103 protein-coding genes (2 of these 103 only partly in view) are annotated in these 115,343 nt (G+C 48.5%); 62 read left to right on the top strand and 41 right to left on the bottom strand.

What is annotated here, in order from left to right:
* From AR543_RS02475 to AR543_RS02445, 7 genes are all read left to right on the top strand, one after another.
* Positions 1-1,147, top strand: partial view of a PQQ-dependent sugar dehydrogenase gene (locus AR543_RS02475; protein ID WP_060531544.1) — the 3' portion only. Its footprint begins 59 nt before the window's first position; the window shows 1,147 of its 1,206 coding nt (coding positions 60-1,206); the start codon falls outside the window, past its left edge; the stop codon is at positions 1,145-1,147.
* A 313-nt stretch (positions 1,148-1,460) separates the two neighbouring features.
* Positions 1,461-1,874: a hypothetical protein gene (locus tag AR543_RS02470; RefSeq protein ID WP_060531543.1), complete on the top strand. Its 414-nt coding sequence runs from the start codon at positions 1,461-1,463 to the stop codon at positions 1,872-1,874.
* A 207-nt stretch (positions 1,875-2,081) separates the two neighbouring features.
* Complete coding sequence (locus AR543_RS02465) at positions 2,082-2,822, top strand: hypothetical protein (protein WP_158523922.1); 741 nt, start codon at positions 2,082-2,084, stop codon at positions 2,820-2,822.
* Between the two features lie 12 nt (positions 2,823-2,834).
* The gene (locus tag AR543_RS02460; protein ID WP_060531539.1) at positions 2,835-3,557 is read left to right on the top strand and encodes a hypothetical protein; all 723 of its coding nucleotides are present in this window, start codon (positions 2,835-2,837) and stop codon (positions 3,555-3,557) included.
* 56 nt (positions 3,558-3,613) lie between these two features.
* Positions 3,614-4,351, top strand: coding sequence for a hypothetical protein (locus AR543_RS02455; RefSeq protein ID WP_158523921.1), 738 nt, complete (start codon positions 3,614-3,616; stop codon positions 4,349-4,351).
* A gap of 18 nt (positions 4,352-4,369) precedes the next feature.
* Positions 4,370-5,017, top strand: a complete 648-nt coding sequence (locus tag AR543_RS02450) for an ATP-binding cassette domain-containing protein (protein WP_060531535.1) — start codon at positions 4,370-4,372, stop codon at positions 5,015-5,017.
* Positions 5,007-5,687, top strand: a complete 681-nt coding sequence (locus AR543_RS02445) for a hypothetical protein (RefSeq protein WP_060531533.1) — start codon at positions 5,007-5,009, stop codon at positions 5,685-5,687. Before AR543_RS02450 ends, AR543_RS02445 begins: the two co-directional genes overlap by 11 nt.
* Positions 5,688-6,158: 471 nt before the next feature.
* Here AR543_RS02445 and AR543_RS02440 read toward each other — a convergent pair whose 3' ends face one another.
* Both AR543_RS02440 and AR543_RS02435 read right to left on the bottom strand, forming a co-directional pair.
* Complete coding sequence (locus AR543_RS02440) at positions 6,159-6,503, bottom strand: hypothetical protein (RefSeq protein WP_060531531.1); 345 nt, start codon at positions 6,501-6,503, stop codon at positions 6,159-6,161.
* Between the two features lie 16 nt (positions 6,504-6,519).
* Positions 6,520-6,909 carry an alpha/beta fold hydrolase gene (locus tag AR543_RS02435; protein WP_060531530.1) on the bottom strand — a complete coding sequence of 130 codons (390 nt, stop codon included), beginning with the start codon at positions 6,907-6,909 and terminating at the stop codon, positions 6,520-6,522.
* Between the two features lie 184 nt (positions 6,910-7,093).
* Here AR543_RS02435 and AR543_RS02430 point away from each other — a divergent pair, with 184 nt between their 5' ends.
* The 3 genes from AR543_RS02430 (at position 7,094) to AR543_RS02420 (ending at position 14,358) form a co-directional block, all read left to right on the top strand.
* Positions 7,094-8,110, top strand: a complete 1,017-nt coding sequence (locus tag AR543_RS02430; RefSeq protein WP_060531528.1) for a glycoside hydrolase family 43 protein — start codon at positions 7,094-7,096, stop codon at positions 8,108-8,110.
* 348 nt (positions 8,111-8,458) lie between these two features.
* Complete coding sequence (locus tag AR543_RS02425) at positions 8,459-10,009, top strand: malate:quinone oxidoreductase (protein WP_060531526.1); 1,551 nt, start codon at positions 8,459-8,461, stop codon at positions 10,007-10,009.
* A gap of 371 nt (positions 10,010-10,380) precedes the next feature.
* A complete protein-coding gene (locus AR543_RS02420) occupies positions 10,381-14,358 on the top strand; it encodes a glycosyl hydrolase 53 family protein (RefSeq protein WP_060531524.1) in 3,978 nt (1,325 codons plus the stop codon).
* Positions 14,359-14,464: 106 nt separating this feature from the next.
* Here AR543_RS02420 and AR543_RS02415 read toward each other — a convergent pair whose 3' ends face one another.
* Positions 14,465-15,319 (bottom strand): helix-turn-helix transcriptional regulator, encoded by an 855-nt coding sequence (locus tag AR543_RS02415; RefSeq protein ID WP_060531522.1) that lies wholly within the window; start codon positions 15,317-15,319, stop codon positions 14,465-14,467.
* A 407-nt stretch (positions 15,320-15,726) separates the two neighbouring features.
* Between AR543_RS02415 and AR543_RS02410 the strand changes: the two genes are divergently transcribed.
* The 6 genes from AR543_RS02410 to AR543_RS02390 all read left to right on the top strand — a co-directional run bounded on the left by AR543_RS02410 (position 15,727) and on the right by AR543_RS02390 (position 19,137).
* Positions 15,727-16,164, top strand: coding sequence for an Lrp/AsnC family transcriptional regulator (locus tag AR543_RS02410; protein WP_060531520.1), 438 nt, complete (start codon positions 15,727-15,729; stop codon positions 16,162-16,164).
* 186 nt (positions 16,165-16,350) lie between these two features.
* On the top strand, positions 16,351-16,929 hold the full coding sequence (locus AR543_RS02405) for a TetR/AcrR family transcriptional regulator (RefSeq protein WP_060531518.1): 579 nt from the start codon (positions 16,351-16,353) through the stop codon (positions 16,927-16,929).
* Between the two features lie 75 nt (positions 16,930-17,004).
* Entirely contained in the window at positions 17,005-17,565 is a 561-nt protein-coding gene (locus tag AR543_RS02400) for an NAD(P)H-dependent oxidoreductase (RefSeq protein ID WP_060531516.1), read from the top strand.
* A 42-nt stretch (positions 17,566-17,607) separates the two neighbouring features.
* Entirely contained in the window at positions 17,608-18,318 is a 711-nt protein-coding gene (locus AR543_RS02395) for an SDR family NAD(P)-dependent oxidoreductase (RefSeq protein WP_060531514.1), read from the top strand.
* Complete coding sequence (locus tag AR543_RS24420) at positions 18,281-18,475, top strand: hypothetical protein (RefSeq protein ID WP_145953884.1); 195 nt, start codon at positions 18,281-18,283, stop codon at positions 18,473-18,475. The genes AR543_RS02395 and AR543_RS24420 overlap by 38 nt, the downstream gene beginning before the upstream one ends.
* A 152-nt stretch (positions 18,476-18,627) precedes the next feature.
* Positions 18,628-19,137 (top strand): SRPBCC domain-containing protein, encoded by a 510-nt coding sequence (locus tag AR543_RS02390; RefSeq protein ID WP_060531512.1) that lies wholly within the window; start codon positions 18,628-18,630, stop codon positions 19,135-19,137.
* A gap of 198 nt (positions 19,138-19,335) precedes the next feature.
* On the opposite strand, the gene AR543_RS02385 is transcribed toward AR543_RS02390, so the two are convergent.
* Positions 19,336-19,974, bottom strand: coding sequence for an NAD(P)-dependent oxidoreductase (locus tag AR543_RS02385; protein WP_060531510.1), 639 nt, complete (start codon positions 19,972-19,974; stop codon positions 19,336-19,338).
* A 306-nt stretch (positions 19,975-20,280) separates the two neighbouring features.
* Positions 20,281-21,408 (bottom strand): FAD-dependent monooxygenase, encoded by a 1,128-nt coding sequence (locus AR543_RS02380; protein WP_227871820.1) that lies wholly within the window; start codon positions 21,406-21,408, stop codon positions 20,281-20,283.
* Positions 21,409-21,675: 267 nt separating this feature from the next.
* Between AR543_RS02380 and AR543_RS02375 the strand changes: the two genes are divergently transcribed.
* A complete protein-coding gene (locus AR543_RS02375) occupies positions 21,676-22,059 on the top strand; it encodes a BLB8/JUQZ-1 family protein (RefSeq protein WP_060531506.1) in 384 nt (127 codons plus the stop codon).
* A gap of 73 nt (positions 22,060-22,132) precedes the next feature.
* Here the strand turns inward: AR543_RS02375 and AR543_RS02370 are convergent, their stop codons facing one another.
* Together AR543_RS02370 and AR543_RS02365 are read right to left on the bottom strand one after the other, a co-directional pair.
* On the bottom strand, positions 22,133-23,278 hold the full coding sequence (locus AR543_RS02370) for a DUF4179 domain-containing protein (protein ID WP_060531504.1): 1,146 nt from the start codon (positions 23,276-23,278) through the stop codon (positions 22,133-22,135).
* Positions 23,250-23,831, bottom strand: a complete 582-nt coding sequence (locus tag AR543_RS02365; RefSeq protein WP_060531502.1) for an RNA polymerase sigma factor — start codon at positions 23,829-23,831, stop codon at positions 23,250-23,252. The genes AR543_RS02370 and AR543_RS02365 overlap by 29 nt, the downstream gene beginning before the upstream one ends.
* 331 nt (positions 23,832-24,162) lie before the next feature.
* Between AR543_RS02365 and AR543_RS02360 the strand changes: the two genes are divergently transcribed.
* Together AR543_RS02360 and AR543_RS02355 are read left to right on the top strand one after the other, a co-directional pair.
* Positions 24,163-24,747, top strand: coding sequence for a TetR/AcrR family transcriptional regulator (locus AR543_RS02360; protein ID WP_174703725.1), 585 nt, complete (start codon positions 24,163-24,165; stop codon positions 24,745-24,747).
* A 159-nt stretch (positions 24,748-24,906) separates the two neighbouring features.
* Positions 24,907-26,136, top strand: coding sequence for an MFS transporter (locus tag AR543_RS02355; RefSeq protein ID WP_060531500.1), 1,230 nt, complete (start codon positions 24,907-24,909; stop codon positions 26,134-26,136).
* Positions 26,137-26,312: 176 nt separating this feature from the next.
* Here AR543_RS02355 and bglA read toward each other — a convergent pair whose 3' ends face one another.
* The gene (bglA, locus tag AR543_RS02350) at positions 26,313-27,752 is read right to left on the bottom strand and encodes a 6-phospho-beta-glucosidase BglA (protein WP_060531498.1); all 1,440 of its coding nucleotides are present in this window, start codon (positions 27,750-27,752) and stop codon (positions 26,313-26,315) included.
* A 422-nt stretch (positions 27,753-28,174) separates the two neighbouring features.
* Positions 28,175-30,085 (bottom strand): beta-glucoside-specific PTS transporter subunit IIABC, encoded by a 1,911-nt coding sequence (locus tag AR543_RS02345; RefSeq protein WP_060531496.1) that lies wholly within the window; start codon positions 30,083-30,085, stop codon positions 28,175-28,177.
* 224 nt (positions 30,086-30,309) lie between these two features.
* Between AR543_RS02345 and AR543_RS02340 the strand changes: the two genes are divergently transcribed.
* On the top strand, positions 30,310-31,014 hold the full coding sequence (locus AR543_RS02340) for a GntR family transcriptional regulator (protein WP_060531494.1): 705 nt from the start codon (positions 30,310-30,312) through the stop codon (positions 31,012-31,014).
* A gap of 85 nt (positions 31,015-31,099) precedes the next feature.
* Here AR543_RS02340 and AR543_RS02335 read toward each other — a convergent pair whose 3' ends face one another.
* On the bottom strand, positions 31,100-31,579 hold the full coding sequence (locus AR543_RS02335) for a hypothetical protein (RefSeq protein ID WP_158523920.1): 480 nt from the start codon (positions 31,577-31,579) through the stop codon (positions 31,100-31,102).
* Positions 31,580-31,778: 199 nt separating this feature from the next.
* Here AR543_RS02335 and AR543_RS02330 point away from each other — a divergent pair, with 199 nt between their 5' ends.
* The 4 genes from AR543_RS02330 (at position 31,779) to AR543_RS02315 (ending at position 36,200) form a co-directional block, all read left to right on the top strand.
* Positions 31,779-32,339 (top strand): PadR family transcriptional regulator, encoded by a 561-nt coding sequence (locus AR543_RS02330; RefSeq protein ID WP_060531491.1) that lies wholly within the window; start codon positions 31,779-31,781, stop codon positions 32,337-32,339.
* Between the two features lie 33 nt (positions 32,340-32,372).
* Positions 32,373-33,026: an HlyD family secretion protein gene (locus tag AR543_RS02325; protein ID WP_060531489.1), complete on the top strand. Its 654-nt coding sequence runs from the start codon at positions 32,373-32,375 to the stop codon at positions 33,024-33,026.
* A 15-nt stretch (positions 33,027-33,041) separates the two neighbouring features.
* Positions 33,042-34,607: a DHA2 family efflux MFS transporter permease subunit gene (locus tag AR543_RS02320; protein ID WP_060531487.1), complete on the top strand. Its 1,566-nt coding sequence runs from the start codon at positions 33,042-33,044 to the stop codon at positions 34,605-34,607.
* Between the two features lie 75 nt (positions 34,608-34,682).
* Positions 34,683-36,200 carry an efflux RND transporter periplasmic adaptor subunit gene (locus tag AR543_RS02315; protein ID WP_060531485.1) on the top strand — a complete coding sequence of 506 codons (1,518 nt, stop codon included), beginning with the start codon at positions 34,683-34,685 and terminating at the stop codon, positions 36,198-36,200.
* Positions 36,201-36,390: 190 nt separating this feature from the next.
* Here AR543_RS02315 and mtnK read toward each other — a convergent pair whose 3' ends face one another.
* The 4 genes from mtnK to AR543_RS02295 form a co-directional block, all read right to left on the bottom strand.
* Positions 36,391-37,602, bottom strand: coding sequence for an S-methyl-5-thioribose kinase (gene mtnK / locus AR543_RS02310; RefSeq protein WP_060531483.1), 1,212 nt, complete (start codon positions 37,600-37,602; stop codon positions 36,391-36,393).
* Between the two features lie 277 nt (positions 37,603-37,879).
* Entirely contained in the window at positions 37,880-38,866 is a 987-nt protein-coding gene (locus tag AR543_RS02305; protein ID WP_060531481.1) for an ABC transporter permease, read from the bottom strand.
* Entirely contained in the window at positions 38,863-40,392 is a 1,530-nt protein-coding gene (locus AR543_RS02300) for a sugar ABC transporter ATP-binding protein (RefSeq protein ID WP_060531479.1), read from the bottom strand. Before AR543_RS02300 ends, AR543_RS02305 begins: the two co-directional genes overlap by 4 nt.
* Before the next feature lie 165 nt (positions 40,393-40,557).
* The gene (locus AR543_RS02295) at positions 40,558-41,658 is read right to left on the bottom strand and encodes a sugar ABC transporter substrate-binding protein (RefSeq protein WP_060531477.1); all 1,101 of its coding nucleotides are present in this window, start codon (positions 41,656-41,658) and stop codon (positions 40,558-40,560) included.
* A 409-nt stretch (positions 41,659-42,067) separates the two neighbouring features.
* Between AR543_RS02295 and AR543_RS02290 the strand changes: the two genes are divergently transcribed.
* Positions 42,068-42,424 carry a hypothetical protein gene (locus AR543_RS02290; protein WP_060531475.1) on the top strand — a complete coding sequence of 119 codons (357 nt, stop codon included), beginning with the start codon at positions 42,068-42,070 and terminating at the stop codon, positions 42,422-42,424.
* Positions 42,425-42,607: 183 nt separating this feature from the next.
* Here the strand turns inward: AR543_RS02290 and AR543_RS02285 are convergent, their stop codons facing one another.
* Positions 42,608-43,513, bottom strand: coding sequence for an alpha/beta hydrolase (locus AR543_RS02285; protein WP_060531473.1), 906 nt, complete (start codon positions 43,511-43,513; stop codon positions 42,608-42,610).
* A gap of 347 nt (positions 43,514-43,860) precedes the next feature.
* Between AR543_RS02285 and AR543_RS02280 the strand changes: the two genes are divergently transcribed.
* Both AR543_RS02280 and AR543_RS02275 read left to right on the top strand, forming a co-directional pair.
* Positions 43,861-45,156 carry a GntP family permease gene (locus AR543_RS02280; protein ID WP_060531471.1) on the top strand — a complete coding sequence of 432 codons (1,296 nt, stop codon included), beginning with the start codon at positions 43,861-43,863 and terminating at the stop codon, positions 45,154-45,156.
* 27 nt (positions 45,157-45,183) lie between these two features.
* Entirely contained in the window at positions 45,184-46,326 is a 1,143-nt protein-coding gene (locus AR543_RS02275; protein ID WP_060531469.1) for a glycerate kinase family protein, read from the top strand.
* Between the two features lie 279 nt (positions 46,327-46,605).
* Here AR543_RS02275 and AR543_RS02270 read toward each other — a convergent pair whose 3' ends face one another.
* The 4 genes from AR543_RS02270 to AR543_RS02255 all read right to left on the bottom strand — a co-directional run bounded on the left by AR543_RS02270 (position 46,606) and on the right by AR543_RS02255 (position 50,315).
* Positions 46,606-47,643: a CdaR family transcriptional regulator gene (locus AR543_RS02270; RefSeq protein WP_060531467.1), complete on the bottom strand. Its 1,038-nt coding sequence runs from the start codon at positions 47,641-47,643 to the stop codon at positions 46,606-46,608.
* A gap of 37 nt (positions 47,644-47,680) precedes the next feature.
* Positions 47,681-48,310, bottom strand: coding sequence for a LysE family translocator (locus tag AR543_RS02265; protein WP_060531465.1), 630 nt, complete (start codon positions 48,308-48,310; stop codon positions 47,681-47,683).
* 404 nt (positions 48,311-48,714) lie between these two features.
* Positions 48,715-49,131: a LysM peptidoglycan-binding domain-containing protein gene (locus AR543_RS02260; RefSeq protein ID WP_060531463.1), complete on the bottom strand. Its 417-nt coding sequence runs from the start codon at positions 49,129-49,131 to the stop codon at positions 48,715-48,717.
* Between the two features lie 269 nt (positions 49,132-49,400).
* The gene (locus tag AR543_RS02255; protein ID WP_087071241.1) at positions 49,401-50,315 is read right to left on the bottom strand and encodes a phosphatidate cytidylyltransferase; all 915 of its coding nucleotides are present in this window, start codon (positions 50,313-50,315) and stop codon (positions 49,401-49,403) included.
* A gap of 97 nt (positions 50,316-50,412) precedes the next feature.
* On the opposite strand from AR543_RS02255, the gene AR543_RS02250 reads away from it, so the two are divergent.
* The 3 genes from AR543_RS02250 to AR543_RS02240 all read left to right on the top strand — a co-directional run bounded on the left by AR543_RS02250 (position 50,413) and on the right by AR543_RS02240 (position 52,888).
* A complete protein-coding gene (locus AR543_RS02250) occupies positions 50,413-50,964 on the top strand; it encodes a hypothetical protein (RefSeq protein WP_060531461.1) in 552 nt (183 codons plus the stop codon).
* Between the two features lie 207 nt (positions 50,965-51,171).
* Positions 51,172-51,747, top strand: coding sequence for a hypothetical protein (locus AR543_RS23990; protein ID WP_060531459.1), 576 nt, complete (start codon positions 51,172-51,174; stop codon positions 51,745-51,747).
* A gap of 394 nt (positions 51,748-52,141) precedes the next feature.
* Complete coding sequence (locus tag AR543_RS02240) at positions 52,142-52,888, top strand: class I SAM-dependent methyltransferase (protein WP_060536607.1); 747 nt, start codon at positions 52,142-52,144, stop codon at positions 52,886-52,888.
* 104 nt (positions 52,889-52,992) lie between these two features.
* Here the strand turns inward: AR543_RS02240 and AR543_RS02235 are convergent, their stop codons facing one another.
* Positions 52,993-53,892 carry a diacylglycerol/lipid kinase family protein gene (locus AR543_RS02235; protein ID WP_060536606.1) on the bottom strand — a complete coding sequence of 300 codons (900 nt, stop codon included), beginning with the start codon at positions 53,890-53,892 and terminating at the stop codon, positions 52,993-52,995.
* A 353-nt stretch (positions 53,893-54,245) separates the two neighbouring features.
* On the opposite strand from AR543_RS02235, the gene AR543_RS02230 reads away from it, so the two are divergent.
* Positions 54,246-54,755, top strand: a complete 510-nt coding sequence (locus AR543_RS02230) for a hypothetical protein (RefSeq protein WP_227871819.1) — start codon at positions 54,246-54,248, stop codon at positions 54,753-54,755.
* A 199-nt stretch (positions 54,756-54,954) separates the two neighbouring features.
* On the opposite strand, the gene AR543_RS02225 is transcribed toward AR543_RS02230, so the two are convergent.
* Entirely contained in the window at positions 54,955-56,232 is a 1,278-nt protein-coding gene (locus tag AR543_RS02225) for a sensor histidine kinase (RefSeq protein WP_060531457.1), read from the bottom strand.
* Positions 56,232-56,909 (bottom strand): response regulator transcription factor, encoded by a 678-nt coding sequence (locus AR543_RS02220; protein WP_060531455.1) that lies wholly within the window; start codon positions 56,907-56,909, stop codon positions 56,232-56,234. The genes AR543_RS02225 and AR543_RS02220 overlap by 1 nt, the downstream gene beginning before the upstream one ends.
* Positions 56,910-57,620: 711 nt before the next feature.
* Here AR543_RS02220 and AR543_RS02215 point away from each other — a divergent pair.
* From AR543_RS02215 to AR543_RS02205, 3 genes are all read left to right on the top strand, one after another.
* Positions 57,621-58,430, top strand: coding sequence for a polyphosphate polymerase domain-containing protein (locus AR543_RS02215; protein WP_060531453.1), 810 nt, complete (start codon positions 57,621-57,623; stop codon positions 58,428-58,430).
* Positions 58,423-59,115, top strand: a complete 693-nt coding sequence (locus AR543_RS02210; RefSeq protein ID WP_060531451.1) for a DUF4956 domain-containing protein — start codon at positions 58,423-58,425, stop codon at positions 59,113-59,115. The genes AR543_RS02215 and AR543_RS02210 overlap by 8 nt, the downstream gene beginning before the upstream one ends.
* A 76-nt stretch (positions 59,116-59,191) precedes the next feature.
* Complete coding sequence (locus AR543_RS02205) at positions 59,192-61,540, top strand: carbohydrate-binding domain-containing protein (protein WP_060536605.1); 2,349 nt, start codon at positions 59,192-59,194, stop codon at positions 61,538-61,540.
* 61 nt (positions 61,541-61,601) lie between these two features.
* Here the strand turns inward: AR543_RS02205 and AR543_RS02200 are convergent, their stop codons facing one another.
* The gene (locus AR543_RS02200; RefSeq protein ID WP_060531449.1) at positions 61,602-62,552 is read right to left on the bottom strand and encodes a copper amine oxidase N-terminal domain-containing protein; all 951 of its coding nucleotides are present in this window, start codon (positions 62,550-62,552) and stop codon (positions 61,602-61,604) included.
* Between the two features lie 432 nt (positions 62,553-62,984).
* Positions 62,985-64,640, bottom strand: coding sequence for a glycoside hydrolase (locus AR543_RS02195; RefSeq protein WP_060531447.1), 1,656 nt, complete (start codon positions 64,638-64,640; stop codon positions 62,985-62,987).
* A gap of 367 nt (positions 64,641-65,007) precedes the next feature.
* Here AR543_RS02195 and AR543_RS02190 point away from each other — a divergent pair, with 367 nt between their 5' ends.
* The 18 genes from AR543_RS02190 (at position 65,008) to AR543_RS02105 (ending at position 84,223) form a co-directional block, all read left to right on the top strand.
* A complete protein-coding gene (locus tag AR543_RS02190) occupies positions 65,008-65,589 on the top strand; it encodes a Crp/Fnr family transcriptional regulator (protein WP_060531445.1) in 582 nt (193 codons plus the stop codon).
* Between the two features lie 194 nt (positions 65,590-65,783).
* The gene (locus AR543_RS02185) at positions 65,784-66,122 is read left to right on the top strand and encodes a darcynin family protein (RefSeq protein ID WP_060531443.1); all 339 of its coding nucleotides are present in this window, start codon (positions 65,784-65,786) and stop codon (positions 66,120-66,122) included.
* A gap of 291 nt (positions 66,123-66,413) precedes the next feature.
* On the top strand, positions 66,414-67,661 hold the full coding sequence (locus AR543_RS02180) for a hypothetical protein (RefSeq protein ID WP_060531441.1): 1,248 nt from the start codon (positions 66,414-66,416) through the stop codon (positions 67,659-67,661).
* Between the two features lie 47 nt (positions 67,662-67,708).
* Positions 67,709-68,947 carry a Zn-dependent hydrolase gene (locus AR543_RS02175; RefSeq protein ID WP_060531439.1) on the top strand — a complete coding sequence of 413 codons (1,239 nt, stop codon included), beginning with the start codon at positions 67,709-67,711 and terminating at the stop codon, positions 68,945-68,947.
* Positions 68,940-70,145 (top strand): amidohydrolase, encoded by a 1,206-nt coding sequence (locus AR543_RS02170; RefSeq protein ID WP_060531437.1) that lies wholly within the window; start codon positions 68,940-68,942, stop codon positions 70,143-70,145. Before AR543_RS02175 ends, AR543_RS02170 begins: the two co-directional genes overlap by 8 nt.
* Before the next feature lie 338 nt (positions 70,146-70,483).
* Complete coding sequence (locus AR543_RS02165; RefSeq protein WP_060531435.1) at positions 70,484-71,116, top strand: helix-turn-helix transcriptional regulator; 633 nt, start codon at positions 70,484-70,486, stop codon at positions 71,114-71,116.
* A gap of 103 nt (positions 71,117-71,219) precedes the next feature.
* A complete protein-coding gene (locus AR543_RS25020) occupies positions 71,220-71,369 on the top strand; it encodes a gallidermin/nisin family lantibiotic (protein ID WP_082472091.1) in 150 nt (49 codons plus the stop codon).
* Between the two features lie 180 nt (positions 71,370-71,549).
* A complete protein-coding gene (locus AR543_RS02155) occupies positions 71,550-74,663 on the top strand; it encodes a lantibiotic dehydratase (protein WP_158523919.1) in 3,114 nt (1,037 codons plus the stop codon).
* A 99-nt stretch (positions 74,664-74,762) separates the two neighbouring features.
* Positions 74,763-76,526, top strand: coding sequence for an ABC transporter ATP-binding protein (locus AR543_RS02150; RefSeq protein ID WP_082472312.1), 1,764 nt, complete (start codon positions 74,763-74,765; stop codon positions 76,524-76,526).
* Positions 76,527-76,540: 14 nt separating this feature from the next.
* Positions 76,541-77,893 carry a lanthionine synthetase C family protein gene (locus AR543_RS02145; RefSeq protein ID WP_060531431.1) on the top strand — a complete coding sequence of 451 codons (1,353 nt, stop codon included), beginning with the start codon at positions 76,541-76,543 and terminating at the stop codon, positions 77,891-77,893.
* A 110-nt stretch (positions 77,894-78,003) separates the two neighbouring features.
* Positions 78,004-78,747, top strand: a complete 744-nt coding sequence (locus AR543_RS02140) for a lantibiotic protection ABC transporter ATP-binding subunit (protein ID WP_174703724.1) — start codon at positions 78,004-78,006, stop codon at positions 78,745-78,747.
* Entirely contained in the window at positions 78,744-79,505 is a 762-nt protein-coding gene (locus AR543_RS02135; RefSeq protein WP_060531427.1) for a lantibiotic immunity ABC transporter MutE/EpiE family permease subunit, read from the top strand. The genes AR543_RS02140 and AR543_RS02135 overlap by 4 nt, the downstream gene beginning before the upstream one ends.
* Position 79,506: 1 nt before the next feature.
* On the top strand, positions 79,507-80,271 hold the full coding sequence (locus tag AR543_RS02130) for a lantibiotic immunity ABC transporter MutE/EpiE family permease subunit (RefSeq protein WP_060531425.1): 765 nt from the start codon (positions 79,507-79,509) through the stop codon (positions 80,269-80,271).
* Positions 80,271-80,933 carry an ABC transporter permease gene (locus AR543_RS02125; protein WP_060531423.1) on the top strand — a complete coding sequence of 221 codons (663 nt, stop codon included), beginning with the start codon at positions 80,271-80,273 and terminating at the stop codon, positions 80,931-80,933. The genes AR543_RS02130 and AR543_RS02125 overlap by 1 nt, the downstream gene beginning before the upstream one ends.
* On the top strand, positions 80,927-81,847 hold the full coding sequence (locus AR543_RS02120; protein ID WP_060531421.1) for an ATP-binding cassette domain-containing protein: 921 nt from the start codon (positions 80,927-80,929) through the stop codon (positions 81,845-81,847). Before AR543_RS02125 ends, AR543_RS02120 begins: the two co-directional genes overlap by 7 nt.
* Positions 81,847-82,560, top strand: a complete 714-nt coding sequence (locus AR543_RS02115) for an ABC transporter permease (RefSeq protein ID WP_060531418.1) — start codon at positions 81,847-81,849, stop codon at positions 82,558-82,560. Before AR543_RS02120 ends, AR543_RS02115 begins: the two co-directional genes overlap by 1 nt.
* On the top strand, positions 82,557-83,285 hold the full coding sequence (locus AR543_RS02110; protein WP_227871817.1) for a response regulator transcription factor: 729 nt from the start codon (positions 82,557-82,559) through the stop codon (positions 83,283-83,285). The genes AR543_RS02115 and AR543_RS02110 overlap by 4 nt, the downstream gene beginning before the upstream one ends.
* On the top strand, positions 83,285-84,223 hold the full coding sequence (locus AR543_RS02105) for a sensor histidine kinase (protein WP_060531416.1): 939 nt from the start codon (positions 83,285-83,287) through the stop codon (positions 84,221-84,223). The genes AR543_RS02110 and AR543_RS02105 overlap by 1 nt, the downstream gene beginning before the upstream one ends.
* A gap of 304 nt (positions 84,224-84,527) precedes the next feature.
* Here AR543_RS02105 and AR543_RS02100 read toward each other — a convergent pair whose 3' ends face one another.
* Positions 84,528-85,466: a prenyltransferase gene (locus tag AR543_RS02100; protein ID WP_227871816.1), complete on the bottom strand. Its 939-nt coding sequence runs from the start codon at positions 85,464-85,466 to the stop codon at positions 84,528-84,530.
* Positions 85,467-85,688: 222 nt separating this feature from the next.
* Between AR543_RS02100 and AR543_RS02095 the strand changes: the two genes are divergently transcribed.
* From AR543_RS02095 to AR543_RS24185, 3 genes are all read left to right on the top strand, one after another.
* Complete coding sequence (locus AR543_RS02095; protein WP_017813347.1) at positions 85,689-86,030, top strand: zinc ribbon domain-containing protein YjdM; 342 nt, start codon at positions 85,689-85,691, stop codon at positions 86,028-86,030.
* A 525-nt stretch (positions 86,031-86,555) separates the two neighbouring features.
* A complete protein-coding gene (locus AR543_RS02090; RefSeq protein ID WP_060531412.1) occupies positions 86,556-87,617 on the top strand; it encodes an LLM class flavin-dependent oxidoreductase in 1,062 nt (353 codons plus the stop codon).
* Between the two features lie 112 nt (positions 87,618-87,729).
* Positions 87,730-87,897 (top strand): hypothetical protein, encoded by a 168-nt coding sequence (locus tag AR543_RS24185; RefSeq protein ID WP_158523918.1) that lies wholly within the window; start codon positions 87,730-87,732, stop codon positions 87,895-87,897.
* Between the two features lie 108 nt (positions 87,898-88,005).
* Here AR543_RS24185 and AR543_RS02085 read toward each other — a convergent pair whose 3' ends face one another.
* Positions 88,006-89,193 carry a hypothetical protein gene (locus AR543_RS02085; RefSeq protein WP_060531410.1) on the bottom strand — a complete coding sequence of 396 codons (1,188 nt, stop codon included), beginning with the start codon at positions 89,191-89,193 and terminating at the stop codon, positions 88,006-88,008.
* Between the two features lie 264 nt (positions 89,194-89,457).
* Here AR543_RS02085 and AR543_RS02080 point away from each other — a divergent pair, with 264 nt between their 5' ends.
* The 3 genes from AR543_RS02080 (at position 89,458) to AR543_RS02070 (ending at position 92,701) form a co-directional block, all read left to right on the top strand.
* Positions 89,458-90,480: an SDR family oxidoreductase gene (locus tag AR543_RS02080; RefSeq protein ID WP_060531408.1), complete on the top strand. Its 1,023-nt coding sequence runs from the start codon at positions 89,458-89,460 to the stop codon at positions 90,478-90,480.
* A 219-nt stretch (positions 90,481-90,699) separates the two neighbouring features.
* Positions 90,700-91,233, top strand: coding sequence for a sigma-70 family RNA polymerase sigma factor (locus AR543_RS02075; protein ID WP_060531406.1), 534 nt, complete (start codon positions 90,700-90,702; stop codon positions 91,231-91,233).
* The gene (locus tag AR543_RS02070) at positions 91,220-92,701 is read left to right on the top strand and encodes a DUF4179 domain-containing protein (RefSeq protein ID WP_060531404.1); all 1,482 of its coding nucleotides are present in this window, start codon (positions 91,220-91,222) and stop codon (positions 92,699-92,701) included. The genes AR543_RS02075 and AR543_RS02070 overlap by 14 nt, the downstream gene beginning before the upstream one ends.
* Positions 92,702-92,832: 131 nt before the next feature.
* Here the strand turns inward: AR543_RS02070 and AR543_RS02065 are convergent, their stop codons facing one another.
* Both AR543_RS02065 and AR543_RS02060 read right to left on the bottom strand, forming a co-directional pair.
* Complete coding sequence (locus AR543_RS02065) at positions 92,833-93,762, bottom strand: phosphotransferase enzyme family protein (RefSeq protein ID WP_060531403.1); 930 nt, start codon at positions 93,760-93,762, stop codon at positions 92,833-92,835.
* An 89-nt stretch (positions 93,763-93,851) separates the two neighbouring features.
* The gene (locus AR543_RS02060; protein WP_060531401.1) at positions 93,852-94,280 is read right to left on the bottom strand and encodes a MarR family winged helix-turn-helix transcriptional regulator; all 429 of its coding nucleotides are present in this window, start codon (positions 94,278-94,280) and stop codon (positions 93,852-93,854) included.
* 120 nt (positions 94,281-94,400) lie between these two features.
* Here AR543_RS02060 and AR543_RS02055 point away from each other — a divergent pair, with 120 nt between their 5' ends.
* From AR543_RS02055 to AR543_RS02045, 3 genes are all read left to right on the top strand, one after another.
* Positions 94,401-94,991, top strand: a complete 591-nt coding sequence (locus AR543_RS02055; RefSeq protein WP_060531399.1) for an NAD(P)H-dependent oxidoreductase — start codon at positions 94,401-94,403, stop codon at positions 94,989-94,991.
* A 159-nt stretch (positions 94,992-95,150) separates the two neighbouring features.
* Entirely contained in the window at positions 95,151-95,744 is a 594-nt protein-coding gene (locus AR543_RS02050) for a TetR/AcrR family transcriptional regulator (RefSeq protein WP_060536602.1), read from the top strand.
* A 172-nt stretch (positions 95,745-95,916) separates the two neighbouring features.
* Positions 95,917-97,485 carry a histidine kinase N-terminal 7TM domain-containing diguanylate cyclase gene (locus AR543_RS02045; protein ID WP_082472087.1) on the top strand — a complete coding sequence of 523 codons (1,569 nt, stop codon included), beginning with the start codon at positions 95,917-95,919 and terminating at the stop codon, positions 97,483-97,485.
* A gap of 147 nt (positions 97,486-97,632) precedes the next feature.
* On the opposite strand, the gene AR543_RS02040 is transcribed toward AR543_RS02045, so the two are convergent.
* The 13 genes from AR543_RS02040 to AR543_RS01980 form a co-directional block, all read right to left on the bottom strand.
* Entirely contained in the window at positions 97,633-98,706 is a 1,074-nt protein-coding gene (locus tag AR543_RS02040) for a HAMP domain-containing sensor histidine kinase (RefSeq protein ID WP_060531395.1), read from the bottom strand.
* On the bottom strand, positions 98,703-99,374 hold the full coding sequence (locus AR543_RS02035) for a response regulator transcription factor (RefSeq protein ID WP_060531393.1): 672 nt from the start codon (positions 99,372-99,374) through the stop codon (positions 98,703-98,705). Before AR543_RS02035 ends, AR543_RS02040 begins: the two co-directional genes overlap by 4 nt.
* A gap of 243 nt (positions 99,375-99,617) precedes the next feature.
* A complete protein-coding gene (locus AR543_RS02030) occupies positions 99,618-100,283 on the bottom strand; it encodes a hypothetical protein (protein ID WP_060531391.1) in 666 nt (221 codons plus the stop codon).
* A gap of 80 nt (positions 100,284-100,363) precedes the next feature.
* Positions 100,364-101,407 (bottom strand): amidohydrolase family protein, encoded by a 1,044-nt coding sequence (locus AR543_RS02025; RefSeq protein ID WP_060531389.1) that lies wholly within the window; start codon positions 101,405-101,407, stop codon positions 100,364-100,366.
* A gap of 307 nt (positions 101,408-101,714) precedes the next feature.
* Positions 101,715-102,398, bottom strand: a complete 684-nt coding sequence (locus AR543_RS02020) for a DUF4956 domain-containing protein (RefSeq protein WP_017813361.1) — start codon at positions 102,396-102,398, stop codon at positions 101,715-101,717.
* A 26-nt stretch (positions 102,399-102,424) separates the two neighbouring features.
* Positions 102,425-103,132 carry a polyphosphate polymerase domain-containing protein gene (locus AR543_RS02015; RefSeq protein WP_060531387.1) on the bottom strand — a complete coding sequence of 236 codons (708 nt, stop codon included), beginning with the start codon at positions 103,130-103,132 and terminating at the stop codon, positions 102,425-102,427.
* Positions 103,133-103,160: 28 nt separating this feature from the next.
* Positions 103,161-104,945, bottom strand: a complete 1,785-nt coding sequence (locus AR543_RS02010; RefSeq protein WP_060531385.1) for a CotH kinase family protein — start codon at positions 104,943-104,945, stop codon at positions 103,161-103,163.
* Positions 104,935-106,638 carry a CotH kinase family protein gene (locus tag AR543_RS02005; protein WP_060531384.1) on the bottom strand — a complete coding sequence of 568 codons (1,704 nt, stop codon included), beginning with the start codon at positions 106,636-106,638 and terminating at the stop codon, positions 104,935-104,937. Before AR543_RS02005 ends, AR543_RS02010 begins: the two co-directional genes overlap by 11 nt.
* A gap of 122 nt (positions 106,639-106,760) precedes the next feature.
* Complete coding sequence (gene pelG, locus AR543_RS02000; protein WP_060531382.1) at positions 106,761-108,182, bottom strand: exopolysaccharide Pel transporter PelG; 1,422 nt, start codon at positions 108,180-108,182, stop codon at positions 106,761-106,763.
* Entirely contained in the window at positions 108,158-109,597 is a 1,440-nt protein-coding gene (gene pelF, locus AR543_RS01995; RefSeq protein WP_060531380.1) for a GT4 family glycosyltransferase PelF, read from the bottom strand. The genes pelG and pelF overlap by 25 nt, the downstream gene beginning before the upstream one ends.
* Positions 109,594-111,447: a DUF2194 domain-containing protein gene (locus tag AR543_RS01990; RefSeq protein WP_060531377.1), complete on the bottom strand. Its 1,854-nt coding sequence runs from the start codon at positions 111,445-111,447 to the stop codon at positions 109,594-109,596. The genes pelF and AR543_RS01990 overlap by 4 nt, the downstream gene beginning before the upstream one ends.
* A 3-nt stretch (positions 111,448-111,450) precedes the next feature.
* Positions 111,451-112,350 (bottom strand): hypothetical protein, encoded by a 900-nt coding sequence (locus tag AR543_RS01985; RefSeq protein ID WP_060531375.1) that lies wholly within the window; start codon positions 112,348-112,350, stop codon positions 111,451-111,453.
* Positions 112,343-114,523 carry an NAD-dependent epimerase/dehydratase family protein gene (locus AR543_RS01980; protein WP_060531373.1) on the bottom strand — a complete coding sequence of 727 codons (2,181 nt, stop codon included), beginning with the start codon at positions 114,521-114,523 and terminating at the stop codon, positions 112,343-112,345. The genes AR543_RS01985 and AR543_RS01980 overlap by 8 nt, the downstream gene beginning before the upstream one ends.
* Positions 114,524-114,899: 376 nt before the next feature.
* On the opposite strand from AR543_RS01980, the gene AR543_RS01975 reads away from it, so the two are divergent.
* Positions 114,900-115,343: the 5' end (the start) of a hypothetical protein gene (locus AR543_RS01975; protein ID WP_060531371.1), read on the top strand. The gene runs 591 nt beyond the window's last position; only the first 444 of its 1,035 coding nucleotides appear in the window; it begins with the start codon at positions 114,900-114,902; the stop codon falls past the right edge of the window.

Below are 115,343 nucleotides of genomic sequence, written 5' to 3'. Positions count from 1 at the left end.
GGCTTCTGCCTACGCAGCGGAACCACAGGCGACAGCGCCAGCAGCAGAACAAACGGCGCCGGCTGCATCAGGTGACTCTTCTACTTCAACATCTACGGATAAAGAATCTACTTCATCTGCTGCCAAGTCCAAAGCCAGCCTCACGGATTCACTAAAAGGTGGCTACACAACAGCAGCCACTAAACTCATGGTACCGTGGTCGATGCAATTTGCCGGAGATACCGTATATATTACGCAGCGTGTAGGCGGCATTGTGCAGGTCAAAAACGGCAAGCAGACGCTGCAAAAAGTACAGACCAAAAAGCCGCTGCGGGTAGTCGGCGAAGCGGGTCTGACCGGTTTTGTGCTTGATCCGAATTTTGCCAAAAACAAAATGGCCTACATTTATCATGCTTACGAAGAAAAAGGCGAGGGTTTCAACCGGATCGTCAAAGTCAAACTAACCGGCAATACGTGGAAAGAGCAAAGCGAGCTGCTGAAAGGCATTCCGGGTGGACGTATTCACGAAGGCGGACGTCTGGCAATCGGCCCGGATGGTATGCTGTATAGCACTGCTGGCGAGACCAACCGTCGTGAGCTGTCCCAGGATCTGAAAAGCTACGGCGGCAAGATCCTGCGCATGACGACAGCCGGCAAAATCCCAAAAGACAATCCGATCAAAAATTCCTATGTCTACGCTTACGGACTGCGCAATTCCCAGGGCATCGCCTGGACATCTGACGGCAAGCTGTACGCTTCCGATCATGGCCCAAGCGGCGCACCGATTCCGGGCGGCGGTACCGACCGTACCGGTCTCGACGAGATCAACCTGATCAAGCCTGGCGCCAACTATGGCTGGCCGGAAGTGATGGGCAAAGAAACCGCCAAAGGAATGACGCCGCCGCTGTATGTAGCGAGCTCCAAAGCGATTGCTCCATCCGGTATTGCGGTGACGCCGAATGATACGATTCTGGTAGCGACATTGGCAGGAGAAAGCCTCAAAGAATTCGATCCAAAAACCAAAAAGATGACGGATGTATTGACCGGTGTCGGACGCGTACGCGATGTTGCCGTACATAACGGCAAGATTTATGTACTGACCAACAATACATCCGGCGGAGACGGTGATCCGGGATCGAATGATGATCGGCTGCTGATTTTGAAGTGAATAATATTGAAAACTATAATATATTCTTATGCTAGCGATAAAAAAAATGATTTTAGAAGAGGATAACCAACTTCCATATAAATGCACATTTGCTTCCTCATTCCTGAAGTAACGATGCAAGCAGAAGGCGACTGAATGATCTAATTCAGTTGCTTTTTGCTTGCATCTATTTTTTGAAATGCACCTTTCTATACAAGTAGCGCTTTTTACAAAAACAAATTAAAAATGTATATAGTTGACAACTTAATATGTATATAATAAAATAAAATTGGCTCTTAGGAGCAAATAAAATGAATATCAGGAGGAATTTAACATGCAAAAAAAATCCAAAAAAGGTCTGATTCTTGCTTTAACTTTGGGAATGGCTATTACCGCTGTTCCATCTATTACAGCTTTTGCAGCTTCGGTAAATGAAAATTATGACTCTTATGCCCTTCCGGCAAGACAAGGAAATAATTACACTGGTACTCATCAAAAAGTTACAGATGAACAGTATATAGTTAATAAAGTTACGGATATTACTCATGCAGATACTGCAGTATTCTGGGCGACGGATGGAGTGAAAACTGTTATTTCTAACGAGTATGAGCAAAAATTAGGTAATCAATCTACAATTCAATTCCGTAAGCAGATTAAATCAAAGGCTGATGTTATTATGGGAATGAGAAATGCAGATTATCAAATATACCAAAATGGTTTCGTATCTGGTTGGGTTAATTTCAAATGATTTACATATATTATATAGAGTTTAAATAAGAGTTTAAATAAGAGTTTAAATAAAAGTTTAAATAAAAGTTTAAAGAGGGAGAACTCTACATAGTTCTCCCTCTTTAGTTAAAAGGTGGTAATGTATTTGCTTAATTTACTTAAGATGGAATTTAAGTTATGTTTGAATCGATCAGAATTCAAATTAATATTCCTTTTGTTATGGGTTATGGCATTAGGAGCATTCATTTTAAACTGTTATCGCGTTTTCAATACGGATCTTAGCAGTATTCGATCTGTATATGAAATGACTATATTACAAGCTACTTCTTCGAAAATAATATTATCTACTGAATTGATCTTATTACCATTTATGATTCCATTAATCTATTCGGATACTTATTACAGTGATGTTTCGAATAAAGTGAATTTACTAATTTTGACTCGTACAAAATATAAATATTATATTTGGAGCAAAGCAATTGTGATTTTTATAGTATCGTTTTTCACTGTTTTTTTTCCTTTATTATTGAATCAATTACTAAGTTTTATTCCATTTCCCTTATATGGATATGATAATCGTTTTGCTTTGCCTACATACGATATTGGGATTCAAAATTATGATGCAAATGCAATGTTTGATTTATTACGTTTAACCCATCCTTTTCTATATAATGTATTGTTTAGCTTGTTTATTAGTATTTTTGCTGGCTTATTTTCGCTATTAGCATTTAGTGTGTTTTTGTTTCTGAAAAAGAACAAATTTGTGGTTTTTTTAACCTTTTTTCTTGCAGTAGTATTGTTTAATTTACTAATTTCAATGGTTTTTTCTTATAGAAGTAGTTTTACTACATTGCTAACTCCGGGGAATACCGGGTCATTCTATAGTTTGCTTGTCTGGCTTATTTTTTCTGTTTCTATGATCTTTCTTTGCATCACTGCAAAAATAAAAAAAATGACTATAGAATAAATGAGGAGAAATATGTATTTTTATAAAAAAACAATTCTAAATAGTTTGCTTTCAATCCCCAGTTTGATGGTTTTTATATTTATAAGTTGTATATTTTTAGGATTATTGCTAACTAGCCAAGGCTATGCTGCAAATGAGTTATCGAGTTATTACAATATAATCATGGGAATAAATCAATTTATCTTAATATATATTCCTTTTTATCTTATTATGATTAGAAATTTTTCAGTATTTAGTACTAATAAATCAATTTTAATTAAATATAAAGAGATAACAAAGTGGTGGAAAAAAAATATATATTCGCTTTTGTTTTTTTCTATGTTTCTATCATTATTTTTAAATTTATTATTTTTAATTGTCTTGATTAGTAAAAAAATTGATATGATTTCTTTTCTCTACCTAATCAAACATCTTGTAGTTAACTCTTTATTATCACAATTCATGATTTTTTTTATTTTAGGACAACTTTATTATCTTTTTTTATTTCTGACCAATAAAAGCATAATATCGATTTTTGTTCCTATAAGTTTAATGTTTGTGGGACATATTTTTGATTTTTTATTTAATGTAAACTATTTTTCACTATCTAATTATATGTCTTTAAAATTAGAAGTTATTGATGGGGGTCTTGAGATTCACCCTAACAGTATGTATGTATTATTAAACTTTGTAATAATATCAGTTTTGTTATATTTTTTAATAATTAATATCTTAAAAACAAAAGACTTTTACTAAGGAAGATTATAATGACCTCTATTTGCAATAGGTTAGATATTAAGTTAATCTCTAAAATGAATTTGGTAGCTATAATGTGGTCTTTAATACAATTTTTTAGATTTGTAGAATCTTATACCAGTGCAGAAAAGATACTAATTTATTCTTCAAACTTTATAGATGTAAATATATTTAATGATCTTACATTTATTATCTCTAGTATGTTACCTCTTCTTTTCTTAATAACTTTTTTAGGTAATATAACGCAAGATTTTGTTAATAATCAAGGAATTTATATATTCACTAGAACTTCAAATGTTAAAAAATGGATGTTTAGATTAATAGCTGACATCATGATTTATATTATTATTTTTGTTATTATGTCTGAATTTATTACTACTATATGGTGTTTTATATTTAAAGTTGAAATTCACGAAACAGAGAACTTTGCAACTATATTTATTCAGCAAATAACCATATTATCCATATATTATTTTTTGTCTGTATTATTGGTAAATACATTATCTTTATTTTTTCAATCTACTACTTCGTCTTTAATAGTTATACTTATTAACTTATTTTTTGTAATCTTAGCCAGTTACCTTTATAAAACTAATCCTGGTCAAGTAGAGAGAATAAAATGGCTTCCCTTTACTCAAGGAATTTATAACTGGCAGGTATCTATGTTTAATATTTCTTCAGATTTTTCCCTAAGTATAAATAATTTTATTTTTAGTCTTTTGTATCTTACTATAATGGGGATCTTTTTATCTTTAATATATGTATATATATTTTCTAGAAAAGATTTATATTAATTTTAAGGAGAAATTAAAATGAACTATTTATTGAAAATAGAAAATGTAACAAAAAAAATATCGGGGAATACAGTTTTGGAAGATATTAATTTAGAACTGTACAATCAAAAAGTGTATGGATTTTATGGGGCAAATGGTTCAGGGAAATCTATGCTTTTTAGAGTGATGTCTGGTTTGGTAAAACCTACTGTAGGACATGTATGGGTGAAGGGGAGAAAATTAGATGGCAATTATTCTTTTCCAGAAAGCATCGGAGTATTAATTGAGTCTCCTGGATTTTGGCCTAACTATACGGGTGCAGAGAACCTTAAAATTTTGGCTTCTATAAAAAATAAAATTAATGAAGAAGACATTAGAAATTCTCTTCAAAGAGTGGGACTAGAATACAATGATACTAGAAATTATAAGAAGTATTCTTTAGGGATGAAACAGCGACTGGCTATTGCTCAAGCCATTATGGAAAAACCAGAGATAATAATACTAGATGAACCAACTAACGCATTAGATGAAAACGGAGTTGAATTAATTAGAAATATTATATTAGAAGAAAAAGATCGGGGAGCCACTATACTACTTGCAAGCCATAATAAGGAAGATATTAATATTTTAGCTGACGAAGTTTTTAAAATTAGTAAAGGTAAATTGGAGAGTTCACATGAAAAATAAACTTTATATAACCAGTTTATTCATCTTATTGCTTGCTTCGATTTTATTTGGAATACGTACAGCTTTTTCTTATAATTTTAACATAAGCTTAGGTAATCACTTAGATAAAAACAATGTGAAACTTAATTTAGAAGAAGAAAAAAACCATCTAGGTATTTATTTTAATAATAATATAGAACAGTTTTCTCAAATTTATAATGAAGCAGATTTAGTAGCAGAAGTTGAAACAACAAGCGAAAGATTAAATTATGCACAGACTATCAAAACAGGTATAAAGGCGATAAAAATATTTAAAGGAAAAGATCTCCTAGCTAATAATCAAGCATATATATACGAACCAAGTTATTTTTTTGGAGACAATTATTTTTCGTTTGGTGGTTACCAAATTTTAAAACCACGAAAAACCTATATAGTTTTTTTGAAGAAATTAAAGGTACCTAAAAATTATGTTTATAAAGCTGATGAAGATATAAGTTTTATCCCTGTCTCTTCTTACTATAGTAAATTTGAATTAGGAAATTCAAAAACTAAGCTGTTAGATCAAACTGACGTAGATAATGGGATGGATTATAAAAAAGTAAAAGAATATGAAATATTAACTACTTCTGAAAATAAATTGAACAAATTTAAAGAATTAAAAAAAGAAGTCATAGAAAAATTTAATTTATGATGATTTTATAAAAATAAACAGCCACTTTAACTAATAATGGTATTTTACCAATCAATTAGTTAGGGTGGCTTTTAACTATAGCATTTTTATAAAATATGATCTTGGTTAAATTTTTTATTTTTAATATGTCTTATTTGCTGAGGTTACTCGGATAGTAGGGCAGAAGGGTGTATAATATTCAAAGCAACGTTAAGATCTGGACGATTTGACATAGCGAATAATAAAAAAGAAAATGATGATAACAAGAAAATAATTAAACGGATTGATTATCGGATTAACGTCGAGCGCCACCTGTAAAATAATCTACTGCAAGAAGACAATGATGAGTAGGAAAATGACAGGTTTGGTATACAGATTTTGCATGGCAGGTTCTCCTTGTTTTGGTTTCCTTGGCTGCTGGATGGACACTGGTAAAACCCTAATATAGTCGTATCCTCGGGTAAAGCAGCCAACCGCAATTGCGGAGGGATTTCATATGCTGTTGGCACAGCAAGAGATACAGTTTCGGATCATCTGCAGCACAAACTCCGGCTCGGTAAACTGGAGAAAGTGTCCGCTGCGCTTTGCCAGTATCTGCTTGCCGTATCGGCTGAGCTGCACGAGTTCCTGCTGATGGTTTAGCCGGATATCCAGCGCATGCTGTGACACGAATGGAGACTTTTTCATTCCCGTAATGACAAACAGCGGCTTGTTCGGAAACGGCACGGCCTGCTGAATTTGACGGGCGGTCTCTTCTACATAATGAACTTCATTCCACTGGCGGGAAGACACGAATGTATCCAGTCTGCTCAGCAGTCGGTTCAGGGCGCGGATCACAGCCGGCTGGGTATCGTTAATCTGCAGATCCTGCAGGTGACTGGCTTCGAGCAGTATACCCGGCGATCTGGCCGGGGAATGGGCGGGCGAGCAGATTGGCGTACAATCCGCCGAGGAAATGACCGACCAGCACATATGGAGGCGGCGCGTGAAGATCGTCCAGCAGCAGCTTTAGGGTAGCCGTAATGACAGCACCGTGCTGTAGCCCGGTCAGTTTGCTGCTTTTCCCTATGCCGAGACGATTATAAGCCAGCACAGTATATTCATGATCGAGCTCCGGGAACAGCCTATGCCAGCCTTCCACCGGTCCGCTGCCTCTATTGATCAGAAGAATAGCCGGTGATCCTTGGACAGACAGCACATATTTGAATGTTCCATAATCGGTATTGATGATTTGCTTGTTCATTGGCTTCATCCTGAACCTCCGTAAATGTTATTTTGCTCTCTGTTACGCAGCGGCTTTCTGAAAGGTTCCCTGTGACACGATAACTCTGGTAGCAGCCTTTTACCAGCAGGCTGACTGTATTGCTGCAAAGGATAGTGGTATACTTCTTTAAAATGAAAACGTATCCAAAAAGGAGCTGATCGCCATGCCTGCCTATAATGCCGCTTCGGATGTGCATCACCCGCAAAAGGGTCACCGTCTGGAGGATATCCCTGCACATGATCCATTTGTACTGACCGATCCTCGGCAGCAGCTATATTATTTGTACACGGGAGGGTCGCCGGAGTGGAACGGGATGGATCGTTATGGTGTGCTGGTCTACCGCAGCAATGATCTGTCGGAATGGGAAGGGCCTTATGAGGTCTTTGCGATTCCGGACGATGTATGGGCTCATCCGCAGCATGGGGCATGGGCGCCCGAGGTGCATGAATACGAGGGACGTTACTATCTGTTCGTGACACTGCATAACAACGAGCGCGCGCTGGCTGGCGAGCCGGTTCATGGATACAGCAGACACTGGAGGGGCACGGTAATCGCAGTCAGCGACTCTCCGACAGGGCCGTTTGAGCTGATGCATCGTCATGCGCCTGTACTGCCGGAGACGATGATGACGCTGGACGGCACGCTCTACCGTGACCCAAGCGGCGCACCATGGATGGTCTACTGCCATGAGTGGATTCAGACGATAGATGGCACGATCGAGGCGGTTCGTCTAACCGAGGATTTATCGGCTGCGATAGGTGAACCGATCCATTTGTTCAGCGCTTCATCGGCATCATGGATTCGGCAGGATGATACAGTCTGGACGCAGCCGACTGCTGTAGAGACAGCTTCGGTGCAGCAGGATCAGGAGATTCCAGTCTATGTCAGCGACGGTTGTCAGCTGTACCGTACTTCCGGTGGCGAGCTGATTATGCTCTGGTCAAGCTATGAGGCAGACAGCTATGTACAGACGATAGCCCGCTCTCTGACTGGTGAGCTAACCGGTCCCTGGGAACAGCTGGAGCCGCTGATCCGGGAAGACAGTGGGCATGGCATGCTCTTTCGTACACTGGCAGGGGATTGGATGCTGATCCTTCATCGTCCATTTCGGATGCCGGATTCCCGCTGCGTTTTGTATGAGATAGAAGATACCGGCAACCTTTTCCGGATAAAAAAGTGAACGAAGGCGCGCTGCAGCGACAGATCGGAGACCGCAACAGGCAGGAAAGCCAGCAAATGCGCCCAATTCTGCCTTATGGACGGGAATCATCCTATTTTTTCTGGATAACTGAGTTAAACCGTCGGTTTTGTATTATTAATGCTATATGGGTAAACTTCTCACTTTTTTTTCCAACTGTATATGGTTTATAATTTAGAAGACAAATGTCGATAAAATTTTAACAGTGTAGTTATTTTCGTTATAATGTATACAGAAAAGGGATGTTCCTGAGTGGAGCCTTGCTTCTTGTATCACCTAAGCGGGAGGGCCTGCTCTTTTTTGCAAATATAAGAGATAAGGAAGGTTTTTATGAGCAGCATACAGAAAAAAACAGACATTATCTTAATTGGTGCCGGGGTCATGAGTGCGACGCTGGGATCATTGCTGAAAGAGTTAGCACCGGAGTGGGAAATTAAAGTGTTTGAAAAACTCGCAAGCGCTGGAGAAGAAAGCTCCAACGAATGGAATAATGCGGGTACAGGCCATGCTGCCCTATGCGAGCTGAACTATACGACCGAGAAGCCGGACGGATCGGTAGATATCAGCAAGGCGGTACAGATCAATGAGCAATTTCAGCTGTCCCGGCAATTCTGGTCCTTCCTGGTGAAAAGCAATCTGATCCGCAATCCACAGGACTTTATCAAGCCTATCCCTCATATGAGTCTGGTCATGGGCGAGAAAAATGTATCTTTTCTGAACAAAAGATTTAAAGCGCTATCAAAACTGCCATTGTTCGAAGGCATGGAGTATTCGGACGATCCGAACAAACTCAAAAAATGGATTCCGCTTATTATGGAAGGCCGCTCGTCCAATGAACCGATTGCGGCAACCAAGATCGATTCCGGTACGGACGTGAACTTTGGGGCGCTAACACGCATGCTGTTCGACCATCTCAAAAGCAAAAATGTAGAAATTCATTATAAACATAGCATCAAGGATATCAAGCGTACGAGCGATGGCATGTGGTCAGTCAAAGTGCAGAATCTGGATAATGGTAAAGTGGAGCATCATCTGACCAAATTTATCTTTATCGGTGCCGGAGGCGGCAGTCTGCCACTGCTGCAGAAAACAGGTATTCCGGAATCGCGTTATATCGGCGGATTCCCGGTCAGTGGCCTGTTCATGGTCTGCAACAACCCGGATATCGTCGCCCGCCATCATGCCAAAGTATACGGCAAAGCCAAAGTAGGCGCGCCGCCAATGTCGGTTCCGCATCTGGATACCCGCTATATCGGCAACAAAAAGGCGCTGCTGTTCGGTCCGTTCGCCGGCTTCTCGCCGAAGTTCCTCAAAACAGGCTCCAACCTCGATCTGATCGGATCGGTGAAGCCGAATAACCTGTTCACGATGCTGGCAGCCGGTGCCAAGGAAATGGGACTGACCAAGTACCTGATCCAGCAGGTGATGCTGTCCAACGACAAGCGGCTGGAAGAGCTGCGCGAATTTATTCCCAATGCCAAGCTGGACGAATGGGAGATTGTGGTCGCCGGTCAGCGTGTGCAGGTAATCAAGGATACTCCTAGCGGCAAAGGAACTCTGCAGTTCGGTACGGAAGTGGTCAGTGCGGCAGACGGCTCGGTCGCTGCACTGCTGGGCGCTTCTCCGGGCGCTTCGACCGCCGTGCACGTTATGCTGGAAGTACTGCAAAGATGCTTCCCGCAGCGCATGAACGAATGGGAGCCCAAGATCAAAGAGATGATTCCTTCCTACGGCATAGCACTGGCGGATCATCCGGATATGTTCCATGAAATCTTCGCGTCCACAACCAAGACACTGGAGCTGAGCGAAGAAAAGCACCCCAGTATCGACTCTCTGAAAATAGTTACCGAGCCGGAGGTATTCGGAGAACCGGTGCAGTAGCCAGAGAAAAGGTAAAATAGACAGTCTGACCGATCGGCATTATATCCGGATCGCAAATGACCAAATGATGCAACACGCAGATGATACAATACAGAGATTCCAACCAGAACCCCTTCAGCATAAAAAGCTGAGGGGGTTCTGTCTGTATAGGCATAATCACGTTCCGTGCGTATCTGTACGATACCTGCCATATCAGGATAAATGAGGAACACGAAGTCCCTGCTCGCCCCAAATGCTTGCCTAAGCACACAAAATGTTGCAATCTTCTCATGTCCCGGGCGATAAGCGTCTGCTATATTGATCATGGTTATGATGTAAGCGCTTTATGCTAAGCGGATCGCAGCGTATTTGCTTTGAAAGGGGATAAAGAAATGAGAAGAAACAGACAGGCAGCACTTCTGCTGCTAATTATGGTAATGGTGCTCGGTCTATGGCCGGTACATACAGCGGAAGTGGCGGCAGCACCATTTGCAGTCAATTCTACAATTGTGAATGGAGGGTTCGAGACCGATTTCTGGCAGGATCATTCGTGGCAAGTCGATGCTTCAGATTGGCAGCAGGCAGATCTTCAACATTATGCCTATGCCAGCGATCCATTTATTACACCATCCGAAGACACGTATGCTTTTAAATACTGGATCAATAACGGAGCATCTGTCGAGCAGCAGATCAAGGTGAGTCAGACACTAACGGAGCTTCCGGCGGGCAGCTATGAGCTGTCTGTGCAATCGATGGGCGGAGCAGATGAACAGGCTGGCCATGTAGAGGTATTCGCAGATACTGATCATGGCAGTGAGGTGGCTACTGCCGGTTATAATCAGTGGGGAACCGTAACGCTAAAATTGGTATTGACCGAGCCGGTATCCCACTTGGTCGTTGGCGCCCGTGTCCGTGGTCAGGCAGGAGCATGGGGCTATCTGGATAAGTTCGAACTCAAGCAGACCAGCACCGATACGAGTCAGCCGGTGGCTGCCGATATTTTCGTCAAAAAAGTCGAAGGACTGCGTCCTGACTTTATCAAAGGTGTCGATATCTCCAGTATTATCTCGCTGGAGCAGAGTGGTGTACGCTTCTACAACGAACAGGGCAAGGAGCAGGATATTTTCACCACACTGCATGAGTCCGGGGTGAACTATGTACGGGTTCGGATCTGGAACGATCCTTACGATACGAGCGGCAGAGGGTACGGTGGCGGTACCAACGATCTGGCCAAAGCCATCGAAATTGGCAAGCGGGCGACGGCAAATGGAATGAAGCTACTGGTCGATTTCCATTATTCCGACTTCTGGGCAGATCCGGGCAAGCAGCATACTCCCAAAGCATGGGAAAACCTGAATCTGGAGCAAAAAGGCGAGCAGGTGTATGCATTTACCCATCGCAGCCTGGAGCAAATGATCGCACAGGGAATCGATATCGGTATGGTGCAAATTGGTAACGAGACCAACCAATCGTTTATCGGGGAGAAAAATTGGACGAATATCAGCCAGCTGTTCAACAAAGGCAGTCAGGCGGTACGTGCAATCGATCCCAATATACTGATCGCTCTGCATTTCACCAATCCAGAATCGGCTGGACGGTATGCTTCGTATGCCAAAGCCCTCGCAGATAACGGCGTGGATTATGATGTATTTGCCAGTTCGTACTATCCGTTCTGGCATGGAACACTGGACAATCTGACATCGGTGCTGAAGCAGGTTGCCGATACGTACAACAAAAAAGTCATGGTCGCCGAGACGTCATATGCCTATACGGCAGAAGATGGTGACGGACATGAGAATACAGCGCCGCGCAGCTCGGGGCAAGTACTCGACTACCCGATCAGTGTGCAGGGTCAGGCGACCTCTGTCCGTAATGTGATCGAAGCGGTATCCAATGTGGGCAGCGCAGGAATCGGCGTCTTTTATTGGGAGCCTGCCTGGCTGCCGGTAGGTCCCCCATCCAATCTGGAACAGAACAAGCTGCTGTGGGAAAAGTACGGCTCCGGCTGGGCAGCCAGCTATGCGGGCGAGTATGATCCCGATGATGCAGGCAAATGGTACGGCGGCAGTGCAGTCGATAATCAGGCATTGTTCGACTTTACCGGTCATCCGCTGCCTTCACTCCGAGTATTCAACTATGTGAACACCGGTGCAGTAGCACCGCTGCAGGTAGATCAGATTCAGCCAGCAGCAGTAACCGTCAATGCCGGTGATCCGGTTTCCCTGCCCCATTCGGTAACCGTTACGTATAACGATGGCAGTACAGGCACTTTGTCCGTAGAGTGGGATCAGACTGCGCTGCAGCAGGCTGTTCGCCAGGGAGCAGGCAGCTATACGATTACCGGTACAGCAGCAGGCGGTCATCCGGCACAAGCGAAGCTGGAGATTCGGCGTGCCAACCTGCTGCGTAACGGCAGCTTTGAAGACAGTGATCGCAGCATGTGGCAGATCACCTACGGAACGGGTACTGCGCCACATACCGATTACCAGAACAAGGCTTCTGACGCACGAACCGGTCAGTATTCGCTCCATTATTATTCAGCAGAGCCGGTGAATTTCCGGGTACAGCAGGATGTATACGATCTGAAGCCGGGTTATTACGATCTATCTATGTCGATCCAGGGCGGTGATGCCCGGAATGCGAATATGAACCTGTGGGCCCGTACAAACGGGGTGGATGTACAGCAGGAGACCGCTGTCAGTGGATGGACGCAGTGGAAGCAGCCGTTGATCCGCGAGATCAAAGTAACCGATGGACATCTGCTTGTAGGCGCATCGATTCAGGCAGATGGCGGTGCATGGGGGTCACTGGATGATTTCTATCTGACTTTTGCACGTAAGCTGGACAGCAGTGAACCAGATCCTAGCAATCAGCCGGTGCCCGATCCGGGAACACCTACAACTCCGCCACAACCTATCCCGGACCATGCTGCACCTGTACCGGATGTACCTGATAAAGGATCTTCCGGCGGTTCATCTAGTGGCGGTAGCTCGGCAGGTCGCAGCGAGACGTTAACCGGCAGCGTGGATAATGGTCAATATGGCAGCAGTCCATTATCGAATATCGCTATTCAACGTACGACACTGGCAGATGGAACGCAAAAGGATCTTGTCAGCTACACAGCTTCCCAGGCACGTGAAGCTGCAGGCAAAGTGAAAGCAGTCGGCGGCTCCGCTATTCGTCTCGTGCTGCCGGAGACTCCCGATACCGTGAGCGAACTGCAATTTACCCTGCCGCAGGATACCGTACGAACGCTGGCTGGAAGCAAAATAAGTATGGAGCTGGCGACCAGTCGTGTCAGCCTGCGCTTGCCGGAGAATACATTATCCATGCTGAGCGGCAGCCACCAGTTCACTATTGCTCCGATCAAAACAGCTGACGGGATTGAAGCGATAGCTGCGCGAGCCAGACAATATTCGCTGGTACAGCAGACCGCGGGATCAGCGGATATACAGGTGATTGGTCAGCCGCTCCGGATTGACAGCGATCTGCAGGGACAGACGGTACAGCTCGTACTGCCACTATCCCGGCAAAGCCTGCCTTCTGATGCGCAGCAGCAGGAGAGCTTCCTGGAACAGCTGGCAATCTATGTGGAGCACAGCGATGGAACAAGAGAGCTAATCAAGCCAACTGTAGTACAGCAAAGTAATCAACCTGCCGGACTGCAGTTTAATGTGAATAAATTCAGTACGTTTACCCTACTCAAGCTGGGACAGCCGATGGAGAAAGGTACAGTGCCAGCAGCCGATCATCAGACAGCGACTGCCAACCATTATATGAACGGCTATCCCAATGGAACATTCCAGCCGGAGCGCATGGTAACACGTGCCGAGCTGGCGGCTATTCTGTCACGTCTGACGATCCAATCGCCGAGTGTAGCAGGGCAAGCAGCGCCTTTGGCGGATACAGCTGCCATAGTTTCATCTCCGACCCACCTATCCTATACGGATGTGAATTCCCGAAACTGGGCAGCCACAGCGATTGAACAAGCCTCGCAAAAAGGATGGATGAAAGGATACGAGGGCAGTACATTTGCTCCTGAACGTCCTATCACCCGGGCTGAAATGGCGACTGTACTGGCACGCTGGCAGCAGCTGCATAGTACGGATTCCACTGCGTTTACAGATACAGCTGGACACTGGGCGACGGCAGATATCGCTGCTGTGCAGCAGGCCGGTTATATGCAGGGAATGCCGGATGGCCGCTTTGCTCCCGACAAAACACTAAGCCGCGCCGAAGCGGTGACCCTGTTCAACCGGGTACTGAACATACAGCCAGAGCCAGCATCCGGCACACCGATTTCCCGCTGGTCAGATGTCCCGGCAGCCCACTGGGCATGGGGAGACATTATTTCGGCAACCCAGCAATGAAGATGAATACGATATAACGCAGATTGAACAGATGTATAGAAGGTAAAAGCAGAAGCCTATTCGGCTGACCACAATGGTCAATCGGACAGGCTTCTTTTTAATATTTTTAAAGCTGCTGCTGTCTGTCCTGCTCCAATCTCTGCAGCAGTCTTTCTTCTGTACCCGAACCCGGTACCGGAACGAAAAAGCACCAGTGCAATCCCGGATCATTATCGATAACGGAAGTATAATGGATGTCGAATTCCATAATTTGTCCGTCTTCCAGTTGATAGTAGGCTGTTTTTACCCGCTTTTGCTGGATTTCGTACTTTGCCCATAACGAAGCGAATACATCGCTATCCTGCAGCAGACGTTCGAACCGATCCCTATAGAGAGGGTGCTTCTGATAATCTTCAAAGCGTGTGCGCATAATGGCTACGCTGTAACGTGCGAACTCTTCCCAGTTGAGCAGCCGTCTGCGATAATCTTCATCGAAAAATATCACATGGCTCATATGACGATCTTGCTGCGAAAGGCTGCCAAAATCGGCAATACATAGCTCCGCTGCGCGGTTCCAAGCGATAACATCTGTTCCTTCATCCGTAATAAAGGAAGGATAGTGCAGCTGGTCTACGATATTTTGCAGAAATCCGGTATCCGATGGAGCTTCTTCGGCAGTGTCGGTATGATCAACCGATCCATTTCGGGCAAGGTCGAGCAGATATCGGTGTTCATCCGTACTTAGCTGCAGCGCGGTGCTGATACTGCTCAATACTTCGGGAGACGGGCGAGTCTCACGACCCTGCTCCAGCCAGGTGTAGTAGGTTACGCTCATATTGGCGAGATAGGCGACTTCTTCCCTTCGCAGTCCGGGTGTACGGCGGCGTCCGGGCAACGGCTGAATTCCGGCCTGATCCGGCTGCAATCGTTCCCGGCGTGACTTGATGAATTCCCCGAGTGGAGAAGAATGTTCCTTTTTCATCGATCATCGCTTCCTTTCCGTATGGTACTGTCTGTAGATATCATTACGCATCCTCGTCGAAAATGCAAAAAGAACGTTCCAACACGGCAATTGAAATATTCCTGAACTCCTGCAGAATCGGACATATCCATGCTAAGCGGGCTGCCTATTCCAATCGTAGTAAGCCAATGCCCGAATAACGACATGATCTCATTTGTTAATTCTCATTCTTTGTTCTCCTTCGTGGTATGATAGCGTTAGTATAAAAAAGGCCGTTATGACGATATAGAGGTAAAGAAGCAAAAAAGTAAAAAAGCAAAAAAATAAACACAGCAAATCAGCGAACAGGAATTTGGAAAAGAAGAGGTTTCGCCGGGTTTGCTTTTTTAATGCCATTCATGTGTTATACACAGAGGAGAATTGATATCATGCCATCTTCTATCGACGAAATCGATCTGAAAATCATGCAGAAATTACAGAGCTACGGCCGAATTACAGCGGCACAACTAAGCAAGGAGCTGAATCTGTCGGCTCCGTCTATCCGTGAACGGATTATCCGTCTGGAGGAAAAAGGAGTCATTACCGGCTACAGCGCCATGTTTAACTGGGCCAAATTGGATCGGTCGATGACCACGTTCATCATGGTCAAAACCGAGCGCAGTCAGGAGATCGTCGATTTCTGCGAGCAGGCTGTAGAAGTAACCGATATGCACCGGATCAGCGGCGAATATAATTATATGATTCAAGTGCAGACATCTTCCATGCAGGAACTTGCCAGTTTCCAGGAGAGACTGGTGCAGCTGGGTCCATCCAAATCCCATGTCAGCATGAAGACACTGATCGAAGATCGCCATCATCTGCTGTAATGGTTTTGGCGTTAGAGATCTATCCATTTTATTATTGGGAACGATCGGTAAAAATAATTCTTTACTGATTGTTCTCAATATGCTAGGATGAATCCAGACAACAAAAGAGAGTTATTTACTAGCTATACTAGAATGATCGTTCTCAATAGAATGCAGCCTGAATCGACAGCCAGGAGGAGGGACCTGATGGGAAGAAGCAAGGAATTCGAAGAAAATGAAGTGCTGGAAAAAGCGATGAAGCTTTTCTGGGAACAAGGTTATGAGAAGACTTCAATGAATGATCTGACCGAGCATATGGGTATTCATCGTCGCAGTTTGTACGATACCTTTGTAGATAAGCATACCCTCTATCTCAAAGCGATGGATCGGTTTGGCGAGCAGTTTGTCTGCTCCATAATCAACGGAATACGTCATCTGCAGACAGCAAGGGAAGCCCTGCAATTCATCTTCAACTCGATAATAGAAGGCGAGCCCGATGCACCGTCAGGCTGTATGATGGTAAACTCTGCGATCGAACTGGCAAATCGCGATCCCGAGATTGATGCCCGCTCCAGAGCCGCTTTTGAGAGAGCAGAGGATATACTTACAGATATTGTGACGTGGGGACAGTCGAATGGCGAATTCACTACCCGGTATGAAGCCCGTGAATTGGCGGAACAGCTGCATAATGCGCTGCTTGGACTACGAGTAACCGTACGAACGTCGCTGCCAAAAGAGAAACTGAAGCAGATGGCAGAGATGAGCATCCGAATGATAGAGAAATGATCAGCAAGGGTGCTCCTCTTTTTTTGAATAAATTAGAACGATCGTTCTCAAATAAGAATACGAGGAGAGATAACGATGAAAACACTTATTATTGTAGCCCATCCCCATCTGCATACGTCCCGGGTGAATCGCGCCTGGACAGAGATAATGAAGACACATCCGGATACGACGGTACATACATTGTATGATGCCTACCCGGACCACCAGCTCGATATTGCTTATGAGCAGGCTTTGCTGGACAGCCATGATCGCATTATTTTCCAGTATCCGCTCTACTGGTACAGTACACCGCCGCTGCTCAAACAGTGGTTTGATGAAGTGCTGGCTTTTGGCTGGGCGTTCGGTCCGGATGGCAATCATATGCAGGGCAAAGAAATCGGCATCGCTATCTCGACAGCAGGCAGCAGTGCGGCTTACCAGCCCGGTGGCTCCAACCTGTTCACGATCCGTACAATCGCCGCTCCGATGGAGGCACTGACCCATTATGTAGGCGCACATTATTTGCCACCGTTTGTTTTGCATAACGTTCACCATATTACCGATGAGCAGATTACGGACAGCCAGCTGGCCTATGTACAACATTTGAATACAGTCAGACATGTGCATACGCCCGATTCCATAACCGTTAATCCATAACTCCAACCCAAACCCGAACCAAACTTAAGGAGGATGTTTAATATGACAAATTCAATCGCACTGGTAACAGGAGCGAGTAAAGGTATCGGTCTGGAAGTAGCCAGACAGCTCGGTCAGCAGGGAATCACTGTACTGCTGTCTGCACGAACCCTGGCAGCTGCCGAGGAAGCCGCCAGCGAATTGCGCCAGGAAAATATCGATGTCCAGGGTGTACAGCTGGAAGTGACCAATGAGGAACACATCAATGAACTGGCTCAATGGATTGAGGAAAAGTATGGCCGATTGGATATTCTGGTTAATAATGCAGGCGTATTGCTGGAAAATTCCGAATATGAGGGAGACGTATTTCGAGATACATTTGAAGTCAACACCTACGCCCCTTATCGTCTCACAGAAAAATTGCTGCCGCTACTGCTAAAAAGCCCAGCTGGCCGGGTCGTTAATCAGAGCAGTGCGATCGGTTCGATTGCACTGCAATTGACGAATGAGCAGGTGCAAAAGCTGGCCCAGCCTGCTTATGCCGCTTCCAAGGCAGCGCTTAATATGCTGACCGCCTATTGGTCACAGCAGCACAAAGCTGCGGGTTTGAAAGTGAATTCCGTGCATCCCGGTCTCGTCAAAACCCGACTGGGTGGCGAACATGGCGAGCTATCTGTAACAGATGGTGCCAAAACAGCAGTCCGTTTGGCTACTTTGCCGGCAGAAGGTCCAACAGGTGAGTTTTATTATATGGACGATCAGCTTCCGTGGTGATCCGGAAGTTCAGTACTACATTTTACCTGTCCAACAAATGATCATACCAGCTGCTCCGCTGAATGGGGCAGCTTTTTTGTCTATTCTGTATGTAACTATCGTGAAGAACACAGCCGGAATAGCCGAACGGAACAAAAAAAGGCAGTGCATTCTCTGATAATCTTCAAATAGATGAAGCCAGGGCGCAAAAGGATAGAGGAAAGGCGCGATCTGCCAGAGAATGTACTAAGGAGAAACAACAGCCAGAAAGAATAATGCAGCGTTAGCCGTATCTTCCGCAAGTCCAATGAAATTCGAGGAGGATGGTATATGTCAGGTCAAATGGTATCGAGGGTAGAAGGTCAGGAACTTGTGCTGGAACGCGAATTTGATGCACCGAGGGAATTGGTATTTCGCGCTTTTGCCGAAGCCGATCATCTCAGAAATTGGTGGGGGCCACGCGGCTGGGAGCTGACGGTATGCAATATCGATTTTCGTCCGGGTGGAGTCTGGCATTACTGCATGAAGTGTGAAGATGAGAGCCAGGGGGACTTTTATGGCTATGAATCTTGGGGAAAAGCGGTCTACGTAGAGATTGCCGAACCTGACCAATTTGTCTATACGGATTACTTTTCGGATGCGGAAGGCAAGGAGAGCGAAGAAATGCCTTCCAGCCGGATCACGATGCTGTTCGAGGAACACAATGGTTCGACGAAGCTGATCAGCCGAGCCAGCTATGACTCTGCCGAAGCGCTGCGTACGGTGCTCGATATGGGAATGGAGCAGGGCATTGCCGAGACATGGGATCGGTTGGACGAATATGTGCAGACGCTTCGCTAATAGCCGCCGGATTGACATCAAAGGTTGAAGGTCTTCTATGCATCAGGCGGTTGAACGATTCCCAGGCGAGTCGTTATATCCCTGACCAGACAGTCGTTTCCTGTGTCTCTGGTGTAATCTATATGAGGTTTATAAATACAAAAACAGGCCGCTTCATGGTGAAGGGGTCTGTTTGATGAGCAGCCGGTCGCTGCTGTGTTATTCGGTTACAAAAACTTCCTTGCGGCTGTAGGCATGGTCTTCGAGCTGCTTGAGCATGAATTCGGCCAGATTGGCACGGGAAAGCTTGAGCTTGCCGGCTTTGCTTTTGTCGATACCGGCACTGTAGGTGTACTGTCCGGTTCGTGGTCCGTTCGTCAGCATCGGCGGCTGGGCGATCATCCAGTCCAGGCTGCTGCTCCGAAGCAGCTGTTCCTTTTCCCGGTGATCTGCCAGCAGATTGCGCATAAAGACCGGAATAACAAATCGGTACATCATACCGAGTCGACCTGCATCCGGGCGGGTACCGACAAAGGAAATATGAATAAAACGCTCGGTGCCGCTGTCTTCCATGGCACGGATAATATTTTTCATGGCGTTATTCAGCACGGGATTGCGCCGAAACGGACTTTTGGAGCCGAGGGCGAACAGGGCAGCATCGTAACGGGTAGACTGTACGACGCTTAGAATATCCGGGTAGCTGTCGATATTGCCGTGAACGATCTTCAGATTGTCATGCGTCATATGCATCCGGGTCGAATCACGTACGAAAGCAGTTACGGCGTACCCTTGTTCCAGTGCCTGGGTGACCAGCTCGCGTCCAGTCCGGCCGGTAGCGCCGAAAATAATCAAATTCATACATGTACCTCCGGTTATATAGTCAGTCAATTATGCCAGGATCATCGACGTATAGTGGATAACAAATACAAGATGCCGGTGTGGCAGTAAAAATGGCTTATATCCAGCCTATCACAACCAGCAGGAACATATCATCTTTGGGTCTATATTTCCGGGAATATCCGAGAATAAATAAGAAAAGCACCTTTGCAGGTGCTTTTTTGCTGAATTTTCTTATTCCGGCAGGTCAATGGAGTAAAGCGATCTGCCTGCCAGACAGATTGCGGATAGGCTCACGGCAGGAAATAGAACCGATAAGATTGATACTTAATAAGCTTCTTCCAGCAAAGCGTCGCACTGCTGAATAATGGTCTGCTGGTTATCCTTACCGGACATTTCACCTTCCAGCAGCTCGGCGGACAGTCGCTGTATTTCACTCGCCCGAAGGTATCTTCTATCGTAATAAGCTTCCAGTGCATCTGTCAGCGAATTACCACGGGCAATCTCCTCGGCCAGTACAATCGCATCTTCCATAGCCATTGCTGCGCCCTGAGCCAGATTCGGCGCACTGGCATGAGCAGCATCGCCGCCGATAACGACGCGCTGGCTGAACCATTTCTCCTCCAGTACCACTTCCCGAATCATATTAAATAGGATCGGGCTATCCGGCTGGAAGCAGCTGCGCAGGAAATCCGGCTTCCACTGGAACGGGTCCAGCATAGCGCGGACAGTCTCATAGCGCTGCTCCTTGGGGTCCCAGTAGTCTTCGGCGACCGGCTTCAGGATAAATAGATAGCCGGTCGTTGCCGTTAACGGGAAAATCCCTACTTTACTGCTGCCATTCAGCAGCATATAGCTGGTCGTGGTAAGCGTACCGACCGGGAACTCAATCGGTACACGCCAGGAGCCCATACCGAGATAACGAGATGTCACTTCACGTCCCAGCATAATATTGCGTACCCGGGAACGGATACCGTCAAAGCCCACGAGCAGATCGGTATGAAGAATCTGATCATCCTCAAAGTAGATCGTTACGCCCGTATCACTTTCTTCGTAGGCTTTTAGCTTGCGATCCCACTGGACATTTACGCCAAGAGACAGCGCAGTAGACAGCAGAATCTGGTTCAGGCTGGAACGCCAGATCGAGTTGCGGCCAGGCAGATCTTCATTCAGGAACTTCTGATTCACTTCCAGCAGCACCCGGCCTTCCCGGCTCAGGATCTGCATGCTGTCCAGCTGGATACCCTCTCGCAGACATTCTTCGTAAATACCCAGATCTTTGAGTACTTTGAATGTGTTCTGCGGCTGGGTAATCCCGGTTCCGGCAGGCGCATCTTCGGCGCTGGCTTCGCATACTGTCACATGTAGTCCGATTTTTCGCAGGGAAATTGCAGCAGATAATCCTCCGATACCGGCTCCGATAACAACTGCATGTTGAATAGGGTTAGACATCATACAACTCCTTCTTGGTTGGTGAGATCACGTGATGATTGAACAGCATCTGCAAGTAGGCATAGAAAGAAGCAGCCTAATACAAGCTGCACCTTCTATTTTAAATGTAAAAATTGACAAATATAAGACTTGGATTTTAAGGTAATTTGTGGACCACGGGTTGGTGAATTTTTCTTGTTAACGTATTTAAAATTAAAAGTGTTGACCTGCGTACAAGGATAGACTAGATTTCTATATGTACTTAAATTTACATAAAAGGGAGAAATTAGAATGAAAAAAGTAATTGTGGTCTTAACAGCGGCAGCGCTTGCCTGGTCGGTGAGTGGAGCAGCAGAGGTATCTGCAGCATCCCTTCAACCCACAGCAGTAGAAGCATCTGCACTGCAGGATGCAACGGTGACAGTTACGTTTACGCCCGATATTCATGCCGGTTCCGGAGGCATGCATACACAGGATCTGTCGCAAACTTTCCGGGGACTGGGTGGTAGATTCGGTATGAACGGTTCTAGCTGGCGTATTTTGCAGGGCAGCAATGTGGTGAGGCTGTCGGGCAGCGATGCGATCATGATTGGCTATGGTACAGCACAGGTACAAGCGTACAAAGCAAATGGTCAACCGCTGGGTGTATATACATTTACTGTAGTACCTGGCTAACCAAAACAGCAGGCAGCCCTAGGCGGACATAAAGAAGCAAGGAGGCGGATGAACGCTTCCTTGCTTTTTGGGTTTATTGGCTCAGTGGAATGGTAACCTCTAGTTCCGGTAAATATTCGACTTTGATATTTCCATTGGCGTCCATTTGGAACTGGCTAGGATCATCTTTCTGCAGCAGCTGTCGATAAGGCTTGATCGTAATGGATTTGGGCAGAGTGGTAAAAGGAGCAAAGCGACTATCCGTAGTCAGTGTACTGCCGTCATGTTCGTAATAACCATTTCCTCCACTTAACTCAGACAGCTTGTGGCCCTGATCATCCACCACATCATAATGTATCATGATAGTATCCAAATCGATCTTCTGCCCGCCAGACAACTGGATTTTGGTCGTAATATTCGTAGTGACCGGTGTAAACTCCATTTTGGCTACAGTAAACTGAACATGCTTGTCCTGACGTTGTATATTTGGCGTAACGATTTTCATCGCCTGCGTATTTTTCTGAATCGGCAGATGAATCGTAAAAGGCTGCTTGGCTCCATCGATTTTCATTTGTACGGTTAATTGGAATTGATCTGGAAAAGCCGGTCCCTGCTGATTACGCCGATCCGAGAATTCCATAATGAGCGTATCGGGATCGTAGCCGGGGATCATCATCGGATCGACTGTATTATTTCCATTGGCACCGGCATACGTACTTATCGGTGCTCCATCAATCTGCAGCTGCACGTCGTGTATCGATTGGATCAGGCTCTGCTGCGGTGTCTGTCCATCGCCCAGCTGGCGCTTCAATGCAATCGACAACCGTGTGCCATCATACATAAATTCGGGTGCCATCAGGTGGATACCATCATGGCTATCAGCCAGTGAGGTACGGGTGAGCAATTCCTGTTCGTCTGCCGTTTTGAGTCCGGCATCTCCGGCCATGGCGAAAATATGACTGGCTCCGGGAATTTCTTTGAGCGCTTTGGCCATGGATGGCGATACATAGGCGCTGCTGGCTAACCCCAAAAACAGTACGGCAGCTACGGATACGGCAATCAGGCCGGTCCGGGCGAGCTTGATCTCTGGTCGTTCGTTGTTACGATTGCTGGTGGATTGCTCACGAATGCGGTTCATAATCTGGTCGGTTAAATCTACATCGCTTTTATGCATGGTTTGGATACTCGCTTCCCATAATTTGAGTTGTTCCTCATTTGGTCGTTCCATAGGATCGTGCATGCAGTATTCCTCCTTTTTGCTTGGTAGAGCTAAGCTTTTTGCGTATTCGCTCGTATTTTTTGCGGAGTGTAACATTGCGAATACCGGTAATGGCTTCCATCTCATCAAAAGTATACTGCTCAATGACTTTCAGGATCAGAATATGCTTTTCTTCCGGCTTCAGCTGTTCCAGCAGCTGATCAATTTGGTCGGAATGATCGACTTCTCCAGCGATCCGGCTGCTGTAGCTAAAGATATAATCCTGTATGATAGAGCGCTGTCGTTTTCTTTTTTTCAGCACATTCATGCAGTGATTATAGGCAATCCGGTAGAGCCAGGCCGAATAAGAGACACCCGGCCGGAAGCGGCGAATCTCGTAAAATCCCTTGACCAGCACTTCCTGGACGGCATCCTCGGCCTCTTCGTTATTGCCGAGCAGATAATGGCAATAGACATAGATGCGTCTCTGAAAAATATGTATAAGTTCACTGTAGGCTTCGGTGCTGCCCTGCTGCACCTGCTCTACAATCGATTGTACTCGGGCATGTTCGCTTCGATTTGAAGCATCAGGCATGTTCGCTCGCCTCCTTTATTCAGTCGTATAACAATCGGGATGGTTTATTTGTGACATTCACTTCCAAATGTATCTGAAAATATTCCCGGAAATCGAAAATCAGCAGCCAACAACCGAAAAATAAAAACAAACTAGAATACGAATAAAAATAAATCCAGCCAATACACCATCATGCACGATATAACAAATATTGTAAATAAAATGACCGGGAAAAAGCCGGAAGCAGGTTATTCATAACACTATTCTGCTCTGCAAAAATAAATAAAGAGTAACTTTACAAAAATACTGGAACAATCGTTCCGAATGGGATATACTGTGTTCAAGAGAGGGGATGGTTATCATCGGAAGAACCAAGGAATTTGACCATACCGAGGTGCTGCACGAGGCGACCCTGCTATTTTGGGAAAAAGGATATGAAGGAACGAGCATGGCGGATCTGCTGGCAGCGATGAAGATTAGCCGATCCAGCATGTACGAGACCTTTGTAGACAAGCATCATCTGTATCTGCAGGCGATCGAGCACTACAAAACGATCGGTCAGGAGAAAAGGGATGTACTGATCCATGCGGAGTCGGCGCGGCAGGGACTGAGGGAATATTTTGACAAGCATATCCAGTTCGCGTTTGACGAGAACTCTCCAAGAGGTTGTCTGATCACCAACGCGATCGCAGCGATCGATGCGCCGGATGAGCAGATCGCTCAGGTGATCCAGCATCGTTTTGATGAACTGGGTGAGATTTTCTACCGTTTGCTGCAAAAAGGTCAGCAGATCGGCGAGATTGCCCCAGACCGGGATATTCGCAATTTGTCGTATATGCTGCTCAATCTCAATCACAGCATTAATATTGCTGCCAAGGTAGGACCGGAGCGCAAGCGGGTAGAGGATATGATGGAAATGGTCCTGTCGATGATCTGATTTTTCGCAGGACCTGCTATTTTACAAATAATTGAGGAATCAGACATAAGTTCCATAACCTGTCCAGACAGCGGAGCACAGATCATAAGAACATAAGCAGCAAGGTTTCTTTTTTTCAATATTATGGAACGATTGTTCCGAAAAGAGGAGTGTATTGTTATGAGTACCAAAGTTCAGGCTTCACCTGCCTCATCGGCAGACCATACGGCTTCAACTTCCATTCCCGGTTGGCTCGTTCTATTTCTGGCGGTTGCCTGCGGTATCATCGTCGCCAATCTGTATTATGCCCAGCCACTGATCGGTCTGATCCGTCAGGATATTGGACTATCATCCGGTGCAGCAGGTCTGATCGTTACGCTGGCACAGATCGGATATGCAGCCGGGTTATTATTTATCGTGCCATTGGGTGATATTTTGGAGAACCGGAAGCTGGTATTCGGCGGACTGATCTTCACCGCAGCGGCGCTGGCGCTCACCGCCTGGGCGCAGAATTCAGTGCTATTTCTGATCGCTTCCATGCTGGTAGGCGTAGGTTCGGTAGCTGCGCAGATTCTGGTACCCTATGCGTCACATCTTGCTCCCGAAGCCTCTCGCGGCCGGGTGGTTGGTAATGTCATGAGCGGGTTGCTGCTCGGTATTATGCTGGCACGTCCGGTATCGAGTCTCGTCGCAGACTGGCTGGGCTGGCGGGCGATCTTCTGGCTGTCTGCCGTTCTTGTAGTGGCGCTGTCACTTGTTCTGGTCAAGGCACTTCCATCCAGACATCCAGCATCGAATCATTCCTACGGACAGCTGATCGGTTCATTGTGGGGACTGCTGGCTCATACGGCGATCCTGCGCCGCCGCGCCTTGTATCATGCTTTTGTCTTCGGGACATTCAGTCTGTTCTGGACAACGGTGCCGCTGCTGCTGTCCAGCCCGGCTTTTCATTTCTCCCAGACCGAGATTGCCCTGTTCGCACTCGTCGGTGTAGCCGGAGCATTCGCTGCTCCAATCGCCGGTCGTCTGGCCGACAAAGGATGGATTCGTCCGGCAACCGGCATTGCGCTGGGGATTGTTATTCTGTCGATGATCCTGCCGCTGTTCGTACACACACGTTCGGTCTGGACAGTTACACTGCTCGTGGTAGCTGCGATTGTGCTGGATATGGGGGTATCCGCGAATATGGTGATTGGTCAGCGGGCGATTTTCTCCCTTGGTGCCGAAGTGCGCAGCCGGATGAACGGACTGTATATGGCAATCTTCTTCGTCGGTGGTGCTGCAGGTTCGGCAGCAGGCAGCTGGGCATATGACATGGGAGGCTGGCAGACGGCGCTGATGATCGGGATTGCTATGCCTGTAGTGGCGCTGCTCTATTACCTGACCGAATACAGACGGGCAAAAGGCTGAAACACCTTATATCCATAGCTGTAATGGCATAAATTCGTTTGAGGCAATCTATCGCCTGTACACACTGCTACATCTGTACACTCTCCGATATATACATCGATCCATAGCCAAAAGGAAGGAGGCACTCTCGTGCGCTCCTTCCTTTTTCTGTACATATAATATGGTGTGTCAGACCGTTACAGCTGCTCTCCGCGACTCGCAATCACCTGTTTGTACCATTCGAATGAATCTTTTTTATACCGCTCCATGGAGCCGTTGCCTTCATTATCCCGGTCTACATAGATCATGCCATAGCGCTTTTTCATCTCGCCAGTAGTAAAGGATACGATATCGATAATGCCCCAAGGGGTGTAACCGAGCAGATCCACGCCATCATAAGTGACAGCTTTCTCCAGGGCTTCGATATGGGATTTGAGGTATTCGATACGGGCGTGATCATGGATTGAGCCATCTTCCTCGACTGTATCGATTGCGCCGAATCCATTTTCCACAATAAATAATGGAATCTGGTAGCGGTCATAGAAGCGGTTGAGCGTATAACGCAGACCGGTCGGATCAATCGCCCAGCCCCAGTCGCTGGACTGGATATACGGATTGGCTACGCTGTTCGGCAGCCCGCCGTTCACAATATCGCCGGTATTGTCGTTATTCACATCACTTTTGACGGTAGTCGACATGTAGTAGCTGAAGCCCAGATAATCGACGGTTCCGTTGCGCAGAATCTCATCGTCGCCTTCTTCGAAAACGATATTATAGCCTTCGCGTTCAAATTCCTTGAGGGCGTAGCTCGGATAGTAGCCGCGTACATGTACATCCGGGAAGAAATAGCGCTGTCTCATTTCTTCCTCTGCCAACATCACGTCTTCGGGATTGGAAGAGTACGGGTAGATCGGTACATGGGAGACCATCGCGCCGATCTGGAAATCCGGGTTGATCGCTTTACCTTTGGCAACAGCCAGTGCACTCGCTACCAGTTCATGGTGACTGGCCTGGTACATGACTTCTTTGGGATTCTCGCCTTCCTGTACCATCACCCCGGAGTTGGTCCACAGGAACAGCGGATTATTCACGTCCATTTTGTTATTGATCTCGTTAAAGGTCATCCAGTATTTTACTTTGTCTTTGTACCGGTCAAAGCAGACTTCGGCAAAGCGGACAAAGCAATCGATCACTTTGCGGCTGCGGAATCCGCCGTATTCGCGTGCCAGATAGAGCGGCATCTCAAAGTGGGACAGGGTAATAACCGGCTCGATGCCGTGCTTGAGCAGCTCGTCGAATACATCGTCATAGAACTGCAGCCCTTCTTCATTTGGCGTCTCCTCGATGCCTTGTGGGAAAATACGGCTCCATCCGATGGAGGTGCGCAGGCACTTCAGTCCCATTTCGGCAAACAGAGCAATATCTTCCTTATAGCGATGGTAAAAGTCGATGGCTTCGTGGTTCGGGTAAAAGGTGCCTTCTTCCACAGTATCGGTAATGCGGCGGGGTACGCCGTGTGCGCCGGCAGTCATTACGTCGACGACGCTGGGTCCTTTGCCACCGGCATTCCATCCGCCCTCGAATTGATGGGCAGCAAGTGCGCCGCCCCATAGAAAGTTAGCTGGTAATTGTGTCATGATGATTTCCTCCTGATCCAAGTGGGTTCTCTTTTTATTGAGCTTTTTTTGCTGGGATAGCTTGAACGATTACGAGTGCTGAATAGGGTCTCGGTGTTGGGTACTGTGCTCCGCTCCGGCAAGAGATTCTGCCGCTTCCTCCGGTTAAGAACAGGGATCTTGAATGACCGCCGTCGCGGTCGATCCCTGTTCTTAAATATCGAGCGCTGGCAGAATTCTCTTTCCTGCGCTCTGTGCGGAGAGTGAGCTTGATGCATGGTAGTAACCTTTTTGTATGAAGGTCAATATATTAAGAATTAAGAGAATAGCTATCTGATTAGTGAAACTGATGTTTGAGCTGGTTTTGCAGCTTTTTAAATGTAAGCTTAATGTTGGCTGAGGTGTACGGTTATAAAGTTGTGCTCATAGCGATACATCTTCCTTTAGCGAACAACGGTCAGGATGTCGGCGTCGGTGGTGGCATTTTCCAGAGTGCCGACGACGATTTCCTTGTAATCAAAAGCATTGGTAACCAGGACGGGGGTAATCGTCGGAATACCCTCGCGCTGGATCAGCTCTTTATCGAATTCGAGTAGCAGGTCGCCTTTGCGGAAAGTATCGCCGTCTTGCACCTTGAGGGTAAAAGGTGCGCCTTTGAGCTTGACGGTGTCCAATCCGATATGGATAAACAGCTCGACACCGGTATTGGAGCGCAGGCCGATCGCATGACGGGTCGGTGCGATCGTGGCTACTGTGCCGTCGAATGGAGCATACAGTTTGTTGTCGGTTGGCTCGATAGCGATACCTGAACCCATCGCACCGGAGCTGAATGCTTCATCCGGCACGCTGGTCAGCGGGACAATTTTGCCGCGCAGCGGGGAAGCGATATTCTCTTCACCAGCAGGAATATCACTGTCGTTCTGCTGAGCCGGACCTGTCTGTCCCTGCTGCTCCACCAGACTACTGTCGCCGGAAGCTTTGGCTTCATCGACGCCATAACCGAAGATCTGGATCAGAATAACCGGCAGAACAATTGCAATCGCCGATCCGATCAGGATACCCCATACCGATGAAGGATAGTCGGCATTGATACTGTTCACAATAGTTAGTGGTCCCGGCAGACCCGCATAGGCAAAATAATACGGGTTAAAGAAACTTGCCACCACGGCACCAACAGCACCGGAGATACAGCCGAAGATCATCGGCTTTTTGAAGCGTAGGGTAACGCCATAAATCGCTGGCTCGGTAATACCGAACAGTCCGGTTACCCCGGCAGAGATACCGATTTTGCGAGTCTCCTGATTACGGGCCTTGAGGATAACACCGAGTACGGCACCAATCTGGGCGACAACTGCAATCGTCTGATACGCCTGGAAGGAATCACGTCCATACTGTTCAAAGTTGGCGAGTACCATCGGCGTCACGCCCCAGTGTACGCCGAAGATGACGATCACCTGCCAGAATCCGCCGATAATCGCTCCGGCCAGAGCAGGCGCATTTTCAGCCAGGAAATTGTATCCGTTTGCAATACCGTTGGCACCCAGTGTAGTAATTGGTCCGATCAGTACAATTGTCAGTGGAACCATAATCAGCATACATAACAAAGGAACAAATAATGGACGAATAATCTCATTCATCCGCTTGTTGAGGAAGCGTTCCAGATAAGACAGAATCCATACCAGGAACAGCGGTGGCAGTACGGAAGATGTATACGTCGTCTCGGTCAAAGCAATTCCGAGGAAATTGACGCTGCCGCCATCGGCGATCTTGGCAGCCATCTCGGCCCAGCTGGGACTGACCAGTGCAGCACAGCAGGCTACGGCTATATACGTATTGGTCTTAAAATGCTTGGCAGCCGTAATCGCGATAAAAATCGGCAGAAACGTAAATGGTGCCCATGAGATAAAGCTGATCACCTGGTAAGTACCGGTCTCGGCAAACCCGGCAAACAGCAGGTTCGCAATAATCAGCAGTCCCTGCATAATACCTGCCGCTGCGAGTATGTATACAAAAGGAGCAAAAACAGCGGACATAGTAGCAATAATGCGGTTAAGAATCGTACCTTTATGTTCAGTCTGTTCTTCGGCTGTATCCAGATTCACCAGCTTGGCGAATTCATCGTATACTTCGCCGACATGCTGGCCGATCACGACCTGGAACTGTCCGGCATTCTCGACTACGGTAATAACGCCTGGCATGGAAGCGACAGCTTCTTTGGCCTGCGGACTGGATTGTTTCAGTACAAGACGCAATCTGGTAGCGCAGCGTGTAGCTCCGGTCACATTGCTTTCGCCACCTACCGCCTTCAGAATATCGTTAGCCAGCTTCGGATAATCTCTCACTTTTCCCGACATGGATATCGCCTCCCTCACACTTTATACATTCACATTATAATTATAACGGTATAATTTATCAATACCCGAATAATGGTATAATGATTCAGTCTTCATTTATTTTCTTCGTGTATTTCATCGATCAAGTATTCCGATCAAAGAAAATCATCAGAGAATGAGCTTTGCGCCGCCCTGTGTTACAATCTGGATAATGCAGGAGATCAACCAGACAAAGAGGAATGCACATGCTAAAATATCAGCACATCGCCAACGAAATCGAAAAATACATTCAAGACCATGCGCTGCAGCAGGGAGACAAGCTGCCGGTGCTGGACGAACTGATGATTCAGTTTGGGGTCAGCAAGAGTACTATTATCAAGTCGCTGGAGCTGCTGGAGGAAAAGGGTGTTATTTTCCAGGTACGCGGCAGCGGAATCTTCGTACGGAGACACCGGCGCAAAGGCTATATCAGCCTGCTGTCCAATCAGGGATTCACCCGTGATCTGGAGAGCTTCCCGATTACATCAAAAGTACTGGAACTGGATATCCGCAAGCCGAGCCGCGAGGTCGCCCAGAACCTGAATATCGATCAGGAGCAGGATGTATATCATGTAAAACGCATCCGCTACATCTATGAGCAGACGCTTTGCGTAGAGGAATCGTATTACAACAAGTCGATCGTGACTTATCTGAACACCGAGATTGCCACTGATTCCATCTTCGATTATATCCGCGATGGGTTGGGTCAGAAGATCGGCTTCTCGGATTCTTATTTGCATATCGACAAGCTGAACGAAGAAGAAGCGCAGTATCTGGGTCTGCAAAAAGGCGATCCCAAGATGGATGTAGAGACCATTTTCCATCTGTCCAATGGACAGCCGTTCGACTTTTCCCGATTGACGTATAACTATATTCAGGCACAGTTCTTTATCCAGGCGAATGGGCAATAACAGTAGAAGAAGACGATTTGCTACAAAAAAGGCTCCAATCCGCAGACAGGGATTGGAGTCTTTTTGTGATGACAGGAATAGACGCTTATACAAATGGAGCGAAATGCAGCTTGCTGCGGAATAGTGGATAAAGCAGCACCGCTATACCCAAATGCACAAGCCCAACAGCAGAAGTAGTAACAAGAACAATACTACCTAGAAAAGTATGAATATTATAGCCAGCGATAAAAAACAAAGCAGTGAAATTAAGGATGTAAAGCAATAGTATCGCCAAATAAATATTTTTCTTGGAGGTCAGATAGTACATCAAGAGCTGGGCGAACAGTGAAAAACCTATAACCCAGAAGGAAGGCAGAAACAAAACTGCTGTAGAGATATCGTTAAATAGAAGAAAGTCATTGTTCTGCTCCGAAGCAGGCCAGAACTGTATGATTCCATATCCACTGAAAGCAGCGGACAGCAGGACAAATACATAGTAGTAATAAATCATTCGCTTCCTCCCGGTTCCATGTTCTCGTGAATTCGATTTCTCTATATAAAACGATAAAAACAGAATGCTCGCCAAATAGCAAATAACGCACAATACCAAAAATCCTATTTTCAAATAAATAGGTTACCTAAATAGATTGACAGTTAATTCAAAAGTGCGTATATTAATCAACAGACATACTCTGTACAGAGTACACTATGCAGAGTGAAAAGATAAAATACACTATTGTTCCACGAGAAACAAGCAGAGCAAGAAGAGTAGAAAGGGGAATGAATTGTCTTTACAAATCTATATTCTGGGCTCGCTCTGGCATGAAGAGCGTCACCCGTATGACATCAAGAAACGGATTCTGGAGAACACCAGCAACACCGTCAGCATTACCGACGGCAATCTGTACTACAATTTCGATGCTCTTCACAAAAAGGGATATCTGGACAAGGTAGAAACCGTCCAATCCGAAGGCCATCCGGATAAAAGCAACTATGCGATCACGGAGAGCGGCCGCGAGGCGCTCAAGGATATGATCTACAAAAGCTTCAAAAATCCGAAAGATATCCGGTCGCTGCTGGCACCGCTTTTTTTTGTCAGACTCGTTGATATTTCGCGTATCCAATTTATGCTGACCGAAGCGATTGCACAAAAAGAGCAGGAGCTGCAGGAGATGACTGCACGTACAGCCTCTTGGCAGCCAGTGAATATTGAAGCAGGCTACGAGGAATGTTATGAGTTTCTGATACGTTATGGACGATCTGGTCGTACACACGAGCTGGATAATCTCAAAGATTTACTGGGAGTCATTAGCCGGATGCAGGAAGACCGCTCTGACCGACAGTAGGATTGGCAAATATACAAGTCCGAGGTGGAAGTTGTGAGAAAGAAAATTACCTTATGGGTTCTTATTGTACTGCTCGTCGTGAGCGGTGGAGCGCTCGGTTACTATTATTGGTACCAGGGAACGTATTTTGTAAAAAGTGATGATGCCCGTATCACGGCAGATCAATATAAAGTCATGCCGCAGCTGACAGCACGTCTCAATCATATTGACGTGGAAGAAGGCGACGTACTGAAGCAAAACGAGCCGATCGCTGAACAGGATGTATCCGGACTCGATTCGAGTGTAATCAGCAAGTCGATTGTACGCGCACCGATCAGCGGAACAGTAATCCGACTGAATGCCAGAGAGCATGAGATTGCTTCTCCGAGTGCTGCGGTAGCCATTATGGCCGATATGAACAATCTGTATGTAACGACCAATATTGAAGAGACCGATATCAGCCGCATCAAGCTCGGCGCGGTTGTCGATATTACTCTGGATGCAGCCGGTGACCAGATGATCCAGGGCAAGGTCCGCAAAGTAGGACAAGCGTCCAATTCGGTCTTTTCCGTAATTCCGGCGACCAACACCAGCGGTAACTTTAACAAAGTCACCCAGCGCATTCCGGTAGAAATCGCACTGAACGTGCCGGAAGGTATGAAGCTGATCCCGGGTACCAACGTGGAAGTCAAGATTCATACTTCATAAAAAGGGGGCGTCGATGTGTCTGCTGAAACTGTAAACGCCGCTCCTGCCGCAACAACCGATAGCCTGACTTCCAAAGAACGCTGGTTTGCTTTCTGGTCGATCGTGCTGGGTACCTTTGTTGCGGTACTCAATAACAGTCTGATCAACGTCGCTATTCCCCAGCTCACTACGGATCTGGGCTCGACTACGACACGGATTCAGTGGGTCATTACCGGTTATACGCTTGCTTCAGGGATTATCGTACCGATTACCGGTTTTATGGAGCAGCGGATCGGCTACAAGAAATTCATGATTCTGGCGCTGTCTATTTTTACGATCGGTACGCTGATCTGCGCTTTTGCCTGGAATGATACCTCATTGATCGCTGCCCGGATTTTCGCAGGTCTGGGTGGTGGACTCATTATGCCGCTCAGTATGACGATTGTATATAAAATTATGCTGCGTGAGCAGATCGGCTTTGCCGTGGGTCTATGGGGAATTGCAGCGATGGCGGCACCGGCGATCGGACCGACGCTCAGTGGTTATCTGATCGAGTGGTTTAACTGGCGCTTCCTGTTTATCGCCTGTGTACCGATTGCCCTGTTCGCGATTCTGATGATCTTTTTGCTGATCAAGGAACCGCCGAAGAATCAGCCGATCAAGTTCGACGTGGCAGGCTTCCTGCTGTCGGCGACATGCGCAGGTACACTGCTGTACGCGCTGTCCAATGGCGCTTCGTCCGGCTGGACATCGTTCAAGATCGTTGGACTGCTGTTTATCGCCTTCTGGTCGCTGGTGTTCCTGATTTTTGTGGAGCGTGGCAAAGATAACGCGGTTATCGATATTTCCTTGTTCAAAAATTACAAGTTCACGATTAGTGTCGTTGCTTCCAGCTTTGTCATGATGGGCATGATGGGAGGAACTTTTCTGGCACCACTCTTTTTACAAAATATTCAATCGTACTCGGCGATCAGCACTGGTCTGATCCTGCTGCCGCAGGCGGTAGCGATGGCGCTGATGATGCCGATTGCCGGCAAGCTGGTGGACAAGATCGGTATTGTGCCGCTCTGTCTGTTCGGTCTGACACTGACCAGTGTGATGACCTATCATCTGCATACCCTGACACCGCAGACCTCCCGGTTATGGTTCGAGACCGTTATGGTCGTGCGAGGCATGGGAATCGGTCTCTGTCTGATGCCGCTGTCAACAGTAGGTATGAACGCAATTGCCGAAGAAGTATCCGCCGCCAAAGTCAGCAGTGCCTCGGCAGCATCGAATCTGATTCGTACGCTGGCCGGTTCGATGGCGATTGCTATTTTCACCTTTATTATGCAGAATCGTACTGCCCTGCACAGCCAGCATATCGCTGAATCAGTTACGGCCGAAGGTGGCCAATATTTGCAATCGGCACTGGGCAGCTCATGGCTATCCAGTACAATGGGTCTGATCTCGCTGGATGCAGCGTCACGTGGTATTGCCGATACCTTCCTGCTGTCTTCGATCCCTCTTTTCTGCTGTCTGCCGCTGATGCTGCTGTTTATCAGCCGGAAAAAGAAGAAAAAAGAGATCGTAATTACCGATGAATTGCCTGCGCAGGCATAATCGGAGCAGTATATTAGGTAATCAACTCGAATTGAAATTGAAATCAGCCATTATAGAAAGAAAGGGAAGCGAGCAATGAGACAAAGAAAATGGGAAGTTACTGTAGCTGCTCTTGTACTGAGTGCCACCCTGCTGGCAGGATGCTCTACCGGCAATAATCAAGCGGCGCAGGCGATGAATGTCACTGTCAAAGTGAGTCAGGCCCAAAAAGGAATGCTGGGGCAGGGCAGTATCTATACAGGTACCGTGAATCCTTCGGCGACTGTTAATATTATGCCAAAAATCGCTGGCAAGGTGGATGATGTGACCGTTGATGTAGGGGCACAGGTCAAGCCCGGTCAGGTGCTGTTCCGTCTGGATGATGACGATCTGCGCAACAAGCTGAAGATCGCCCAGTCGGATGCCAAAGCAGCCCAGGCAGGTGTCAAGACAGCCGAGAGCTCCCGCGAGACTGGCGTAGTCTCTGCTTCCTCGGGTCTGGTCAGCTCCAAAAATGGAATCATTTCTTCCAAAAGTGCGATCACCCAGGCAGAGAGCAGTATCAATCAGGCGCAGGCGGCAATCAATCAGGCCAACACGGCTGCCAAGCAAGCCCAGACCGCTATCTCTACAGCCAGCAATACGATCAAGCAAACTCAGGAAGCGCTGGCAACTGCCAAGTCCACACTGACACGTACCCAATCGCTGGCGGATAACGGACTGGCGACGCAGGCGCAGCTGGAGCAGGCACAGGCAGCCGTAGTCAGCGCCCAGACAGCGTACGATAATGCGGTCAATGCACGCGCTAATGCCGAGGAACAGCTGGAAGCAGCACGTAATGCCCAGGCGACCGCCCAGAAAGGGCTATCTACAGCCCAATCTGCTTATGAAAATGCCAATAGCAGCTATGCCAATGCCAATGAAGGATACAATAATGCCCAGCGTCAGCTGGAAGTATCCCAGAGTACAGCTGGTGTCGAAGCGAGCCAGCAAAAGGTGGAACAGGCTCAGGTGAATATTGATATTGCCCGCGATGCGCTGGATAATGCGGTCGTCAAATCACCAATTAACGGCATTGTCGTCACCAAAAATATAGAGCCTGGCGAGATGGTATCATCGGCTGCTCCATCACTGGTTATCGCTAATCTGGATACCGTGAATATTCTCATTTATGTACCGGCCGAAGAGATCAATGGTATCCAGGCTGGTGACCGGGTACAGGTCAATGTAGCTTCTTCCGGTATTGTAGCGAACGGTAAAGTGAAAAATATCAACCCGATGGACGCTGCAGGTAATGGCTATCCGGTCGAAGTAGCAGTAACCAATCCGGGTGGTCAGCTCAAAACAGGCATGCTGGCCGATGTGAGCTTTGTCGGTGATGATGCCAAAGAAGGAATCATTATCCCAAGCAAAGCGATCCTCAAAGACGGTAACCAATCCTATGTCTATGTAGCCGTCAAAGGCAAAGCCGTACGAAAGCCGGTAACGGTGGCTACGATTACAGGCTCCCAGGCACTGGTCACCAAAGGCCTTGCAGCAGGGGATCGGGTTATCTCCAATAACCTGGCACTGCTTGGCGATGATGTTACGATTCAGGTAGCAGCAAATAGTTAAAATAAAATTAATGAATGCAGTCTGACTCCAACAATTTGTTATAGGAGTCTAAATAGATCAAATGAGATTTTCTTCCCAAAATGTATTTCTGTTGTATGATTACTTGGAATCTGCGATTGTCGCAGAGCCTAAAAAACACCCGTAATCCGTTAGGATCTCGGGTGTTTTTAATTTTATACATAAAATCATATTAGCTATGAAGAATCGGCTCATTGCGGTCTGCCTGACGGAGTGCCTCTACAATCTGGGGAGCCCGCTTATAATGGCTGCGGTTCACGATCAGATCGCGCGCCAGCAGGGCAGCACTCGATTTGATATGCAGACGCCGATCTTTATCGCTGATCGCTTCGATATCCCGGGCATGAGCGAGCCCGATCACCCGGCGCATCATCTCGCTGCCGGCATAACCGATAGCATCCTGGAAAATACGCAGCAGCTCATCATCCAGATAGCCAGCTGCGTCAGCCAGCGGTTCCTGATTATTTTCCTGCCAGAGAGCGGTAAATTCGGCAGCGAATACGTCCCAGACGTTCGTCACATGAGCCAGCAGTTCTTCCCGGCTGTGTTCGCTGCGGGCAAAGGCAGATAGCAGGGTGTTGGCGATGAACAGTCCGATATCATAGCCCATCGGTCCATAAAAGGCGAACTCCGGATCAATCACCCGTGTTTCTGTCTCACTGGCAAAAATACTGCCGGTATGCAGATCGCCATGCAGCAGTGCCTCGGCCGATATCATAAAGTGTCGCTTGAGCCGGGCACCTTCACGTAGCAGCTGCGCGTCTCGCCAGATCTGTTCAGCCAGCGGCCGCAAGCCTTCTTCGACCACATTGCTTTCATGATCGATCAGTGGATAGGTGAAAACGAAGTTTTCGGTAATTTTGCACAGTTCGGGATTGTGAAATTGCAGTGCCAGCTCCCGGCGGGCTTCTGCACCGAGCGCATAATCCGAAGTGCCATACAGCGTGCGCGCCATATACTGACCGATATGGGTCGACAGCAGAGGATAGATTGCACCCTCCGCAAGACCGGTGCGGACAATCGTGAGATGGGACAGATCTTCCATCACCGTAATCGCGTAGTCATTATCCGTATAATAGACTTCCGGTACATATTCCGGGGCATAACGTGCGAAGATTCGCAGCGCTTCGCTCTCCATCCGGGCGCGCTCCAGTGTCAGCGGCCAGCCTTCTCCGATAATACGCACATACGGCAGGGCCTGCTTGATAATAACACCTTTGCCAGCGGTCGGTTCAGTCACATGGAAGACCAGATTCAGATTGCCATCACCGATTTCACGGCAGACAAGATCAGCCTCCGCATCGAACAGGTTCAGCCGTCGGGCGAGCTGGATGGCGGTCTCTTCGGTCAACGGTTCATAGATAGAATCAGCAGTCGTCGTCATGGATCATTGGCCTCCTTGCAGATCAGAATAGAATTCAGCATAGAACGGATATACACATCAGTGGAATATACGTATAAATATTGCAATAAAAAGAACAGACCGGTTCAAATCAATAGTCTGCTGTACCTCGGGGATCAAACCGTCTCGGTATCGTGCAACCGTCTTTTTGTTATCGAGCCGGATGGCTGTCCGATAACGATATCGCCGTGGTAGGACAGGAGATGATGTAGCAAAGACGATCCTTATGAGGATCGTATCTTTTCCTTTGTGCGAGAGTTTATACCTTTTGCCGCTTGCGATGGATAAAGGTAACCGCCAGTGCGAGTACGAGTACTGCACCTTTGATAATATCTGTCGTGTAGTATTCCACATGCAGCATGGTCATACCGTTTACCAGTACACCCATCAGTACCGCTCCAAAAAAAGTACCGATAATGTTGGGACGCCCTGCGCCGAATACGGAGTATCCGACGAATACAGCAGCAAGTGCATCCATCTGCATCGAGGAACCGGCGTCAATCTGACCGGAGCCGACACGTGCAGCGAACAGAATCCCGCCGATAGCAGCGAAGATACCGGAAGCGACATAGGCGAGCGTACGGATACGGTTGACCCGCAGTCCGGACAGACGCGCTGCTTCCTCGTTACTGCCGGTCATGATCATCTGGCGTCCGCCGCGTGTATATTTGAAAAATAAGTGCATAGCGACAATCGCAACCAGCATCAGGATGACCGGAAACGGAATACCAAGCAATCGACCCTGGCCGATCCAGAGAAAGGAGTCCAGCATGACGCCGGGCGCTTTGGTACCATCCTGGAACTGCATATTGTTGTAGATGGAGTAGCCTTTGGTATAGGTACGATGGATACCACTGACAATATACATCACTGCCAGTGTCGCCAGCAGATCGGGAATACGGATCTTGACGATCAGCAGCGAGTTGAGCAGTCCGACAAGTGCCCCGATAATCAGCGGCACGATCAATACCAGAATGAGCGGCATCTGATGCCAGACCATCATCGCAGCGACGACGACTGTCGTGAGCGAGACCGTAGAGCCGGCTGACAGGTCAAATCCATCTACCGTCAGCGAGATCGTAATTCCGATCGCCACAAAGGTAACAATCGAGATGGAACGCAAAATATCCGTCATATTGTTATAGGTGAAAAAATGCTGATTATAGACGGAGAAGAAGACGAGCACCAGACCGATAAAGATCAGGGCTCCATAACGGTACGAGAATTGGGCAATCTGATGTTTCATACAAGTTCCTCCCGGCCTGCGCTGGCATGATATAACAGATCCTGCTGTGAAGCTTCGCCATAGGCGAAAGAGCGGGTGATCCGGCCGTCACACATCACGAGGATGCGATCTGCCAGACCGAGCGCTTCATCAAACTCGCAGGTCAGATAGAGTATTCCTTTACCCTGCTGGGCAAGCTTGCCGATCACATTGAAAATATCGCGTTTGGCCCCGATATCGACGCCTTTGGTCGGTTCGTCGAGGATGAAAATATCGGCATTGGTCTCCATCCATTTGCCGATAGCGACCTTTTGCTGGTTGCCGCCGCTCAGGTAGCCTGTCAGCTGCTGCCCGGAAGAGGTCTTGATCCCGAGTGAGGAGATCAGTCCTTCGCCCAGCCTGCGTTCTGCCCTGCCGGAAATGATGCCCATGGAGGTGATCGTCTGCAGCAGCGGCAGACTCAGATTATGCAGCACCGATTCCTTGACCAAAATGCCTTCCTTGCGGCGTTCTTCGGGCACGAGTACGATACCGGAACGGATTGCCTGATGCGGATTGCGTGCGCGCACCGGCTGTCCATTCAGCTCAATCGTACCGCGCTCTGGCTTCTCGGCTCCGAACAGCAGCTTGGATAGCTCGGTTTTGCCAGCGCCGACCAATCCGACGATAGCGACAATCTCGCCGCGGCATACATCCAGGCTCACATCCTGCACATGGCGCCCGGCAGCCAGCTGATTCACGACCAGCAGCGGCTCGCCAATCTCGGTGAATACTTTGGGATATTCTTCTTCAAAGGCACGTCCCAGCATCGTATGTATAACTTCGCCCGGATTCGTATCCTGTACCGGTAATGTGCTGACCCGCCGCCCGTCACGCATTACGGTAATACGGTCGCATACCCGGAAAATCTCCGGCAGCCGGTGGGAAATAAAAATGACCCCGATCCCCTGGGATTTTAGTCCCTGCATAATGCTGAACAGCCGCTCTGCTTCTTCGATACTGAGCGGAGCTGTTGGTTCGTCGAGAATAACAAAGCGCGCTTTTTCTGCCATCACACGTGCGATCAATACGAGCTGCTTTTCCGCAAGGGACAGTTCACTGACCTGACGACGCGCCGAGATGGCAAAGCCGAGTCGGCTCAGGATTTCCTCAGCCTGACGATACAGGGATTTCCAGTTCAGAATCGGACTGCCCTGGGAGCTGGTCAGCTGGTGCAGCAGAATATTCTCGGCAACCGACAATTGGGGAATAAGCGAGGTATCGACTTCCTGATAGACGCACTGGATACCCGCCTGCTTGGCGGCTGCCGGGGAATTCAGCTGTATCGGTTGACCGTCGATCGTAATACTGCCGCGGTCTGCGGTATAGGCACCTGATAATATTTTCATCAATGTACTTTTGCCGGCACCGTTGGCGCCCAGCAGCGCATGGATCTCGCCGCTATGCAGGCTGAAGTCTACATTTTCGAGTGCCGGGACACCGGCGAATGATTTGTAGATTTCTTTCATATGCAGATGGTTCTCGGCTGAAGTGATGGGAGTCGTCATGCAGATGCTCCTTTCCGGGGGCTGTCATCAGAAGAAGCGGCAGCCGTATAATCAAAATGAATAAGAGGGTATAACAGTATCCACCAGCATGCATAGGCACACTGGTGGATATGGGGTCGGTAGACAGGTATAACCATTCAGCATATCAGCTCATGCAGCCAGAAGTTATTTGCCGGCAGCGATAGCTTTTTCCAGAGCTTTCAGTTCGTCGGTATTGCCCTGGTCGCTGTCTCCCCAGCCTTTGACGTACTCACCGAGGTCGGCAGTCGTTACTTTTTTGTCTTTGGGCAGATCATCACGTTTGACATATACCGGCTCCAGCTCGACGCGTTGGTCGGATGTATTACCGGCAAATTTCTGATACAGATACCGTACCTGTACGCGGCCGATTGTCGTCGGATCAACGGCTGCAGAGGCTACCCATGGGCTGGAAGGGTCTTGGATCATACTCAGGTCTTCATCACTGAGATCGATGCCGTATACTTTGATATCATCGCGGCCTGCCTGCTTGATAGCATTGGAAGCACCTTTGGCAAATTCATCCCAGGATGCCCAGACAGCAGCGATATCGCCTTTGTTCGGATACTGTTTGAGGATGGCTTCCATCTGGGTCTGTGCATCCAGCTGTGCGTTATCCGCCGTACCAAAAGCAGCAATTTCCTTGATATCCGGATATTTGCCCTGAAAAGCCTTATAGGAGATCTGGCGGGATTCCATCGGTGGGAAGCCGGCTACCCAGATTTTGACGATATTGCCTTTGCCGCCGGCATCTTTGGCGAGCTGATCCAGTGTCAGTTCGGCCATTTTCTGATCGTTCTGTGCGAGACTGGTGACGCCTGGAATCCCGTCTAGTGCCGAGTCAAAAGCAATCACCGGGATGTTGGCCTGTACCGCTTTTTGCACACCGGCAGTCAGTGCACCTGCATCACCATGGTCGATCAGGATGCCGTCGAACTGTCCCTGATTCACGGCTGCATCCAGCGAAGAAGCCATTTTGCTGAGATCATTGTCAGCAGAGATGACCGTCACATTGCCGCCGTACTTGGCGACCTGGCTTTTGACTCCATCGATGTACTGGGCAGAGAAAGTTCCGTTGTTCAGACGCATAATCAAAGCGATATTTTTACCGGCGAGCGGCTGATCCGATGCTGCATCAGCACTTCCGGATGCATTGTTACCTGTCGAATTATTTCCGCATGCACCCAGTATTACCGCGAACACAAGCAGAATGGAGAGCACACTTATGGATTTCAGACGTCTTCTCATTTTCTTTTCCCCCTGTACATGAATGCTTTAATGCTTTAAACGGCTTGATAATATTAAAATTTAATATAGAAGCTAAAACCAAGTATGTCAATTGGTTTTATTAAAATAAATAAATTAGCATAAAAATGTAGAAAAATTAGTCTATTTGTTCAACTAGTATATGTATATTAATGGAATAAATGTATGGTGGAGTTGGATTGTAAAGGGTTGTTTATATACAATGAAGGGAGAGGAATAACAAAAATAACAAAGTATGAATGTAGAAAAGGTACGCAGCTGGAAGAGATAGTGGGTAAGAAGACAGAAGTATAGAAAGTGGAATGAACTAGAACGAAATGGAAAGCCAGACAGAAAGCACACATCGTACTGCCTGAAAGCAGCACAAAATACAGACAGGGAGATGTTACATATGAAGAAGATAACGATTGTAAAAGCCGTAGTTATGGGTTCCACACCGCAGTCCTACCAATATGATAAAGCAGGTTTTTTCCGGAAATCCCTTTCCCGGACGATGGAGGAGAATCTGAGCGAAGAGATTCGCAAAAACCAGCTAGATTATGTAGTGGAGATCGATCAGGACTTTCAGTTTCTGGACGAACTGCTGGCGCAGGGAACCGACTTTATTCTGATTTCACCGTATGTGAGTACGTTCATTAACTTTAACGGCATACCCAAAGAAAGATTCTATATCATGACGCCCGAAGAGTTCGATCAGGGAGAGATTTCGCACATTATGGAGATTTTGCAGCAGCGCCTGCCCGTGTAGTACGGGTAGGTTTTTCTTTGTTCATCCGCATTATGTCTGTACCGATAGCAGAACGGTACTTATCATGCAGACCCTCTGTGAAAGGGGATCGGAGAATAGCAGACAGGCATGGCAAAAAGGATGCAGCTGTCCTTCCTGTAGGGAAAGAGGCTGCATCCTTTATCTTAAAATGAACAGATGTAATTACGCTATGCTAAATGTCTGTTTTAACTGCTCTGCCATGAGCTGCCAGGCTTCTTCGGCGTTGGCCGATGTGCCGTTATGGGTGAAGCCGTGGGCTTCGCCAGGATATTCGCGATGAACAACCGGTACGCCGGCTTTCTGGAGCATCTGTGCATACTGAACCGCCTCGGCAGCAAGGGAATCCCGGCCTGCTGTAATCACGAGGGCTGGCGGCAGACCGACCAGCTCGGAGGAAGAAGCGAGCACCGGCGACGCCAGTGGATTACGGGCATCTTGCATATTTTCAAAATACATCGCATTGAACATGCGCGCGATATCTACCGGAATGGCTTCCTCAAAATCCGGCTTGTTCGCTGGGTCGGTATCCAGATCAAGCGGCGGATAGTCGAGAATCTGATAAGCAATCGGCAGCTCACCGCCTTTTTGCTGATTGAGCAGGCAGACAGCAGCAGACAGGTTACCGCCGGCGCTGTGGCCGCCGATGGCGAGCCGGGAGCCATCTCCGCCCCATTCGGATGCATGGTTTTTTACCCACTGTGCCACTTCATAACACTGATAGACGGTTGATGGGAATTTGTGCTCCGGTGCCAGTACATAGTCCACATTGAACACGATACAGCCGGAGAGATCCGCAACGTAGGCGCACCATGGATCATCCATCTCCGGAGTCCCCATTACAAAACCGCCACCATGCAGATTAATAAATACCGGTGCAGATTCCCTGGCATCAAGCGGAACATAGACATGCGTACGTGCTTCTCCGTAGGAAGTAGGAATAGTGATTTCGCTGCGCTGTGCTGCCGGTGTGCCCGGTGGTGTCAGTGTACCTCCATCCACCTGTGTAAATTGCTGCTGACGAATCTGGCGAATCATTTCCAGCTGTTGTGCTTTTTGTTGTTCTTCCATCGGTATCACTCCGTTTCGGATTAAATACAAGGCATAATCAGTCTATTCGAAAAACCGGACATATCGCATAGGGTCAAACATTCAACATTCGAACCTGAAGGCATCCTCCACGTATTCAAATTGATTTTATATTCCAGTCGCTTCACGTTCGTATCGCTTGTTTGGTGCAGGCCAACAAGATATCAGCCTGTATATTTAAATATATGCGTGTTCCGCAAGTAATTCAAATTCAGCGTATAAACGTTGTTCATTTGCACAATCAATTTCGTCCTTCTATCAATATCTTTAAGCGCTTTCCAACTCTATAATGAAAGCGTGTTCAAATAGTTGGCAGGGGGATGTACGGTATGGATGGATTAGTAATTAGCTGGATCGGTGCGCTGGCTGGACTGGCGCTCGCGATTATTTTAATTTTACGTAAATTAAACCCGGTATATGCGCTGTTTCTCGGCGCTATCGTCGGTGCGCTACTCGGCGGAGCGAATCTGGTACAGACGGTAGATGTTCTTGTAAGCGGTACCCAGAGCGTAATGGGAACGGTACTACGGGTACTGGCAGCCGGTGTGCTGGCCGGAGTGATGATGGAATCGGGTGCGGCAGAGACGATTGCCCAGTCGATTGTCCGCAAATTTGGCGGCAGTAAGGCGATTCTGGCGCTTGCACTGGCGACGATGATTATTACAGCAGTCGGCGTATTTATCCCGGTCGCCGTGCTGATCGTGGCACCGATCGCCCTGTCGGTCGGCAACAAAATGGGTGTATCCAAGCTCGCGCTGCTTGTTGCCTTATCCGGCGGCGGCAAGGCAGGCAACATTATTTCCCCGAATCCGAATACAATCGCAGCAGCGCGGGGATTCAATCTGGAGTTGAGTCATGTCATGCTGGCCGGATTCGTACCGGCAGTATGCGGATTAATCGTAGCTGTACTGCTCGCTTCGATGCTCAAAAATAAAGGCGTGATGGTCACCGATCAGGAAGCGGACAACGGTGACACGGATACCTCGCATTATCCGCCGCTCGGCAAAGCGATTGTCGCTCCACTGGTCGCTGTTATTCTGCTGATGATCAATCCGATCGGCTCTATAACGGGAATCGGCTTCTTGTCGACTTTCAAAGTGGATGCGATGTATATCCTGCCGATTGCCGGCATTATCGGGATGCTGGCGATGGGACAGGCGAGAAATATCGTGAAATATACGACAGCTGGACTGAATAAAATGACAGCTACCGTATTGATATTGATCGGAGCAGGTGGTATTGCCGGACTGATCTCGGCGTCGGATCTGTCGGTACAGGTAGTGGCTCTGATTGAGGCATCCGGGATCTCGGGCACGTTTCTCGCTCCGATCTCCGGTATTCTGATGGCAGCAGCGACGGCTTCGACTTCGACCGGTGTTATTCTGGCGACGGGTTCCTTTGGCGAGGCGATTCTGAATATGGGTACGGCGCCACTGGCTGCTGCCGTTATGGTGCACACCGGGGCGACCGTGATCGATTCCCTGCCGCAGGGCAATTATTTCCATGTGACAGCAGACAGCATGAAAATGAGCATCAAGCAGCGGATGGGTGTTGTACCGTACGAAGTGATGGTTGGCGGTACGATGACGATTGTGGCGACGATTATGTACGGATTTCTGCTGTAACCTACTATTTCTGAACGGGGTGGAGAGATGAGAGAGCAAACATTTGTACTGGCACCGGATTCATTCAAGGAAAGTATGACCGCCAAGGAAGTCTGCGTAGCCATGGAAAAAGGACTGCGCCGCGTCTATCCGGCAGCCCGGTATATTCATGTACCGATGGCAGACGGCGGCGAAGGTACGGTGCAATCGCTGGTCGATGCTTCTGGCGGACAGATGCGACAGCTGGAAGTGACCGGTCCGCTTGGGCTACCGATCTTGGCGCAGTACGGTATTCTCGGTGATGGCATGACCGCAGCGATCGAGATGGCCTCGGCAAGCGGCATCCAACGGGTACGCAGGGAAGAACGCAATCCGCTGCTGACTACGACCTATGGTACCGGCGAGCTGATCCGGGCCTGTCTGGATCAGGGGATTCGCAGACTGATTATCGGAATCGGCGGCAGCGCCACCAATGATGGAGGAGCAGGCATGGCACAAGCACTGGGTGCCCGGCTGCTGGATCAACAGGGACACGAGCTGCCGCGGGGCGGTGGTGCACTGAGTCGTCTGGCACAAATCGATACTGCACAGCTGGATGCAAGGCTGCAGCAGGTAGAGATCATCGTCGCCTGCGATGTAACCAATCCGCTGTGCGGTGAGCAGGGGGCTTCAGCGGTATTTGGACCGCAAAAAGGAGCTACGCCGGACATGGTACAGGAGCTGGATGCCGCACTGGGTCACTATGCAGATGTCATTCAATCCCAGATGTCCAAGGATGTACGTCATATTCCCGGTGCGGGCGCAGCCGGTGGTCTGGGAGCAGGTTTGTTGACATTTACCCGTGCGGTACTGCGTCCCGGCATCGAGATTGTGATCGAATATGCGGGACTGCGAGATAAACTGGCAGCCGCCGATATCGTATTTACCGGAGAGGGCGGCATGGACTTCCAGACCAAATTTGGCAAAACTCCGCACGGCGTCGCTGCTGCCGCCAAGGCAGCAGGCAAACCCGTGATTGCCGTAACCGGCTATATGGGCGAGGGAATCGAGACGCTGTACGATGAAGGGATCGATGCGATTTTTGGTATTGTACCGCGTGCAGCGGCACTTGAGGAATTGCTGGAGCAAGGGCCTTACAATGTAGAGCGCACGATGGAGAACATCGCCAGACTGCTGCGGCTGCGGGATTAGTCGGATGTATCCATTTAAAGCAGGATACCCACAGAATCACAAAGGATGACAGCTTCAGCAAATGGCAATCCGCCAGATCAATAGACAGACCAGCCAAAGACCAGCATTCTCTTCTTCGCCATCTATAGAGCGATGAAGAGAACGCTGGTCTTTTTGCAGTTTGCATATAGGCGGTGTATACCTGATCACAGTAGATATGTAACGGATAACAACAAATTGGCTGTCTGTAGCAGTGCTGCATGCTGTTCTCCATCTCTGTCAGATGCACAGTGTACCGCGTCAGAAATGCAGAGACAGTAGTCCGTGAGTCAGCTCGATCAGTTCCAGCAGATGACGCGGGTCTTTGCCTGTGAGGGTATGGATCCGCTTTAGCCGGTACTGCAAGGTATTGCGGTGAATATTCAGGGCATGAGCCGTATCGTGGATACTGCCGTTATGGTAAATAAAGCTGCGCAGCGTCTCCAGCAGATCGGCGGTATCTTCCAGCCGGGCAGCTGCATTGGACAGCGGCGAGAGAGGTGCCTGGCTAAACTGCACGAGAAATTGCACTTCTTCATAACAGGCGATTCGCGACGGTGGACGTAGAGCCAGCAGAATCTGCATCGTATCGCGGGCTTGTGCATAGCTGTGGGCGATACTATTCTCCAGCCGTCCCGCTGCGATAAAAGCCTCCGGCTGATCCTGCAAAAACCGTTGCATAATAGGCAGCAGCTCTTCTTGATTCTGCACCATGACGAGAAAGGAGCCTTCTTTTTCATGGATCCGAAAAGAAGGAAACAGCAGCAGCAATTTGCCGGTATGTTCATTCAGCTGCAGACCGTGGATATACAGGACAGCTGTCTGCAGCAGTAGATCGAGCTGGTATACCGATGCTTCCCGGCGCAGCTTTTGCGGATAGGAGGAACCATGGTACTCCAGCAGCGTATCCAGAAAAGCTTTTTTGCGGCTGGCTTCATGAGCCAGGCTCTCCAGGCGGCTGCGCTGCTCGATCAACAGCGATACGGTCGTGCGCACCAGATTACAAAAAGGCCTTACTTCATCCGGTTCACCGGTAATCCCGATCACGCCGATATACTGCTGGTCGATCACAATCGGCTCATTGGTACCTTTTTGCTCCAGGCGACCGTCCTGCCAGACCTCGACCCGCTGTCCGGTAGCGAGCGCTTCTACCGCACCGGGATGAATCGTGCCGATCCGCTGCGTACTGCCGCTGCCGATAATAACGCCCTGTTCATTCATGATATTGATGTTGTAAGGGATATCGAGCATCATTTTGTCGACGATATCCTGTGCCTGTTTTTGCGAGAGTCTATACATGTGCTTCCTCCTGTACCTGCTGCATATCCCATGTGTATTAACGGCTGCTGAATGCCACTTTCAGTCCAATTAGTGTAAAGATGACACCCTGCATCGTATTGATTTTGCGGGAGATGCGAGGTCTTCGGATCAGCCAGCCGCGTACCCGTCCTGCGCATACACTGACGATACTGAACAGGATCAGTGCCTGAATCAGGAAAATAAAGCCCAGCACCAGCATCTGCAGCGGAACATAGCCTGCCTGCTGATTGACAAACGGCGGCAGCAGCGCGAGGAAAAACAGCGATACTTTGGGATTCAGGGAACTCATCACAATGCCGCGGCGGTATAGGGTTCCAAAATGAAGAGCAGGCAGCTGACCGCTATCAACGAGCAATTCCTCATCCCGTGCCCGGAACGATTTCCAGGCGAGATACAGCAGGTAGGCGGCGCCTGCATATTTGACGATATTAAACGCCAGTGCCGATTGGTAAATAATCGCCGATATACCGAGTGTAGCAGCCGTAATATGTACGAGCAGTCCGGTGCAAAGACCGAGGGTAGTCGCTATCCCGGCTTTTCTCCCGTGGGCGATACTCTGAGCCAGCACAAACATATTGTCCGGTCCCGGCAGCAAGGTCAGCAGCACCGCTGTGCCGAGAAAGGACAGTACCGATAATAGATCCATTCGCTTCATCTCCCGAATTATATGATTTTGAAATTAGGATATAGCTGTATTCTAACAAAGAACCACAAGTAATCGAAAGAAGTGAAGCCAGTGGGCAAAGCCAAAGTACCAAAATCAACCTGCAGCGTATTACCTGAATGGCGACAGCAAGAAAAGATGAAGATAGCGATGCTCTACGATGCTGTTACTGCTGCAATACTACTGTTAAAATCGTGGCCAGAATCAGACGCGAATAGATGCAGACACAGAAAAAGCAGCCTTTTCCGCTAAAACGGATCAGGACTGCTTTCTTGGATGCAGCAGGGCTGCTATATATAATGGCTCTGGCAGGAGCGTATTTATTTTTTTGTAGAACAAATCAGGAGCGTATTTATTTTTTTGTAGAACAAATCAGGAGCGTAGTCTTATTTTTGTGGAACAGTCAGTTGGTAGCCGGCAGGCAGCAGGTTGTTGGCAGCAACCAGTTCGTCTACAGTCACACCGTATTGAGCAGCGATTTCAGTCAGGCTGGCACCTTGTGGAACAACAACAAGAATATCCTGTTTGGTAGCATCTGCAGAAGGTGTAGCATTATTTTCCGGTTGGGTAGTTGTTACTTCTTCTGGAGTGCCGAACAATGCGTTGAACTGTTCTGCTTGAGCAGCAAGGAAAGCAGCATTGTTGGCAATATTCTCTGCACGATCTTTATTTTTCTCGTGACTGGATTTGGTGTCGGATGCTGCAAAGGCATGACTGCCTCCGATTGGAGCGACAACAGCAACAGCTCCCAGGCTGGCGGCTAAAGCAGTGGACAACATTACTTTTTGAATAGTGGTTTTCATGATAACAATCTCCTCTTGATATATTATTTTTTAGTAGTTAATTACGTTTAATAACCTTATATACTTATAATATTACTAAATTAAGATAATTACAAGTCTATTTAATGAATTTTATAAAATAAATTATTTTAACGTCCCTATATATTGCTCGATGCAGAAACCAATTATCGTTTTACATGAAAAAACAGCCTTTTTTGCATTGTTTCATGCAGCAAAGGCTGTTTGTAAATAAAATTCAGGCATCCCTTTATTATCAGTACATCTACCATTTACATAAAATCATATACATAACGGATTACATGAAAAAAGACAGGTGCTGTATAAGTCAGGCTGTCGACCCGGCTCAGATAACTTTCTTTGAGCGCTTCGGCCCGGTCGCTGTCGCCGATCAGCAGATCCCGCTTCAGTACAGAGATCGTCAGACTGCCGAAAAAACCGGCCAGACTGACCAGCATCCCGATGATCAGGGCAAACTGCGAACCAAACGGTGTCAGATAAGGATGCACCAGATAGGAAAAGGCTGTCGTCGCGATAAACGCACAGATAAATCCTTCCCATGTAATATGCGGGTTGGCGGTCGGTACGATTTTCTTTTTTCCTATGTACATGGAAGCCAGGTAATGAATCACATCATTCAGCTGGGTGAGCAGGACGAGGAATAAAACCAGTCCGCCGCCATATGCCGGTGCAGCAAATGGAAAATAAGCGAGATGGCTAAGTCCGAATACCATTAGCATCAGTCCCCACTGAGTCGAGCTGACACTACGCAGAAACCCGCCGGTGCCTTTGTTGATCAAGCGCGGCAGCGGCAGCAGCAGGAAGACATAGATCGGGATAAAAACGATAAACATCCCGTACCAGCCGATGTAAATCCAGTAAAATTGCAGCGGAATCGCCAGATACGCCCACAGGAACAGCCGTCGGTCGGCTTTGCGTGTACGAATCATGGAAAAGTATTCCTTGAGTGCAAAAAAGGTCAGTGCCATCAGCGATAGCAGCGAGACAATCGGATTGAATAGCGTCGCCAGGCAGAAAATAAAGAACATGCCCCACCACGTTTTGATCCGGGTACCGATAACTTTGTAGTCTCTATCCGGCTGGAGCCTGACAACAGCCAGGTAGACCATTTGTAGAATAAATAAAGCTGTAAAAACCAGTATTAACGTAAATAACGAACCGCTCACGACCGATCACCAACCTGTCTTGAATTCGACTCCCAACACAGGAATCATATGTTATTATGAAGGAATAATTCCAACTTGATAAGGGGACATTTTGAACATGGCCGACGAACAGTCTGTCTTTATCCTGCTGACCAATACCGGTACGCTGTTCACCCGGGTGATCCAGACCTATACCAAGGCACCGTATAATCATGCTTCGATTTCTTTCGATCGTAGCCTGTCCGAGCTGTACAGCTTTGGTCGCAAGCAGCCGAACAATCCGCTGAATGGTGGATTTGTGAGAGAAGATATTCAGACCGGTACATATAGTAAATATCCAAATACCACCTGTGTGATCTATGAACTGCGTGTCTCCAGCCGTGAAGTGGAAAAGATGAAGCGGGTACTGCATATTTTTGTCCGCAGCCAGCAGAAGTTTCTGTATAATCTGCTTGGTGTGATCGGGGTAGCGATCAAGGAACCGGTAGAGTTCAGCAACTCTTATTTCTGTTCCCAGTTTGTGGCGGAGATTCTGCAGCGGTCAGGTATTCGTCTGTGGAACAAGCTGCCGGCACTGGTGACACCGGATGATCTGCGAAAAAGTGAACAACTGCATCTGGTGTACGAAGGCAAATTAAGTGAGTACCAGCCAGAAATGGGTAATGTATAAGGTACATTGTTAGTCGAACTTATGTGGTGCATACAGGACAAATGAATGCGGGCTGACTTCTTTAGACAGGAAGTCAGCTCTTTTGTTTTGCTTATTTAAATATCCAATTATTTCAAAATAATATGATGGATATAGTTTGAACAGACTGGTAAAGGTTAATACTAGCCTAGCAGGAACAATAAACCATTTAAGAGGAGAGACGACAACATGTACAAAAAACTTCAACTGGCATTTCTCGCTTCACTGGTAATATCTGCGACAGCGGTAACCCCTACGTTTGCTACAACTGGCGGAACAACAGGGACCACTGGAACTACCGGCACAACAGGCACCAGTACAGATGCAGGCGGTACAACAGGAACAACAGGAACAACAGGCACTACTGGAACCACCGGAACAGATAGTACTGGAACGATGGGTACGGATACAGGAACAGGCGGTACAACCGATACGACAGGAACAGGAATGACGGATTCCACAGGTACGACAGGTGCCGGAACGACTGACCCTGCAGGTACGACCGGAGGTACAACCGATACAACAGGTACAATGGGAACAACAGACACTACCGGTACCACAGGAACAGGTACTACAGATATGACCGGCACAACGGGTACCACAGGAACTACAGGAACAACCGGTACAACTACCGATACGATGAATATGGAAGATGACGATGATAACGACTGGGGCTGGATTGGACTATTCGGTCTGCTGGGTCTGCTCGGACTACTGCGCCGTAAAGATCGTCGTGATGTGAACGGCACGCGCGTTAATCGTTGATTTTGATTCAATATATAATAATGGCATCCATACCCTTATCACTTGCTGTGAGCAGCATGGATCGCTATTCTCAAAATGCCAACCGCAGAATATAGGCGGTTGGCATTTTTGGTGCCGACAGAGGTTCGTGTTTATCAGAATAGTCGTAATACGTGTAATCGCAACTCCCATGATTTGGAATAGACTTCCAAACAGGCTATACTGAAATTAATTCTCAAGATAATGGGGTGAACAGGTGCCAATCCGTATGATTCGAAGTAAGTAGACGCCGGGCTGGATCAAAACGCGTACCAGCTATCCAGGGAGCAGTCTGTCTTCAGACAACCTACCGGCCATTCACGAATCGGATAAACACCATATGCCCATTATATTAGAGAAGGAATGAGATCAAATGATGAGAGAATCAGAATATAGAGCTTTTTATGATCGGGTCGGACCGGACAATGGCTGGGATTTCAGCCGGATGAAGTATGAATCGCAAGGCATTGCATGGGACCTGTACAAAGAGGTAGCCGGGCATTGTGCACCTCATGATCTGCTGCTGGATATTGGAACCGGCGGCGGTGAGGAGCTGCTGGAGCTGGCGGATGCAGCTCTGCTGCTGATTGGTGTGGAGCAGTCTGCAGGCATGATGCAGAGGGCAGCGGCTAATCTGGCAGCCTCGGATCAACGCAATGTACGTATCCTGCAGATGGATGCCAGAGCGCTGCAGTTTCCGGATGGATTTTTTAATATTATATCCTGTCGTCATGCGCCATTCTCCGCCAGCGAGACTGCACGGGTACTGGCACCAGACGGCGTCTTCCTTACCCAACAGGTCAGTGAAGGGGACAAATGGAATCTGGTGCAGGCTTTTGGCAAAGAGCAGGACCGGCAGCCGGATGGTACACTGCTGAATCGGTACACAGAAGAATTGCATGCCGCCGGCTTCCGTCATATCCACTCCGAAGAATACGATGCCGTGGAATATTATGCGACGGTAGAGGATCTGATTTTCCTGCTCAAGCATGCACCGATTATTCGTAATTTCGGCGAGCAGGCAGAGGATTTTGCAATCCTTGACCGATTTGTACAGGAATACGGTACAGACCAAGGCATCCAGACCAATTCCAAACGTTTCAAAATCGTGGCCCATCGATAAATACAGCAAAAAGGATACTGACATCGCGTCGGTATCCTTTTTTGATATGATTTTCTGTATCCATTGGTGTATCAGGAATATTGGACAGGAGCATCAGAGGCAAATCAGACGACCTGCACTTCGGGTACGACTACTTTGATATGACCAGGCAGAATATGCATATCGATCGGCAGTGCCGGACCTTCTTCACCGTCCACATTCGTACGAACCGGCTGGTTGGACGTTACCTGAATATGACGAGCGGTAAAGTAAATCACATCCTGATGATCCTTGAGATGGCCGAACAACAGGGAAGCCCCGACCGCCAGCGTGTTGAACAGGTTCAGATCTTTGAAAATAAACCCGTGCAGCAGGCCGTCATCTACGGTCGCTTCCGGAGCAATCTTCTCAAATCCGCCCACCGAATTGGTCAGTGTAGCGATAAAGAGCGGAGAGTCGCCTTCCCAGACTTCACCATCGTATTCAATGCGCAGCGGGGCTGCCGAATTGTTTACGAGCTCACGCAGTCCTTCCCGGAAATAGGCGAATGCACCGAGCTTGGATTTATCCTCGGACGATACGGAGGAAAGGGATTCGGCCAGCGAGCCGGCTGCTACGACATTGGCGAACAGCTGGTCATTCAGTCGTCCCATATCGACATCCTTAACCTGCGAAGAGGTCAAAGTGCGGATCGCTTCATCCGGATCAAGGGGAATCTGCAGCGCCCGGGCAAAGTCATTGACCGTTCCCAAAGGCACAATACCGAGCAGTGGACGATGCTTCTGGTCGAGCAGCCCATTAATGGTCTCATGCAGGGTACCGTCACCTCCGATAGAGACGACCAGATCAAAGCAGTCTTCACAGGCGGAAATGCAGAAGTTGGTTGCATCGAGTTCTTTGGCAGTTTCGTTAACGACAACGTCATATCCGGCTTCACTTCGCAGCAGCTGTTCGACTTTTTGCAGGTATTCCAGCGCCAGCTCTTTGCCGGAGGACGGATTGATAATGATCATGGCTCGCTTCACGGACATGTTCCTTTCTCATCATTCAGTAGTATGATTACGCTGCATCACAGCGGAGTACGCGGTATAAAAGTGTGAATCATTACTATTTACCCCAAAAAGCCGGGTTTGCTGTAATTTTCCATAAGAGAAATAGTAGAATATTTGCAAATCCACCAACAGATTCATATAACAAAGAGTCATAAAGCAAAGAACGATACTTTTACAGTCGTTGCGAATCTCAAAGCGCTAATTGAAAACGGTATATAAAATAAAAGAAGTTTACAGTATTTAACACAAATAATGGTTACTTTTACAAAATATTATGATATATTTTACCAGAAATTAAAACGATACCCAAAAAGGAGATACATATTATGAGTAAAATGCTAAAGAAAACGGCTTTGATTTTAATGGCGATTTTTATGCTGCAGCTGGCTGATATTTCGGCTGCATCCGCCAAAAATACACTTGCTGTAGGCGAATCCCTCACTCCGGGTCAAATGCTTTCTTCTCCGAGCGGTCGATTTAATCTGGTTATGCAAAACGATGGGAATCTGGTGCTGTATAAGGATGCAGGAAATCCAATCTGGGATACTAATACGGATGATGCAGAGTATAAATGGAGAGATCCAATCACAGGCCGCGTGATTTACAGATCTCCACAGCTGCTGACACTGACTCCCAACCTGCTGAGAGTAACAGATCAGTTCAAAGATTACACATTCTGGCGTGCAGATGTACAGAGATGGAGCAACGAGCATTACCAGGGCAATGTACCGGCAGGACTGATTGGCGATACACTGGTTGTGCAGGATGATGGCAATGTTGTTCTGTATGCTACAGGAAAAGGTCCAGTGTGGGCTTCCAATACCAACGGACGTTAAGATAGCAGAATAGAACATTTTCGTGTACAGGCTCAGAAAGTGAATAACTCCCATTTATATTCAACATTAATACATATGGAGACACGCCTGTATCTTGAGCCTGTCAAAAAGAGCCGCTTGGATGCGGCTCTTTTTTGTGTGCTATTGAGGTTGGCGGGAGTAATCGTATTGATGAATCCATGCTCATTAACCAATGCAATTACAAATATACCGAGAACGTCGTAGATTCGCCGACTGTACTTTTTGCCTCGATCCGGCCGCCGTGCTGCTCTACAATCGACTTGGCGATCGCCAGTCCCAGACCATGACCGCCCTGCGAACGTGTACGTGACGCATCTGTCCGGTAGAACCGGTCAAAGATTCGTTCCAGATGCTGGGGCGCAATGCCTTCACCAGTGTTGCTGACCGACAGGACTGTCTGCTGTCCATGCCGCTGCAGGGTCAGATGAATCCGGCCACGGGGATTGCAGTACTTGATCGCATTGTCCAGCAAAATCATGATTACTTGCTGCATCTGCTGGCTGCTGCCCTCAATCGTCAGCCCCGGCGTGATATCATACTCCAGCGACAAATCTTTCTCGAAAATGACCGCTTCCATCGTCAGAATCAGATTCTCCACCGTCTCGCTCAGATCAAAAGAACTGTACATCATCGCGGTGCGCGCATCCTCCATCTCGGTCAGGTAGAGCAGATCACCAGTCAGCCGGGACATGCGCTCCGTTTCGCCTTTGATATAATGCAGCCATTTGGACTGGCTGCGAATCGTCTCGTCGGGATTCGCGAGCAGCACATCCGCATTGGTATTGATCACCGCGAGCGGCGTCTTCAGCTCATGGGAAGCGTCCGCGATAAACTGCTTTTGCTTGTCAAAAGCGTCCTGTACCGGGCGGATCGAACGATTGGCAAAGTAGCGGCTGGTGAAAAAGAGCAGGATCAGCATCACCACACCGACTGCGGTGAATGTATAAATCAGATTGGTCAGAATGCCCTGCTGGGCGGTTACATCCAGAAACGTATACAAATACCCGCTGTTCAGCGGCTGCCGGACAAATGCCCAGTCACTGCCATCCAGCGAAAACTGGCCCTGATCGGTATTCATGGCGGTTGCTTCCTGCAATGCACTGGCATAAGTGGTGCTGTCGATATCGACCTGTGATTTGCTGTTGATCTGCTTGCCACTGCTGTCGGTCTCGATCATAAAGGCAACTGCCCGTTCCGGCGGTGTATTCTGATTCTGAGCGCCAGTCCAGCCGCCGCTATTGGCTGTCGTTCCCTGACTGCTGCGCGGAGGCTGGTTACTTCCACCACCGTCAAACGGTTTGAGATAAGAGTCGGAGATACGCATTAGATCCATCCGGACATCATTTTGCACATCACGGTAGGTAATAATATAGATAGAAGCAAAAGCGACCAGCATCAGAATAGAGATCGTCGCCAGATTCAGAATCAAAAAGCGGTTGCGCAGCTGCTTGAACATCAGGTCGTCACCTCAAGCACATAACCTACATTACGGATCGTCGTGATGCGCACCGTGGAATTCAGGAAGTTCAGCTTTTTACGCAAAAAGGAAATATAGACCTCCACATTGTTATGCTCTACGTCCGAATCAAAGCCCCACAGCTTCTCGATAATCTGCTCTTTGGACGTAACGCCCTGCTTGCGGATCATGAGCAGCTCCAGTAGCTCGCTTTCCTTGAGATTCAGCTTCATTTCCTTACCGCCGACGGTTAGCTTGAGTGTGGAGGTATTCAACTCCAGATCGCCGTACTTGAGCCCATCTTCCGGTACTACTTCGCCTTTGCGCCGCAGGGCTGCCCGGATACGCGCCATCAGTTCCTCGGAAGAGAAAGGCTTGGCAATATAGTCGTCTGCCCCGTAATCCAGCCCGGTTACTTTGTCCGAGATCTCGCCCTTGGCGGTAAGCAGAATAACCGGCGTCGCATTCCCCTGGCTGCGCAGCGTCTTCAATACGCTGATTCCATCCATCTCCGGCATCATAATATCCAGCAGCAGCAGATCGTAGATTCCGCTCTGCGCGTAATCCAATCCGGTGCGCCCATCATGCACGGCATCGACAGAGTAATTATGCTTTTTGAGAATTTGCGTCAGCGCCTCGGCCAGATGCAGTTCATCTTCTACGATTAATATTCGCATGGTTGTTAACCTCTTTTATATTAAATTGGCTTGCTATACCTGTATCGTCAGGAGTGGATATCACTCCGGTGTATTCATGGATTGTTCATGTTTGTATTGTAAGGCAGATACCTTTAACGAACCTTAACTTATTAAGGAGAGAACATATTTTTATAGAAAGAACAAAAACATGTTTGCTTCTTAATTACTATATCTACAATCGGTATGCCAGCTATAAAATATAATTTATTCTTATTAATGTACATATCCTATATAGCGAGAAGAAAAAATATTTTGAAGTCATTATGGTAACTCATTCTATAAAAGTAGCCCTTTTGCTGTGACATTGTGAATGTCACAGCAAAGGGCTATTCTATTTTGTTCTTAACGAATCCACGTATAACAATGATCGTTCCAATGGCTTTTAAATAATAAATAACGTCTTATTAACTTCCAGCATGGAGCGGAGGAAAGGGAATTCTGCCAAAGACCGACCTTTGAGAATGGAGACCATGGCAGAATCCCTTTCCGCAGCGGCTTGCCCAAATTCGAGAAAATCGTAAAAATGTTAACGCCATGTAAAACATTTAAGATTCACTAAAGGTTGACCTTCTACTATACAAATATAAACAAGAGACACCACACCAACCAACGCCCAAATGACTCACACCATACCGCTTATCCGCACGGCCGCATACGCCTTGCACACCATAATGAAAAGGAATGATCCCCATGGCTATCGAGGTTTTTAACCGATATGAGAGCAAGTATCTGATGAACACCGCCAAGTTCCATGTATTTTACAGCGATCTGCTGGAATACATGGAGCTGGATGCCTACAACAAGCAGCACGACTTTTACTCGATCAGCAATATCTACTATGACACACCGCATGATTCGCTGATCCGGGCGAGTCTGGCGAAGCCCAAATACAAAGAAAAACTGCGCCTCCGGGCATACGGTGTACCAGAGGCCAATGCCAAAGTCTATATGGAGATCAAAAAGAAATTTACCGGTCTCGTCAACAAACGCCGCACTGCACTCAAGCTGGATGAAGCCTACGAATTTGTCCGTACCGGTCAAGTGCCAGAATACCAGGAGTATATGAACAAGCAGGTGCTGAACGAAATCACCTACTTCCTCCGCCTGTACGATCTGGCTCCCAAGCTGTACCTGTCCTACGATCGCAAAGCACTGTTCAGCAAGGAAAGCCGCGATCTGCGCATTACCTTTGACACCAATATCCGCTGCCGCCGCTACGATCTGAAGCTGGAGCAGGGGGATTACGGCGAACAACTACTGGAGCCGGATCAGTGGCTGATGGAGGTCAAAGCAGAGAACACTGTACCGCTATGGCTGTCCAAGCTGCTGTCCAAGCATGGACTGTACCGGACGAGCTTTTCCAAATACGGCAATGAGTACAAGAAATTGCTGAAAAATCAGGCTGTTCCTACGATTCAGCCGCAGCTGCCGACGATTGAGATTCCTGCGCCTGCCATGATCCAGATTCCTACCGAGAAGGAGAGTATCCGCTATGCTTGAGACGTTATTTAACAGTACAGTAAGCGCCAGTACAACCGAACTGACCCTGAGTGGCGCGCTGTTGACCATACTGGTATCCATTATTCTGGGTGGCATAATCAGCTTGACGTATATGAAAACGAATCCCGGCGGCTTTTCCCAGAGTTTCACCCTGACGATGGTGCTGCTGCCGGTGATCGTGTCTATCATCATCCTGTTGATCGGCAGCAATATCGCCCGCGCGTTCAGCCTGGCCGGTGCCTTCTCGATCATCCGCTTCCGCAGCGCACCCGGCGACCCAAAAGACATTGCCTATGTCCTGTTCACCATGGCAGCCGGCCTGGCAGTCGGTACCGGATACTTCGGTTACGCGGTGCTGTTTACCCTGATTCTCTGTCTGCTGATGTTCCTGCTGAACCGCTTTAACTTCGGTACACGCAAAACGATGCAGCGTACCCTGAAAGTCACTATTCCCGAAAATCTGGGCTACGAAGAAGCTTTTAACGAAGTATTCCACCAATTCAACGTGCAGCATGAACTCAAAAAAATCAGAACCACCGAACTCGGCAGCCTGTACGAACTGATCTACCTCGTCACCATGAAGCAGGAAACCAACCAAAAAGAATTCCTAGACTCCATCCGTTGTAGAAACGGCAATCTGGATCTGTCACTAACAATGAGCCCAAGTCCAGCTAACGAATATTAATTTACCAAATCAAATCTGTCCGGCTGACCCGGACTGCTCCACCAATACAGTTCATTATGGAAGGGAACAATGGATGATGAGAAAAGTAACGCAAAAACAAACCAACCCGACGTCCGCTCCATCGAGAAAACCGGCTTCAAAAAGCCTCGCCCAAAAAGCAGCCGCCACCCTGAGTGCACTGCTGCTGTCGGCTTCTCTGCTGGCTGCATGCAGCACATCAGCCAGTACCGCAACTACATCCTCGACAGCAGCAACCTCGACGATCTCAACGTCAGCGGTTACTACACCGGTCAAGCTGACTAGCGCCGATCTCGTGACCTATAAAGATGCCGACCGCAATACCGACTGGAGCGCAGATAGCTCGACACAGATCAAGCTGAGTAGCACCCGTGCAGTCGTTACAGGTTCGGGAGCCCAAGCTTCCGGCAGTACCGTTACGATCTCGGCCGCAGGTACGTATGTAATCAGCGGCAAGCTGACGGACGGCCAGATCGTGGTGAATAGCGCCAGTGAGGGGGATGTGCATATCATCCTGAACGGTGTGGACATTACCAATAAAGACAGCGCACCGATTTATATCCAGGAAGCGGACAATGTGATCATGACTTTGCAGAAGGGCACCGAAAACATGATTACGGACGGCTCCAGCTATGTATTCGCAGACAGCACGACCGACGAACCGAGCGCTGCTCTATTCAGCAAAGCCGATCTAACGATCAATGGTACTGGTAGACTGAATGTAAAAGCCAACTACAAAGATGGTATTACCAGCAAGGACGATCTGAAGATTGTCTCCGGTACGTTTAATATTCAGGCAGAGGATGATGGAATCGTCGGTAAAGATATGGTAGCGATCGCGCAGGGTACGTTTACAGTGATTGCAGGCGGAGATGGCATCAAAGCGACCAATGACGAAGATACGGAAAAAGGATTCGTGGCGATAACAGATGGCACGTTTACGATCAAATCCGAAAATGATGGTATTCAGGCCGAGACCAAGCTGGTGACCGATGGCGGAAGCTACAATATCACGACCGGCGGTGGAAGTGCCAATGCAGACGCACATACCGAGTCCATGCCTCCAGGCGGTTTCGGCGGCGGTGGTGGAATTCCTCCGCAGATGGATAGTGAACAGGGAACGGCTCCAGCAGGAACGAATACGACAACGCCCGCTTCCACTACCAGCGAAACAACTGTATCTACAGCGTCTGTATCCTCCAGCGCAGCAGTGAGTTCGACTACAACTGTACCTGCAAAAGCCGCGGCTGCCGCTTCTTCTGCAGCGACGAATGCAGCAGATACTACTGCTGCTGCAGAAGAAACGTCCGAGAGTGCCAAAGCCTTAAAAGCTGGCGGAGATCTCGTGATCAATGGCGGTACGTTTAATATCAATGCCAAAGACGACAGTGTACACAGTGGTGCCAGTGTAACGATTACCGGTGGGACACTGAATCTGGCGACTGGCGATGACGGTATTCACGGCGAGACCAACCTGAATATCACCGGCGGCAAAGTCAATATTACCAAGAGTTATGAAGGACTGGAGGCTGCCGTGATCAACGTGGCTGGAGGCGCTACCCATGTGATAGCCAGCGATGACGGTGTGAATGCTTCGGAAGGTGAGACGACAACTACAGCTGATGCTTCCTCCTCATCGGAATCGGCAAATGCCAATAGTACAGCAAGTACTACAGCAGCCCAAGCTGCAGATACTACGACCACTACAGAGACAGCACCGCCCGCGGATAAACCAACTGGCTTTGGTGGTGGTGGTCCGGAATCCGCAGGCAATGCATTGCTGAATATTAGCGGCGGTACATTGTATGTCGAAGCAGGCGGCGACGGTTTGGATGCCAATGGTTCGATCACCATGTCAGGCGGTACCGTGATTGTGAACGGTCCGACCGATAATGGTAACGGTACACTCGATTACGATGGTACTTTTGAAATGACAGGCGGTTATCTGGTTGCAGCAGGCAGCTCCGGTATGGCACAGGCTCCATCGGATGCATCTACTCAGTATTCGGTAGCGATGAGCTATTCGACAGTCCAAAAAGCAGGTACACTGGTGCATCTACAGGACAGCGAGGGCAACAATATCCTGACCTTCGCACCGGATAAAGATTATCAGTACGTCGTTATCAGCTCCCCGGATCTGGCCAAAGGCAGCAGCTATACGCTGTACACTGGCGGTACCTCTACAGGTACAGCAGCTGATGGATTATACAGTGACGGTACGTACAGCGGAGGCACCAAAGGCGTAGATTTTGATATCTCCAGCAGCATCACCTGGCTGTCCGAATCCGGCGTATCCGCCAGCAACCCGAACGGTGGCGGTTTTGGCGGAGGAGGCGGCAGACCACAGCGCAATGCAGCCCAGGGTACCGCGGCACAGAACACTGAAACGACAACAGCTACAAATTAAGCAGAAAAGCACAGACAGGTTACAACGACCTGTCTGTGCTTTTTTTTGGCTGCTAAATAGATCATTTTACCAATGCAAGTTCTTTTTGATCTACAGGGAATCTTTGCTTGATCTGTGCAGGATCGGTATGACCCAGTTCAGTGTCATTTCCTTTGGTATCGATCAACCCATAGCGTAGATCGGATATGGATGCACTATATTGGTAGTAGGCGACTGTAGCAGTAATGGAAGGTCTTTTTCCTATTTCTTTTGTAATTTGGTATGGCAAAAAAGGTAAGCCTTTGCCGCTGGCAGAGGGTTGATCATTGTGATTGGCTGACCAAATTTCCTTGGCTTTGTTATTTTTCACTTCATAATAGCTGATGCGATCAGGCATGGCTTCGAAAAATATATTGGCTTGTCCTACCGGGAAATAGTGGGTTACCGTCTGCATCCCTACTGTAGGCAGTTCTGTTGGCAATTCGGTTCTGGGTAGATCATATATCACTTTGGCTCTTTGTTTGGACAGGATCTGAAGGGCCGAATCAGCGGAAGTCTCCGCAGGATCAACCGGTGACGAGCTGGCTTCACCAATATATACAATTCGGTTCGCTGCATCCCAGTTTACTTTCACACCAATAGACTCTCCAACAAAGCGCAGAGGAACCATAACGACCCCTTCTTTTAAAGTGGCAGGCTGCGCCAACTCGATCCGGGCTCCATTTTGCAGAGCATATTTTTGATCAAGCTGTAATAAAGTTTTGGCTCCAGCAGCATTTATGGTTACCGTTTTACTGGTATTATTCCATGATACATACGTATTATCGCTTCCTAGTTTGCTTACTACATTGATTGGAACCATCGTTACACCATTCCGAATATATGGAGCCACATCCGATGGAACTACGCCATATGCACCTCTAATCTGGATCGATGTATCGGCTGCATAGACCGAATCGCCAAGTGGAGCCACGACCAGACTGCCAGCCAGAATAGAGCCTAATAAGACGGTGGAAATATGCTTTTTGTTCATGATCTGGATTCTCCTTTGTACGAGTAGTTGATTAGACTATAAGTATTTTTCTTCTTACACTATTAGTTGGTGGTACTCACTGCTCTCCTGATTGCTACAATATGATTCGCTACATTCTATACGACAGGCTTGCCCAATGATTCGGCGATAACACGTACCAGCGCAAATATACGGCCGTTTTGAAGTGTTGTCAGTCAAAAAAAGAAAGTGACCCGCATCTGGCATATGTGTTAAAAGCATCATCGGACTTCATGCTTTGAATAACCAAAATAATGCCGCAGCAGGTCACTGTCTATAATTAAAACAATCTGTTACTTGTTTTGGGCTGGATCAGGTCTGTTTAGTGTAAATCTATACGCCAGCAGAGAATGTTAAATAGATTACTGGCTTTATTTTAACTATAAACATCCCTGTACGTCTGTCATCCAGCGCTTAATTTTTCCCTACCAGTGTCATCAGGGAACGAGCTGGAATGGTAATATCTTTTTTCACCGAGACGGTGGACTGCTTTTTTAGGTCGGCGTGTTCAGAGGTCAGATACGGTTTGAACTGCTTCACGTCCTTGCCGCCTGGCAGGTTGGTGACGTCCAGATGGATCGTTTTGGCTTCATCGCTGCTGTTGACGAAGACGACGGACAGCTGTTTGTCTCCATCATGATAATATGCCGATCCCATCAGGCCATTCGGATCATTGGCGCCTTGTAGATCGATGCGTTGTGCGCCGGGACGGACGAATTTGCTGTAATTGCCCAGGGCCCAGAGTGTTTTGGATTCGATAATGGACTGGGTATCACCGGGATTTTTGTAATCGGTATAGACCAGGCCATCTTTGTAATCTTCCTTGGATACGGCGAGCCACCACTGCCATGCGGATGCCTGGGTTGTTACCATATCGTAGTGAATGACTTTGGCTACATCCAGCGCAGTATCCATTGTCAGATCACGTCCCGGTCCGCGGTCGCCGAGGATACAGTATTCGGACATCCAGAACTTGGCGTCCTGCACATACCGATTGAGGTTTTCCCGTACCAGCTCGCGCAGGCGCACCAGACGGTCGTCACCTGGCTTGGCTTCGTCGGACCAGTAGGAGTGAGCGCTCATTTTGTTGCCGATGATACCGGCAATTTGCGGATCGCCGAGCATTTCCTTGATATATTCACTGTATTTGCCTTCAAAGGCACCGCCGGCATTACCGCTCGTATACGTACTGCCTGCTTTGCCGGTATATGTAGCGTACATGTCGTTATCCAGCAGGGATAGGTATTCAACAGCTTCGATCGCATCCACTTCGGTGTCGATGCCGCGTTTGTGCAGTTCTTTATCCAGAGCGATCAGCACTTTTTTGATATCTTCGATATTGTAGCGGTTACCTTCCTGTCCGGCGCGGTTCCAGTCCCAGGTCGGTTCGTTGATCGGGCTGATGTAGTCGAAGCCCAGCTTTTGCTTGTGGAAATGCTCCAGTACATCCGCGAGGAAAACAGCGTAATCGTCAATATAGTCTTCCTTGAGATTAGTGCTGCCTACCGATGGATCGGGCTGGCCGTGACCGTTCTTGGTCATCCATACCGGCGGACTATTCACAAAAGCGACGGTTTCTTCAACGCCGCGCTTTTTGGCAGCCTGCAGGAACCACTGCTGGCCAGCCTGTTTGGACCAATCGTACGGCTTGTCTTCGCCGGATTTGAAGCTCTCCGCCCGGCGCCATGGATCGCTGATAATATCCTGATCGGTATCTACGCTACCCGCTCCAATATTGAAGCGCCAGATCGACAGTCCGATTCCTTTATCCTGCGAGAACAATAGATCGGCGACTTTATTTTTGTTCTTTTCCGACCATTCCGAGCCGATATGGTCGATACTCCAGGCACCGGATGCGCCGAAACCATCGATTTCCTGATACCGCTGCTGACCGTTGATCGTAATCTGTTGTACGCCAGATGTTGTAGATTTTTGAGCGGCGATAGACTCGGCATGGTCACTTCCGGCTGCTCCGGCACTGGATGCCATACCGGAGAACAGCATCACAGATAGTGATAATGCGCCGAGCCTTGGCAAAAAGCCTGTTTTGTTACCGTGAACATTTCTCATTACAATTCCTCCTTTGAATAGGTGAATAGAGGTACAGCAGCGTAAAGGTAACTAGAAAGGAGATACCGTTACAAATTTATTGTATACGCTTACAATATGTTAAGTATACCCAATTACAGATTTTTTAGGAATCTAATTTATTCATGCCAGAGTAGGAACGCCAAGGATTGACGATGAAGCATGCTTGGCCGGTATACTGTATAGAGGAATGGGTATGCGGGAAATAAATAAAGCTATTCTGCCAGTCGTGACAAACAAAAAAATAAGCTATGTAAATATCAAAAGCGAAATAAAAAACACAACAATCCAATGCGATTAATCAAACATAAAGAATGCAGATTTTGATAAAAGGAAAGGAGAAGCATGAATGCAACCGAATGATAAAGTTCTACACCAGATGGCGGCGCAGGCTGGCGTAACGGAAGAAGAATGGGAGCATTTTCTCCAGCAGACGGTGCTCCGGCCTATCCATTCCGGCCAGCGGCTGATTGAAGCCGGACAGCTGGTGAATAGCGCGCATTTCTGTATACAGGGATTATTCCGGCTGTATTATATACTGGAAGATGGGCGGGAATATACGGCTGGCTTCACTATGGAGCAGGATTATGCTACCTCTTATGCAGCGATGATCACGGGTCAGCCCTCTGCCTATACGATCGAGGCACTGGAGGACTCTGTAGTGATCGAAATTCCTTACGATCTGTTGAAGCGGCTGACCCGCAGCAGTCATGCGTGGGAACGATTCGTCCGGGTCAGTGTCGAGCGACTGTATATCCGCAAGGAAGAAAGGGAGCGGGAGCTGCTGTATGCCTCAGCGCGTGAACGATATGAGGCCTGCCTGCGTAAGTATCCGGGTCTGGAGAAGCGAGTGCCGCAATATCATATCGCTTCTTATATCGGGGTCTCTCCCGTATCACTCAGTCGGCTACTTCGCCGTGATTCGCTGTGATCGGAGCGAACCCATCATTTGAATAGCTGCATGTACAAAAATAAATCAAGCGGGAACGCGAATATTTGCCTGCTTGTCATTAACCTTTGTTAATGTGTAACCGTTCCTGCCGGGCGTACACTGTACCTATCCTATTACAGCGGCTGATCTGTACATGGCTTGCTGTAACAACCGAGATAGAGGAGAGATAAACGATGCGTTATATGATGGTTGTATTATTGGAATTCTACCCTTCCTGGCTGGCACTTCCGCGGGAAGAGCGGCGTATGCATGCGGCCGGTTTGCAGGAGATTATCCGCAAGCATGAGCCTGCGGTACAGGTACGCTTTTTTGACGCCGAAGCGCTGCCGGGCAAAGATTATACGGACTTTGTAGTTTGCGAGACAGCGGACATGGAGCAGTACCATTATATGTGGGAAGCCATCCGGGATTCCGAGCCGTATACCAAAGGCTATATGAAGATCAAAGATGTAATTATGGGCATGGAGAATGCTTTTCAGAGTTACGAGACTAACGTATTGAATATGGATTAATCGGTTTGCTGTACTGCCGATGACCGAAAAAAAGGATACAGCTGTGTTCGAACATTGCCCACCGCTAACAACAGACCGATGCAACGGAAAACAAAACCGTCGCATCGGCTTTTTATTGTTTTATCCTTTTAAAGCATTAATTCGGTTGACTGATCCAGTGAACTGTACTATATTCAACAATTAATATTGCCCAAAACACAGCAAAGGAGGCAATCGCACGGATCTGTACATCGAAGAAACGGGCAACATACATAGCAGTTTTAGACAACAGCACAACAGGGAGGGAATGGAATGTCACAGTTATTGGCTCTGGTACTGGTGGTTTTCATTTTGTTTGTAGGTGACGCGGTATCGGTGCGTACGAAGGCTTGGATTCCTTCGGTATTTATTAGCGCCATTCTGTTCCTGATCGGGTATTGGACGTTTTTCCCAAAAGAGATTGTAGCGATTGCCGGCATCCCGTCTACTGTAGCGACCATGCTGATGTATCTGCTGATCACGAATATGGGTACGCTGTTATCGATTCGTGAGCTCAAGCAGCAATGGAAAACGATTATTATCGCGCTGTCGGGTGTACTTGGTATTGTTATTTTCCTGTTTGCCATAGGTACATTTATTTTTGATTACCAGACGATGCTGGTGGCAATTCCGCCGCTCGTTGGTGGGGTAGTATCGGCTGTTATCATGTCGGATGGCGCCAAGGCGGCCGGGCTGGCTTCGCTGTCGGTATTTGCTATCGTTATTTATGTGATGCAAGGCTTTGCCGGCTATCCACTCACTTCGGTGATGCTGAAAAAAGAAGGACGACGGCTGCTGCAGCAGTATCGCAGCGGTCAGTTGCCTGAACATCGTACAACTGCTGGCACAGCAAATGTACAGGCCAAAGGTCGATCGGCTGCGGCTGCTGTAAGTGGAGAGCAAGTTCCTTCATCCCGGACATCCTCCGAACTGCGGATGTTCCGCTGGCTGCCTGCGCAGTACAATACAGAATTTTTCAAATTTTTCCGGCTGGCTCTTGTGGCGTATATTGCCTATCTGGTCTCTACCCTGCTCAGTCCGGTAGTGAGCATCAGTCCATTTGTGCTTTGTCTGCTGTTCGGGATTATCGGAGCAAGTACAGGTTTCCTGGAGAAACAGGCTCTGCAAAAAGCGAATGGATTCGGTTTTGCTATTCTTGGCCTGATGCTGTTTATTTTTGACGGACTCAAGCAAGCGACTCCGCAGATGATGATGCAGATTCTGCCACAGCTTGTCGGGACAATTGTTATCGGAGTCATTGGTATGTATGTGTTCTCCATGCTGATCGGAAGACTGCTCAAAGTAAGCAAGGAAATGGCTTTTTCTGTCTCGCTTACTGCATTATACGGATTCCCGGCGGATTACATCATTACGTCGGAAGTGATAAAATCACTGACAGAAGACGAGCAGGAACGCGAGATGCTGACGAGCCGCATGCTGCCGCCGATGCTGGTTGGCGGATTTATTACCGTCACGATCGTGTCGGTAGTGCTCGCCGGAATTTTTGTGGAGCTTTTATAAAATAGATTATTCAGGTACCAAGCAGAACAATCAGGGAGGGAATGACCATGAAGCAGCTTCAACAGCGGATCGAGGAACATATTGAAGCCATTAGTGCCTTTACGGCTACACCGGGACAGGGGACGACAAGACTCACCTACAGTCCACAGGATCTGCAGGCCCGCGAGTATATAAAGGCGCAGATGACCCATTATGGACTGACCGTAAGAGAAGACGGAGTCGGCAATATTTTTGGCAGACTGGAAGGTACACAGACGGATGCTCCGGCTGTACTGGTCGGATCGCATTTTGATTCGGTGCCAAACGGCGGCAGCTACGATGGCCCGGCTGGTGTAATAGCCGGTCTGGAGGTGGCTGCACTGTTTCAAGAAAATCAGATCCAGCCAGTCTATCCGCTCGAAGTGATCGCCATGGTCGAAGAGGAAGGTGCCCGATTCGCCGGTGGTCTCATGGGTTCGCGCGCCATGCTCGGCATTCTGGATGAACAGCAATTCACCCATCTGCAGGACAAAGACGGGATTACGACGATTCAGGCGATGGAGCAGGCCGGACTGGATACTTCGCTTCCTAGAATCCGCGATCCGCGTACGATTCGCGCTTTTCTCGAACTGCATATCGAGCAGGGACCTATTCTGGAGGAAAAAGGTATCCCGATCGGTATTGTCGAAGCCATCGTCGGACTTGCCCAGCTGGAGATTACCGTACAGGGTCAGGCGGGACATGCCGGTACGACTCCAATGGATCGACGTGCAGATGCGCTAGTGGCTGCGGCAGGCATCATCGCTGCGCTGCCAGGGATTGCAGTGGAGACAGGAGACGGATCGGTTATTACAACAGGCAAGCTGAATGTATGGCCGGGAGGCGCCAATGTTATTCCGGACAAAGTGGTCTTTACCGTCGATCTGCGCTCCGGACGTGAAGAAAATGTACAGACCCTGATCCGCCGGACCGAGGAACTGGCCGCCTCCTGTGAAAAGGGAGGCATCACCGTATCCGTACAGCAGCAGCTGTATATGAAGCCCAAAGCGATGAATACACATATCCGCTCCCTGCTTCGGGAAAAAAGTGAACAGCTCGGTATCACCCACTGCCCGATCAACAGCGGCGCCGGTCATGACGCTATGGTATTCGCGGATGTGACCGACGTGGGAATGCTGTTTATCCCGAGCCGTAATGGACTCAGCCACTGCCCGGAAGAATGGTCGGATGCAGCGGATATTGCGAGAGCTGTACAGATTTTCTATGAAACGATCAAATCCCTGACGGAGGTGAATGATCATGAGTGAAATACAGACCTTGCCAACCGATCTTCTGAACGCCCAAATCAAGGAAAGCATAGCCGCTTCCGGTGAGGAACTGATCCGGCTGCGCCGTCATCTGCATAGCCAGCCCGAGCTGTCCTGGGAAGAAATCAACACAACCGCATTCGTCTGCAGTTATCTGGATGAACTGGGCATCCGCTATCGCAAGACGATACCGACTGGAGTCATCGCGGATATTCAGGGCGGCAAGCCGGGCAAAACCGTTGCTCTGCGTGCCGATATGGATGCGCTATCTGTGGAGCAGATCGACAAGCATCTGCCATATGCTTCGCAAGAAGAAGGTAAAATGCATGCCTGCGGCCATGATGCGCATACCTCCATGCTGCTGGTTGCTGCGCGGGCGCTGAATGAGGTCAGGGAAGAGCTGCCGGGAACTGTACGGCTTATTTTCCAGCCGGCAGAAGAAGTTGCCCAGGGTGCGCGCGAGATGGTACGCCAGGGAGCGGTGGAAGGTGTAGACAATGTGTTTGGCATTCATATCTGGTCGCAGATGCCTACCCATACGGTGGCCTGCAGTCCGGGCCCTTCCTTTGCCTCGGCCGATCTGTTCACCGTGACATTCCAGGGACGAGGCGGACATGGAGCGATGCCGCAGGATTGTATTGATACGGCGATTGTCGCTTCTTCCTTTGTCATGAATGTGCAGTCGATTGTCTCACGCACCGTGGCGCCGAGACAGCCTGCGGTCGTAACGGTAGGGAAAATGACAGTAGGTACCCGATTCAATATTATCGCTGAACATGCCGTGATCGAAGGCACGGTGCGCTGCTTTGATCCGGCGACCCGCGATCATATCGAGCAGCAGCTTCGGCACTATGCTGATCAGATCGCTGCGCTGTATGGGGCGACAGCCAAACTGGAATATGTACGCGGTACCCAGGCAGTCATTAATGAGGAAACCAGTGCGTATCTGGTCCAACAGGTAGCTGCAGCAGCTTTTGGAGAACAGGTGCTGTATGAGGAGGAGCCGACGATGGGCGGCGAGGACTTCAGCTTTTATCTGGACGAGGTACCCGGCAGCTTTGCACTGGTTGGCAGCGGCAATGCCGACAAGGATACACAGTGGGCGCATCATCATGGCAAGTTCAATATTGATGAAGATGCCTTGGCGACCGGAGCAGAGCTGTATGCGCAGTATGCATGGGCATATTTGAATCGTTGATTGCGGAAGTGAATGTCGGGAATGTTATATAAAAGAAAGGCCGTTGGAGTAGATCCAACGGCTTTTTACTGTTTCTTTATTTTATAACGCACAGATGAATTAGGGTTAGGATCGGGTTCTGCTTATGAAGGTAGGCGAGTTGGATTCTCCGTCTGGATACGATTTATAGCACTAAAAAGATCCCTCAATTTGCTAATTATTTTGCATGCAACATTTCCTGTATTTTATATATTTATTGACAATTTTTAACTTTTAATGGTTATTAAATCCATTGTAATATGGAAAAGAATGGGCATTGTAATAGTTTTACAAATTATTACTAATAGGGAGGAAGAATTGTGCGCCAACTATCTGTACTGGTGACTGGAACAAGTGATTTGGTTGTAAGAGGGCTGGATTCGTACTTGAGCAAGTGCGAAAGGTTTAGCGTGATTACCGGAAAATACGAATCCGATTGTTTGATTGCTCAGCAGATTTTGGAACATAACATCGACGTGCTTATTGCTGATGTAGAGATGAATCCGGATACCTACCAATCTTTTGCTGAAATCAAGCAAAGCTATCCGGAACTCAAAGTAGTCCTGATCTCACTCTCCAATTATGTCCATCCTTACCACTATACTCTGAGTGAAATCGCAGACGCTATCATTTCCAAAGAAGCGGAAATTGATGAGATTTCCAATGTGATTATTATGGTCAGCAAAAATTTTACCATCTCTAATCTGCACAGCAAGAATATGCTGTCTGCACAGGAGACCGAAGTACTGGAACTGATGATTAGCGGATTGACCAACAAGGAAATTGCTCAGCATCTACATATTTGTGAACGGACAGTCTCTTATTACATAACCAACCTTTTCAATAAACTGAATGCCACCAACCGGGTAGAAGCTTCCATGAAAGGAATGATGCAGGGGCATATTCGTCCATCAACGATACAGCAATGGATGTATGATGGTAAGTTTGCGTAATCACGCAAAAGAAACGCATGGAAATACATTATAATAAATTCCTTTTAATGTTAATCTCATATCAGATCTAGATCTAATACATTTATTGAGAGGAGCATTCATAATGGCAGAAAAAAAAGGCATGTTCGATTTGGATGTACAAGTACTTAAGAGTTCCGAGGTTACTCCTCAAATCAAAAGTAAGTCCCTTTGCACACCGGGCTGTAATCCTACAGCTACCCTGTGTACAAGCTGCATCTTCGCCTGTGCTTAATATGTAGCCTGCGGTGCAAGGAGAGGAGAGAGAATATTCATATTCTTCTCTCCTCTCCTTTTTATATTTTGCATGGAGGATTCAATTGATGAAAGGTGGAGAAATGGCTTGCAGATAAAAACCATGGTGCCTGAGAAGAAGTCAAAAAAAGAGAAGATTTATTCTCCATTATCCCTGTTTATGATGAGAACTCCCCTACTGCCGTTGGAGTATTTTGAACAGTTATGCGCGGCAGATCTTCAGGATTCGCTGGATATTGCCATTCAGGATCCGCTGGTCCAGGAAGCGATTGCCGTAGCGAGTGAGAACCTGCATGAAGCCATGCCTAATTTTAAAGAAGAGAAGAATCCCAAAAAGCAGAAACAGATCGCTGCGAGTCTGCTAAAGTATCTGTCCAGGATGTCTACCCGTCCTACACCATTCGGCCTGTTTGCATCGGTTGCATCAGGGAACCTGGCCGAACAGACAGAGGTGAACCTGAACACCAAGTATCTGATGAAACGTACACGCCCGGATATGGAATGGCTGTTATTTATCGTATACCAGCTGGAGCAGCGTCCGGAAATCGTTATGCAACTGCAGGTACAAAAAAACCAAGCTGTACAAAATACAGGCGGACGCATTGAACTGCTGTATCCATCGCTGATGGGCCAGATGTTCAACAAAGTCACCGGAACGGATACCAAACCTGGCAAAGTAACAGTGCGGGCCACTCCGCCAGCAGTCCGTGCACTGGAACTGAGTGAACAGCCGGTTGCATTCGGCATGATTATGCAGCAGATGCTCAAGGAGTACGAAGATACCGAAGGAGTTAACGCGGAAGTGATTTTTCATTTTCTGTGGGAGCTGTTTACCAAAGAATTCCTGATTAGCGAGCTGCGGCCACCTTTGACCTTATCTTCTCCACTGGATTACATTTTGAGCCGGCTGGGACGGATTCAAGGTGCTGAAGCGGAAGTTGAATTGCTGACCCGAGCCAAGCAGTCGATGCACGATTATGATCAGTATGAACTGGGACAGGGACTGTCTTCTTATCTGGAGTTACAGCAATATATGAAAAATTATGGTGAAATGCAGTCAATGGCTCAGGTCGATCTGGCATTACTGTCCAAGACGATCCATTTGAATCATCAGGTAGGAGAGGATATTGCTGAAGTAGCTGAAGTATTATGGAAAATCGCCAAAAGTAAAAGAGGATTTCCGCATCTGAAAGAATATCACAATAATTTTATCGAAAAGTATGGCATATCATGCGACGTTCCTATTCTGGAACTGCTCAACGAAGAGACCGGGCTTGGTGTACCGGAAGCCTATCTAAAAAAAGGGAATCAGTCAAACGACATCAGTGGAGGAACAGCCAGCAGAGTCGAATTCGACCGCAAACTGATGATGCTAATGGAAAATGCTTTATTAAACGAAGAACATGAAATTCTGATTACCGACGATATGGTAGAGCAGGCGTGGGGAGACAGGGAAGAAGTCGACGAAGCCGCAAGCTCTATTGAAATATATGCGGAAGTGCTGGCGGCTTCGTCGCAAGAACTGGACGAGGGCAAGTTCAACATCGTATTGGGTCCCAATCCTGGCTCTTTTGAAGCAGGGGCTACGTTTGGCCGATTTATGGATATGCTGGGAGAACAGCCGGCACATCAGTTTAAAGCAATTCGTCAGAAAGAGCAGATCGCTAACCCGGATGTGCTTTTTGCTGAAGCTACATATATTCCTGGTTTTGGAAGAGCAGCGAATGTGATCGTGGCTCCCAATCTGAGAGACTACGAGATTGGAATCGGGATCAACACGTCACCGGGAAAAGAAGCGATCGGTCTGGACGATGTGCTGGTCTGTGCGACTCATGACCGATTGGTACTGAAATCCAGATCACTGGGAAAACAGATTATTGTAACAGCTGGACATATGTACAATTTCCAGGCTTCCCCCCATATTTACCGTTTTATGCGTGAACTTTCCTTTGAATCTGTGCGTACCTGGCAGCCGTTTGAGTGGGGATCTATGGAGAACCTGCCGTATTTGCCAAGAGTTCGCTATCGGCGCACCATTCTTGCTCCGGCCAGATGGGCCCTGTTCCAATCCAATTTCCAGGATGCTGGAGTGCTGCAGGATATGGAGCAGTGGTATAGATGGATGGAACAGTGGAGAGCTCAGTGGCGTGTACCGCGCTTTGTCTATTTGATGGATACCGATAACCGCATCCTGATGGATTTGACGAATAAAGAATTTCTTAAAGAGCTTCATAAGGAGCTGCAGACGAAAAAGATGGTACATCTGATTGAGCGTATCGGAGACACAAGTGATCGCTGGGTGCAGGATGAGAAAGGGCATTATCAGACCGAGTTCGTATTTCAACTGGAGAAAAATCGACTCCAGTTTGCCAAACCAAGTATCCCAACCTTATCGAGAACCGTATCTTCCGAAAACAAAATCAGACTGCCGGGCAGTGATTGGCTGTACTTTAAACTGTATGGCGGAGATAACCGCCAGGATGAGTTTATTACCAATGCAATGTATGACTTTTGCCAGCAGATGATCGAGCAGGGGTACTGCGAGCAATGGTATTTCATACGCTACAATGACCCGGACTCTCATATCCGGCTTCGTTTCAGTGGACAACCGGAGAGCCTTTTGACGAATCTGCTGCCGCGTGTCAATGAGTGGGCACAGCAATGTCTGCAGCAGGGACTGATCCGCAGAGTCGTTATTGATACGTATGAACGGGAAGTGGAACGGTACGGAGGTCCGCAGCTTATCGATGAAGCAGAGAAGCTGTTCTCGGAAGACAGCCGGACGGCAAGCCAGCTTGTCTATCTTTTGCGCTATGGCAAGACCAATCTGCCGCCTTATGTGCTGGGAGCGATCAGTGCACTGAATTTGTTGGGTCAAATGCAGTTATCGCATGAGCAGATGCTGGAGCTGCTGAGTTTTACCGTGGACAAAAAGCTGTATCAAAAAGAATTCCGTGAATGGCGTACACCACTCATGGCGCTCTATACCGGAAGTTCCTATGAAGAAGTACTGACAGGGATGGACGGAGGAGAATGGATAAAGCAGGCCTTTGTAGAAAGGCATATGTCGGCCGATTGCTTCAGCCGATGGATTCATGAAGCAAGCCGCAAAAACTTGCTGTACAACAACAGCTATAATATCATCTCCAGTCTGCTGCATATGCATTTTAACCGTGTATTTGGCGTCGACCGGGAGATGGAAGAGAAATGTCTCGCATTTGCCAGACATACGATCGATAATGTCATCCAGTATTTCAAGCATATCAAGAGGTAGGTGAGACAGGTGTCTGATGGAACAGGAGTTGGAACCGGGCAAGAGCCGGGCATTTCCAATATTATAAGATCCTTTCGCTACTGGCCCAGAGTATTTCAGATGTTATGGACCATTTCACCGGGATATCTGCTAATCATGTCGGTTATCAATCTGCTTCAGGGTTTTCTGCCAGCTTTGTCCATTCAGGCCACCCAGCAGATGATCAATTCCATTTCAGCAGGGCATTCCGAGATGGTGAGTGCACTGCTGTTTTTCCTGGCTATTGCGGTGGTATATGGACTGACATCTACATCCCAGAATTATTTTGAGACGCTGTATCAGACCAAGTTGTCCAATCATATCAATGTAGCGGTTATTGAGAAATCAACGACTCTTTCTCTTGAAGATTTTGAAAATGCAGAGATGCAAGATCAACTGAAACGTGTGCAGAACGAGTCGGGATTTCGTCCGTTCCAGATTGCCAAGCAGATTTTCTCGATTCTCAGCAATGTGATTTCCCTGATCTCGATCTCTGTTATTATTGTGAGCTGGAGCTGGTGGGCCGCGGTTATTCTGATCATTGTGCCAGCCATATCGTTTTTTACCTTTTTGAAAATAGGACAGCAGGAGTTTGTAAATCTGTGGAGCCGAGCTTCCAAATCGAGATCTGCCTGGTATTTGAGTTATTTGATTTCCAGGGATAATACGTTCAAAGAAGTGAAACTTTACAATCTGGGAGCACATTTCACCCAAAAGTACAAAGCGATTACCGATGGATTTTTCAAACAGGACAAAAAGCTGGCGGCCAATCGTGTAAAATATGCTTCCCTGTATGAGCTGATCGAGATTATCGCTTCATTCACGGTTATTGTGCTGGCAATGCTGTCTGCACTGCGCGGAGCGCTTCCCGTAGGCAACGTAGTTGCTATTTTGCAGTCCATTACCCAGATCCAAAGTCGTTCGGAAGCGGTTGTACAGGAGCTTCTTGCTTTGTGCCAGAACAATCTTTATCTGGAACAGCTGTTTACCTTTCTGGATTATGAGGAAAAGAGGGCTTTTTCCATTACAGAAGGCGAAAAGCTGCATGCTATCAAGGACATAGAATTCAGGGATGTTTCCTTTCAGTATTCGAACTCGGACCACTATGCACTCCACAACCTGAATTTTACGATTCGAACCGGTCAGAAAATAGCTATCGTCGGGCATAACGGATCAGGTAAATCGACGCTGATCAAGCTGCTTATGAAGCTCTATCAGCAGTCAGCCGGTCGGATTCTGGTGAACGGACAGGATATCAACCACTGGAATATCGAGGACTATCAGCGCCGGATTGGTGTAGTATTTCAGGATTTTGTGCAATATGAAATGTCGGTCCGGCAAAATATAGGCTATGGAAATATTCAGGAAATCGAAAATGAAGAGAAAATTCTGACCTCTGCCCAATATGCAGGCATTCAGCCGTTAGTACAAAGTTTCCCGAGAGGACTCGATACCCAGCTGGGATTGTGGTTTGAAGAAGGTCACCAATTATCCGGCGGACAATGGCAGCGGATTGCGATTGCGAGAGCTTTTATGCGGGAAGCAGATGTCTATATTCTGGATGAGCCCAGTTCGTTTCTTGATCCGGAAGCCGAGCGGGATGTATTCGAGCGGATGGGTCGTTTAATTGAAGATCGAATTGGTATTTTTATCTCACACCGGCTGTCTTCGGTTAATTTTGCGGATCAGATCTGGGTGATGGATCAGGGCGAAATTATCGAGATGGGGACCCATAGAGAGCTGATGGCTCTGAATGGAAATTATGCACGCATGTACCGTATACAGGCAGAATCGTATGCCAGCAAGGAACAGGAAGAAGAAGTTCTGCATACCAATATGGGATAAAGGAGACTGCACATATGAGTGAAATTGTCCGGGAAAGCGCGCAACATACAGAGCTGTCAGCAAAAGCCAAAATCATCGCGATGGAGGTGGCCGAGCGTCTAAAGAATCCTCTGCAAGTCAAAGAGCAGGTGATGGCGCCTGGTAATATTTCTGTTTTTGGAGATCATCCATGGCAGGATACACTGCTGTCGGCAGGTTATCCTGGCATTATTTTATTGTTTGGAGAACTGGACCGACAGTTCCCTGAAGATAATTGGGATATGATTGCCCATGATCATCTGCTTGCCCTGCAGGAAGGACTGCGCAATGAAGGTTATCCCAATGCGTCCATGTTTAGCGGATTGGCGGGAGTGGCGGTAGCCATTAAAGCGGTATCACACGGTGGAACCCGCTATCAGGGATTTCTCGATAAGCTGAATGAGCTGATTATTGCAGAAGTGGAGGATAAGCTCAGACGGGATGAGTATTTTTTCTACAATAATCAGGGAGGCGTATCACCCGTATTCTACGATGTTATTATGGGTCTCACCGGTACAGGCCGCTATCTGCTGGAGATTGCCGATGAGGCCAAGGCAAAGACCACCCTGTGCAGCATCCTGAGTTATATGGTAGAGCTGGCCCAGCCGATTACGATCAATGGCCGCGATGTACCCGGTTGGTATGTGCCTGAAAAGCATCAATTTACAGATGAAGACAAAAAGAGGTTTCCCAATGGCAATTTCAACTGTGGTCTTGCTCATGGCATTCCCGGCCCAATGGCACTGCTGAGTATTGCACTGATTCACAATATTGAAGTCGAAGGGCAACGGGAGGCTGTCGAAGTGATGGCCCGTTGGCTAATCGATGCAGCCCGCACCGATGAGAGCGGCATCTATTGGACCAGCTTTATCTCCTATGAGGAACAAACTACAGGGCAGACAGCTCCGGAAAGAGCACGGGATGCATGGTGCTATGGAGCAGCAGGTACAGCACGTGCCTTATTTTTGGCCGGCAAGGCGCTGGATAATGAAGAGTTTTATCAGCAGGGATTATACGGATTTGACTCTATTTTCAAAAGAGGAGAAGCGCAGTGGCAGCTGTCCGGGCCTACTTTTTGCCATGGATATGCCGGTCTGCTGCATATTACGTCACGCATGGCAGCAGAGAGCGGAGAGGAACGCTTTCATACCTATATCAAGGAAGTGCTGTCTATTTTGCTCCGCCATTACGATCCGGAGCTGCCCTTTGTATTCGGTGACTTGGAAGTGCAGGAGTATATCCACAAAGCGGGGATACTGGACGGAGCAGCCGGAGTAGCCCTGACACTGCTGTCCCTGGATCAGCCGATGGACAAACTGGTATGGGATCATGTCTTTGTTATTGCCTGATCCTATGACTATTCATACAGCGATGTAAGGAATTCGTAAGACTTGCTTCAATGCCGGTTAAGATTTGTTCTATATCATGAAGATAACGATGAATAGAACAAGGAGGCTATATGATGGAATGGATTATAGAGACGCAGAATTTGACCAAAACCTATGGCAAGCAAACCGCACTTTCCAACGTCAATCTCAAAGTGAGCAAAGGAAGAGTATATGGACTTCTGGGCGCGAACGGAGCCGGCAAGACGACATTGATGAAGCTGCTGGTCGGATTGCTTCATCCGTCTTCCGGCAGTATCCGTTTATTTGACGAGCCATGGAGCAGACAATCACTGGCACGGGTAGGGGCTTTGATCGAAGCTCCTGCTTTGTATGGGCATTTGACCGGCAGGGAGAATCTGCAGGTGCATCAGCGTCTGCTTGGTCTGCCGGAGAGTCGGATCGATGAGGTGCTGGAGATTGTCGGTCTGCACCAGACCTTGCCCAAGAAAAAGGCTGCCGCGTATTCACTCGGGATGAAACAGCGTCTCGGCATCGCTTCCGCGCTGCTCAATCAGCCGGATCTGCTTATTCTCGATGAGCCGACCAATGGACTCGATCCGATGGGCATCCGGGAGATGAGAGAGCTGATTCATTCCTTTACCGGACAGGGAATTACAGTGATTCTGTCCAGCCATATTCTGAGCGAAGTATCCCAGATTGTGCATGATGTGGGCATTATCAGCCGGGGTGAGATGCAGTATCAGGGTACGTTGGATGATCTGATGCAGCAGCATGGCAATCAGGAAGATCTGGAAGAAATCTTTATGCACTATGCCGCAGGCCGTAGCGGATCACTGGAGGGGATGTATCGATGAATATGACCTCTTATCTGGGCTCCGAATTTATCAAATACCGCCGAACGCTCACCCTCTGGCTGATCGCTGCCGGGCCGCTGGTTTTTGCTGTTATGCAGCTGGCTTTTAACTTTATTGCACCTGGGTTCACCGACTGGTCGCGGGCGCTAATGAATGTGTACAACTGGTGGTCGGTGATCGGTCTGCCTTTTGGCATTATTCTGATTACGGCCTTGTCCGTCTCCTATGAAAGGAAATCGGGATCGCCCAAGCTACTCCAGATCCATCCGGTTCGCAAAGCAGGTCTGTACCTGTCCAAGCTGGTCGTCCTGTCTGTGCAGGTATTCGTCGCCTGCCTGCTGCTGGCAGCCGGACTGGTTATCTTCTGCGGTTGGAATCTGGACGGTACGCTGCCGTGGAGTACACTGTTGTATGCAGTGGGGCTGTCCTGGCTGTGTGCAATGGGACAGCTGGCGATTATGCTGCTGCTTGCCCATCTGCTGTCATTTGGCTGGACAGTGATCGCCGGTCTGATCGGTCTGTTTCTGTCCATTATGTTGAGCAGCGGCGTGACTGGAATGGACTATTATCCATGGATGCTGCCGATCCGGGCACTGGGCATGACTTTGGGATTCCAGACCAATGGCATGTCGCTGGATGTGCAGACCCTCACGAACCAGGCGACACTCGTCTGGGGCAGTGTATTCGGCAGTCTGGCAGAATGTGCGATCTTTGCCGGGCTGGGCGCATTTATTTTCAGCCGAAAAGAGGTTGGGTAACGTGTGGCAGGGTATCCGATCGGAATGGGTAAAGTATCGGCGGACAGCCATACCATGGATTCTCTGGCTGACCCCGTGTGCGATTGCGGGTATTATCCTCATGTATGGCTATCCGCTGCGAAATGGTTCTAATAAATGGATTTATTTAAATCTTTTTGATACTGTAGGAGATATATGGTATGGTGCATTGATTGTATTGATCTGGGGACTGATCGCCGGTCTGGCTGCCCATCTGGATATTCAAGCCGAGCGTTGGCGGGCGCTGCGCTCCCATGCAATTGCCCCCTGGCGGCTGTATATGAGCAAGCTGCTCGTTTTGATCATACAGACGCTACTGAGTACGGTCTGGCTGCTGATTCTGCTGCATATCTGCATGGGGCTGCTGTATATTCCGTTTTCCCTGACCGATTCGCTGGCTTTGTGCGGAGCGATTCTGATCGGATGGATCGCTTCACTGCCGATTCTGGCTGCTTCCTTGTGGCTGGCTGTCAAGTTCGATTGGCCTGTAGCAGTAGGCTTTGGTAGTGTTGGCATTCTGATTGCGGCAATTATCGGCACGACGCATATCGGTAACGGGATGTGGATTGCTCTTCCGTGGACGTGGGCTGTGCGGGCAGCCTACTCAGCCTACTTTGCGATGGAGCATTCCCTGCCTGGCGAGGATGCCGTTCAGACGCTGCAGATGGTACTGCCAGCGGCTGCCTGCAGTCTGTTGCTGCTGGCTGTTCTGGCTGCATTCTGGTTTCAGCGAAGGGAGGCAGGCTGATGGTCAACCGCATCAGATCCGAATTGCTGAAATACCGCCATACCTTTATTCCATGGATGGTCGTCGGTGCACCGGTAGTGATTGCCCTGATCTGTGCCTGGCAGGCGTACAGCAGGCCTCAGGGTGGATTGCAGATCGAAGCGATGATCGATAATGGTCTGCTGGTATGGTTTAATCTGTGGCTGCCCATTTTTTGTGCGCTGATGGCCGGCACGATGATGCATATGGAGCAGTGGAAGGGTCTGCTGGTCAGACCCTTGTCCGTATTTTCCCTTTATATACTCAAAGGGGCGGCGCTGCTGGTGCTGATGGTACTGACCAACGGCTTGTTCCTGATCTGCCTGCTGCTACTCAGTCTGCTGCCTGCTGCCGGTTTGACGGTGGGCTTTTGGATTGGCAGCTGGGCAGGACTTGCGCTGTTTTTTGTACCCTATAGTCTGGCACTGCTGCTGTTGGCAGCGGCCTGGGGGCGTACACTAACCGTGATTACAGGAGTAGTCGGTATTATTGGAGCTACCGCCTGGCGCACGCTGACCGGGTATGGAGTGATAGACCCGACCGGACTACAACTGCTGCTGACCGCCATTCTGCTGGCGGGTATGGGCCTGCTGCTCTGGTTGGGAGGAGGACTATGGTTTGTAAGGAGACAGAGACGATGGTAGATCATCCTGATAGGCTTATACATGCAGATCATCTCTGCTTGTCGGCCGGCGACTCCGGTGTCCGGGTGGAACGGCTCAATATGGATGTGCAGCGAGGGGCATTTTATGTCATCCTGGGTGAAAAGGGCAGCGGCAAACGAACGCTGCTGCGCGGGCTGGCCGGTGATCTTGTGCCGCTATCCGGCAAGCTGGAATGGTTCGGCAGCATCAATATCCACTCTGATTATGTGTGGAAAAACAGGATTGGCGTTATGTGCGAACCGCTATCCTTTGTCCCGAATCTGACGGTGTATGAACATCTGGAACTTCACCGCCGGATGATGGGAGTGCCGGACAAACAGGCTTCCCATACCATGCTGGAACTACTGTCACTGGAAAAGTACGCCCATCAGCGTGCTGGCCGGATTCCGGCAGAAGCGGCACGCGGCTGTGCAATTGCGAGAGCACTGCTGCACCGGCCGGAGCTGCTGCTGCTGGATGAGCCTCTGAGCGGATTAGCACCTGAAGTACGTGCACGAACGATACATATTCTGCGGGAATGGTGTGAAATTTACCATATGACCGTGATCATGACAGCATCCCAGCTGCAGGATGTACCTGCCTGTGTGACGACAGTCGGACTGATGGAAAAGGGACGACTGACCGAAGAACTGCCGGGCACCGTCTATCACAGCAAAATTAAAGATCATCTGATTCTGAGAGTGAGCGATGATCAGAGAGCCAGCCTGCTGCTGGAACAGCGTATGGGCATCTATCATTACCGGGTGACCGAGCCGTCGGTTATTCTCGTCTATGAGCAGCTGGATCAGGCGGGCGCCATCAACCGAATGCTCATTACCGAGCAGATTGAAGTGTATGAGCTGAGTTACGGTTCCGGTAAAGGCGGACTTATCTCACATGCTGGAGGAAACTGATGCTGACACTCATTTTCAGGGAACTTCTTTTATTTAGACGCTCTGTTGTGCTGCGGTTAATGATCCTGCTATTGGTGCTGCAGCTGCTCATTACGCTGCTCAAGGCAGACAGCGGAAGCTGGCAGCACCTAATGGATCAGACTTATATGAATTTGTGGTTCCGGCCGACTTTTTTTACTTTTTTGGCCGGTTATTTGTTTACACGGGATCGGGATCGCGGGCTGCTGAGTCTGCACAAGACGTACCCTTTTCACTGGGGAGAATGGTATACCGCCAAAATCCTCACCAGTCTGCTGCTCATGGGTCTGCTGCTATTCGGATCGGAGCTAATTACGCTGTTAATTGGACTGTGGGCGCTGGATGTTTCTGTGTCGGCAGCTGCGCTGGGTAAATGGTTCATCAAGGATCTGGTCGTCTCCTGGATAATTTATGCCGGTTTCTCGGCATATGGTGCCGTACTGGCTCTGATCAGCCGGACATCGCTGTATTTGACCATCGTACTGTTGGGACAGTTCCTGCTCGGGCTGGTACTGATCATCCGGGTACCGGACTGGATCATATACTATCCGTGGCTGGTTCCTTCCATCTATTTACACGGAACGGGAAAAGGGACATGGCCGGATCAGGCTTATCCACTGGTGATCTATGCAGTGCTGGGAGCGATATGCCTGGTATGGGGCGGATGGATGTACAGGAGATTGCAGAGGAGATGAATAGATCGATGACACTGGCCCGAATTATGATCGTTGAGGATGATATCGAGATATGCGATCTGATCGCCCAGACGCTGATCGGGGAAAATTATGGCGTGATTCAGATACATAACGGATTGGAGGCTATTCGGGAATTTGAAGCAGCCGATTACGATCTGGTCATTCTGGATATTATGCTGCCAGGTCTGGATGGACTGGAAGTGCTGCGACGCATCCGGGAAAAGAAAAAAATCCCGGTGCTTCTTCTGTCTGCCAAGGATGCCGAGATCGACAAAATTGCCGGATTGGCCGGTGGAGCGGATGATTATCTGACCAAGCCTTTTCTGCTTGGTGAGCTGCTGGCACGGGTCAAAGCGCAGCTGCGCAGGTACTTTTACTACAGCGAATCCGAGCAGCCCGCCCACAAAGTATGGAAATACAAAGAGCTGGAGCTCGACGGCAGTACATATCAGGTACGAATCCGGGGAGAGCATCGTACACTGACCGCTAAGGAATTTGCCATTTTACAGCTGCTGATGTCGCAGCCGCAGCGCGTATTTACCAAATCCCAGATCTTCGAATCGGTCTGGGAAGAGCCGTATTCCTCTGATGTAGATGAGAATACGGTAATGGTGCATATCCGGCGGCTGCGTACGAAGATCGAAGACAAAGCGTCTTCCCCGGTATATGTTCAGACTGTCTGGGGAATCGGCTATCGTCTTGGAGGGAATGAGGAGGAGGAATAATGACCGATATCCTGCTGGTGATCGTCAGTGTGGTCGGTGTGGCGCTGGCCATTTATATTGGAGTGATTCACCGTCAGCTGCAGCAGATGGTACAGATGCTGGACAGGCTGCAGCGTGATCCGCAGCCTGCCTATTTGCATATCCGCAGCCGGATTTCGGTGATTAATCGGCTCGCCGGACAGCTCAATCTGCTGCGCGACCGAATCTATCTGTTCCATAATCAGGCGATGCAGCTGGAGAAAACGCAGCGGCAGGTCATGACCCATATCGCTCATGATCTGAGGACACCGCTCACTTCCCTGTCCGGGTATGCCGAGATGCTAAAAAACCCGAAAGTGATTCAGGACCCGGAACTGTCGGGGAAATACAGGGATATTATTTTTGACAAAGCTAGGGCGCTGACCCAGCTGCTCGGGAATTTCTTCGAATGGACACGGCTGGAATCCGGGGATATCCAGATTCACTTTCAGCAGGTCAATCTGACGGCCAAGATCGAAGAATGTATCGTACAGGTGATCGACCAATTCGAGAAATGGGGCATACCGCCCGAACTGGAATTACCCGCCGCCCCTGTTCTCGTTCAGGCTGATCCGGTCAGTGTGGAGCGTATCCTGTCCAATCTGATCTCCAATACGATCCGGTACGGGCACGGAGGTGAAGGACGACACGGCATCCGTCTGTGGGCAGAAAGAAACCAGGCCTGGGTGGAAGTATGGGACACGGGAGAAGGCATCCCAGCAGACGAGCTTCCTCTGCTGTTTGACCGGCTGTATCAGGCATCCGCCAGCCGCCACTCCCCTGCCGGAAGCGGCCTGGGGCTGGCTATCACCAAAAAGCTGGTAGAGAAGCAGCATGGGCAGATTCGGGTGGAGAGTACGCCCTATGTACGAACTTCATTTAAGTTCTGTCTGGAAAGGGACCTGGGGAAAGAGGAATAAACTTTAACTGATCCGGCTTAAATCGTTGACTCGCTGAGTCATAACGATACGTAATCTTCACATCACCTGCAAACATAGCAACATGGAAATTACCGCTCACAGTAGCAGTCAATTGATGATTGTGAATCGAATAGATGCTGATAGCTCCATATCTTAACTGGTCAAAGTAAGCATTGTCTTCTGCCGTATAAGTAGCAGTGTATTTCTTGCCGTGAATATCCACAGTAATGTTCTATTCCACAAACAAGGAATTGCCGAATGCTTGGAGCAAACAGCAATTCCCTGTTAATTTGTAATCCCATATTCAAATGAAAATCCCCAGCCATACTGCTCCACCTACTGCGAGCAGCAGCAGCTTTTTCTCGCAGTTCGTAACCTGTTCCGGATCGCGTACATCCATCCGGCAGATCCAGTACACCGACAGAGCGACCATGACAGCGATACCGGCGGCTCCCCATAATCGTCCGGTTCCCAGCAACCAGACGACACAAAGTGCGATTAGACCCAGGTATACCAGCGCCGGCAGTCGGCTGTAGCCGATTCCCCATCGGTCTGCTGCCCAGACGACGCTGGTACGCTTGACCGGGGAGGCCTGGCGATCCGCGTCCAGATCGGGAATATGATGCACCATAACCCAGGCGACGCAGTACAGTGCATTAATCAGCGCATTCTGTACGGCCCACTGCGGGAATGTACCGAGCATCAGCCAGGCACCGCCAAGTCCCAGGAAAAAGGTGGACGGGAACGTGCTCAGCCATTCTCCAGCCAGGGGAGCATAACTGAAACGCAGCGGAGGCAGCGAATAGGAGACCGCGCCCCATATTCCGATGAGCAGCAGGGCGGCCAGTGCGTAATGACCGAACAAGGCAATGATCGCTGTAGCTGCTATAAGCACAATCGTAAGGCCGATACCAAATCGGTGCAGGGCAGCCGGAGAAATCCGTCCTTCCTGAATAACCCGGCTGCCGCCGGATAGCATGGCCGGACTGAGCTGATCGGTTCCGGACAGATAATCGGCATAATCATTCAGCGCATGAGTCAGTACGCCATGGATCAGAATACATCCAATCAGCAGCAGCAATGCAGTAATCACCAGCGAAGAGACCGACAATTCATAATAGGCAGCCAGCGGGAACACGCCGGAGAAAATAATGGCTACACTGGAACAGAGCACGGCTGCCGGACGCAGCAGCTTGAGACTGTTTTTGAGTGTAAAAGCGCGCAGAATCGAATCGCTCAACACATTCACTCCTTTCCAATTTCACAGGTATAGGTCATGCTATGTAAAGACAGCAGGGCAAAAGAATATAGCTGCTGTAATGGTTCGGCGTCAGAGACTACTATATACTACACAACTGGACTGTCAGGGAACCATGAACGGCAAAAAGAATACCCAAAACATTGTCAGCTGCACCGGACTATGGGAAAATAGACAAATCCGACAACGAAATGGAGAAGTGAAGGTATGACAGATTTACCGAACTGCCCGGAATGCAATTCCGCGTACACGTATGAGGATGGCAATCTGCTGATCTGCCCGGAGTGTGCCCACGAATGGACACCGGGTGAAGATGTAGACAGCACGGAAGACGCACTTGTGGTACGGGATGCCAACGGCAATATTTTGCAGGATGGCGATGCGGTAACAGTGATCAAGGATCTCAAGGTAAAAGGAAGCTCCTCTGTACTCAAAATCGGTACCCGCGTCAAAAGTATCCGTCTGGTGGATGGCGACCATAACATCGACTGCAAAATCGACGGATTCGGCGCCATGAAGCTCAAATCGGAATTTGTGAAAAAGAATTAGTATGTATTTCAAAGACACAGCGCAGATACGCGGCTGTGTCTTTTTCGTACGTAACTTTCTATACCAGTGCACAATAATAATGACTACAGCAGGAAGAATATACAGCAGAACCACATAGCAGGGTGACATTATACGGCAGCTGTCTATTTTCAAAATAAAAAGAGCGCATTCTATCCCAATAGCAAAAAGAACAGCTTGGCAAAAGTAGCAGCGATTGTTACATAATGCTTGCAATATACCAGAAAATAGTTTTAAATAAAGATAATATAATATTTCGATTTAAAGATATTTTGGAAAACAGCTTGGTAGTTATACAATCCATCCCATTCGATTAACAATAAACACAATAAATATAACGAACCCAACAACGATACAACAGCATATAACGTGATGTTATAACAGCAAACGACGGCTTGCTGAAAACAGCAAACGACGGCTTGCTGAAAACAGCAAACGACGGCTTGCTGAGACAGCAAACGATGGCTTGCCAATATGGCAAAGCCCACCCAACAGGAGGATATAATTATGGAAATCGGAATCAGTACATTTGTAGAAACAACACCAGATACAGAGACAGGAAAGACTATCAGCCACGCTGAGCGTATTCGCCAGGTCGTAGACGAGATCGTACTCGCAGATAAAGTAGGGCTGGATATCTTTGGCGTAGGCGAGCATCATCGTGTCGATTACGCAGCATCTGCTCCAGCTGTCATTCTCGCAGCGGCAGCTTCACAGACCGAGCGTATTCGCCTGACCAGTGCAGTAACCGTACTGTCTTCGGCAGACCCGGTACGTGTATTTCAGGAGTTCGCTACACTGGATGCGATCTCCAACGGACGGGCAGAGATTATGGCGGGACGCGGTTCTTTTATCGAATCTTTCCCACTATTCGGCTATGATCTGGATGATTATGATGCCCTGTTCGACGAGAAGCTGGAACTGCTGCTGAAGATTCGTGATTCGGAAAAAGTTACCTGGGAAGGCGGTCATCGTCCGGCAATCAACAATCGGGGTATCTATCCGCGTCCGGTTCAAGAGCCTTTGCCAGTCTGGATCGGTAGCGGCGGCAATACGGAATCGGTTGTACGTGCCGGTCTGCTCGGACTGCCGCTTGTACTGGCAATTATCGGTGGTCGTCCGGTGCAGTTTGCGCCGCTCGTAGAGCTGTATTACAAAGCCGCCGCTCATGCCGGACATGATGCTTCCAAGCTCAGCGTCGCTTCCCATTCGCACGGCTTTATCGCGGATACCACCGAGATGGCGGCCGATAAATTCTTCCCGTCCACCCAGGCGAGCATGAATGTACTGGGACGCGAGCGCGGCTGGGGACCGTATACCCGTGCCAGTTTTGACGCTGCCCGCAGTCTGGAAGGCGCCCTCTATGTAGGCGACCCGGAGACCGTAGCTACCAAGATTATTAACCTGCGCAAACAGGTAGGGATCACCCGCTTCATGCTGCATACACCGGTCGGCACCATGTCCAATCATGACGATGTGCTGCGCGCTGTTGAACTGCTGGGTACAGAAGTCGCTCCACGGGTACGCGAAGAAGTAGCCCGCTGGGAAGCGGAAAATAGCGAGCAATAAAGCAGGCAGCCAATCGATTTCACTTCTAGACTCATCCATGCTCAGACGCCTTCATAATCGTTAAGTTGAAATGGCATGTTACGGTTTGATACAGGATCTGCAGTGCCATAATATGAATGACAAATTAACAGACAACCAAATCGATAGCGGACTGTCGCTATACTATAATCTGCCCAAAGAACCGGATGCTGAACAAGCTGTTCCGGTTCTTTTTGCATTTCTGTATTCGATTCTCTCTAGGCTTAACCGGGAGACGTTCCCTTCTTCCTTTCCAAAGTAGATGCCACTTTTCGCTTATACTGAAGCCTATTCATCTGTTTCCAGCAAAATCTGCCAACGCAAAAAGCCTGATCCCCGCGAGGAGGATCAGGCTTTTTTATACAACTATTTAGAATTTGGAAGGATATTTCTTCACAATGGCTTCAGACAGCGTGTTGCCAGTCATCCACATATGGTTGTAACCGGTACGCAGTGCTTCATAGGACTTGGCATATCCACCTGCATGATAGGAATCAAAAGCAGTGATCACATGAGCACCGTGCATAGCGTTCGCTTGATACGTTTTGGTTTTGTTCAGCGGCAGACGGCCAGTCTGGAAAGCGGTCAACTCGGCAACGAATTTGCCAAGGTCTTTTTTGGCAGCAGCGCGTCCAGCCTGATCGTTATTCAGGGTAGCTGTCATGTAGTCCTGGTAGTCGCGGATATGACGGTTCCAGAGACTGTTGAATGTTGCAGCAGCATTGGAGCCGAACAGGCGCTGGTGAGTATTGGTCAGTGCCTGGGTGTTGCGGTCCAGAGCGGCTTTGACACTGGCCAGATCCGGTGCATTGTCATTGCCTTTTTGCAGCATCAGCACGGACAGGATCGTATGCTCGCCAAGAGCTTCACCGACCTGCTGACGGAAATAGGCAGCTTCGGTCTGAGTCGTGCTGCGTTTGTAACGGGATGGATAACGCTCGGCAATGTCAGTTGCCATGGAAGCTCCGATCAGCGTAGCCCGTGCATAGGCACTGTGTGCTGCCGAATAGGTCGTTCCATATTTGCCCTCTGCATAGGATGTAAAGGACTGCAGCAGATACGTATCATGAGCCTGCAGATTCTTGAGCAGTTTAGTCTCGTTGATATTCGGATTCTGCGTGTTCATGGCAGTGACCATGGCAGTCGTGCTGCTGTTCATGCCGGCTTGAGCAGCTTTGCGGGCATCCGCATTGTTATCGCGCGTCGCAGTCACATAGTCCATGAAGTATTGAATATGTTTTTTCCACTGATCCTTGATCTGGGATGCTGCGGCATCCGTGTAAGTACTGGACAGAAGTGCTGCGATACTATTGGTGTTGGCGTTCAGGGCTGCCATTGCCTGCGGCAGATCCTTGGACTGGTTAAATTGCTTTTGCATCGCGATAACCATCATATAGCTGTGCTCACCATATACTTTGGCCATGGTTGCGCGCAGATCTGCAGCTGGTGTCGCTGTGGTAGGACGTGCTGCATCCGCTGTTTTGAAAGCGATTGCAGGAGATAGCGCCAATGCCAGGCAGAGCAGCAGAAGAACCGTTAACCGAGATTTTCTTTTCATTCGATTCGCCCCTTTGAGAGATTATGCGTTCCAACAGTTAATAAAGAAAAACAGCTGTTTTGAACCACAAATAATGGCAGTAGAAGAATTATTTTCTGAATAGATGATATAGACGTTGTTAAGCGTCTTGGACTAGCTCATTACAGGCTATACGTACCGGCAGGCAAGCAGATGCGAATCAGGATGATTTGTAAAGGAACAAGCTGCATGCTATCGTAGAGGGCAGAGTGATGAGCATTTAATCCTATCTGCGGGGGTGTATTTATGAAAGCGTTATTTATTGGAGGAACAGGAACGATCAGCGATGCGATTACGCGTCAGCTGCTGGAACAGGGATGTGAATTGTATTTGCTCAACCGGGGCAATCGCAACGACGATCTGCCGAAGAATGCACATATACTGCAAGCCGATATCAATGATGAGGAAAAGGTGGCCGGGCTGATCGCCGACCTGGAATTCGATGTGGTCGCTGACTTTATCGCCTTTGTGCCAGAGCATCTGGAGCGGGATTACCGGCTGTTCAACGGCAAGACCAAACAGTTTATCTTTATTAGCTCGGCTTCGGCGTACCAGTCACCACCGTCAGATTACCGGATTACCGAAGGCACGCCGCTCGCGAATCCTTACTGGGAGTATTCACGTAACAAGATCGCCTGTGAAGATTATCTGATGAAGCAATACCGGGAACAGGGCTTCCCGATCACGATTGTGCGTCCGAGCCATACGTACAGCGAGCGCTCGATTCCACTGGGCGTACACGGCAGCAAGGGCAGCTGGCAGGTCGTCCGCCGGATGCTGGACAACAAACCGGTCATTATTCATGGAGATGGTACATCGCTGTGGACACTGACGCACAGTGAAGACTTTGCCAAAGGATTTATCGGGCTGATGGGTAATATTCATGCTCTCGGCGAATCGGTGCATATTACATCCGACGAGTCGGTCACCTGGAACCAGATTCATGAGGTGATCGCGAGTGTAGTGGGTGTGCGTCTGAACGCAGTCCATGTGGCGTCCGAGTTCCTCGATGCATGCAGCCCGGAAGATTATCGGGGCAGCCTGCTGGGAGACAAGGCCAATACCGTCGTATTCGACAATACCAAGCTGAAGCGTCTGGTACCGGAATTCGTGGCTACAATCCGTGTGGATCAGGGCATTCGGCGCACTGTGCAGCATATTCTGGATCACCCGGAGCTGCAGCAGGAAGACCCCGAGTTCGATGCCTGGTGCGACCGTGTAATCGAAGCACTGGATCAGGCCGCGGCACAGATCAAAAGCGGGAAATAAAGCTGCAAGTAACGCAGCTGCAAATATAAGTATGGGCAGCAGTTCACGATCAAGTGGACTGCTGTTTTTTGTGATGATATCGAGTGGGCTAAACTTTTTTTGCCAAAGGATGTAACCTTTTAGGAAGTCCATTTATCTAATCGTGTGATTTTAGGCTGTTCTAGTTTGGATAGACAGTCCATAGCATTCCAGTCGATAGCAAAGAAGGTGAATCTCCTATTGGATATACAGCAGCAAGTCGAAAATGCCAGAAATGGTGACCACCGTGCATTTCTTCAGTTAATGAAGCATATGGAAGGACGACTGTACCGGATCGCGCACGCTATGGTCAAACGCCAGGAAGATATTGTAGATGTGATGCAGGAGACAATTATTAGCGCGTATGAAGCATTGCCCCAGCTGCGGGAAAGTCATTTTTTCGAGACGTGGGTGATTCGCATTCTGATCAATCAATGTAATCTGACCTTACGCAAGCGCAAGCAGATTATTCCTTTTTCTGAAATCAGGCAGTCTACTCCGCCTCACACCGCCTATGATTCGGTCGATATTCGTCAGGTGGTAGATCAGCTGGAAGAGGACAAGCGACAGTTGATTATTCTGCATTATTTTCAGGATATTCCGCTGAGACAGGTTGCCGAGATTCTGGATATTTCGGAAAGTACGGCCAAAACAAGGCTTCACCGGATACGCAAACTATTATCCCGCTGGATCGAAGATCAGGAAGAAGGGGGGCATACCCATGAAAAACGATAAGCTGGACGAATGGCTGCGCAGTGGTGCGGAGCAGACAGAGAATGATTCGATTCCACCGGATATACAGTCCCGCCTCCAGCTCGTATATGACGCTATCGAACAGGGGCAGACAGGACAAAATATCCGGGGAAATCTGTCCCGAGATCCCCAGGAGGAACAAGCAGCATCCGTTCCGGACACGATGGAGGTACAGCCTGTGACCAAGCGCAAATCCCCCTGGATGCTGCGTTATGGCATGACAGCGGCTGCGATGCTGATTGGTATAGGTGGTACACTCGGTTCCGGCTATTTCTCGGCTGATATGGCCCATACACTCAAGCAGCTGCCAGGCGTACCTGCTGTCTACCAGCTGACTTCGCATCTGGGCTGGGTGACGGCCGATGAGCGGGAAAGCAAGCCTGATCCTCTGAGTATAGAGCAGCAGGGTGTCACGATGACACTGGAATCGGTCGTATATGATGGCAGAAAAGTATACCTTGAACTGAAGCAGCATGATACGCAGAAACAGCCTATTCAGGACGTGGAAATCTACATTGATGGCAAGTCAGCCGCTTCTGCCAAAGAACAAGGGGAGATCCGGGCACAACATCATAGCGAACGTACGGATCAATATCGTCTGTATTTGAATCTCGATCCCCAAGTATTATTTGGTCTGCCTGATGGGATTGTTTCCAATGAGCCGTCGGATATAGAGCTTTCTCAAATGCCTGCACAATTGAATATGCAAATCCGGGTCAGTCTGAAACAGAATCCGAATTCTCCGTTTATTTATAATGTAAGTGTACAAAAGCAGGCTCAAACTGCAAGATATATTCTGAAAAAGAAAGCTTCTTTATCCGAAAATCTAGCGGTTAGAACTGTTGAAGCGGACGTCACACCGGCAACAACCTATATAGACCTGAAGATTGACGGGTTTGACAAGTGGCATCATCGATATGAAGGAGGCGGGGTTCATTTTATTCTGCTCGATGCGCTGAATCGTCCGTACCATCCTTTGGAGGATTCGGGAGAGCCTGCCACTCCACATATGGAATATAGCAGTCTGCCTGATGATGCTGGTGATCTCACACTGATCCCGTATACGTTTAATTTGGAACCCGTTTCCAAGAAATATCCGGTTCCGATCCAGAAGGAGCCAAGTGATTCCCATCCAATCGAACTGGATATGGGAACAACCGGAAAAGTGAAAATCATGGAGAGAACGTTTACAGACAATGAGATTACTCTGCGTATACAGCCCGGCGAAGCGTACCAGGCCTACATGGTCGCTTATAGCTTGTGGTATGGCGACCAGAAGATGCATGAAGTAAGAGGGCGCCCGGCTCAAATCATTCCTGACCCTGCTCATGCAGGACAATATCTCATTACGTATGACAAAACGAAGCTGAAACCAGGTGATCGATTGTGTTATTACGTGAGCAATATGCGTTACCTGGGAGAGATTCCTCTTACCCGAGTTACCCAGTAGCATTTGCTTATGTAGCTATGTGCTAGCAACGAGGTAGTCTCCAAAAGATAGGGACACTGTATGAATTGTTTGATCTTTGTATAGCAAAAAGGCGCAGAGTTATTCTCTGTGCCTTTTTGCTATGCTTTTGTTCATATATTTAACAGCTTCCGGTAAATAGGCAAGGTATGTAGCAAGCGCTCTGCAGTACGAAGTACAGCTTTATGTAGACCACGCTGTATTAATAAAGCTGTAATTCCTCGTACGGTCCATAGTTGGATGTGCTCGAATAGCGTAGCATTATTGATCTGTCCATATCGCTGATAACCCTCTCTAAACAAGCGGATATGCTCCTGATTAATTCGAGTCTCTTGTGTAAGATCAAGCATAGAGGTAACCAGCGCGGCAATATCAAAGTGAGGATCGCCCCGGCGCACTTCTCCCCAATCGATCAGAAATGTCTCTTCCTTGCCAAAGACCAGATTCCACTTTCCCAAATCCCCATGAATATAGCCGCTATGCTGAATCGGTGGATGTTCATAAGGAAGGCATTGGGCTATATGGGACTGAAGTGTACAAATAATCTGCTGATCCTTCTTATCCATTTGCTGATAATGATAATTAAGATTCAACAAATCTATCGCAGCAGTTAATGAAAAACGATCGGGCTGAACCGATAGATTAAGCGAGCGTGTCATCGTATGGAACAAAGCTGTTTTTGCACCAATTTGTTCGTAATCTATGGAATTGGGTGTCACAGGTAGCGGTTCGATATATAGCTGCACATTGTAGTAGTTATTCTGATGAACTGTGAAAGGCTGTCCGTGTATAGTACGTATAATAGGTGGACATACGCGGTACTCAGCTATGATGTCAGATAGAGCTACTTCCATTTCAGCTTGACTGCGGTTCTTCAGACGTCGTACCACAAACATGCCAGCAGCGCAGTGTACGATCCGTGCTTGTGAAGTATTACCTTGTTCAGGCAGATTGACGGAATGAATAACGCCTAATGAATACTGGCTTAAAACCGGCAGTATATCATCATGACTGAGATCGAGAAAGGGTTGGTTAGAGTTCATTGCTTCTCCTTTTAGGTCAGAGAATTGTATTGGTGTTAGGAGGGAATGGTTGTGCTGTGACAGTTAACCAAGCCTGCCTGCAGACAGAATCAATCCAGTATTTTCTGGCGAAGCAGTGTTAGCGCCTGTTCAACCTGTACCTTCTCTTCTCCCGATAATGCAGCTGTTCGCTGGACAAAGCGCTCTTTGACCGTTCGGAAAATCTCGTCCATCAGTGTGCTACCTTGATCGGACAAGCGAATCAGCTGCTTGCGCCGATCCTGGGGATCAGTAACTTTTTCACATAATCCTTTATCGGTCAGCTTGCGCAGTTCGCGGCTGGTGTTGGGCATGGACATATGAATACATTCGCTGATCTCGCTCAGCGTTACCGGCTGGCTGACCATCAGGTACTCCATGATTTTATATTGGGCCGGTGTCAGTTCACCGACAGGAATATCGCGGGTCATCTCGCTGCTCACCTGGTGTACAGATGCAATAAAAGCGACAAACTGCTGGAACAAATCATTGGTATTCATCGTTTCACCTCATTTCTCAACATACCAAAATGATTATCATAAAACAATTATCATTTGACAACCAAAAAGATATCGTCTACCATTTAATTATCAAATGATAACTAATTGGAGAGTGAACGTATGAGTACACTATTGATTTACACCCATCCTAATCACCAGAGTCTGAATTATGCCATGATGCAGCAGGCTATTCGAGGTATCCGGGATCATCATCCCGACGAAGAGATTCAGATTATTGATCTGTATGCAGATGAATTCAACCCGGCCCTGGTATTCAATGAACACAAGCGGCGCCGGGATATGCATATCGATCCCGAGCTGAATACCTACCGGGAACAGATCCTGTGGGCGGATCGTATCGTATTCGTCTACCCGATCTGGTGGGGACGGCCGCCGGCGATGCTGCTGGGATTTATCGACCGCATGATGGCGTCGGGATTTGCCTATGCCTATCGCAAAAAAGGAGATTTAATACCGGAAGGTCTGCTGAAAGGCAAGTCGGTGGTGTGCATCTCTACCATGCTCGGACCGGCAGGCTATTTGCAGCTGTGGCTGAACAATGCACACCGGGTACTGATGCGGCGGGCTTTATTTAATTACATCGGCATTCGGAAGGTGAAATTTTTTGAATTTGGCAGCATGGAGAATCCCAAAGGCAAGCATGAACAGAAGCTGAACAAGATTTATCATTATTTCCGGACAGCCTATTAAAGCAATGACAGAATCAGGATATTGATACTCCTCTACTATCCGTTATGCTAAGATAAAGTATACCTTGGCATTACGGAATGACTCGGATTATTAATAGAAGCAAGGGGGAAGAAGACAGCGACAGGCCAGCTATATAGCCTATCCGTGTCTTCGCAGGATATGGCATCAGATCTTCCATTAACCAAAGAAAATATTCTCGATGCGGCGGAGCAGGTACTTCGCCGCTATGGCCCGGACAAAACCTCGGTCGTCGATGTGGCACGGGTGCTCAAAGTCAGCCACGGCACCATTTACCGGCATTACCCGAGCAAGGCGGCACTGCGTGAAGCCGTGACCGAGCGCTGGCTGCATACCCTCTCCGATCCACTAGAGGCAATCGCCAGGCAGACTGGCGGGAGCGAGCTGCAGCGGCTGCGTCACTGGTATGATACGCTGATCCAAAGCAAGCGCAGATATGCGGTAGAAGATGCCGAGATGTTCGCGATGTATGCAGCGGTATCCGCGAAGCCGATCCCGATTATTACAGAACATATTCGGGCAATGAACGAGCAGATCGCTAGCATTATCCGCCGGGGCATGGACAGCGGCGAGATGGCAGCAGGCGATCCGGTTACTACGGCGCGTGCGCTGTTTAATGCCACATCTTATTTTCACCATCCGGCTCATGCGGCTGAATGGGAGAATGGGGAGATTGACCGGTGTTTCGATGAAGTCTGGACACTGCTCTGCCGGGGGCTTCAGGCTTCGTCATAATGCTGGAATGGGCTATTTGTCTAGCTCAAGCAACTTGTACAATATTCCAGATTTAGGGATGATTGACTTCGATTCATAAAAGTCAATTCTATTTTACGTCTATCATCTGCTATATAATGGACTGGATAACCCAGCAAGCTCGGCAGCTTGGGCTGCAGTGTAGCTTAGTTCGATGGAGCAGGTGAAGATGGAACAAGAGCTGTTAACGTATATCCTGATCATTATTGGCGGAGGCGCACTCAGTCTCTGTCTGTGCGTATATGCCCTGTTCAGGTTCAGACAGGCACCCGGCGGCAAGTACTATATCATTACAACCTTTTTGGCTTCGGTATTTAATTTTGCTTATTTATTTGAATTGACCAGTCCCGGACTGCAGGAGACATGGTTCTGGCTGCGGGTCGAGTATATTCCGCTGCCTTTTATTCCTGCCTTTACGCTGCTGATGTGCTGCGATTATGTCGGACAGCGGTTACCACGGTGGGTCTACTATGTATTATTCCTGATTCCACTGGCGACGATTGTCATGCAGCATACCAATGAATGGCATCATTTGTATTATCGGGCGATCAGCCTGAGCACCGATACGCCGTTTCCGGTAACCCGGCTGGTGCATGGGCTTTATTTTTATGTGCACTTCTTTTACCTGTATGGCTGTCTTGCGATCAGTGTACTGATTCTGCTGTGGCAGATGCGCAGGGTCAGATGGCGGTTCCGGATGCAGATTCTGACGATGGTCGCAGGATTGGTCGCTCCGGTCGTCGCGAGCTTTTTTTATGTGGGCGGCAAAAGTCCGTACGGGATCGATCTGGGCCCCTTTTTTATCAGCGTTTCGTTTGTATTTCACAGTATTGCCTTGCTGAGGTACCAGATGTTCGATGTGGCACCGATCGCGCGCGATATTGTGTTTGAGAGTATGGAGGATGGCGTCGTTGTACTCAATGAAAATGGCGTGCTGGTAGACTACAACAACGCGATGGTTGATCTGCTGGAAGGGCTGAATGCCCAGGCGATTGGTATGCCGATGATGAGTCTGCTGGACAGCTACCCGGTACTGCGTGAGAAGATACTGCTCGGACAGGAATGTGATTATGAGTGCGAGCGCAGAGCCGTGAAGACGTACTTCCGTATCCGCTTTGCACCGGTACGGGACAAAAAAGGAACGCCAGTCGGACGAATTGTGATTTTCGCTAATATTACCGAGCAGGCTCAGCTGGAGGAGCAGTTAAAGTATCTCGCCAACACCGATGGACTGACTAGCCTGCTCAACAAGACGGCGCTGATGCAGCGCTCCGAACAGGCGATTCAGGGACTGTCTAGCGAAGAGGGCGGACCGGTAGCGGTCATTATGTTCGATATTGACCAGTTCAAGCAGGTGAATGATACGTTCGGACATGAAGCGGGTGATATCGCATTGATGCATCTGGCGGCTACCGCACGCGAGATTCTCGATGACCAGGATATTGCCGGCAGATATGGCGGCGATGAATTCGTGATTTGTATGCCCGGCGCGTCGGTCACGGAAGCCTACGAGCTGGCTGAGCGGATTCGCAGCCGCATCGCCGGTAGCGAGCTGCTGGTCGATGGCGAGACGATGCGCATCAGTTCCAGCTTTGGCGTGGCGAGTGTACAGGTGACACCTGGTGACCGGGAGACGTCGGTACAGATGCTGATCCGCCAGGCTGATCATGCATTGTATGCCGCCAAGCGAATGGGACGGAATTGTGTGCAGGTGTATGGATAGCTAAAAAAATCTCTGCTTTCAATATTTAAAGACAAGGATTTAATCTCTTATGTATACATAAAATAAAGCCTGAATGCTGAAGATATACACGCGTTCAGGCTTTATCTTATACCATATTATACCATTAAATGAAACCTGTCCGTACAGTTATCTTCTTCCATCCCGTCTCATCTTCACGATAAAAGTACTGCCTTCTCCAGGTGAACTCTTCACCGCAATGTTACAGCCTGTAATATCGACAACTCGCTTTACAAGGGCAAGACCAAGGCCATTGCCACGCGTGGCACGTGAGGAATCATCCTGATAGAATTTCTCGAAAATATGCTTTTGTACTTCCGGCAGCATTCCGCAGCCTGTATCCGTAACCTGCACCACAGCCAGATCATTCTCCGTAGTCAGACGGATGGTTACTTTGCCATGAGGATTACTGAATTTTAGTGCATTGGAGAACAGATTATTCCAGATCAGGCTCATTAGCTCGGCATCAGCTTTGACTTGTATATCCTCTTCAATGGCAATATCAATCTCCAGTGCTTTCTCTTCCCATACATTCTCAAATCCTAGCATACATTCACAGAGCTGTTCGCCAAGATTATAAGTCTTTGCTTCCGGAAAAATCTGCTGATTCTCCAGCTTGTTCAGCTTCAGAATATTGGTAATCAAGTCGGACAGCCTGCGCGAGGCATCGGTAATCGTATGGGCATATTCAATTCGTTTTTCAACTGATAATGCCGGATTCTGCAGCATAGTAGAGTAGTTCTGGATTACCGCCAAAGGAGTTTTCAGTTCATGAGAGACATTGGCGATAAAGTCGGTACGCAGCATTTCAATACTGGACAGTTCCTCGGCCATTTTGTTGAAGTTGTTAATGATCACGTCCAGTTCATTTTCACCATTCCAACGATTTACAGGCTGAATCCGGGTGTGGAAATCTCCCTGGGTTACCTGATAAGTCGCTTCCAGAATTCGCCGAATCGGGCGTTCCCATACGAATTTGCGGCGCATTCCATTGACCAGACAGCAGAGCAACGTCAGAAGAAACAGATTGGCAAACGTAATCGGAAGACTAGTTCGAATAAATTCAGGCGGAATATTGGAACCGCCAAAAAATAGCAGGATGCTGGCACTTACTACAAAAGTAATCATCAAAAAATAACGTACATAGCCCATGATGGAGAACAGACTGTGATTGATCTGGTAATTCTCTTCCTTGCTCTTCATTTAACCACCGCCTTGTAGCCAAGACCGTATACGGTTATAATCTCAAAATCCTCACAGTCCGCAAACTTCTCTCTCAGCTTGGTCATATATACATCGACAGTGCGCGGACTGGAAGAAGTCTCTGTATTCCAGAACTCATCCATGAGCTGAGAGCGGGTGAAGGTCTTTTTGGGATAGGATAACAATTTATAGAGAAGGTTAAACTCCCGCACCGTGACAGGGACTTCTTCTTCATTGATATAGGCGGTATATTCCTCGGCATCCAGTGTAAGACTGCCAATACTCAGTTTTTTGGACGAAGCAATCCGGGCGCGGCGCAGCAGAGCACCAATTCGCAGAATCAGTTCATCCAAATCGATCGGCTTGACCATATAATCATCAATGCCAGCGCGGAATCCTTCCTGTTTGGATGCAAAATCGTCCCGTGCGGTCATAAATAGAATAGGTATTTCCTGATTGACTTCCCGTACGGTTCTAGCAAATTCCAGGCCATCCACGTCAGGCATCATAATATCGGAAATGATCAGATCAAATAGCGTATTATACATGGCATCATAAGCATCATTGGCATTCAGGCATCCTATTGCTTCAAAACCATTTTGACTTAAATAGGAACGCACTGCATGATTGAGTTCGCGATCATCTTCGACCACCAGTATTTTAAACATATGTGTTATCTCCTTAAGTTGGTTTTCGCTAAATGAAAGGTGAGTTGATGAATCGATGATTTATGGCAGTTATAAGGATTAGACCTGCACAACTGCGTCGATTGTAACATAGACTTGTTAAGGTTTTGTTTATATTTCGGATGGGATCCTGCGTTGAATTAGATTTGTTGCCAAATAAATAAGCGGGCAGGTGTGTGGTTGCACACGTCTGCCCGCTTTTCATTATTATCTGTGGAAAAACTCTTAGAACATGCCACCGCCATCGGTGTAGAGATGAAGATCGGTGACCATCAATTTACCGTCGACTTCTCCGAAGGTGTTGTATTCTGTGACAATAGTATCGAATGTTTTGTCAGGTGCTGCTTTTGGTGTTAGGTACATATGATACACGAGCGTTGCTGTATTTCCATCTACCGTAATGTTCATGATAGGTCCCATCTCCATATCAACCTGGTCACGCTGGGTTTTCATGGCCAATCTGTAATCACTGTATTTTTGCGTTTGTCCACCGATAGCTGTAATTTCGCCGTTCTGAGCGTACAAGCCATCCGCGATTTTCAACCAGGATTCATAGTCTGGTTTCCAATTTCCCCACCAGTCAAATAAAGTTAACTTAATCTGATCGGAGAGGTCTTTTGAATCTCCATATAGCTTTTGTGCTTCTTTTTGGGAAGCCAGACGCAATTCTTCACTATTTTCCTTGGTTACTTTACCTGTTTCGTAGATGACTTCATGCGGCTTTGCAAGAATTTCAGCTCTTGTAGGCGTTGCTGCTGTTGCTGTCGTTGCTACTGTTGCGTTTGTTGTACTTTGACCTGCTTCAGATGTGTTGGAACTGCATGCCACCAAGCTGAAGCCGAGTGCGGCTGTTGTTAATAATACACCGAGTTTTTTGAATGAATTAGTCATGTTATTTCTCCTTTGATTTTCTTTTTTTGGGTAGATGATTCATGATTGGTTATACAATTATATGCCAGTGGATCGTGAGATTATGAAGCTGGCCAATCCAGCCATTTACGTGCGGTTCCGCCCATAATGGCTTCGCGTTCCTGGTCGGATAGATTGGTATTGCCTTTGGTACCGTACAGAATCTCTGACCAATTTTCTCCACGTTGATTCACAGAATAGTCACTGGCCCACATCATCCGATCTGCTCCGAAGCTGGAGATGGCTTTACGCAGCATCGGCTGCAGTGCCTGACCCGGATAGACCGGTGTCTCGAACATCTCCGAGGCATGGGACCATTTCAGTGCAATATTGGGGAACTTGGATAAAGCGAGTACCTGATCGAATAGAGCCAGCTGTTCCTCGGAGGAACGAGCCGGAACCGCGCCGCCGAACATGGTTCGCATGGCATTGCTGTAGAGTCCGATATGGTCCACGATAATGCGCAGGTTAGGGAATTTCTGAGCCGCTTTGGCAATGAGTTCAGGATGATCTGGCAGATACAGGAACAAGGGAAGTCCCGCTTTCTCTGTAGCCGCCAGAATCGGATCATATTTGCCCTGGGCAAAAGCTTCTGTTTCCTGAAGAGTCATACCCGGGATGATCCGGATGCCTTTTCCGGCAGGCGCATCATCGACCATACGGATAATGGATGCATATTCTGGATCATTTCGCTCTACACGAAGCACCCAGCCAAATCGCTCGGGATAAAGTTGTGCAGCTAGTTCTGCCGTCGGATTCACCGGACGGATACTTCCGTTGGCCAACTTATGATGAGGCTTGTAATCGGTACCAGGCAGCCAGAATTCATCAATTAATACCGACTGAATGCCCATAGCATCCATAGCAGCCAGTGTTTCTTCAATTCTGCCGGGTCCCATATGGATCTGCGTATCGATAATATTGGAGACTGGCGATTGTTGTTCCGGCTGCTTGTCAGCGGCTTCAGTGCCGGACACTGCCGGATCTGTTGTGCTGGCAGCAGAAGGAGATGCACTGCTCCAAGCATTGAATGAGAAGAGCATTGTCGTTCCCAGCAGAATAGATATAATCCATGCTTGCTTTGTTTTTTTTGTATTTGGCTTCATGGCTTTGATAATAACCTCCTTAATATTGCTGTTTATAATTTGTGAATCTGCGAAGATCAGCTGCCGTTATTCCCTGTCGTTATTATGCATTGATGATTTTTGAAGAGGAATACTGGCTTTTGAACTAGTATGTTCTCATCTGATATCTGCATTTTATCGAGAAAATGTTGTTAAGTTGATGAGAAAGTGTTAACAAAATGTTAGTAATGGAAAAAGCAAAAAAACCGTTATCCGGCAGCATACCGGGAACGGTTTTTATTAAGGTGTTTATTGGTTTGGCATGGATATTAGTAAATGGAATCCAGTCTTACTGCGCGTAATCCCCGTTATAACTCACCAGCACTACATCCGACACACCGCTTACATTGGACAGCTCATTAATAAACTGTGTATTATCCGGATCGGCCAGACGAATCTCGACGGTCATCTCGGTAATGTTTTTGCGAACGGTTTTGGATTTCAGTACATACTTGAGCTTGCGCAGGGCAATCTTGACCGGCTCGGCAGCGGATTCGTCATAGTGAATCACGAGCAGATACGGAGCCTCGCCGTTCTGGCGGCGGGACATGAAGAAGATGACCAGCGTAATTACGATCGAACCGACGATGGCAAAAGCATACAGCGTCGCACCGGTAGCAATCCCGGCGGAAATCGCCCAGAACATGAACATAATGTCCATCGGGTCCTTGACCGCTGTCCGGAAACGAACGATACTGAGCGCGCCGACCATCCCCAGGGACAGCACGATATTGCTGCTGATCGTCATGATGATTAGCGAGGTAATAATCGTCATCAGTACAAAAGATACATTGTAGTTATGACTGTAGACCACACCGCGGTAACATTTGCGGTATACCCAGTAGATGAGCATTCCGATCGCAAACGCGATCAGCAGGCTCCAGAACATTTCGATAAAAGAAACCTGGTTGAATGAATCCAACTGCAGGAAGCTCTTTTTGATAACATCACTAAAATTGGTCGTTTCGTTCATGTTGCTATTTGTCCCCTTCCAGGCGGTCAGCCCGTAAACACTTTTTGTTTTTCTTTACATAGTACATATTTGGAAATGGTCGAGCGGTTATGTGAAGACAGCTGAATCAGATGCTTGATAAAATCAGGCAGGAACTGATTGTATTTCACTTCGAGAATCTGGCGCGGACCATCGATCGACTCCAGTGTCACCAGATCCGGATCGAAGATGTCAAAAGACTGCACACCTGCCTGCAGCTGCTTGTCGAACGTTATCCGTACATCGCTGACCGGATAAATATACGCTTCCCGGATATAATCGACTACGACAGAAGGCTTGAGCTGTCCATGCAGCAGATCATAGTAGAATTCACGCATCAGCAAATCCCCGGACTCCAGCAGGAACTGCGATTCCCCCACCATTAGCGAATCGAACTGTTCCCGGGTCAGCGAAGCGGATTCTTTGGCTGTGAACTCATTGAATTTGCTTTTGCGCTCCAGTTTGATGACAGCATCGCTGCGATTGTAAATGCGGATGCGGTATTTCTTGCGCTGGAAAGCGCCGTTGTTTTTATCGAATAAAGCTGTTTCGTTGATATTGTCGAAATACAGGCTGCGGATATGGTAGCCTTCATTGCCGATGGAGTTGCGATCCAGCCGCATCACGGTAGCGACCCGGCGGCGCAGTGCTTCGTATTCGTTGGGAGCAATATAGTATTTCAGCTCATGCCGCAGCCGTTTATTGGCGAACTTCATGGTTGTCCTCTTTTCTGTTCACTGGCATTCAGGGAATATACAAGGATTTGACGCCAAAATGCGCAATGTTGTCGATATCGGTGTATTGATCATAAGGTGTCATGGTGTGACCGGATGTATTCTCTACAGTAACCGTCCAGAAGTATTGGCCGGACGACAGATTTTCCATACTGGCTGTCGTCTCGCTGCCGACCTGCTGATCCAGCAGCGGAGCCGTCATATCCGGTGTACGGGAGACGAGAATATGATAGCTGAGCGCCTCGCCCTGCAGATCATACGAAGGCTCCCAGTTGAAGGTCAGCTGATCTTGCTGCACTTGCGGCTCCAGCAGCCGGAAAGGCATTGGGCGCTCCAGACTCTCGCGGTACAGGGTATTGCTGCTTTCACTCCAGGCAGGCAGCTGCTTCAGTTCCTGCTCACGATCGCTGATACTACCGGGCAGATAGCCGGGATCACTGGACTGCAGCACGGCTGGATCCGCGATCTGACGGTAGCCGGCGATCATCTGGGCAGTCTGCGCCGGGGTAATGATTTTGCGGAACTCGTCGATTTTGGCGGTCAACAGCCGCACATGATCCGGGTTCTGGAAATAACGCCGTACCAGCTGGTTGTCCCAGTAGCTAGCGATACCATGTTGCCACGGTGCACGTTGGTTGATCGCTGTACCGGACAGCTGTCCTTTGCCCCAGGCACTGTCGTAATCCCATGGAATAAAGAACCATTTGCGGGATTCGGTCGGCGAGTAGAGCAGGTAATTCTCCGACGAGGTGGAGTCGTTATCCATCAGGATATTGACAGCCATCCAGCTCAGGAAGTTATTCTGGTCAAAATAGCGGTCAAATACACTGTCAAACTGATCTGGACTGCTGGCATTCATATCATCCAGCATCTGCAGCAGTTTCTGGTGATCCTTGCTGCCTTTGACCTGAAGAATGTCCTGGAATTGATCCTTGTCAAAGGAAGGATCATCTTCCAGCTTGAGTGCTTCGGCATGACGGTCAAACTTGAAGTTTTTGGCTTTGTATAATCCGCCGCTGGAGTCGAGTCCGTGTGTACGCAGGAACTTTTTGTTGGGCTGTTCAATCTGCGTATACAATCCGTAATCGACAAAGTCGGTACTAAAATCCTTTTCCTGGGTCAGATCTTTGACATGCAGCCGTACAAAGGAAGTCTGCATACTGACCATATCCGGCAGCCGGGTCATATAGTCAAAGCTGAGCCGATTGCGAAAACGGGTCAGATCATTGACCGACTTGATCAGATTAATGGTCGATTGATCGCGCCACGCGCCAGCCTGTCCATTCAGCTTAATCTTGTACGACTTTTGCGCGGAACGCAGAGAATCGCTGCCTCGCAGGGAGATGGAGCTGTTGGACTGATAATCCGAGTAGCCGAACATGCCGTGTACCGGTCCCTGCGCATTGCCTTCCTGGAAAATGGCATCCAGCGAGCGGTTATTTTCATCGTCCGGCTGGGAGACCTCACTGAGCTGTTCCCAGCTGAGCGGATGGTTACGATCCAGATTCTGGTGCATGATCGTAATATAGATATCGGTAATACCTGTACGGCTTTTGTCTTCATACAGGCTATGATTATCGCTGAGCGTATCGCTTGAATAGGCTTCTTGTTGTACACTTGTTGCCGGATTCACGTCCCAGGGCAGCAGCCCTTTGGGAACACTGCATCCAGTGAGCGCTAGAGGCAGCAGTAGAGCAGGTAACAGCAGACGCATCAGCGAGCGTCCGCCGTTCTGACGATGGTCTGTATTAGCCTCACGGAAGAAGTGCAGACGGGAGACTCGCTTATTTGACATAGAATTCACGCACTCCATAATGATTCACATTGTTCAGATCTTCATAAATATCAAAAGCAGGCATATCATGTCCCTGGCTGTCTTCCGCGAGTACACGCCAGTAGTAACGACCCGGAGTCAGCCCGTCCAGCTTCAGTTCATTGACAGTAAGCTTCGATTCGTCCCGCAGTGCGTTGGTCATATCCGGTGTGCGGGCAAGCGTAAAGTGATACGTAATATCATCGGCCTGCATATCGTAGGAATTATCCCAGCGGAACGACAGGTTGCTGCCCTGCTGCTGTACATCCCCCATAAAGAATGGCATCGGATACTGCAGCATTTTCTCAAAGCGGGCGACCGATTCTTCCGGAATATCCATCAGATGGTTCACCTCGCCGCTATATTCTTCAATCGGCTCCGGCAGATTGCCCAGATCAGGTAGCTGATAGACATACTGCTCTGTAATATGGCGGTACTTGTCGACCTGCTTTTGGGTCTCTTCGCGGTTGATAATACTTTGCAGTTCTTTGATCTTGGTCTGCAGAGCGGTCACATTGGCCGGATTTTTGAAAAAGCGATTTTGCAGCTCACTGCCCCAGTAGTTGGCAATCCCTGCTTTCCATGGAGCACGGCGGGCTTCATCATCATCATAGAATCCCCAGGCGCCGTCATAATCCCATGGCAGGAAATACCAGGTGTTGGAATTCTGCGGAGAGTAGAGCATAAAGTTCTGGGTCTGGGTATCGATATTATCGGTCAGAATATTGATAGCCATCCAGGTCAGGAAGTTATCCCGGTCAAAATGCTGGTTGAACACCTCATCAAAATCCTTGGTCGAGTCGTTCACATCATCCAGCATTTTGAGCAGCTTGGCATGGTCATGATTGCCTTTGATCTCAAGAACCGATTCAAAGGCTGTCCGGTCAAAGGAAGGGTCGCTCTCCAGCTTCAGCTCCTGCTCATAACGGTAAAATTCAAAATTGGATGCTTTGTACAGCTGACCATTCGGATCGAGTCCGTGGGAGCGCAGGAACGTGCGATTCGGCTGCTCCACCTGGGTATACAGTCCGTAATTCTGATATCCGGCATTACTGCCAGCTGTCAGATCACGCACATGCAGCTGTACATATTGGGTACGCAGGCTGACCATATCTGGTATGCGCTGCATCATATTGTAGCTGAGCATATTACGCATACGGGAAAAGTCATAAGCGCTTTTGACCAGATTGATTGTAGTCTGGCTGCGCCATTCGCCCGCATCTTTGTACAGGTTAATCTTGTAGGATTTCTGGTTGGAGCTCAGGGTTGATTTACCACGCAGTTTGACCATGACGTTCGGCGTTTTGGTGTCATAACCGAATTTGCCGGCTACAGGTCCTGTCGCGTCGCCCTGCTGTAGAATGGCATTTACGCTTTTGTCGGGCGTATTGTCATCCGGCAGCTTGATCTCGTTCAGCTGTTTCCAGCTTTCGGGATGTACAGCAGTCAGATTGTCCTTGGTGATCGTCAGATACATATGGATCACGCTGTCCTGACTGTCGGTTTTGTAGACACTTTGGTTGTCTTCCAGCCGGGGATGGTAGTTGGCTACCGCTCCGGCTGCAGGGGTACTGGCACTGGCGGCGGAGGTATCCTTCCGATCCTCGCACCCGGCCATAATCAGCACGCCCAGTATTACGGTCAGCACTACGGCTGCCTTCTGGTACCTATTCATAACTGCCTCCGATCTTCTCATTCCAGTACCGGACCGTCATGAACAAGAGCGTTCCGGACGATTCGGCATAATCGTGTATCTTGGACTTGCCGGTAAAATAGTAAAGGGTCATGCAGGAGCAATCAGCGCTTCAGCAGCGGGCCAAAGCGGTTCTCCGTTTTGCGCGCTACAAGCGGCTGCGCACTGAACGTGTAGTAGTTGATATGGTTCAATACATACACAATCCGCGCCAGTGCAGCGATCAGCGTAACAAAAGAAGCGGCGAAGAACGAGAAGCCCTGATCATTCGCCCAGAGGGAGATTACCGTAAAAAGTGTGTTCATGGCCAGAAAAGCAATCGCCAGCCACAATACCCCTTTGCGATCATCAAAATAAAGCAGTACCAGTGCCAGCACATTATAGATAATGTAGGCAAAATATCCGATCACGAGAATATTGAATAGATCCACCTGGGTCGATGTAAATCCGATCAACGGCAGGAAGCGGATACCGATTGCAATCGAGATAATTGAGAAGATCATCTGGATACCCATAATCAGCGTAAACTGCTGTCCCAGCACCTGATACATCTCGTTGCGGGCACGGTTAATATCCAGAATCGAGCCTTTGGAGAGGATAAAGTCATAATAATTGCGGAACTTGGGATAGAAGCTCGTCTCCAGTGAGACAACGAATACGATTAGTGTCGGTACCGCCGACAAAAATGCACAGAACACCGCTACATCGTACTGCGGTGCCATCAGAAAGGCGCCGCTCACCTGCACACCCGCTGGTCCTGCCCATTGTACAAACTGATGGGCGAACAGTCCGACCGAGTTCAGCAGTCCAATCGCGATCAGCGACGGATAACGGCGCAGAAAAGCGAGAAAAGAAAAGTTCGATACCGTTTTGCCGGGCTTGAAATAACGCTCAATCTGAATCATCAGCATGACGCAGGTAATCAGGAATCCACCGTCAAAAGCGAATAGCGCCGATGAAGCAGTACGCAGTGGCGTCAGATAGAGAATGATTGCCAGCACGATAATCGAGACCGCCGCACCGCTGGAAAAGGCCAGTACGATACGCTTGTAATTCTTCATCGCGGATACATAGACTACCTGATTCCAGATCATCACCAGCAGCATATACAGCAGGAACAATCCTACTTTGATCGACAGCGGCAGCTCCGCGAACACCAGGAACACGAGAGCCGGGATGCCGCCGAATACCAGACTGATCTGGATACTGCCATACAGTGACGGCAGCAGGGCATTGTGATAGCCCTCATTCAGAAAGTCCGAACTGACCCGTGTCAGATACATCGTCATCAGACTGCTGACAATATAAGAGAAAATAAACGCATAAATAACGCAGCTCTGAAACAGCTCGACATTCAGATAATCCGTGCCTGCTCCGCGCAGCATCCGGTTGAATACGCCAACCATCACGATACAGAGCAGCATCGGACCGATCGTGATCAGAGATGAATACGTATAGGCTTTGGCCTTGTTGACCAGTCCGCTTTTATCAAATAATTTTTTTAGTTCGAAACCGATACCGGCCATCCGTTAAGCCCTCCACATGTTTGATACAAATTCTGATAACCGGTAATAAAGTTGTGATTGGTGTACAGCGAACGCACACGATTCCGGCCGTTCTCGCCCATCCGCTGGCGCAGTTCTTCGCTTCGGCACAGCTGGATGACTTCTTCCCCGATCCGTTCATAGCTCATAACCGGTACCACGCTGCCTGCTGGCCCGAACTCGTCGTTATTGCCATAGATCAGTTCTTTGCAGCTGCCGACATCGGTGGTAACCATCGGCTTGCCGGCAGCCAGACCTTCCAGCACAGCCAGCGGCTGGCCTTCACTGATACTGGTCAGCAGCAGGATATCCATTTGTCCGATATATTCCCTGACGTTGATACTGCCGGTGAAGATGACATCCTCGACCTGCAGCAGCTCGACCATCAGGCGGCATTCTTCGTAGTATTCCGGATCTTCCTCATACGGTCCCATAATGAAGAACTTGGCTTCCGGCACCTGCCGCTTGATCACATTGAAGCTCTGAATCATCGTTTTGATATCCTTGATCGGCACGACACGGACTACACCGCCGATATAGATGGGTTCACCCGGAGCCTTGGCCTGCAGATTCTCGTAATCCTCTGCTGTCACCCCGTTCGGGATAATACGGATTTTGTCCGCTTCACAGCCCAGTTCGATCTGGATTTCCCGATTGCGGTTGAACAGGGTAATGACTTCATCCGCATACTGGTACGCGCAGGTGGACAGGGTATAGAAGTAACGAATCCAGATATCTTTGAAATATCCATCGACCCAGTCGGCCTTGATAATCTCTTCTTCCCGTTCACGCGAATAGATACCGTGTTCGGTCAGCATCACCGGTTTGCCATACAGATACTTGGCGAGGCTGGCGAGTACGCCGGCATAACCGGTAGATACAGCATGATACAGATCCGCCTGCGGCAGCGGCTTTTGCACCGTCAGCAGCAGCGGCAGTACCATCGAGCGTACTGTCCAGAACATTTCTGTAAAAGGAAGCTGCTCGTACTTCTCTTCACATAGCTGGCTCATAATATCAAAGAAATCACGGCTCATAAGAAAATTGGCGGCATTGCTCAGCTTGGGATCACAGAGCACGCTGAAAATCCGGCTCCAGTCCAGATCGCCTTCACCGGAAATCAGTGTTTTGATCGATTGGCGCTGCTCCGGCGTGAGACGGAGGTGATGTCCCCATTCGCCTTCCAGCTGCATATATTCATCCAGGAAAATCTCCTGTACTTCGACAATATTGTCGGGCAGTGTATATTTGAACTGCCCTTTTTGCTTGCGTTCCGCGGCGATCGCATAGATCACAAACTCATGCTCCGGCATATTGCGGGCCAGGGAATGAATCCAGCTGGACACCCCGCCGGTCACATAAGGGTACGACCCTTCCGCTACAATACAGATTCTCATTGTTTCTTGTCCCCCAAACCGATCCTGAATTGATCCTGAGTCACTTCCACCAGATACGACCCGCTGTCAATTCGGGTCACTTTGCAGTTCTCCTGGGTCGTGATTGGCCGGTCGGTACGTAGTACATAGAAGAGGGAACCTTCCGGGAAATGATTGATATACCCGTCAATTTCGTTATCCTTGTGCACAAAGTGCGGTTCGCTGATCTGGTACTTTTGCAGCTCAACCGCTGCCTGGGAAGCGGTCATCGGACGCAGCCAGCTATATTGCTGCACCGATTGGCTGATATATTTCTCGAACATGTCGCGCATCTGCTCCCAGTTGTAGGAGTGACTGCGGTCCGGATCGAGAATATCATCCGGATGGACAAAGTGGGAGAATACACCGAGTGAAGTCACGGCATTGGCCGTTGCCCAGTCATTGAATTCATCCTTCATAAAGCCGGACGAAATACGCGGCAGCTCGGCAATACCGTCATCGGCAATCTCGAATTCCTGCACATAAGAGCGGTTCTCCGGATCTTCACTGTAGACGGAGGAGATGCTTTTCAGATCCGGCCAGCTGCTCTTCAGCGCTGCCCGTCCATCGGCGTCGAGTGCATTGGATGGCGGCACGTAGGTCATCACTTTGTAATTTACAAAAGACTGATGGATAAAGTTCAGTACGCTGGTGATTGATTCGGACATGCTCTTGCGGTCCGGCCAGGCGTTATAGCCAAAGCTGCCTGCAATCCGTTCATTCGTGGTCAGCGACTGGTGATTGTATCCATGCACACCAATTTCTCCGCCCTGCTTGATCAGCTCGCGTCCGAACAGCGTCAGGTTAAGACCGTCTGCATCGGTAGGCGCGCCGAATGGCGGTTTGACCTGGTTGTTGTATGTCTGGATGACGACGCCGGTATATTTCAGATTATGCTCGGCAGCGATTTTTAGCATATCCGGCCACCAGATATCTTTATAAAAACGGGAAGTGTTACGGTGGTATTCCTGATAGACCTTGTCATTGGTGCCTGCCGGAATCGGTGCCGGGAAGTCGTCAATATACATCAATTCCACATTGAGCACCGGATAGATGGTATCCGGCAGCATCAGGCTGATCGCCCCGGACAGTACGCCGCGGCTGGTCTTTTCCTGGAACATCGATCCGTTGAACACAACGAATTTGCCTTTGCCATAAGGCGTCTCCCATAGCAGTGGAACGTTCTCGTCACTGGTAGCATGAACGATGCTGTCACTGCCCAGACGTACACGGATCGAGCCGTTCTGGATCAGTTCCGGCGAATATTTGGCATCCTTGTTATGGAGCAGCACATTGCTTTTCATTTCCAGCCCGGTAGACGTCAGATAGCCACCCAGCTCGATAATGCCCATTTTGCGGTAATTCTGATACAACGCCTGATCGATCTGGGGCATGGAAGTGAACAGCAGGCTGCCGCCATTTTGTACATAACTGTCGATCCAGCCGGTACTTGGCAGCTGGGACAGACTGGACAGCGTCAGGATGACGCCGTCGTAGGCTGTTATATCGGTCGGCATGGCGCTGACATCGATCGCATCGAAGCGGATTTTCATATAGTTCAGCATATGCTCGGCATTGTTTTTGATTTTGACACTGGCACTGTCTTTGGGATTGAACAAAAGCAGCAGCTGTCGTTCTCCCTGCAGCGCCGTCGTCTGCTCCGGCGTGAGTGCATTGGTCTGCTTGATCCCGGAAATGTCCTGGATATGGTTCTGATTGCCTTTCATATGGAGAATGGCATCGGAACGCGAAGCCTGGATGATCAGCGCCATGACCAGCATAAAAGCCAGCATGGCGTAGACCTGCGTGGTTAATTTAAATGAGAATTTCATGGGTTACGCACCTTTTTCCGACCAGTATCGAATAACATTCAGGCCCGTATTGGATACTTTGATATTGGATTGCTTGAGTGCCTGCAGGGTCTGGAAAAAAGCTTCTTTCATCTGCAGGTCATAATACAGCTGCAGCGCGGTCAGATACGGCTGTTCGCTGTCGGTATGTGCTTCACGGAATTTCTGTTCATACTGAAGGGCGAGATCGGGGCGTTCCAGCTCCATCTCGCTATGGATCTTGGCATTGAATACCTGTTCATCTCCGCCGCCTGCCTCGATCAGTTCACCGAGCAGACGGGCGTAGGTGGACAGATAGGTGCGGCGGGTAGGACGGTCCATAAATCCGCTGTGCATATACTGGCGGATCGCTTCCGCATATTCACCCAGCATGGCGACCGAGCGATCCCCCTGTTCATAACGAACCGAATAATGCTGGATCGAAAGGGTCAGTTTGCGCTTGATCTCCACGACAGCCGTTACCGCGTAATGGGAAGTCTCGGTATCTTCGTTGCTGACCGCCTGTTCGAGCAGCGGCATCATCGCACCGGGATCATCTTTGAGGAAGTCCAGCATCAGCCGGCGGCGGCTGGTATGGTCATTGACGAGCAGCGCTTCTTCCAGAGGAACCAGATTGCTTTCTTTGCGCACGTCGAGTGTACGGAATACACGTACTGGCTGATCGTCCGCCACTTCATCGGTCAGATGTCCGGTGGAGCGGGACAGACGCAGATAGCCGGAGCGCAGCCCATCCCGCAGCAGCGAGATAAACAGGCCAAATAAAGGCAGCAGAACGACCAGCGTAATCGCTCCGGCTGTATCTTCTCCGCAGCGGTCGCGGTATTTCCAGCGCAGTACGCTGTATACCGCTGCTAGTACGTAATACAGCAGCAGGAGACTAAGCATAGGCGATCTCCTCCTGCAGTACATGGGCACTGACGCTGTGAAGATGCAGACGGTTGATCACGAGCAGTGCTTCTTCATGATTGGCATTGGACAGCAGCAGTACAGGATGTCCATTGATCATGCCGAGATGATCGGAATCACGCTTGACGCTGTCGACGAGATGAGCGAGATCCGGCAGACTGCGTCCTTTTTCATCCAGATTCAGCAGCGTATAATCACTGCCATGCATCCGATACGCTTCTTCACGAGCGCGCAGGATCTGGCGGAACGCCGACTCATTCAGTACAGGCAGATCGTCGATATACCGGTGCTGGCGGGTGGCTCCTTCGTACTGGAATGCACGTGCCAGGGAAGAAGAGATCATATCCACGCTGACTTTGAGCATATTTTCGTAATTCATATTCAGACTCTCAAAGGAAGGCTCATGCAAAGAAACGAGCGCAATAACCTGTTGATTGTGGATTACGGGGGTAATATACATCGGCACTTCCGGAGTCATTGTTTTGTTCACGAACATGGTCTTGCTCTCGATCGCTTCACGGAAATAAGGATGTTCGTCCAGACGAATCGTTTTGGGCAGCATAAAGCCGCTGTTTTTGGATTGAACCAGCAGACGCATATGGTTGGTTTCATTCACAGAGTAAATCGAGATATGGCGGGTATCCAGGAGGTTCTCCAGCACATCAATCGAGGCAGTGATGACTTCTTCGGATTCGAAGCTTTCCAGCTTGCGGGTAATGGTATAGATGCGGCCGATGCTGTCTTTACTGCCGATCAGCTGCCGCTGCAGTTCTTCCTTGATCTTGCGTGTATCTTTGTAAATGTGGCTGAGGAACAGATAGCGTTCTTTTTCGGCGGCGAGCTCGTTATGAATCGAGACCGATTCGCGCTTGTGCTTGTCGGAGACAAAGCCGACCACCATACCGAAAAACAGATAGATCGCGAAGATAAACAATGCTTCCGGATCATACAGCAGGGTCTGCCAGTCCCGTCCATTGGAGAGTGCTTCATAGAAGAACAATCCTGATGCGAGTACCGATGACAGAATCGACTGGCGGGCACCGTAGACGATACCGAGCAGAATAATATACACCAGCTTGAAATCAATATCCGCAGAGATGGACCATTTGCTACCGTACTGCGAGATAAGGAACAGCACGACAAAAGCCAACAGATTCTCGGCATAAGGACGAATAACAGGGAACCAGCCGGTATAACCGGATTTGTCCGCAGCAGCGGCACCACTATTTGGCTTGCTGCTATGATTCTCGCGGAACCAGGCAAATGTTTTCTCCATGCCTTCCTGTACAGAATACAGAGGGAGCCAGTCGAGATCCTTTTTGACCAATGTGTTATCGAGCGAGGAGCGGTAGATATCACCTGCACGTTCTTCCTTGTAATTGACGTCCTGTATCGGTTCCAGTTGTTCCAGAATGCCGATCAGTTCATTCAAACTGGTCTCCGTATTGGTCGACAGATTGTAGACGCCTGTCGCATCGCTGATCGCACCGCGGTAGATCCCATCGACAACGTCTTCCACATAAATGAAGTCACGTGTCTGCTCGCCATCACCGAAAATATCCAGTCCGCGTCCTTCCATCATGCGCTGCATATAGATAGAGACCACGCCGCCTTCACCGATTGTACCTTGACGGGGACCGTATACATTGGCAAAGCGAAACGCGAGAGTAGGCAGTTTGTAGATGTCGTTCCATTTGCCGCAATAGACTTCGCCAAGCAGCTTGTTAATTCCATAGGGAGATACCGGTTCGGTTTTCATCCGTTCATTGAGGGGGACCTGTTCATTGGGGCCGTACACCGCTGCAGAAGAAGCGAACAGGAATTTGGAGACGCCGTACTTGTGGGCACATTCCAGCATGTTGACGAGACCGAGGATATTGGTCTGCGCATCTTGACGAGGCTCGCGCATCGATACCGATACATCGACCTGGGCGGCCAGATGAATCACGATATCCGGCTTGATACTCTGGAAAATTTCCTCACACCGTTCATCTTCTACACTTAATTCGTAAAACTTGTGGGGGACGTTCACGTTTTCCTTACGTCCAGAGGTCAAATTGTCGATAATAAAGACCTGATGACCTTCTTTGTGAAACCGTTCGGCTACGAACGAACCTATAAAACCGTAGCCTCCTGTGACTAGCACATTCACGTATGTTCCTCCTAAAATAATTTGTCCAATCCGTCCATGTAACGTATAACTGGATGTCATTATTTTAATGGTAGCTAAGTAAATTTGACAACTATTTTATTACATTTCAGTAATATTACTTGCGAATTTAGTATGCCAATATTTAAATTGCTAATTTAGTGATATAATTTGCTGCAAGACCAGTGATAATTGCTTGTTTGATGATAGAATACAGGCTTGTAAAAAAGAAAAGAAATTCGTTTACTTTTTCAAAAATCATGTTATTTTGGAACTAATCTCTGGTGCGGCTGTATCCGGCCAATCCATCGGTACAAAGCAATAATGCAGGTATAGGTAGACAGCAGATACCGGTACGATAGGAGAGGAGACAACAACAATGAAACGATATGGCCGAATAGCACTGTGTTTGTTCGCCCTGGTGGCGATGATGTCTGTTACCAACAGTGCTTCTGCGCTGGCAAACAGTAACCCGGGCTACAAATTGTTAATCTATTATGGAATTCCGGAGTCGGTGAATAACGTCTCCACAAATGAAGAAGCAGCACAGATTTTTGCCAAATACGATTATCTGGTGCTGGGTGACAAGCTGGAACTGCCAGAGCATGCACAGCATGATAGCACACTACAGATCATCACCCGGATCAAGCAAATCAACCCGAAAATCCAGATCTTTGGCTACGTCGATCTGGGTGTAACGGATTCGACGGACAACCTCAGCATGGATACGATCAAGCAGCGGATCAATCTGTGGAAAGCTGCCGGTGTCTACGGTATTTTCCTGGATGATGCCGGTTATGATTACGGCGTATCCCGCGCACGG

Origin of the sequence: Paenibacillus bovis, assembly GCF_001421015.2 — a bacterium.
GTDB classification, from domain to species: domain Bacteria; phylum Bacillota; class Bacilli; order Paenibacillales; family Paenibacillaceae; genus Saccharibacillus; species Saccharibacillus bovis.
Note: the sequence above shows the minus strand (reverse complement) of the source record. Positions and strands in the feature narration are given on the sequence as shown.

Coding starts and splice junctions, on each gene's coding strand:
- AR543_RS02170 (WP_060531437.1), top strand. CDS start 68,940: ATGAGTGAAATACAGACCTTGCCAACCGATCTTCTGAACGCCCAAATC.
- AR543_RS02435 (WP_060531530.1), bottom strand. CDS start 6,909: ATGAACAAGCAAATCATCAATACCGATTATGGAACATTCAAATATGTG.
- AR543_RS02005 (WP_060531384.1), bottom strand. CDS start 106,638: ATGAATAGGTACCAGAAGGCAGCCGTAGTGCTGACCGTAATACTGGGC.
- AR543_RS24185 (WP_158523918.1), top strand. CDS start 87,730: ATGAATGACAAATTAACAGACAACCAAATCGATAGCGGACTGTCGCTA.
- AR543_RS02355 (WP_060531500.1), top strand. CDS start 24,907: ATGAGTACCAAAGTTCAGGCTTCACCTGCCTCATCGGCAGACCATACG.
- AR543_RS02470 (WP_060531543.1), top strand. CDS start 1,461: ATGCAAAAAAAATCCAAAAAAGGTCTGATTCTTGCTTTAACTTTGGGA.
- AR543_RS02270 (WP_060531467.1), bottom strand. CDS start 47,643: ATGTATAGACTCTCGCAAAAACAGGCACAGGATATCGTCGACAAAATG.
- AR543_RS02275 (WP_060531469.1), top strand. CDS start 45,184: ATGAGAGAGCAAACATTTGTACTGGCACCGGATTCATTCAAGGAAAGT.
- AR543_RS02415 (WP_060531522.1), bottom strand. CDS start 15,319: ATGAAAAAGGAACATTCTTCTCCACTCGGGGAATTCATCAAGTCACGC.
- AR543_RS02030 (WP_060531391.1), bottom strand. CDS start 100,283: ATGACTAATTCATTCAAAAAACTCGGTGTATTATTAACAACAGCCGCA.
- AR543_RS02385 (WP_060531510.1), bottom strand. CDS start 19,974: ATGAATTTGATTATTTTCGGCGCTACCGGCCGGACTGGACGCGAGCTG.
- AR543_RS02450 (WP_060531535.1), top strand. CDS start 4,370: ATGAACTATTTATTGAAAATAGAAAATGTAACAAAAAAAATATCGGGG.
- AR543_RS02260 (WP_060531463.1), bottom strand. CDS start 49,131: ATGAAAACCACTATTCAAAAAGTAATGTTGTCCACTGCTTTAGCCGCC.
- pelG (WP_060531382.1), bottom strand. CDS start 108,182: ATGGCCGGTATCGGTTTCGAACTAAAAAAATTATTTGATAAAAGCGGA.
- AR543_RS02390 (WP_060531512.1), top strand. CDS start 18,628: ATGTCAGGTCAAATGGTATCGAGGGTAGAAGGTCAGGAACTTGTGCTG.
- AR543_RS02060 (WP_060531401.1), bottom strand. CDS start 94,280: ATGAATACCAATGATTTGTTCCAGCAGTTTGTCGCTTTTATTGCATCT.
- AR543_RS02185 (WP_060531443.1), top strand. CDS start 65,784: ATGCGTTATATGATGGTTGTATTATTGGAATTCTACCCTTCCTGGCTG.
- AR543_RS02225 (WP_060531457.1), bottom strand. CDS start 56,232: ATGTTCAAGCAGCTGCGCAACCGCTTTTTGATTCTGAATCTGGCGACG.
- AR543_RS02020 (WP_017813361.1), bottom strand. CDS start 102,398: ATGAACGAAACGACCAATTTTAGTGATGTTATCAAAAAGAGCTTCCTG.
- AR543_RS02195 (WP_060531447.1), bottom strand. CDS start 64,640: ATGAGAAATGTTCACGGTAACAAAACAGGCTTTTTGCCAAGGCTCGGC.
- AR543_RS02055 (WP_060531399.1), top strand. CDS start 94,401: ATGAGTACACTATTGATTTACACCCATCCTAATCACCAGAGTCTGAAT.
- AR543_RS02065 (WP_060531403.1), bottom strand. CDS start 93,762: ATGAACTCTAACCAACCCTTTCTCGATCTCAGTCATGATGATATACTG.
- AR543_RS02200 (WP_060531449.1), bottom strand. CDS start 62,552: ATGAACAAAAAGCATATTTCCACCGTCTTATTAGGCTCTATTCTGGCT.
- bglA (WP_060531498.1), bottom strand. CDS start 27,752: ATGACACAATTACCAGCTAACTTTCTATGGGGCGGCGCACTTGCTGCC.
- AR543_RS02095 (WP_017813347.1), top strand. CDS start 85,689: ATGACAGATTTACCGAACTGCCCGGAATGCAATTCCGCGTACACGTAT.
- AR543_RS02425 (WP_060531526.1), top strand. CDS start 8,459: ATGAGCAGCATACAGAAAAAAACAGACATTATCTTAATTGGTGCCGGG.
- AR543_RS02125 (WP_060531423.1), top strand. CDS start 80,271: ATGGTCAACCGCATCAGATCCGAATTGCTGAAATACCGCCATACCTTT.
- AR543_RS02340 (WP_060531494.1), top strand. CDS start 30,310: ATGCTAAAATATCAGCACATCGCCAACGAAATCGAAAAATACATTCAA.
- AR543_RS02115 (WP_060531418.1), top strand. CDS start 81,847: ATGCTGACACTCATTTTCAGGGAACTTCTTTTATTTAGACGCTCTGTT.
- AR543_RS02295 (WP_060531477.1), bottom strand. CDS start 41,658: ATGAGAAGACGTCTGAAATCCATAAGTGTGCTCTCCATTCTGCTTGTG.
- AR543_RS02140 (WP_174703724.1), top strand. CDS start 78,004: ATGATGGAATGGATTATAGAGACGCAGAATTTGACCAAAACCTATGGC.
- AR543_RS02085 (WP_060531410.1), bottom strand. CDS start 89,193: ATGAAAAGAAAATCTCGGTTAACGGTTCTTCTGCTGCTCTGCCTGGCA.
- AR543_RS02035 (WP_060531393.1), bottom strand. CDS start 99,374: ATGTTTAAAATACTGGTGGTCGAAGATGATCGCGAACTCAATCATGCA.
- AR543_RS02410 (WP_060531520.1), top strand. CDS start 15,727: ATGCCATCTTCTATCGACGAAATCGATCTGAAAATCATGCAGAAATTA.
- AR543_RS02250 (WP_060531461.1), top strand. CDS start 50,413: ATGGCCGACGAACAGTCTGTCTTTATCCTGCTGACCAATACCGGTACG.
- AR543_RS02220 (WP_060531455.1), bottom strand. CDS start 56,909: ATGCGAATATTAATCGTAGAAGATGAACTGCATCTGGCCGAGGCGCTG.
- AR543_RS02015 (WP_060531387.1), bottom strand. CDS start 103,132: ATGAAGTTCGCCAATAAACGGCTGCGGCATGAGCTGAAATACTATATT.
- AR543_RS02460 (WP_060531539.1), top strand. CDS start 2,835: ATGTATTTTTATAAAAAAACAATTCTAAATAGTTTGCTTTCAATCCCC.
- AR543_RS25020 (WP_082472091.1), top strand. CDS start 71,220: ATGGCAGAAAAAAAAGGCATGTTCGATTTGGATGTACAAGTACTTAAG.
- AR543_RS02180 (WP_060531441.1), top strand. CDS start 66,414: ATGTCACAGTTATTGGCTCTGGTACTGGTGGTTTTCATTTTGTTTGTA.
- AR543_RS02110 (WP_227871817.1), top strand. CDS start 82,557: ATGAATAGATCGATGACACTGGCCCGAATTATGATCGTTGAGGATGAT.
- AR543_RS02155 (WP_158523919.1), top strand. CDS start 71,550: ATGATGAGAACTCCCCTACTGCCGTTGGAGTATTTTGAACAGTTATGC.
- AR543_RS02080 (WP_060531408.1), top strand. CDS start 89,458: ATGAAAGCGTTATTTATTGGAGGAACAGGAACGATCAGCGATGCGATT.
- AR543_RS02145 (WP_060531431.1), top strand. CDS start 76,541: ATGAGTGAAATTGTCCGGGAAAGCGCGCAACATACAGAGCTGTCAGCA.
- AR543_RS02455 (WP_158523921.1), top strand. CDS start 3,614: ATGAATTTGGTAGCTATAATGTGGTCTTTAATACAATTTTTTAGATTT.
- AR543_RS02135 (WP_060531427.1), top strand. CDS start 78,744: ATGAATATGACCTCTTATCTGGGCTCCGAATTTATCAAATACCGCCGA.
- AR543_RS02365 (WP_060531502.1), bottom strand. CDS start 23,831: ATGCCTGATGCTTCAAATCGAAGCGAACATGCCCGAGTACAATCGATT.
- AR543_RS02290 (WP_060531475.1), top strand. CDS start 42,068: ATGAAGAAGATAACGATTGTAAAAGCCGTAGTTATGGGTTCCACACCG.
- AR543_RS02210 (WP_060531451.1), top strand. CDS start 58,423: ATGCTTGAGACGTTATTTAACAGTACAGTAAGCGCCAGTACAACCGAA.
- AR543_RS02265 (WP_060531465.1), bottom strand. CDS start 48,310: ATGGATCTATTATCGGTACTGTCCTTTCTCGGCACAGCGGTGCTGCTG.
- AR543_RS02175 (WP_060531439.1), top strand. CDS start 67,709: ATGAAGCAGCTTCAACAGCGGATCGAGGAACATATTGAAGCCATTAGT.
- AR543_RS02090 (WP_060531412.1), top strand. CDS start 86,556: ATGGAAATCGGAATCAGTACATTTGTAGAAACAACACCAGATACAGAG.
- pelF (WP_060531380.1), bottom strand. CDS start 109,597: ATGAGAATCTGTATTGTAGCGGAAGGGTCGTACCCTTATGTGACCGGC.
- AR543_RS01990 (WP_060531377.1), bottom strand. CDS start 111,447: ATGAAATTCTCATTTAAATTAACCACGCAGGTCTACGCCATGCTGGCT.
- AR543_RS02445 (WP_060531533.1), top strand. CDS start 5,007: ATGAAAAATAAACTTTATATAACCAGTTTATTCATCTTATTGCTTGCT.
- AR543_RS02285 (WP_060531473.1), bottom strand. CDS start 43,513: ATGGAAGAACAACAAAAAGCACAACAGCTGGAAATGATTCGCCAGATT.
- AR543_RS23990 (WP_060531459.1), top strand. CDS start 51,172: ATGTACAAAAAACTTCAACTGGCATTTCTCGCTTCACTGGTAATATCT.
- AR543_RS02345 (WP_060531496.1), bottom strand. CDS start 30,085: ATGTCGGGAAAAGTGAGAGATTATCCGAAGCTGGCTAACGATATTCTG.
- AR543_RS02040 (WP_060531395.1), bottom strand. CDS start 98,706: ATGAAGAGCAAGGAAGAGAATTACCAGATCAATCACAGTCTGTTCTCC.
- AR543_RS02420 (WP_060531524.1), top strand. CDS start 10,381: ATGAGAAGAAACAGACAGGCAGCACTTCTGCTGCTAATTATGGTAATG.
- AR543_RS02215 (WP_060531453.1), top strand. CDS start 57,621: ATGGCTATCGAGGTTTTTAACCGATATGAGAGCAAGTATCTGATGAAC.
- AR543_RS02190 (WP_060531445.1), top strand. CDS start 65,008: ATGCAACCGAATGATAAAGTTCTACACCAGATGGCGGCGCAGGCTGGC.
- AR543_RS02300 (WP_060531479.1), bottom strand. CDS start 40,392: ATGACGACTCCCATCACTTCAGCCGAGAACCATCTGCATATGAAAGAA.
- AR543_RS02150 (WP_082472312.1), top strand. CDS start 74,763: ATGTTATGGACCATTTCACCGGGATATCTGCTAATCATGTCGGTTATC.
- AR543_RS02375 (WP_060531506.1), top strand. CDS start 21,676: ATGAAAAAAGTAATTGTGGTCTTAACAGCGGCAGCGCTTGCCTGGTCG.
- AR543_RS02050 (WP_060536602.1), top strand. CDS start 95,151: ATGGCATCAGATCTTCCATTAACCAAAGAAAATATTCTCGATGCGGCG.
- AR543_RS02010 (WP_060531385.1), bottom strand. CDS start 104,945: ATGTCAAATAAGCGAGTCTCCCGTCTGCACTTCTTCCGTGAGGCTAAT.
- AR543_RS02315 (WP_060531485.1), top strand. CDS start 34,683: ATGAGACAAAGAAAATGGGAAGTTACTGTAGCTGCTCTTGTACTGAGT.
- AR543_RS02105 (WP_060531416.1), top strand. CDS start 83,285: ATGACCGATATCCTGCTGGTGATCGTCAGTGTGGTCGGTGTGGCGCTG.
- AR543_RS02405 (WP_060531518.1), top strand. CDS start 16,351: ATGGGAAGAAGCAAGGAATTCGAAGAAAATGAAGTGCTGGAAAAAGCG.
- AR543_RS02360 (WP_174703725.1), top strand. CDS start 24,163: ATGGTTATCATCGGAAGAACCAAGGAATTTGACCATACCGAGGTGCTG.
- AR543_RS02120 (WP_060531421.1), top strand. CDS start 80,927: ATGGTAGATCATCCTGATAGGCTTATACATGCAGATCATCTCTGCTTG.
- AR543_RS02070 (WP_060531404.1), top strand. CDS start 91,220: ATGAAAAACGATAAGCTGGACGAATGGCTGCGCAGTGGTGCGGAGCAG.
- AR543_RS02395 (WP_060531514.1), top strand. CDS start 17,608: ATGACAAATTCAATCGCACTGGTAACAGGAGCGAGTAAAGGTATCGGT.
- AR543_RS02280 (WP_060531471.1), top strand. CDS start 43,861: ATGGATGGATTAGTAATTAGCTGGATCGGTGCGCTGGCTGGACTGGCG.
- AR543_RS02400 (WP_060531516.1), top strand. CDS start 17,005: ATGAAAACACTTATTATTGTAGCCCATCCCCATCTGCATACGTCCCGG.
- AR543_RS02230 (WP_227871819.1), top strand. CDS start 54,246: ATGAGTAAAATGCTAAAGAAAACGGCTTTGATTTTAATGGCGATTTTT.
- AR543_RS02045 (WP_082472087.1), top strand. CDS start 95,917: ATGGAGCAGGTGAAGATGGAACAAGAGCTGTTAACGTATATCCTGATC.
- AR543_RS02380 (WP_227871820.1), bottom strand. CDS start 21,408: ATGATGTCTAACCCTATTCAACATGCAGTTGTTATCGGAGCCGGTATC.
- mtnK (WP_060531483.1), bottom strand. CDS start 37,602: ATGACGACGACTGCTGATTCTATCTATGAACCGTTGACCGAAGAGACC.
- AR543_RS02370 (WP_060531504.1), bottom strand. CDS start 23,278: ATGCACGATCCTATGGAACGACCAAATGAGGAACAACTCAAATTATGG.
- AR543_RS02205 (WP_060536605.1), top strand. CDS start 59,192: ATGAGAAAAGTAACGCAAAAACAAACCAACCCGACGTCCGCTCCATCG.
- AR543_RS02430 (WP_060531528.1), top strand. CDS start 7,094: ATGCCTGCCTATAATGCCGCTTCGGATGTGCATCACCCGCAAAAGGGT.
- AR543_RS02240 (WP_060536607.1), top strand. CDS start 52,142: ATGAGAGAATCAGAATATAGAGCTTTTTATGATCGGGTCGGACCGGAC.
- AR543_RS01985 (WP_060531375.1), bottom strand. CDS start 112,350: ATGCTTAGTCTCCTGCTGCTGTATTACGTACTAGCAGCGGTATACAGC.
- AR543_RS02305 (WP_060531481.1), bottom strand. CDS start 38,866: ATGAAACATCAGATTGCCCAATTCTCGTACCGTTATGGAGCCCTGATC.
- AR543_RS02465 (WP_158523922.1), top strand. CDS start 2,082: ATGGCATTAGGAGCATTCATTTTAAACTGTTATCGCGTTTTCAATACG.
- AR543_RS02025 (WP_060531389.1), bottom strand. CDS start 101,407: ATGAAGCCAAATACAAAAAAAACAAAGCAAGCATGGATTATATCTATT.